The 115,343-nt window shown below is 65.7% G+C and carries 102 protein-coding genes, 3 tRNA genes and 1 pseudogene (1 of these 106 only partly in view); 43 read left to right on the top strand and 63 right to left on the bottom strand.

The window, feature by feature from the left end:
- From QQ25_RS30775 to QQ25_RS29675, 3 genes are all read right to left on the bottom strand, one after another.
- On the bottom strand, nucleotides 1-1,127 hold the beginning of the coding sequence (locus tag QQ25_RS30775; protein ID WP_131546063.1) for an IQM protein middle domain-containing protein. 1,870 nt of this gene lie to the left of the window's left edge; the window shows 1,127 of its 2,997 coding nt (coding positions 1-1,127); its start codon is at nucleotides 1,125-1,127; its stop codon lies beyond the left edge, outside the window.
- 104 nt (nucleotides 1,128-1,231) lie between these two features.
- Nucleotides 1,232-1,519 carry a WXG100 family type VII secretion target gene (locus QQ25_RS01075; protein ID WP_101906389.1) on the bottom strand — a complete coding sequence of 96 codons (288 nt, stop codon included), beginning with the start codon at nucleotides 1,517-1,519 and terminating at the stop codon, nucleotides 1,232-1,234.
- A gap of 6 nt (nucleotides 1,520-1,525) precedes the next feature.
- Complete coding sequence (locus QQ25_RS29675) at nucleotides 1,526-2,338, bottom strand: WXG100 family type VII secretion target (protein WP_082017360.1); 813 nt, start codon at nucleotides 2,336-2,338, stop codon at nucleotides 1,526-1,528.
- A gap of 348 nt (nucleotides 2,339-2,686) precedes the next feature.
- Between QQ25_RS29675 and mycP the strand changes: the two genes are divergently transcribed.
- From mycP to QQ25_RS01045, 4 genes are read left to right on the top strand one after another with little or no spacing between them, the layout of a single operon-like run.
- Complete coding sequence (mycP, locus tag QQ25_RS01060; RefSeq protein ID WP_039376663.1) at nucleotides 2,687-4,036, top strand: type VII secretion-associated serine protease mycosin; 1,350 nt, start codon at nucleotides 2,687-2,689, stop codon at nucleotides 4,034-4,036.
- On the top strand, nucleotides 4,033-5,430 hold the full coding sequence (eccE, locus tag QQ25_RS01055) for a type VII secretion protein EccE (RefSeq protein ID WP_039376660.1): 1,398 nt from the start codon (nucleotides 4,033-4,035) through the stop codon (nucleotides 5,428-5,430). Before mycP ends, eccE begins: the two co-directional genes overlap by 4 nt.
- A gap of 9 nt (nucleotides 5,431-5,439) precedes the next feature.
- Entirely contained in the window at nucleotides 5,440-6,990 is a 1,551-nt protein-coding gene (locus QQ25_RS30770) for a PPE domain-containing protein (RefSeq protein WP_131546061.1), read from the top strand.
- Nucleotides 6,987-7,316 carry a YbaB/EbfC family nucleoid-associated protein gene (locus tag QQ25_RS01045; protein ID WP_082017358.1) on the top strand — a complete coding sequence of 110 codons (330 nt, stop codon included), beginning with the start codon at nucleotides 6,987-6,989 and terminating at the stop codon, nucleotides 7,314-7,316. Before QQ25_RS30770 ends, QQ25_RS01045 begins: the two co-directional genes overlap by 4 nt.
- A 61-nt stretch (nucleotides 7,317-7,377) precedes the next feature.
- Here QQ25_RS01045 and QQ25_RS01040 read toward each other — a convergent pair whose 3' ends face one another.
- The gene (locus QQ25_RS01040; RefSeq protein ID WP_039376654.1) at nucleotides 7,378-8,241 is read right to left on the bottom strand and encodes an EspK C-terminal domain-containing protein; all 864 of its coding nucleotides are present in this window, start codon (nucleotides 8,239-8,241) and stop codon (nucleotides 7,378-7,380) included.
- 2 nt (nucleotides 8,242-8,243) lie between these two features.
- Between QQ25_RS01040 and QQ25_RS31050 the strand changes: the two genes are divergently transcribed.
- Nucleotides 8,244-8,462, top strand: a complete 219-nt coding sequence (locus tag QQ25_RS31050; protein WP_169748624.1) for a hypothetical protein — start codon at nucleotides 8,244-8,246, stop codon at nucleotides 8,460-8,462.
- Between the two features lie 1,215 nt (nucleotides 8,463-9,677).
- Here QQ25_RS31050 and QQ25_RS30445 read toward each other — a convergent pair.
- From QQ25_RS30445 to QQ25_RS00965, 16 genes are all read right to left on the bottom strand, one after another.
- Entirely contained in the window at nucleotides 9,678-10,670 is a 993-nt protein-coding gene (locus tag QQ25_RS30445; protein WP_234711817.1) for an ESX-1 system-associated protein, read from the bottom strand.
- A gap of 193 nt (nucleotides 10,671-10,863) precedes the next feature.
- Nucleotides 10,864-11,619, bottom strand: coding sequence for a hypothetical protein (locus QQ25_RS30765; RefSeq protein WP_131546059.1), 756 nt, complete (start codon nucleotides 11,617-11,619; stop codon nucleotides 10,864-10,866).
- Between the two features lie 605 nt (nucleotides 11,620-12,224).
- Nucleotides 12,225-13,757 (bottom strand): type VII secretion integral membrane protein EccD, encoded by a 1,533-nt coding sequence (gene eccD, locus QQ25_RS01030; protein WP_082017357.1) that lies wholly within the window; start codon nucleotides 13,755-13,757, stop codon nucleotides 12,225-12,227.
- Nucleotides 13,754-15,184: a MinD/ParA family ATP-binding protein gene (locus QQ25_RS01025; protein ID WP_039376649.1), complete on the bottom strand. Its 1,431-nt coding sequence runs from the start codon at nucleotides 15,182-15,184 to the stop codon at nucleotides 13,754-13,756. Before QQ25_RS01025 ends, eccD begins: the two co-directional genes overlap by 4 nt.
- A 144-nt stretch (nucleotides 15,185-15,328) precedes the next feature.
- Nucleotides 15,329-15,631, bottom strand: coding sequence for a WXG100 family type VII secretion target (locus tag QQ25_RS01020; RefSeq protein ID WP_039376647.1), 303 nt, complete (start codon nucleotides 15,629-15,631; stop codon nucleotides 15,329-15,331).
- 58 nt (nucleotides 15,632-15,689) lie between these two features.
- Entirely contained in the window at nucleotides 15,690-15,995 is a 306-nt protein-coding gene (locus QQ25_RS01015) for a WXG100 family type VII secretion target (protein WP_039376787.1), read from the bottom strand.
- Nucleotides 15,996-16,092: 97 nt separating this feature from the next.
- Nucleotides 16,093-17,412: a PPE family protein gene (locus QQ25_RS01010; protein ID WP_101906390.1), complete on the bottom strand. Its 1,320-nt coding sequence runs from the start codon at nucleotides 17,410-17,412 to the stop codon at nucleotides 16,093-16,095.
- Between the two features lie 35 nt (nucleotides 17,413-17,447).
- Nucleotides 17,448-17,741, bottom strand: a complete 294-nt coding sequence (locus QQ25_RS01005; RefSeq protein ID WP_039376646.1) for a PE family protein — start codon at nucleotides 17,739-17,741, stop codon at nucleotides 17,448-17,450.
- 150 nt (nucleotides 17,742-17,891) lie between these two features.
- On the bottom strand, nucleotides 17,892-19,673 hold the full coding sequence (gene eccCb, locus QQ25_RS01000) for a type VII secretion protein EccCb (protein ID WP_039376643.1): 1,782 nt from the start codon (nucleotides 19,671-19,673) through the stop codon (nucleotides 17,892-17,894).
- 1 nt (nucleotide 19,674) lies between these two features.
- Nucleotides 19,675-21,903 carry a type VII secretion protein EccCa gene (gene eccCa / locus QQ25_RS00995; protein WP_039376642.1) on the bottom strand — a complete coding sequence of 743 codons (2,229 nt, stop codon included), beginning with the start codon at nucleotides 21,901-21,903 and terminating at the stop codon, nucleotides 19,675-19,677.
- Nucleotides 21,900-23,342 carry a type VII secretion protein EccB gene (eccB, locus tag QQ25_RS00990; RefSeq protein WP_039376640.1) on the bottom strand — a complete coding sequence of 481 codons (1,443 nt, stop codon included), beginning with the start codon at nucleotides 23,340-23,342 and terminating at the stop codon, nucleotides 21,900-21,902. The genes eccCa and eccB overlap by 4 nt, the downstream gene beginning before the upstream one ends.
- A 2-nt stretch (nucleotides 23,343-23,344) precedes the next feature.
- Nucleotides 23,345-25,069, bottom strand: a complete 1,725-nt coding sequence (eccA, locus tag QQ25_RS00985) for a type VII secretion AAA-ATPase EccA (protein WP_039376639.1) — start codon at nucleotides 25,067-25,069, stop codon at nucleotides 23,345-23,347.
- Nucleotides 25,062-25,592: a hypothetical protein gene (locus tag QQ25_RS00980; protein WP_039376638.1), complete on the bottom strand. Its 531-nt coding sequence runs from the start codon at nucleotides 25,590-25,592 to the stop codon at nucleotides 25,062-25,064. The genes eccA and QQ25_RS00980 overlap by 8 nt, the downstream gene beginning before the upstream one ends.
- A gap of 14 nt (nucleotides 25,593-25,606) precedes the next feature.
- On the bottom strand, nucleotides 25,607-26,455 hold the full coding sequence (locus tag QQ25_RS00975; RefSeq protein WP_039376636.1) for an ESX secretion-associated protein EspG: 849 nt from the start codon (nucleotides 26,453-26,455) through the stop codon (nucleotides 25,607-25,609).
- Nucleotides 26,456-26,465: 10 nt separating this feature from the next.
- Nucleotides 26,466-26,777, bottom strand: coding sequence for an ESX-1 secretion-associated protein (locus QQ25_RS00970; RefSeq protein WP_039376635.1), 312 nt, complete (start codon nucleotides 26,775-26,777; stop codon nucleotides 26,466-26,468).
- Nucleotides 26,778-26,809: 32 nt separating this feature from the next.
- Nucleotides 26,810-28,174 (bottom strand): EspA/EspE family type VII secretion system effector, encoded by a 1,365-nt coding sequence (locus QQ25_RS00965; protein WP_131546057.1) that lies wholly within the window; start codon nucleotides 28,172-28,174, stop codon nucleotides 26,810-26,812.
- 495 nt (nucleotides 28,175-28,669) lie between these two features.
- Here QQ25_RS00965 and QQ25_RS00960 point away from each other — a divergent pair, with 495 nt between their 5' ends.
- On the top strand, nucleotides 28,670-30,115 hold the full coding sequence (locus tag QQ25_RS00960; protein ID WP_039376632.1) for a neutral zinc metallopeptidase: 1,446 nt from the start codon (nucleotides 28,670-28,672) through the stop codon (nucleotides 30,113-30,115).
- Between the two features lie 259 nt (nucleotides 30,116-30,374).
- Here the strand turns inward: QQ25_RS00960 and QQ25_RS00955 are convergent, their stop codons facing one another.
- From QQ25_RS00955 to QQ25_RS00945, 3 genes are all read right to left on the bottom strand, one after another.
- The gene (locus QQ25_RS00955) at nucleotides 30,375-30,746 is read right to left on the bottom strand and encodes a DUF4189 domain-containing protein (protein ID WP_052235540.1); all 372 of its coding nucleotides are present in this window, start codon (nucleotides 30,744-30,746) and stop codon (nucleotides 30,375-30,377) included.
- 29 nt (nucleotides 30,747-30,775) lie between these two features.
- Nucleotides 30,776-31,513 carry an LppX_LprAFG lipoprotein gene (locus QQ25_RS00950; RefSeq protein WP_039326688.1) on the bottom strand — a complete coding sequence of 246 codons (738 nt, stop codon included), beginning with the start codon at nucleotides 31,511-31,513 and terminating at the stop codon, nucleotides 30,776-30,778.
- A gap of 139 nt (nucleotides 31,514-31,652) precedes the next feature.
- On the bottom strand, nucleotides 31,653-34,928 hold the full coding sequence (locus tag QQ25_RS00945; RefSeq protein WP_052235539.1) for an ATP-binding cassette domain-containing protein: 3,276 nt from the start codon (nucleotides 34,926-34,928) through the stop codon (nucleotides 31,653-31,655).
- On the opposite strand from QQ25_RS00945, the gene QQ25_RS31045 reads away from it, so the two are divergent.
- Nucleotides 34,827-35,075, top strand: coding sequence for a hypothetical protein (locus tag QQ25_RS31045; RefSeq protein WP_169748623.1), 249 nt, complete (start codon nucleotides 34,827-34,829; stop codon nucleotides 35,073-35,075). The genes QQ25_RS00945 and QQ25_RS31045 overlap by 102 nt on opposite strands.
- A 96-nt stretch (nucleotides 35,076-35,171) precedes the next feature.
- Here the strand turns inward: QQ25_RS31045 and QQ25_RS00940 are convergent, their stop codons facing one another.
- On the bottom strand, nucleotides 35,172-36,104 hold the full coding sequence (locus tag QQ25_RS00940; protein ID WP_131546055.1) for an FHA domain-containing protein: 933 nt from the start codon (nucleotides 36,102-36,104) through the stop codon (nucleotides 35,172-35,174).
- A gap of 296 nt (nucleotides 36,105-36,400) precedes the next feature.
- On the opposite strand from QQ25_RS00940, the gene QQ25_RS00935 reads away from it, so the two are divergent.
- From QQ25_RS00935 to QQ25_RS00920, 4 genes are all read left to right on the top strand, one after another.
- A complete protein-coding gene (locus QQ25_RS00935; RefSeq protein ID WP_039376628.1) occupies nucleotides 36,401-37,189 on the top strand; it encodes a sensor domain-containing protein in 789 nt (262 codons plus the stop codon).
- 600 nt (nucleotides 37,190-37,789) lie between these two features.
- Complete coding sequence (locus QQ25_RS30900; protein WP_039376626.1) at nucleotides 37,790-38,365, top strand: sensor domain-containing protein; 576 nt, start codon at nucleotides 37,790-37,792, stop codon at nucleotides 38,363-38,365.
- Nucleotides 38,366-38,382: 17 nt separating this feature from the next.
- Nucleotides 38,383-39,504, top strand: a complete 1,122-nt coding sequence (locus QQ25_RS29945; protein WP_157847780.1) for a sensor domain-containing protein — start codon at nucleotides 38,383-38,385, stop codon at nucleotides 39,502-39,504.
- A 415-nt stretch (nucleotides 39,505-39,919) separates the two neighbouring features.
- The gene (locus tag QQ25_RS00920) at nucleotides 39,920-40,738 is read left to right on the top strand and encodes a sensor domain-containing protein (protein ID WP_039376622.1); all 819 of its coding nucleotides are present in this window, start codon (nucleotides 39,920-39,922) and stop codon (nucleotides 40,736-40,738) included.
- Between the two features lie 251 nt (nucleotides 40,739-40,989).
- Here QQ25_RS00920 and QQ25_RS29670 read toward each other — a convergent pair whose 3' ends face one another.
- The 5 genes from QQ25_RS29670 to QQ25_RS29665 all read right to left on the bottom strand — a co-directional run bounded on the left by QQ25_RS29670 (nucleotide 40,990) and on the right by QQ25_RS29665 (nucleotide 47,472).
- Nucleotides 40,990-41,721 (bottom strand): hypothetical protein, encoded by a 732-nt coding sequence (locus QQ25_RS29670; protein ID WP_052235538.1) that lies wholly within the window; start codon nucleotides 41,719-41,721, stop codon nucleotides 40,990-40,992.
- Nucleotides 41,722-41,819: 98 nt separating this feature from the next.
- Nucleotides 41,820-43,916 carry a serine/threonine-protein kinase gene (locus tag QQ25_RS00910; protein WP_039376619.1) on the bottom strand — a complete coding sequence of 699 codons (2,097 nt, stop codon included), beginning with the start codon at nucleotides 43,914-43,916 and terminating at the stop codon, nucleotides 41,820-41,822.
- A gap of 9 nt (nucleotides 43,917-43,925) precedes the next feature.
- The gene (locus QQ25_RS00905; RefSeq protein ID WP_131546053.1) at nucleotides 43,926-45,002 is read right to left on the bottom strand and encodes a DUF7373 family lipoprotein; all 1,077 of its coding nucleotides are present in this window, start codon (nucleotides 45,000-45,002) and stop codon (nucleotides 43,926-43,928) included.
- A gap of 116 nt (nucleotides 45,003-45,118) precedes the next feature.
- The gene (locus QQ25_RS00900; RefSeq protein WP_457920753.1) at nucleotides 45,119-46,162 is read right to left on the bottom strand and encodes a DUF7373 family lipoprotein; all 1,044 of its coding nucleotides are present in this window, start codon (nucleotides 46,160-46,162) and stop codon (nucleotides 45,119-45,121) included.
- Between the two features lie 173 nt (nucleotides 46,163-46,335).
- Nucleotides 46,336-47,472, bottom strand: a complete 1,137-nt coding sequence (locus tag QQ25_RS29665; protein WP_052235537.1) for an FHA domain-containing protein — start codon at nucleotides 47,470-47,472, stop codon at nucleotides 46,336-46,338.
- Between the two features lie 871 nt (nucleotides 47,473-48,343).
- Between QQ25_RS29665 and QQ25_RS30895 the strand changes: the two genes are divergently transcribed.
- Nucleotides 48,344-48,850, top strand: coding sequence for a hypothetical protein (locus tag QQ25_RS30895; RefSeq protein ID WP_039326677.1), 507 nt, complete (start codon nucleotides 48,344-48,346; stop codon nucleotides 48,848-48,850).
- 291 nt (nucleotides 48,851-49,141) lie between these two features.
- Nucleotides 49,142-50,641 (top strand): MinD/ParA family ATP-binding protein, encoded by a 1,500-nt coding sequence (locus QQ25_RS00885; RefSeq protein WP_039376612.1) that lies wholly within the window; start codon nucleotides 49,142-49,144, stop codon nucleotides 50,639-50,641.
- Nucleotides 50,642-50,651: 10 nt separating this feature from the next.
- Here the strand turns inward: QQ25_RS00885 and QQ25_RS00880 are convergent, their stop codons facing one another.
- Nucleotides 50,652-51,449 (bottom strand): hypothetical protein, encoded by a 798-nt coding sequence (locus tag QQ25_RS00880; RefSeq protein ID WP_039376611.1) that lies wholly within the window; start codon nucleotides 51,447-51,449, stop codon nucleotides 50,652-50,654.
- Between the two features lie 361 nt (nucleotides 51,450-51,810).
- On the opposite strand from QQ25_RS00880, the gene QQ25_RS00875 reads away from it, so the two are divergent.
- Nucleotides 51,811-52,104, top strand: a complete 294-nt coding sequence (locus QQ25_RS00875; protein WP_039326674.1) for a WhiB family transcriptional regulator — start codon at nucleotides 51,811-51,813, stop codon at nucleotides 52,102-52,104.
- Between the two features lie 235 nt (nucleotides 52,105-52,339).
- Here the strand turns inward: QQ25_RS00875 and QQ25_RS00870 are convergent, their stop codons facing one another.
- Nucleotides 52,340-52,606, bottom strand: a complete 267-nt coding sequence (locus tag QQ25_RS00870) for a DivIVA domain-containing protein (protein WP_039326673.1) — start codon at nucleotides 52,604-52,606, stop codon at nucleotides 52,340-52,342.
- 44 nt (nucleotides 52,607-52,650) lie between these two features.
- Here QQ25_RS00870 and QQ25_RS00865 point away from each other — a divergent pair, with 44 nt between their 5' ends.
- The gene (locus tag QQ25_RS00865) at nucleotides 52,651-53,616 is read left to right on the top strand and encodes a pirin family protein (protein WP_039376608.1); all 966 of its coding nucleotides are present in this window, start codon (nucleotides 52,651-52,653) and stop codon (nucleotides 53,614-53,616) included.
- Here QQ25_RS00865 and QQ25_RS00860 read toward each other — a convergent pair.
- The 4 genes from QQ25_RS00860 to QQ25_RS00845 all read right to left on the bottom strand — a co-directional run bounded on the left by QQ25_RS00860 (nucleotide 53,613) and on the right by QQ25_RS00845 (nucleotide 59,741).
- On the bottom strand, nucleotides 53,613-54,116 hold the full coding sequence (locus QQ25_RS00860; RefSeq protein WP_039326671.1) for a pyridoxamine 5'-phosphate oxidase family protein: 504 nt from the start codon (nucleotides 54,114-54,116) through the stop codon (nucleotides 53,613-53,615). The two genes, QQ25_RS00865 and QQ25_RS00860, sit on opposite strands and share 4 nt — an antisense overlap.
- Nucleotides 54,117-54,197: 81 nt before the next feature.
- Entirely contained in the window at nucleotides 54,198-55,355 is a 1,158-nt protein-coding gene (locus QQ25_RS00855) for a hypothetical protein (protein ID WP_039326670.1), read from the bottom strand.
- Nucleotide 55,356: 1 nt separating this feature from the next.
- Nucleotides 55,357-57,816 carry a GAP1-N2 domain-containing protein gene (locus tag QQ25_RS00850; RefSeq protein ID WP_039376607.1) on the bottom strand — a complete coding sequence of 820 codons (2,460 nt, stop codon included), beginning with the start codon at nucleotides 57,814-57,816 and terminating at the stop codon, nucleotides 55,357-55,359.
- Nucleotides 57,813-59,741: a SaeA-related protein gene (locus QQ25_RS00845; RefSeq protein ID WP_039376777.1), complete on the bottom strand. Its 1,929-nt coding sequence runs from the start codon at nucleotides 59,739-59,741 to the stop codon at nucleotides 57,813-57,815. Before QQ25_RS00845 ends, QQ25_RS00850 begins: the two co-directional genes overlap by 4 nt.
- Before the next feature lie 226 nt (nucleotides 59,742-59,967).
- On the opposite strand from QQ25_RS00845, the gene QQ25_RS00840 reads away from it, so the two are divergent.
- From QQ25_RS00840 to rfbA, 3 genes are all read left to right on the top strand, one after another.
- Entirely contained in the window at nucleotides 59,968-60,609 is a 642-nt protein-coding gene (locus QQ25_RS00840; RefSeq protein ID WP_039326668.1) for a nitroreductase family protein, read from the top strand.
- Between the two features lie 30 nt (nucleotides 60,610-60,639).
- On the top strand, nucleotides 60,640-61,413 hold the full coding sequence (gene ygiD / locus QQ25_RS00835; protein WP_039376775.1) for a 4,5-DOPA-extradiol-dioxygenase: 774 nt from the start codon (nucleotides 60,640-60,642) through the stop codon (nucleotides 61,411-61,413).
- A gap of 98 nt (nucleotides 61,414-61,511) precedes the next feature.
- The gene (gene rfbA, locus QQ25_RS00830) at nucleotides 61,512-62,378 is read left to right on the top strand and encodes a glucose-1-phosphate thymidylyltransferase RfbA (RefSeq protein ID WP_039326667.1); all 867 of its coding nucleotides are present in this window, start codon (nucleotides 61,512-61,514) and stop codon (nucleotides 62,376-62,378) included.
- Here rfbA and QQ25_RS00825 read toward each other — a convergent pair whose 3' ends face one another.
- Nucleotides 62,379-63,182 (bottom strand): alpha/beta fold hydrolase, encoded by an 804-nt coding sequence (locus tag QQ25_RS00825; protein ID WP_039376604.1) that lies wholly within the window; start codon nucleotides 63,180-63,182, stop codon nucleotides 62,379-62,381. It abuts the gene before it with no gap.
- 100 nt (nucleotides 63,183-63,282) lie between these two features.
- A tRNA-Leu gene (locus tag QQ25_RS00820) sits at nucleotides 63,283-63,365 on the bottom strand.
- A 274-nt stretch (nucleotides 63,366-63,639) separates the two neighbouring features.
- Between QQ25_RS00820 and QQ25_RS00815 the strand changes: the two genes are divergently transcribed.
- The 7 genes from QQ25_RS00815 (at nucleotide 63,640) to pknB (ending at nucleotide 73,295) form a co-directional block, all read left to right on the top strand.
- Nucleotides 63,640-65,094, top strand: coding sequence for an FHA domain-containing protein (locus QQ25_RS00815; protein ID WP_039376602.1), 1,455 nt, complete (start codon nucleotides 63,640-63,642; stop codon nucleotides 65,092-65,094).
- A gap of 131 nt (nucleotides 65,095-65,225) precedes the next feature.
- The gene (locus tag QQ25_RS00810) at nucleotides 65,226-65,693 is read left to right on the top strand and encodes an FHA domain-containing protein FhaB/FipA (RefSeq protein ID WP_029110475.1); all 468 of its coding nucleotides are present in this window, start codon (nucleotides 65,226-65,228) and stop codon (nucleotides 65,691-65,693) included.
- A gap of 58 nt (nucleotides 65,694-65,751) precedes the next feature.
- Nucleotides 65,752-67,266: a PP2C family protein-serine/threonine phosphatase gene (locus QQ25_RS00805; protein WP_039376600.1), complete on the top strand. Its 1,515-nt coding sequence runs from the start codon at nucleotides 65,752-65,754 to the stop codon at nucleotides 67,264-67,266.
- Nucleotides 67,263-68,678 carry a peptidoglycan glycosyltransferase RodA gene (locus QQ25_RS00800; RefSeq protein ID WP_039376599.1) on the top strand — a complete coding sequence of 472 codons (1,416 nt, stop codon included), beginning with the start codon at nucleotides 67,263-67,265 and terminating at the stop codon, nucleotides 68,676-68,678. Before QQ25_RS00805 ends, QQ25_RS00800 begins: the two co-directional genes overlap by 4 nt.
- On the top strand, nucleotides 68,675-70,153 hold the full coding sequence (gene pbpA / locus QQ25_RS00795) for a D,D-transpeptidase PbpA (protein WP_039326662.1): 1,479 nt from the start codon (nucleotides 68,675-68,677) through the stop codon (nucleotides 70,151-70,153). Before QQ25_RS00800 ends, pbpA begins: the two co-directional genes overlap by 4 nt.
- Nucleotides 70,150-71,427, top strand: coding sequence for a serine/threonine-protein kinase (locus QQ25_RS00790; RefSeq protein ID WP_039326661.1), 1,278 nt, complete (start codon nucleotides 70,150-70,152; stop codon nucleotides 71,425-71,427). Before pbpA ends, QQ25_RS00790 begins: the two co-directional genes overlap by 4 nt.
- A complete protein-coding gene (pknB, locus tag QQ25_RS00785) occupies nucleotides 71,424-73,295 on the top strand; it encodes a Stk1 family PASTA domain-containing Ser/Thr kinase (RefSeq protein ID WP_039326660.1) in 1,872 nt (623 codons plus the stop codon). Before QQ25_RS00790 ends, pknB begins: the two co-directional genes overlap by 4 nt.
- Here the strand turns inward: pknB and QQ25_RS00780 are convergent.
- Entirely contained in the window at nucleotides 73,273-73,947 is a 675-nt protein-coding gene (locus QQ25_RS00780) for an aminodeoxychorismate/anthranilate synthase component II (protein ID WP_039376598.1), read from the bottom strand. The genes pknB and QQ25_RS00780 overlap by 23 nt on opposite strands.
- Before the next feature lie 17 nt (nucleotides 73,948-73,964).
- The gene (locus tag QQ25_RS00775; RefSeq protein WP_039376596.1) at nucleotides 73,965-74,714 is read right to left on the bottom strand and encodes a DUF881 domain-containing protein; all 750 of its coding nucleotides are present in this window, start codon (nucleotides 74,712-74,714) and stop codon (nucleotides 73,965-73,967) included.
- 94 nt (nucleotides 74,715-74,808) lie between these two features.
- On the opposite strand from QQ25_RS00775, the gene crgA reads away from it, so the two are divergent.
- Both crgA and QQ25_RS00765 read left to right on the top strand, forming a co-directional pair.
- Nucleotides 74,809-75,093, top strand: a complete 285-nt coding sequence (gene crgA, locus QQ25_RS00770; protein ID WP_039326657.1) for a cell division protein CrgA — start codon at nucleotides 74,809-74,811, stop codon at nucleotides 75,091-75,093.
- Between the two features lie 155 nt (nucleotides 75,094-75,248).
- Nucleotides 75,249-75,665 (top strand): PH domain-containing protein, encoded by a 417-nt coding sequence (locus QQ25_RS00765; protein ID WP_039326656.1) that lies wholly within the window; start codon nucleotides 75,249-75,251, stop codon nucleotides 75,663-75,665.
- Between the two features lie 74 nt (nucleotides 75,666-75,739).
- On the opposite strand, the gene QQ25_RS00760 is transcribed toward QQ25_RS00765, so the two are convergent.
- A complete protein-coding gene (locus tag QQ25_RS00760) occupies nucleotides 75,740-76,267 on the bottom strand; it encodes a peptidylprolyl isomerase (protein WP_039326655.1) in 528 nt (175 codons plus the stop codon).
- Nucleotides 76,268-76,413: 146 nt separating this feature from the next.
- Here QQ25_RS00760 and cwsA point away from each other — a divergent pair, with 146 nt between their 5' ends.
- Complete coding sequence (gene cwsA, locus QQ25_RS00755) at nucleotides 76,414-76,815, top strand: cell wall synthesis protein CwsA (RefSeq protein ID WP_039326654.1); 402 nt, start codon at nucleotides 76,414-76,416, stop codon at nucleotides 76,813-76,815.
- Nucleotides 76,816-76,836: 21 nt separating this feature from the next.
- On the opposite strand, the pseudogene QQ25_RS31670 reads toward cwsA, so the two are convergent.
- Nucleotides 76,837-77,025: pseudogene (locus QQ25_RS31670) on the bottom strand (hypothetical protein); the annotation flags it as partial.
- Here QQ25_RS31670 and QQ25_RS31040 point away from each other — a divergent pair.
- Nucleotides 76,991-77,131, top strand: a complete 141-nt coding sequence (locus tag QQ25_RS31040; RefSeq protein WP_162627839.1) for a hypothetical protein — start codon at nucleotides 76,991-76,993, stop codon at nucleotides 77,129-77,131. The pseudogene QQ25_RS31670 and the gene QQ25_RS31040 sit on opposite strands and share 35 nt — an antisense overlap.
- Nucleotides 77,132-77,397: 266 nt before the next feature.
- Here the strand turns inward: QQ25_RS31040 and QQ25_RS00745 are convergent.
- The 10 genes from QQ25_RS00745 to dnaA form a co-directional block, all read right to left on the bottom strand.
- Nucleotides 77,398-77,470 (bottom strand) — tRNA-Ala (locus tag QQ25_RS00745).
- 155 nt (nucleotides 77,471-77,625) lie between these two features.
- Nucleotides 77,626-77,699 (bottom strand) — tRNA-Ile (locus tag QQ25_RS00740).
- Nucleotides 77,700-77,755: 56 nt separating this feature from the next.
- The gene (locus QQ25_RS00735) at nucleotides 77,756-78,673 is read right to left on the bottom strand and encodes a DUF3566 domain-containing protein (RefSeq protein WP_039326653.1); all 918 of its coding nucleotides are present in this window, start codon (nucleotides 78,671-78,673) and stop codon (nucleotides 77,756-77,758) included.
- Nucleotides 78,674-78,725: 52 nt separating this feature from the next.
- Nucleotides 78,726-81,230, bottom strand: coding sequence for a DNA gyrase subunit A (gene gyrA / locus QQ25_RS00730; RefSeq protein ID WP_039326652.1), 2,505 nt, complete (start codon nucleotides 81,228-81,230; stop codon nucleotides 78,726-78,728).
- Between the two features lie 35 nt (nucleotides 81,231-81,265).
- The gene (gene gyrB, locus QQ25_RS00725; RefSeq protein ID WP_039376594.1) at nucleotides 81,266-83,278 is read right to left on the bottom strand and encodes a DNA topoisomerase (ATP-hydrolyzing) subunit B; all 2,013 of its coding nucleotides are present in this window, start codon (nucleotides 83,276-83,278) and stop codon (nucleotides 81,266-81,268) included.
- Between the two features lie 210 nt (nucleotides 83,279-83,488).
- Complete coding sequence (locus tag QQ25_RS00720; protein ID WP_039376591.1) at nucleotides 83,489-84,076, bottom strand: DUF721 family protein; 588 nt, start codon at nucleotides 84,074-84,076, stop codon at nucleotides 83,489-83,491.
- Nucleotides 84,073-85,227, bottom strand: a complete 1,155-nt coding sequence (gene recF / locus QQ25_RS00715; RefSeq protein ID WP_039376590.1) for a DNA replication/repair protein RecF — start codon at nucleotides 85,225-85,227, stop codon at nucleotides 84,073-84,075. The genes QQ25_RS00720 and recF overlap by 4 nt, the downstream gene beginning before the upstream one ends.
- A gap of 11 nt (nucleotides 85,228-85,238) precedes the next feature.
- The gene (gene gnd, locus QQ25_RS00710) at nucleotides 85,239-86,132 is read right to left on the bottom strand and encodes a phosphogluconate dehydrogenase (NAD(+)-dependent, decarboxylating) (RefSeq protein ID WP_039376588.1); all 894 of its coding nucleotides are present in this window, start codon (nucleotides 86,130-86,132) and stop codon (nucleotides 85,239-85,241) included.
- A gap of 25 nt (nucleotides 86,133-86,157) precedes the next feature.
- Nucleotides 86,158-87,348, bottom strand: coding sequence for a DNA polymerase III subunit beta (dnaN, locus tag QQ25_RS00705; protein WP_039326647.1), 1,191 nt, complete (start codon nucleotides 87,346-87,348; stop codon nucleotides 86,158-86,160).
- A gap of 643 nt (nucleotides 87,349-87,991) precedes the next feature.
- The gene (dnaA, locus tag QQ25_RS00700) at nucleotides 87,992-89,515 is read right to left on the bottom strand and encodes a chromosomal replication initiator protein DnaA (protein ID WP_039376586.1); all 1,524 of its coding nucleotides are present in this window, start codon (nucleotides 89,513-89,515) and stop codon (nucleotides 87,992-87,994) included.
- Nucleotides 89,516-90,029: 514 nt separating this feature from the next.
- Here dnaA and rpmH point away from each other — a divergent pair.
- The 11 genes from rpmH (at nucleotide 90,030) to QQ25_RS00645 (ending at nucleotide 97,615) form a co-directional block, all read left to right on the top strand.
- The gene (rpmH, locus tag QQ25_RS00695) at nucleotides 90,030-90,173 is read left to right on the top strand and encodes a 50S ribosomal protein L34 (RefSeq protein ID WP_003883350.1); all 144 of its coding nucleotides are present in this window, start codon (nucleotides 90,030-90,032) and stop codon (nucleotides 90,171-90,173) included.
- Nucleotides 90,174-90,203: 30 nt separating this feature from the next.
- The gene (gene rnpA, locus QQ25_RS00690; RefSeq protein WP_039326645.1) at nucleotides 90,204-90,560 is read left to right on the top strand and encodes a ribonuclease P protein component; all 357 of its coding nucleotides are present in this window, start codon (nucleotides 90,204-90,206) and stop codon (nucleotides 90,558-90,560) included.
- Nucleotides 90,557-90,913, top strand: a complete 357-nt coding sequence (gene yidD / locus QQ25_RS00685; RefSeq protein WP_039326644.1) for a membrane protein insertion efficiency factor YidD — start codon at nucleotides 90,557-90,559, stop codon at nucleotides 90,911-90,913. The genes rnpA and yidD overlap by 4 nt, the downstream gene beginning before the upstream one ends.
- On the top strand, nucleotides 90,906-91,985 hold the full coding sequence (gene yidC / locus QQ25_RS00680; protein ID WP_039376584.1) for a membrane protein insertase YidC: 1,080 nt from the start codon (nucleotides 90,906-90,908) through the stop codon (nucleotides 91,983-91,985). Before yidD ends, yidC begins: the two co-directional genes overlap by 8 nt.
- Nucleotides 91,986-92,023: 38 nt before the next feature.
- On the top strand, nucleotides 92,024-92,566 hold the full coding sequence (locus QQ25_RS00675) for a Jag family protein (RefSeq protein WP_039326642.1): 543 nt from the start codon (nucleotides 92,024-92,026) through the stop codon (nucleotides 92,564-92,566).
- Nucleotides 92,567-92,638: 72 nt separating this feature from the next.
- A complete protein-coding gene (rsmG, locus tag QQ25_RS00670; protein ID WP_039326641.1) occupies nucleotides 92,639-93,355 on the top strand; it encodes a 16S rRNA (guanine(527)-N(7))-methyltransferase RsmG in 717 nt (238 codons plus the stop codon).
- Nucleotides 93,356-93,357: 2 nt separating this feature from the next.
- Nucleotides 93,358-94,344, top strand: a complete 987-nt coding sequence (locus QQ25_RS00665; protein WP_039326640.1) for a ParA family protein — start codon at nucleotides 93,358-93,360, stop codon at nucleotides 94,342-94,344.
- A 61-nt stretch (nucleotides 94,345-94,405) separates the two neighbouring features.
- Nucleotides 94,406-95,449 carry a ParB/RepB/Spo0J family partition protein gene (locus QQ25_RS00660; RefSeq protein ID WP_039376582.1) on the top strand — a complete coding sequence of 348 codons (1,044 nt, stop codon included), beginning with the start codon at nucleotides 94,406-94,408 and terminating at the stop codon, nucleotides 95,447-95,449.
- A gap of 222 nt (nucleotides 95,450-95,671) precedes the next feature.
- Nucleotides 95,672-96,532, top strand: coding sequence for a hypothetical protein (locus QQ25_RS00655; RefSeq protein ID WP_039376580.1), 861 nt, complete (start codon nucleotides 95,672-95,674; stop codon nucleotides 96,530-96,532).
- Nucleotides 96,533-96,662: 130 nt separating this feature from the next.
- The gene (locus QQ25_RS00650) at nucleotides 96,663-97,262 is read left to right on the top strand and encodes a TetR/AcrR family transcriptional regulator (protein WP_039376579.1); all 600 of its coding nucleotides are present in this window, start codon (nucleotides 96,663-96,665) and stop codon (nucleotides 97,260-97,262) included.
- A complete protein-coding gene (locus tag QQ25_RS00645; RefSeq protein WP_039376578.1) occupies nucleotides 97,259-97,615 on the top strand; it encodes a DoxX family protein in 357 nt (118 codons plus the stop codon). The genes QQ25_RS00650 and QQ25_RS00645 overlap by 4 nt, the downstream gene beginning before the upstream one ends.
- Before the next feature lie 51 nt (nucleotides 97,616-97,666).
- On the opposite strand, the gene QQ25_RS00640 is transcribed toward QQ25_RS00645, so the two are convergent.
- The 8 genes from QQ25_RS00640 to QQ25_RS00605 form a co-directional block, all read right to left on the bottom strand.
- A complete protein-coding gene (locus QQ25_RS00640) occupies nucleotides 97,667-98,857 on the bottom strand; it encodes an N-acetylmuramoyl-L-alanine amidase (RefSeq protein WP_039376575.1) in 1,191 nt (396 codons plus the stop codon).
- Between the two features lie 111 nt (nucleotides 98,858-98,968).
- Nucleotides 98,969-99,301, bottom strand: coding sequence for a thioredoxin (gene trxA / locus QQ25_RS00635; protein ID WP_029109268.1), 333 nt, complete (start codon nucleotides 99,299-99,301; stop codon nucleotides 98,969-98,971).
- Between the two features lie 34 nt (nucleotides 99,302-99,335).
- A complete protein-coding gene (gene trxB, locus QQ25_RS00630; protein WP_039376574.1) occupies nucleotides 99,336-100,271 on the bottom strand; it encodes a thioredoxin-disulfide reductase in 936 nt (311 codons plus the stop codon).
- 81 nt (nucleotides 100,272-100,352) lie between these two features.
- Nucleotides 100,353-101,105, bottom strand: a complete 753-nt coding sequence (locus tag QQ25_RS00625) for an RsmA family anti-sigma factor (RefSeq protein WP_039376572.1) — start codon at nucleotides 101,103-101,105, stop codon at nucleotides 100,353-100,355.
- Complete coding sequence (gene sigM / locus QQ25_RS00620; RefSeq protein WP_082017353.1) at nucleotides 101,056-101,709, bottom strand: RNA polymerase sigma factor SigM; 654 nt, start codon at nucleotides 101,707-101,709, stop codon at nucleotides 101,056-101,058. Before sigM ends, QQ25_RS00625 begins: the two co-directional genes overlap by 50 nt.
- Before the next feature lie 99 nt (nucleotides 101,710-101,808).
- Nucleotides 101,809-105,555 carry a murein biosynthesis integral membrane protein MurJ gene (murJ, locus tag QQ25_RS00615; protein WP_082017352.1) on the bottom strand — a complete coding sequence of 1,249 codons (3,747 nt, stop codon included), beginning with the start codon at nucleotides 105,553-105,555 and terminating at the stop codon, nucleotides 101,809-101,811.
- The gene (locus QQ25_RS00610; RefSeq protein WP_039376571.1) at nucleotides 105,552-108,062 is read right to left on the bottom strand and encodes a DUF6049 family protein; all 2,511 of its coding nucleotides are present in this window, start codon (nucleotides 108,060-108,062) and stop codon (nucleotides 105,552-105,554) included. The genes murJ and QQ25_RS00610 overlap by 4 nt, the downstream gene beginning before the upstream one ends.
- Nucleotides 108,059-108,862 carry an NUDIX hydrolase gene (locus QQ25_RS00605; RefSeq protein WP_052235536.1) on the bottom strand — a complete coding sequence of 268 codons (804 nt, stop codon included), beginning with the start codon at nucleotides 108,860-108,862 and terminating at the stop codon, nucleotides 108,059-108,061. The genes QQ25_RS00610 and QQ25_RS00605 overlap by 4 nt, the downstream gene beginning before the upstream one ends.
- An 84-nt stretch (nucleotides 108,863-108,946) precedes the next feature.
- On the opposite strand from QQ25_RS00605, the gene QQ25_RS00600 reads away from it, so the two are divergent.
- Nucleotides 108,947-110,404 carry a CCA tRNA nucleotidyltransferase gene (locus QQ25_RS00600; protein WP_039376570.1) on the top strand — a complete coding sequence of 486 codons (1,458 nt, stop codon included), beginning with the start codon at nucleotides 108,947-108,949 and terminating at the stop codon, nucleotides 110,402-110,404.
- 18 nt (nucleotides 110,405-110,422) lie between these two features.
- Nucleotides 110,423-110,938 carry a hypothetical protein gene (locus QQ25_RS00595; protein ID WP_039326629.1) on the top strand — a complete coding sequence of 172 codons (516 nt, stop codon included), beginning with the start codon at nucleotides 110,423-110,425 and terminating at the stop codon, nucleotides 110,936-110,938.
- 73 nt (nucleotides 110,939-111,011) lie between these two features.
- On the opposite strand, the gene QQ25_RS00590 is transcribed toward QQ25_RS00595, so the two are convergent.
- Complete coding sequence (locus QQ25_RS00590) at nucleotides 111,012-111,788, bottom strand: TIGR03084 family metal-binding protein (RefSeq protein WP_039376568.1); 777 nt, start codon at nucleotides 111,786-111,788, stop codon at nucleotides 111,012-111,014.
- A gap of 10 nt (nucleotides 111,789-111,798) precedes the next feature.
- Nucleotides 111,799-113,094 (bottom strand): MFS transporter, encoded by a 1,296-nt coding sequence (locus QQ25_RS00585; protein WP_039376567.1) that lies wholly within the window; start codon nucleotides 113,092-113,094, stop codon nucleotides 111,799-111,801.
- 88 nt (nucleotides 113,095-113,182) lie between these two features.
- Here QQ25_RS00585 and QQ25_RS00580 point away from each other — a divergent pair, with 88 nt between their 5' ends.
- The gene (locus QQ25_RS00580; RefSeq protein WP_029109258.1) at nucleotides 113,183-113,788 is read left to right on the top strand and encodes a YqgE/AlgH family protein; all 606 of its coding nucleotides are present in this window, start codon (nucleotides 113,183-113,185) and stop codon (nucleotides 113,786-113,788) included.
- Between the two features lie 11 nt (nucleotides 113,789-113,799).
- Here QQ25_RS00580 and QQ25_RS00575 read toward each other — a convergent pair whose 3' ends face one another.
- Both QQ25_RS00575 and QQ25_RS00570 read right to left on the bottom strand, forming a co-directional pair.
- Nucleotides 113,800-114,150: a hypothetical protein gene (locus tag QQ25_RS00575; protein ID WP_039326626.1), complete on the bottom strand. Its 351-nt coding sequence runs from the start codon at nucleotides 114,148-114,150 to the stop codon at nucleotides 113,800-113,802.
- A gap of 58 nt (nucleotides 114,151-114,208) precedes the next feature.
- Nucleotides 114,209-115,144 (bottom strand): LpqN/LpqT family lipoprotein, encoded by a 936-nt coding sequence (locus tag QQ25_RS00570; protein WP_039376565.1) that lies wholly within the window; start codon nucleotides 115,142-115,144, stop codon nucleotides 114,209-114,211.
- Nucleotides 115,145-115,343: the final 199 nt, after the last annotated feature.

Raw genomic sequence — 115,343 nt, 5'->3', positions numbered from 1 at the left:
AGAATGTTGAATCCGGCCTCACCGGCGGCCCGGCCAGGATGATCGCCCGACCATTTGTCCCACGCGACAAACTCTTTGCCCATGGCCACCAACACGTCATCCAACGTCGACGGATCCTCGACCACCGACATTCCTACCTCGTACATCCCGATCCATGTGTCAGGGTCAAGCATCGCCACCGTCCCGGCCACAGTGCCGATGACGCCCGTAAGCACGCCGACCTGAAAGTCGGTGTAGGTCTTGAACACTTCCGCAAGTGCGCCCCCGACCTTGTCTCCGAACACCTCCTCCAATCGAGGCTCAACCCATTTCTGCAACCTTTCGACGGCGTCACCGATCTCGTTGGTGAGTCGCGTCAGGCCGTTGACGAAGCCCTTTACCTGCCTCTGCAGGTTCTTCAGCACCGCGCCGATGTCGTTGAAGATCTCCCAGAAGAGCTTCTCGCCATCGCCACGGAGCAGCCCCTTCACGGTGTCGACCAGACCACTCAGGGAGAACCGGTCCAGCAGTCGGCGGATTGCCGCCTGAGCCTCCTGCACAACATCGGCAAAGGCCTCGACCTTCGTTGCGATATCGGAAGTCTTGCCAGTCAATTCCGAGAACCCGAGCCGCACATTGGACAGCACTTCGGAAATCCTCGCGCGCTCAGGGATCTGTAAGCCCGCGACCGCGTCTTGCACAGTAGCTAGGTCCTGCTCCAACACTGCGAACCCGGCGGCGAAGTTTCTCCATTGCGCTGCTGTCAGCCGCATCAAGGCCGGGTTGCCGGACGGCCAAGCCCATGTTCCCTGGAACATATAGAACAGGGCAGGAGGGGGCACGATGGCCGAGTTCGGCCCAATATGGATGCCCGCAGGGTTCGTGACTTCCGGCGCGTCTCCAACGCCGCCGGTGGGGCCGGGCCCTCCGACCGTCGACGCGGCGTCAGCGTTCTTGTAGTTGACCCCCGTGGCCTCCAGTTTGTAGCCCTGAACCTTGAAGGCGTTGGCAGCATTGGCCAGACCGGTGGCGAATTCCTTGGCTAGCTCGCCATATGACTGCCCGAAGTCCAACCCCGCTGCATCCAGCCGTCCAGAAGCGATCCCGCCCGATAATGCCGCACCAAGTGCGTCCGAGAGCATCGCCAACTGCGATCCCGCCGACCGTAGGCGCTGGCCCGCACGGAGCAAAATCTCTGGGTCGACCTCGATCCGCTCACCCGAGGCCGCCGAGCCCCCGCCGTGCGGGGCAACTACCCCCACATCTTGCCGTTCTTGTCGACCGCCTCGGAGTAATTCTTATGCGCCTTGTCAGCGATATTCGCCAACTGCGCCAAAGCTTCCCGCATCTGCGTCGCGCCGCTCTGCCACTGTTGCTGCGCCTGCGCCTGTGCCTCAGACGCCTCCCCCTGCCATGAAGCGCGCAACTCGGCCATGGTGTGTTCGATGTCCTCCAGAATCGCGTCGACCTCCCGCACGAATGCCGCCATATGATCGATCGCCGAACGCAACTGGGCCCGATCCACCACCAATACCGTCATCGCCGTCTAGCCCTCCGACCGTTCAGCTCGGCCGGGCACGCGTCGGGACTGCACTGCGGATCCCTCACCTTCACCGGTTGAGACCTGCGCCGGAGCCTTCAGGGATAAGTGCTCGTCGGGCGCTTCCGCTGCAGCAGAGTTTTCCTCCCCCTTGTCAGACTCTTCAGGTTTGCTCTTTCCGGTAGCCTCGGAAGCTTTGTCCTTGTCGGAGTCGTCGTCCTTGGTGCCGTCCGTTCCGGCCCCGACAGGCTGGCCCTCTGCGGATTGCTGCGCCGCCTGCGTCGCGATCTGCGCAGCAGTCTGACCGACTTGCGCCAGACCTTGCGCTACCTGGCCGACCACCTGGCCCAATTGCGAGACTGGCGCCATCATCTGCTGCGCGAGTTGGGGCATCTGCTGAGCCAGCGCGGTGCCATCACTACTGGCTGGGCTAGTCCCGCCTTGCGTGGACGTGGGTCCGCTCGCCGAGGAGCCTGTCGGACCGCCCGACGCGTCAGTAGTCGCCCCGCCAATTGACTGGCCAGATGCACTGATCGACCCGCCCGCCTGTTCGTCCGTCTTGGCATACTCCTTGCCGGCCACCGTCAACAACTGCGACATCGTCTGCAATCCACGTACGACCTGGCCAGCGCCGTTATGCCACTGCTCCCAAACTTTGCCGAACGCCGAGGCCGCGTCACCCTTCCACCCGGAACCCAGTAGCTGCTGGGTTTCCAAATCCACGCTCGAGAGCCCATCCTGCAGGCGCTGTCCTGCGTCCTGCATGCGTGCCGCAGCCAAGTGCAGATCTGATACTGCAACTTCAACCGAATCCGCCACGTAACCCCCTCAACTGGCGCGGGCTGGCAAGCCCTCAACCGCCCGCCGGAGAGTTCTATGACTCCCTCGCGGATTTTCGATCATTGATGCTATCCGGCAATCGACGGCTTCTCCGACGGCAAATTCCTAGAGTCGGACCGACGCGACGCCCAGCATTGCGGGCTGCAACAACCCCGCGGCGACACAAAGCGTTATCGGCCTAACCTGGGCACCCTTATGATTGCCTCCGTGCGAATAGCCGGACGGCTTGAAGTGAGAAGATGCATTGTCGAGCAGGCCGGATGTTGTTTGCTGAATGTGCGCCAGCACACTGCAAACATGTCCGATGTCATTGGGGGAGTGTGAGGCGTGCAGCGCTTAGCCGTAATGCTGCTGGCAGTTTTGTTGGCATTGTTCAGTGCGCCGCCGGCGTTCGCGATAGACCCGCCGACGATAGACGCCGCAGCTGTTCCGCCTGATGAAACAGGTCCGGACCAGCCGATGGAGCAGCGAAAGATCTGCGCCGCACCCACGGTCATGCCGAATTCGAACTTCGCAGACAAGCCGTGGGCAGCCGACTATCTTAAGCTGGCCGAAGCGCAGAAGTTCGCAACGGGCGCCGGCGTAACTGTCGCGGTCATCGACACCGGGGTCAACGGTTCGCCTCGGGTGCCCGCCGAGCCGGGCGGTGATTTCGTCGACGCCGGTGGCAACGGGATGTCCGACTGTGATGCCCATGGGACGCTGACTGCGTCGATCATCGCCGGCCGCCCGTCACCCACTGACGGATTCGTCGGGGTTGCCCCCGATGCGCGACTGATTTCGCTGCGTCAGACGTCAGTAGCGTTCCAACCCAAGGGTTCACGCCAGGATCCGAACGACCCGAACACCACACAGACTGCAGGCTCGATCCGGAGCCTTGCTCGCTCAGTGGTGCACGCGGCCAACTTGGGCGCACAGGTGATCAACATCAGCGAGGCCGCCTGCTACAAGGTGACCCGCCGTATCGACGAGTCCACCCTCGGCGCAGCCATCAATTACGCCGTCAACGTCAAGGGCGCGGTGATCATCGTGGCCGCCGGTAACACCGGCCAGGACTGCACCCAGAATCCGCCGCCAGATGCGTCCTTCCCGGCCGATGCGCGCGGCTGGAAGGGCGTGCAGACGATCGTGAGCCCGGCCTGGTACGACCCCTTGGTGCTCACCGTCGGCAGCATTGGCCAGAACGGTCAGCCGAGCAACTTCTCGATGTCGGGCCCGTGGTTGGGCGCGGCCGCCCCAGGCGAAAATCTTGTCGCACTCGGCTACGAGGGCCAGCCCATCAACGCCACCCCGGGCGAGGACGGCCCAGTGCCGCTCAACGGCACATCGTTCTCTGCTGCCTTTGTTTCCGGTCTGGCTGCGCTGGTCAAGCAGCGCTTCCCGGACCTGACGCCGGCGCAGGTGATCAACCGGATCACCGCCACCGCACGGCATCCCGGCGGCGGCGTCGACAATTACGTCGGTGCCGGCGTTGTCGATCCGGTGGCCGCACTGACATGGGAGATCCCCGATGGGCCGGCGAAGGCACCGTTCCGGGTCAAGGAAGTTCCCCCTCCCGTGTACATCCCGCCGCCAGACCGCGGCCCGATCACCGGTGTGGTGGTCGCCGGGGCCGCGTTGGTGTTGATCCTCGGGATCGCCGCCATGACCCGGCGCGCGCTGCGGCGGCGCCCATGAATTTTTTAAAGCGGCACTTCGGTTTTCGTTTCACGACGGGACACGCCATCTGGGCGGCGACGCTGATCCCAGCGTGCATCGCCGTCTGCATGCACTTCAATCTGCTGTGGCTCGGTATCACGGTGTCGGTACTGATCGCGATCTTCTCGGTTCTCACGATCCGTGGGTATCGGCTCACCGGCTGGGTCAGGGCCGTCTTCTCGTGGCGACGGCGCCACCGCAGCACGCCCGATGCGCCGTCGGAGCCTGCGGTCGGAGCCACCGTGATGCCCGGCGATCACGTCGCCGTGCGATGGCAGGGCGATCATCTGGTCTCAGTGATCGAGTTGGTGCCAAGGCCTTTCACCCCAACCGTGATCGTCAACGGCGACGCCGTCACCGACGACACCGTCAGCACCAAGCTCGTGGAGAACCTGATCCAGGCGCATTGCCCTGACCTGGAGGCTGACGTCGTGTCGGCCGGCTATCGCGTCGGCAAGACCGCACCGGCCAGTCTGGTAGCCCTCTACGAGCAGGTGGTTGGCCCGTACCCCGCGCCGGCGAACCGACGGACCTGGATTGTGATGCGCGCCGATCCGGAGAAGACTCAACGCTCGGCACAACGCCGTGACAGCGGGGTGTCGGGGCTAGCCCGGTATCTGGTGGCCTCAACGACCCGTATCGCAGACCAATTGGCCAGCAATGGAATTGACGCACGTTGCTGCCGCAGCTTCGACGATTTCGACAAAGCAACCGAGATCAGCTTTGAGAAGGAGACCTGGTCGGTCATCAAGGGCCGCAGCACCTTTACCGCGGCCTACAACGCCCCCGGCGGACCGGACGTCTGGTGGTCTGCACGTGCTGACCACACCACCACCCGGGTCCGATTGAGCCCCGGTGCGGCTCCAACCACCACGGTGTTGCTCACCACTCTGTCGAATCCCACGACACCACGCGGGTTTTCCTGCCTGTACGGCGGGCAACGTGCCGCACTGCAGGGCATCAGCCCGGTGACGGACAAGCATTACGACCTGCCGATCGGCTCGGCCGGAGTACTCGTCGGTGAGACGTCGGACCGCTACCCGGTGTACATGCCCTTCGACAACGTCGACGTCAGCATCAACCTCGGTGACGCGAGACTGTTCACCCAATTCGTCATTCGCTCTGCGGCATCCGGTGCGGTGGTGACCCTCGGGCCACAGTTCCGCGAGTTCGCCACGATGATCAACGGCCGGGTCGGCCGCGTGCCGCGCGTGGCCTGGCCCAACGCGACGACGTACCTGGGCCCGCACCAGGGTGTCGGTCGAGTCATCATGCGGCCCAACTTCATTGACACGCCACGGCACCGGCAACTGCCGATCACGCTGATCAATCCGCGTGAAGAAAGCCGCTACCAGATGGCGCTCGAGCAGTAGGGGGACACAATGGGCGACACACCACAGACTTTCACCAAGGTCACACCGTCAGATCTCCGGGCAAAGAAGGGAGAGATCACGGCGGAGTGGCCAACAGTTCCCGAGAACCCGATTGCGCCCAGCGAGGTATATCCTTCCGGCCACGGCCTGTCTCAGATCAGCTTTACTCATACCGAGCTGGTCAATGTAGTTCACGCCGGAAAAGCGGAGGCTGCGCGACTGGCCGCGTGTTTGGAGGCCGCGGCGCTAGCCTACGAACAAGTAGACGCGATGAACAAGGCCGCGATCGAGGGCAACTCGTCGGGCGTCGACGCCGTGACTCTCAATCCTCAGCTTCCGGCGGAAGCGACTTCCCTGCCAAACACGTTGCCGAAACCAGCGAGCAAGGACGACAAAGAGTTTTCCGTTGACTGGACGATCGCTGTAGGTCAGTTCAATAGCGGTGATCAGGGTACTTCGTTGCACCACTTCGCTGAACAACTCAACACTTTCGGTAATAAGCTTCGAGACCGCGGAAGGACATTTGACCTCGCTAACGTGCACTGGGAGGGGCAAGCGGCGGAGGCAGCCGAGGCGGCGTTGCGACAACATCAATCGTGGCTGTTCGAACTTGCAGGCCAATGCGACAAGTTCGCTGAAAAGGCACGTGCCTTCGCGCAGATCCACAACACGAGAAAATCTGAGCACCCCTCCGAAGCCGATATCGAGGAGGCGAAAAAGTACAGCCCAGAGAACGGCGGACTGCAGAATTACTTTGCCAAGCAACAGCAATCCGACAATGCACGGAGCGGATACCTATCTGATCTAGCCAACACTCCTCACGTATTCCTGGATAAACCCCCGAAAGGCGCGATCGGACCCGCTCCAGTCAAAGCGGGCGATGTGCCACCGTTGCCCGATAAGCCCAAGGAGGGTAGTCCGGGTACCAACGGTCAGACAGGTCAATCCGGAGGCACTGGCAGCGGTACTCCGTCGTCGGGCGCGCCGACCATCGAACCTTCTGTCTCCCCTGCGAGCGCCACTCCCGCTGAGGGCGAATCAAAGGCAGGTTCGCCGTCCGGTGGCGAGGGTGGCGGTTCACCATCAAGCGGGGGCGGATCGCCAGCGGGCGGCGGCGGCTCGCCATCTACTGGTCCAGGTAGCGGATCACCTAGCAGCCTCGGTGACACACCCGGACTTCCGTCGCTCGATGACCCCGCCGTCTCACCCGCCAGCTCGGGCGGCAGCCCTGGCGGCGGAGGCCCAGGCGGTGGGACACCTTCCAGCCCACTCGGTCCTCCCGTGGCTGCAGAAACTGTTGCCCCATCACCGGCGGGTCCGCGCGGGCCCGGCGCACCCGGTGCGCCCGGAACCCAAGGCAGCATGGGCGGCATGGGCGGCGGCATGGGCGGTATGGGCGGCGGTCACGGACAAGGCCAGGGAGGCAAGGAGAAACGTCGCGACCCGAACCTATCCCCCGATGAGAACCTCTATGTCGAGGACCGGGCACACACCGAAGGTGTCATTGGCCTGCAGAGCCGCCGGAAGCGAAATCCTCAGGAAGACAAAGGTGAACAGTGACTTCCGATATGCACCCCGAGGTTGCTGCAGTGCTTCGACAGGCGCAACGGCTCCAGTCCCTCATGGATGATCAGCTGTACAAGATGGCTACTGAGACGTTCACTGCGAGTGACGAGACCGACACGGTTGAGGTGACGCTCGACGGTCATCACAACCTGAAAGCTGTCTTCATTGAAGACGGACTGCTGCGACTCGGCGCACAAGTGGTAGAGCAGCGTCTCAACGAGTCGGTTCAGAAAGCGACTGCGTTAGCAAGCGAATCGATCGAGGCTGACCGGGAACGCCTTGACGAGATGGTCGCCGAGATCACGGCCGATGACGCCTAGATCGCTCGTAGCACCGGGGCTCGCGCCACCGGCCGCACGGGTGTGCTTTTTGTTCGTGCCGTCACGCAGGCGTCACGACTGCTAATGCATCGCTGATGAGCACGCTGACATGCTGCCAGTAAATCCAATCCTCAATCGCCTCGCGCTGCGCGGCGCCATTAGCAGCAACGTGCGCGCGGTGTAGCGCGAGCTCGTTCTCGTGGTTCGCGTAGGTTACGAACGCCTCGAGGTGAGCAATGTCGGTGCCTGTCCCCATCCTCATCAATGGCTTGAGCATGTCGAACCACAACTGGTCTGCCTGATCTTCGGGCGGGGTGTCATCGGCGGGCCGCGGTGGTAGCAGGTCCGTCAACGCAGCGTCGGCATAGCCAGCGAGTCGTTCCGCCACATCCGATGAGATGACTTTGAGCCGGCTACGGCCTTGCATAGTGCCATTCTCTGGGATGTCGGCCGGTGTCAGTTCGATCTTCTGCGCGCCGGGGTCGATGCCCTGCAACTGTTCGGAAGTACCGAAGACTACGCGTAGACGTTGCTCGTGATGTTGAGCCCATCCCTGCAATCCCAAGTACGGGTAGGCCACCCATTTCGCACGATCCCCTGCGGGAATCGATTCATCGGCCGAGACCATCTTGACCGGCTCCGGCAGATTGACCCCCTTCGGGATGTAGGCCATCGCATAGGTGTTCGCCACGATGATCGTGCCCTCGACGGTCAGGCCAACCGCCCACCCAAAGTTCCACGGCATCTTCGGAATTGAAGGAGGAGCGTTGAGCGCCGCTGCGATGCGCCGCGCGATCTGCACCGGGTCGGTTCCCGACTCTCTGCGTAGAGCCGACGCAACCGCATCGCTTTGTCGGCGAGCGGCCGAGACCGGAACCGGCGCCACCTGCGCACCGCCACCTGCGGCGGCAGCGGCTGGGTTCATCGGTGGAACTGTCCCGCCCGCTGTGGGCGTGGGGGTGGGCGCGGCCGGCGGAGGCGTGGGTGCGGGACCCAACGGCATTGGGCCGCCAGCCGGAGCGCCGGCCCCCGGGCCCGCGCCGACCGGGGCTGAACCGGCGCCCGGCATCCCAGCTGCCTGCGCTGCGGGCGCCGCTGGCGCCGTCGGTCCAGTCGGCGCTCCTGCCGCCGCAGCCGGGGCGTTGAGGGGTTGCGTAGTCGGCGGAGCACCAAGTGGTTGCGACGGAGACGAGGTCGACTGCGGCGCGCCACCCCCCTTGGCCGCATCGGTCATCCCTTTTTGGAACTGCTCCAGGGGGTTTGGCGGCTTGGCACCTGCTGCGGCCGGATTTGCGGGAGCGCCAGCAGCGCTCGCTGCGGACGCGGCGTCTGACTTGGATCCGCCGAACGACGTCGGAGACACTTGCGGTCCGGGTGAACCGCCACCGGTCGACGCTGGCGCAGCCGGCGTGCCGGCCACGGTGCCAGCGGGCGCTGGCGGTTGCGCAGCATTCGGGGCTGCCGCAGCCTGCTCGACCGGCACAGCAGGATCACCGTCACTCGTCTGCCCGCCAGCGCCCGCCGCCCCAGACGCCGGCGCCGGCGAGAACGGCGCCTGCTCGACCGGCACAGCAGGATCACCGTCGCTCGTCTGCCCGCCAGTGCCCGCCGTCTCAGGCGCCGGCGGCGGCGCCGGCGAGAACGGCGCCTGCGCGACCGGCGCAGCAGGAACCTCGTCGCTTTCCTGTCCACCTGGCGAGTCGTCTAATTGCGTTTGCGGCGGAGGCGGTACCTTTCCATCCGCCCCAGGCGTGCCATCAGGAACGTGCAACTGCTTCCCGAGCGCCTTGGCAGCTTCCGAAACGGTCCTAACGTTCTCTTCGTACCCTTTTTGCGCTAGAGCGTCGGCCTCCGCCAAACGGTTACTTAAGGTTTGCTGCCCGTTCTCCTTCTCTTCCTCGGTCCAGGGTCTCCTGAATATCTCTAGGCACTCATGCTGAATCTCCGCCGCCCTCCGATTCACCAGATTCTTCGCGCCGAGAAAGCCCGCGACCGCAGCCTCTATTATCGCTAATTGCCTGGCGACGCCGTCAGCCAGTTCGGCATTGTGCCCGTACTCATTGATAATCGCGTCGGCCTCATCGTCAGCCGCACGCGCACCAGAGCCCTCCCAGGCCTCTGACAATCTCATTTTCTGGCCTGTTGCAGCTGGGGCCACAACTTCACGGAGCCGTGTTGCTAGCCCCTTGAAGTGTTCCGCGGCTGCAGCGATTTGATCCTCATCGACATGCGGCCAAGCGGCATCTTTGACGGTCCGCTCACCGTACTCGCCGTCGTCATAGGGCTGAATTCCACCCACCTGCGCGTCACCCCAATTATCCCGGCCGTTTAGAGCATTGGACTAGAGATTCCTCGGACCGTTCAAGCGTCAATCGCCTGGCATGCAGCCTTAACCATGCCGTTTAAACGACTAGATGTTGCATTTAGATACCTATCGGCCGCGGTATAGGTGGGCAAAGCCAGCACGTATGCATTTCTATACTGCAGGGATAAGGCCGCGAAGTCGCGCCACGTGGAGTTTCCGCTCTGCTCCCCCAAACTGCCCAGTTTGCTTGCGTACTGTTTCATCACCGGACCAACTTCGTCGTTGAGTGCCCGTTGGTGTGGCGACCACTGGCTTGCCGGTATGTCGGGATCCGTCTTACGCCAATCGGCGGTGTCCTCGTCGAATTGAGTTACAGCTGCGGCCCACTCACCGCATGTCGGATTAGGTTCGGTCAAAAACCGCTGCGGGTCGCTCGGGTCACCTACTGACGCGACTTCAGACGGGGCACTTAGCGCTGGAAGCAAGGGACCTCGCGCAGCCGCGGAACCGTAGCCAATCGCTGCGCAGATATATCCGATCGCTTCGCTGGCGGCGATAGTTGCTCGTGCGAGATTGTCCGCTGGCGGCGTGTACGTCGGGATACTGTTCGCGTAAGCCCGCGCGTAGGCGATAAATTGCTCGTACAACTCGCGCATCGCACGGTGCGGCGTGAGCTTGACGAGCGGGACAAGCTGGTCTGCCGCGCTCCGCATCGCTTGTCCGACCTCTTCGTGCTGGGTACGAACTTCTGGCGTCCAATCAGTAGCTGGAATCGACGGGTCACGGCTTTGCCAGCCGTTCTTCGCCACGTCGACCCATGTGTTGAGCACTGGGTGCTGCGCGGCGCAAGAGGGATCTTCGGTAATGACCGCAACTGCCCCAGCGTCGTTGGCGCTTGCTATATCTGAACTCGAGGCACCGGCAGCCGACGTAGGCGCTCCCATCGGCGACCCTGCGTCATCACGTCCGTTGTTGGCCACGGACAGCGTCACCGCTGCAGTCACACCAATCACTGCAGCTAGCGCGACCGCGCCCAACGCCCATTTCATGCCGCTGCCTCGCTTCGGACCTTGAGGCTGGAACGGCGGTTGTCGCCACGACTGCATCGGCAAGTCGGGGCCTGAGTGGCCACCGGTTCCGCCGTGCGACGGCTGAAAGCCCCCTGGCGAAGTCGAACCAGGTGGCGGAGGAGGGAACGTCATTGCTGACCCCCCTTGCGGATACGCAAACAACTCATCCCAATCACAGCGCAACCTCCGGTGATGTCTCCGTCATCCGCCGATGCCGTGGTGCATCACCAGGCGGCAGCTGGTCTACCCGCGGGACACTGACTGGTGCCTGTGGCCCGTGACCGGCGTCGGCCTGGGTCCTCGCATCGTCCTTCTTGTCCCGATCCGAAGACTTGTCATCCCTCGACTGCCCGTTGTCTTTCGTGTCTTTGTCCTCGGATCTTTCTGCCGAAGTTTCAGGTTGCTGGCCGGAATCAGGCGCACCACTTTGAGCACCGTTCTCAGCGGTATCACCCTTAGAGTCTTCGCCAGATTTCTCTGGTGCCTGAGTCGCTTGTTGCACAATGCCTTGCACCCCTTGCACGATAGGTTGCACCATCTGCCCCGCCATCCCAACGGCTTGCATCGGCATCTGCACGGCTTGCTGCCCGACCTGCATAGCCATGCCCATCATTTGACTTAGCTGGCTGGCTCCAGAGCCACCTGCAGAAGCGGCCGCTGACCCACTCGGCGGCGAACCGGCGCCAAACGCATCGGCGGGGTCAGGCAGTTTCCCTGCAACACCGTTGATGTGGTCCCCGCCAGCACCATCTGTGCCGCTGTACGCGCTCCGGGCTGACTTCAGATTCTCTGCAAAACGTTCCTCCCGGGCGCGGGTGTTGGCTACGTTCGTAGTGACCTCGGTCGGAATACCTGGCATCACTGCTGCTACGAGAACACTGACGGGATCCGGCCCAGCTTCCATCTTGGGAACACCTGGCACCGTCACTTCCGCAGGGTCCCAGCCAAGCTTCTCCGTATCGACCCGGAGCCCCGGATACCCCATCAGCCATTCCCCTCGCAAAACTCATGGCACGTCAGCCACCAAAAGTAGTCGCAGTCACTGCACCACCGGCAACGCCAGCAACAGTAAGCTTAACGGCCTTCGCTCGAACCGTATGCGCCAGTTCGTCACCTGCTACCGGCGTACTGCAGCGATGCACAAACAAAGCTGACGCGATTTCCAACCGAGATCCGTCGGCACCGTACTTCTTCACAGCGATAGCACTCTCCCGGCATCTCGGGTGCGACAACACACTTGCCAAATCGGTGTATTGCTGCAGGTATTCCAGCAGAACGGCAAGTCAGATCTATCGAGTAACCCGTCGTGTCCTCGGCCTCGGCTTCCCCCTGCCTGACCAGTGCGGTACAGGCGGTCCAGCAGGCATCATCAGTCCGCGGGCCTGAGACAACAGCGGCCGCGGTGTGCAGCGGAGCATCCACCTTCAGTTTGGCCAAACCTGACCACGCCTTCGCAACTGCACCAGCGGTTACCAACACAGCAGGACGGACGCGCAGTTCGCTGCCCCCATCAGTTCCCGATTGCCGACAGCGTCAGTGCAACCGCAGATTTCGCAGCAGGTCGTACACCCCCGCGATCCACAACAGCAGTGGAATCACCGCGGCGATGGCGGCACCATCGGTCAGCTCCAAGATCCGCTTGGTGACCGGCGACGTTCGACGCACTCCGTCGGTGGCGCCCACGGCGATCAGTGCGACCAATGCCACTGCCGTGTAGATCGCCAGCACCATCCACGCATTGCTCGGATTCCACAGGCACAAGCGCACCATGACGCCGGTAGGCACGGTAATCGCGGCCGCGAGCAGCGCCCAGGAGCACCACCGCTCGGCGTACAGCCGAGAGCGGAAGCCACAGATCACGGCCACCAGCCCGGCAACGATCATGCTGTGGATGAAGAAATGGCCTTGCACCACAACCGCAATCGCACCGATCGACAGCACCAGCGCACCGGCCGACATGAATCCGATCAGCAGCTGACGGGTGAGCAGGCTACGTTCCTGCAGCCTTGCAGCCGATTCCGGCACCGAGGCGATGATCGCCTTCCAGGTGGGTGAGGCGTCATCGACCTCGTCGGGCGTGATGACAGGATCGAGCAGCTCATCGTTGGACACCGTCTCGCCCGGCACAGGGATCGGAGGCAACGCGATACGGGCAACAGCGACAGTTAATTTGGCGGCGTTGGTCACCACGATCAGCCCGAACGCGATCGCTCCCGCGGGTACCCAAACGCCCCCGCCGTATCCGACGGCTATCGCCCCACCAGTGATAGCGATCGCCAAGACCGAGAGGAACGCCGCCGCATCGGCCCGATGACGCGGCCCACCGCGGGTGGCCAGCGTCAACAGGAGTACCACCGCGCCCGCACCCGCGACCTGCGGCGCACCAAGGGAATCAGCGTCGTATGGCAAAGGCACGGCCAGCGCTGCGGCGCCAGCGAGCACGATCGTCGAGGCCAGCAGCAGGCTCTCGGCCAAATCCAGGTTCTGGTAGCGGCTCTGGGCAGTGAAGCTGCCCCCGAGCAGTCCGAGGCCGAACAGTCCGAGCGCCACGGCCCACCACCAACCTTGACCGGCACCCGTCCAGGACAGCAACGACATAACAGTCACGACGGTGGCAACCGCCGGGATCGCCAAGCCGACGAAACGATCCAACGCAGTCCGGTCGAACACCGGTGATTCGTCGAGCACCGCGATCGCGTCGATCACGTCCTCGACCAGTGGGCGGTAGCGCTCGGTACGGCTGACCGAAACCAATGTCAGCAGCGAGCCGTCGACAACCCCGGCGTCGTCCAGGGACTCGTCTGCTTTCAACGGCGGAGCACCCGGGCGGGCGAACGCCCACATGCCCTGCTCCGAGAAATCAAACCCGGCGAGGGTGTCCTTCGGCGTGTCCTCGAGCAATTCGCCCAGGACACTGACGGTTTCATCGATGTACGTCTCGATCGGTGCGGTGGCCGGCAACACCAGATCAGTCATCCGCTTACCCGTGAGGATGGTGACCCTGGTGGTCGACGGCTTGCTGGGCGTCGCGCTGGAAGTGTCAGCGGCGGCTGCAGTCGCGGTCAACGCCGTTCAAGCCTGTCGAAATCGTCGGACAGCGCAGCAGCGAGCTCGGTGATGCGGCGCTGATACGTGTCGCTGAGCAGGTCGAGCTGAATCTCAGTGCCCGCTGCGATGTGCTTGTCGTAGGGCAGCACGATGACTCGGCCCGGAGGCACGTGGCGCTCAAACTGCTGCACCAGATCCTCGACGTCGACGTTGGGCTTGCCCGGCGTGACGTGGTTGATGACGACGCAGGACCGGCCGAGCAAATCCTGGTACCCGTTCTGGCGCATCCAGTCCATGGTGATGGCGGCCTGTCGGGCCCCGTCGATCGAGGCGCTGGCCACGATGACCATGCCCGACACACTGGAAAGGACACCGCGGGAAGCCTTTTGGAACAAACCGGCACCGCAATCGGCCAGCACCAGGTTGTAGTAGCGAGACACCACTGCGGTGGCGCTCTTCCAGTCCTCGTCATTGAACTCACGCTGCGCACCGCTGTAGTCCTCGGACGACAGCACCTCGAGGTTCGACCCGTTCATGCTCGTGTAGGCGCGAATGTCGTTGTAGCGCGAGAGTTCCTGGTCGGCCAGCAGATCGGAGATCGTCGCCGCCGATTGGCGTCCGGCACGGTCAGCCAGGTTGCCACCGTCCGGGTCGGCGTCGATCGCCAGGATGCGGTCACCGCGAACCTTGGCCATCGCCGAGCCCAGGGCGACGGTGACGGCAGTCTTGCCGACGCCGCCCTTCAGACCGAACACACCGATCTGGTACGAATCGCGGGCGTTGCGCCGGATCCGACTGTGCAACTCAAGTTCGTAGACCTCATCAGGCGACAGACCGAGATTGATCCGCGTCGTGAGATATAGCCAATGCCGCCAGCCGCGCTGCGACGGCATTTTCACACCGGTCTTCACGCCGACATGCGACAGCGCGTCAATGGCGCGGTGGTTGCCCATCGTCGCCGCAGAGGTCGGGCCCGGGGCAGCCGGAGTCGGTATCGCTTGCCCGGCCCGCCATGCGCCACTGATCTCGGGATCCATGTCAGCGAACTGCGACGGCGCCGGACCGGGCGCCACGCGCGCAGCTGGCCCGGGCGCCTGGCGCGCTTGTTCGTGGCGCGCGCCCGGGCCGAATTGCTGCTGCGGAGCCCGGAGCATGGGGTTCTGTGGCCATTGCGGCGCCGTCGCCGGAGGCTGCGGCATCGGCGCAGGCATCTGCGGCGCCTCGGCGTGGCGCGGTTGGGCAGCCGATTGGGTCTGAGTGGGCGCGGTGCGTGCCGCGGGGTCCACGGGCACGTCCGTGGCACTGGCCTCCCCAACCGGGGGCGGCGGTGGCGGCGCGGCGGCCGCGGCCTTCAGGATGGCATCTCTGTCCACGATGGCCGTGGCGTCATCGACCGGTTTGCCCGGTTCCGACGAGTGGAAGAGCCGGTCATAGTCGGCCGACATTGGGACCCCTCAGATAGTCAAACAGATGATTCGATCTTTACACCCAAGCACAAGTGGGTGGGCGGGTTCGACCATCTCCAGACGGTCCTGACTTTCCCGCCCACCACACGGTGTGTGCACGGTCCGGCTACTTGAACTTACCGGTCACGGTGCGAACCTCTGGGTCACGGCTGACTCGGTGGCAAGCATCTGCGCGCCAGCCTCTTCGATCGCACGTCCGAGGTCCGTAAGAGCCTGATTCAGCTCCTCCGCGTTGTTGTCCCAGCGAGTCTGCAGAGCCAGCCAGGCTCCCTGGCCTTCACCACCCCACATAGCTTGCAGTGTGGTCATGGAGCTTTTGCCCTCGCCGAGCAAACTATTCATTCGGGTGGAAGCCCCCGCGAGGTCCCCTGCATCCCCCGCAATGCCATTGAAATTGTAATCGATTGAACCGCCGCTACTCGGCATGCGATCTCTCCTTAATTGATGGTTGTCGTTTGGAAATGGATTGGTCTGGAAGTGCGTATCACCACATTTTGACTGTGGAACCCAAAGCCTGCGCCTGGTCGTCGTCAGTTCCCACGTAATCCGTGCCGGTAACACCGATGTTTGCTGATATCTCATCGAGCTCGGTGTTTACCTTGGTGGAGGCTTCATGGAAACGAATCAACGCGTTCTGAGCGGCCTCACCCGCCGTGCCCTGCATATTCATCCGGAGTTGGCCACCAATCTGCTCAACATGGTGCATCACTGTGTTCAACTCGTGCGCAATTCGCTCGAAGTGACCCGCCTCTTTGGCGAGTGTGGCCGGATCTGCAGTCAACCCAGACATTGTCATGGTGGATTCCCCTTAATTTTCCTGTGTCCTCACCAGATCTTTGGTGAGTCTCCCAGCCCCTCGGCCGGAAAGTCTCTTGCTGGTCGACGAGTCACCAGTCGTCGCCTTCATCGTGATCGTCGTTGTATGTCAGCGCGGTCGGCGAGACCAGTGCGTCCTTCGTCTTCTCTTCGGTCTTGCCCTTTTTGCCGTGAGCACCAGCCATCGGCCCACCGCCGCCGCCGGCACCAACCGGTGCCAATCCGCCACTTCCACCACCGGCCGCGCCCATTGGGGCCGATTTTGCCTCCCCGGTGATACCCAACATGTTGGACATCAGCGGCGTGCGCGGCGGGGTTCCACCTGCACCCGGCAGCGACGCCGCACGTACCAGGCCGGCTCCTGAACTCGGGCCGCCGCCCCCGACCAGCGGATGGTTCGAGAACGGCGTCGCTCCCACCAGCCCGGACTGCATGCCAGATTGGCTGCCCATACCGCTGAACTGGCTCACCATCTGAGTGGCCTGCTGCAACGGCTGGGTGAGCGTCTGCATCTGGCTCTGAAACATCTGGGGAATCTGTCCCGCGAGCTGACCGGCCTGCTGCCCCATCTGCATGGCCATCTGCATGCCCTGCTGCATGGGATTTTTGTCGGTTGGATCCTGCTTCTGCTGCGCTGCGTCCTCGCCCTTGCTCGCCGCGCTGGCTCCCCGCGCTCCCGCCAAGGTCGCCTGAGACTCGACGGCGCCGGCAGCCAAACCCACCAATTCGATCGAGGTCGCCGCGCTGACACCCTCGATCACGGCGTTGCGAATCAGGCCCGCGGCGGCTCCCGGTGCCGCGCTCGCGAGAGCTGTCGCGACGCCCATCTCGCCAACGCCGGGCATCACAATCGGTTTCATCGGCGTGAATGGCTCGAACAGCAGGTTGACGGTAGTTTCTGCGTGATATGCCTCCATCGCGCCGGCAGCCTGATTCCACATCCGCACGAAGTAGTCCATCTCGTTCAACCCGATCGGCACCGTGTTGATGCCGAGAAAGTTGGTCGCGTTCAGGACAGCATTCGTGACGTGGTTCTGCTCGATCTCCGGAATCGGCGGCGTCGTCGCTAAGGCGAGTGAGTACGAACTCGCCTGAGCGCCCGCCTGCAAGGCCCGCTTCTGCGCCTGCAGCACCATGGTCCGCAACCACATGATCATCGGCATCGTCGCGGATACGGCACGCTCGCTCGCCGTCCCACTCCACACCGAGGTCAAGTTGCTCAGCGCCGCAGCCAGTTCGTCGGCCTGGGTCTCCAACAGTATCGCCAGCCCCTCCCAACCTGCTGCCGCCTGGAGCATCGGCGCCGGGCCCGCGCCGCACATCAAGCGCGCGGTGTTGAGCTCTGGCGGCATCGCAAACCAGGTCGGCGGAACGGGCGGTACGGCGACCATTGCTGGGAGACCCTAACTCTGACGAATCGTGTCGACTAAAGAGTGGTGGCGTTGGCTGTGTCGACCGCGGTATACATCGCCGAAGACTCCAGGTAGGCGGCCCCCGCCCGTGCCAGCTCCTCCTGAGCGAACGAGTTCACCGCCAAAGCCTCGACGCCTTCGCTGGCGAAGGCAGCGGCGGCCATCACCGAGACCTCGTCCACCCCGGCCGGAACCAGAGCGGTGACGGCTGCCGAGGCGGTAGTGCCGCCGGCCAGTCCACGGGCGGCGTTTGCGATCACCTGTGCCGCAACACCTTCGGCTGCCGGGTTGTGCATCAACGGTTGCATTTGCTTGCTCCCCTGTGTCGGTCGGAAATAACCAGGGACAAGCACTCAAAAGCGACGTAGCAGAGAGTTTGCCATGTCGCCAAGGAATCTGTCCCCCGATCCCTTTGCTGGCGGGCCGCCGCCAGCGTTGCTGAGTGCGTTGAAGAAATACTAACTGTCCTTTTGGGGTGCTGCTAACACTTCTTCGTCAGGTGGATCGACGTAGGCCGCCTGAATGACTTCCTTACCGTCCGGTGAAACCATGAATGCCTGGCCAGGTGGCCTTTTCTTGACGATGATCTCCCGCGACGGGAAGTCGTTCTTCTCACCCGACAGGAACAAAGTAGGCGAACCGGCGCCGTAGGCGGCGCCTACGAACTTGTCCAACGTCGCTCGGTGGGCCTGGCTCATCTGGCAGGTCACAATGATGTGCAGGCCGATATCGGCGGCCGCCGGCAGCAGCGGGCTCAGCGGCGCCATCGGCGACATCATGCCGGACGCGGCGACAATCATGTGCCAGTCATCGACCAACAGCACGATGTCTGGACCGCTCCACCAGGACCGGGCCCGCAATTGCGCGCTGGTCAGGTCGGGTGGCGGCAGCCGCGTCTTCAGATTGAATGCCAGTGCCTTGATGGACTCTTCCAGCGAGGCACTGTTGCGGTTGATCGCGCCGGCCAGCAGCAGATGCGAGTCGGGCACTGCGTCGAGCAGGCCCGATCGATAATCTGCCAGCATGAACCGCACCTGGTCGGGGCTGTTGCGACTGCAGATTGCCTTGGCTATCGCATGCGCGGCGGTCGTCTTGCCCGACTTGGGGGCACCAAAGATGAGTTGGTGCGGCGTCGTGTTCATCTGGTTGTACGCGACGGTGAGGTCGGACTCGCGAATACCGAGCGGCACCTGCCAACGGGTGCGGTAATCAGCGTCGGGTCCTGGCGGATTCGGATCGAGCTGATGCAGGTAGATGCGGTCCGGCAACACCCGCACCAGCGGTGCCTGGTCGGTGTGGCGCGCGGCAACCTCCTGTACGGCAGCCGAGATCGCCGCCACGATGTTGTCGGCGCTGTGCACACCATCAAGTCGCGGCACCCCCATCATCAGGTGATGCTTCTCTACGGAGACTGCGCGGCCCGGCCGATTCGCCGGGATCTCGCGGGTGATGCGATCGATCTGGGTCTCGTTGACGTCTCCGAGCCGGAACTCCACCTTGGTGCCCAAGTAGTCGCGCACGCGTGACTTGAGCTCGGTCCATCGTGGCGTCGAGATGATGAGGTGTACTCCGTACGCCAACCCCTGACCGGCCAGATCCTGCACCGACGGTTCCAGATCGGGGAACTCGGCCACGAAGGCAGGCCAGCCGTCGATCACCAGGAAGACATCGCCGAACGGGTCCCGCGCGGCAGGGTTGTTGGGATCCTCGCGCATCTCCCGGTAGGCCGAGATCGATCCGACGCGGTACTGCTTGAACACCTGCTCACGGGCCCTCAGCACAGCTTTGACCTCGGCCACCACCCGGTTCACCCGATCTGGTTCGGCGCGGGTGGCCACGCCGCCCACGTGAGGCAGGTCCTCCATGTACATCAGCCCACCGCCGCCGAGGTCGATGCAATAGAACTGCACCTGTCGCGGCGTGTGGGTCGCCGCCGCCGAAAGCATCAGGGTTTGCAGAAACGTCGACTTGCCGGTCTGCGGTGCGCCGCCGATCGCGATGTTGCCGCCCGCCGCGGACACGTCAACACCCCAGACCTCCTGACGGTGGCGGCGCGGCTCATCCATGATGCCGAGCCCGAACCGCAGCGGCTGGCGCTGATAGTCACGTTCGATCAATTCGTTGAGGGGCGTCGGATCGGTCAGCGGCGGCAGCCACATCTTGTAGGCGCGGCTCTCCCCGGTGCCAAGCTGACCGAGAACCACCTCACGCAACACCCGGGGTTCAGCGTCTGTACTCATCTCAGTTCACCGCCGTATCGAAAATGGGAGTGGTCGTGAACTGGTGGATCCGAACCCGGGCCTGACGCTTCGCCCGCGGCTTGGCCTCACCGTCGGTCGAGTCCATCAGGGCGGGCACGTAGTTGTTGCCGGTGTAGACGCTCCGGAACTTCATCGGATCCTCCATGCCCACGCGCAGGAAGCCCACTCCGCTCTCCTTATTGGTGATGTACTGCGCCTCAGGAGTACCGATCACCGCCTTGGATTCGGCTGAACTGGTGGTACGCAACGCAATTCGGTATGTCAGGTTGGGCTCGAGCTTGTCGATGCGCGCTCCACCCGTATTCAGTGACTGAGTCGCCAGCAGAAGATGAACGCGCAACGATCGGCCCACACGACAGATCCGGTCGAACAGCTGGATGAAGTCCGGATGGTTCTGCAGCAACTCGGCGAACTCGTCGACCACCACGAACAGCGTCGGCAAGGGCGGCAGATCGGCACCGCGCTCGCGGTGCTTCTCGTACTCGGCCACGCCCGATAGTGCGCCCGCCGCGCCAACCTGCAGGCCGGCCTGACGCAGGATCGACTGTCGACGGTCGAGTTCACCGGTGAGCACCTCGCCCATGCGACTGACGAGTTCGGCCTCCTCCTCCATATTGGTGACGACCGCTGCGGTGTGCGGCAGCTTCTCCATACCGAGGAAGGTCGAACCGCCCTTGAAGTCGGTGAGCAACAGATTGATCTGATCGGGATGGTGGGTAGCCACCAACGACAGGATCAATGTCCGCAAGAACTCCGACTTGCCCGAGCCAGTGGTTCCGATGAGCATGCCGTGCGGACCGGCACCGAACTCGGCGCCTTCCTTTATATCGAGATGCATGATCTCGCCCGACTTGAGCTCATGACCGAACGGGATCCGCAGTCGGTCTCGGTCGGTGTCGGCGAACATCCGCCATCGTGCCGGGACCACCTCTTCCACCGACTTGGCGCCGACCAGATGGTGCCATTCGGTGGAGACCTTCTTCTGCACCCGTACGTTCTTGTCGATGATCGTGCCGGTGATCGACCAGCCCGCGAGCTTGCGGGCAACCCGGCCGGCCTGCGCCGGGGTCATACGATCGACAACTCGCGTCACCTCGCGGTAGTTCTGATTCGGCAGCTTGTCATCTGCTGTTCCGTCGGGATCGACCCGCAGCCGGTACGCCGAGCCGCGGTGATTGCCCAGGGTGAGAACGGTGACGCCGGCCCGGCCGTCGACCGGGAACCCGGCCTTACCGCCGGTGAGGTCCACCACGATCACGTACGGCCCACCGGGCGCGGCGTCGGCACTGTGCGGGCCACGCGCGGTCAGATCGCTGAGGCCGTCGGGACGCGTGTACACCAACCGTGTTGGCCCGGCCGCATCGGTGTCAGTCTGGTGCTGCACGTGGGGCAACCACTTGACCCACGACCAGTTGGGGTCTTCCGGGTTGTCCGTGAGGACCCGGATCTGCAGCAGGTCTGGCGGATGGAACACCGCCAGATGACAGATCATGGCGGTCAGCAGCGCCGAGGCACCGGTAAGGTCCCCACCCACCGCAATGGTCGGAAATGTCCGTAGCTGAACAAGTTTGGGACAATCGTGGATCAGGCCGTGGGTGCGCAGGAACTTCGTCACCCACATGTGGCTGACCGGCTCCAGGTGCGGCTGTGGCGCACCATCTGGACCGGCCAGGTCACCGCTGGTATTCGGCTTGAGCAGGCGGTCCACCGCGATCTCGGCACCGATGCCGATACGTGTGGCAGCGTAGAAGTCCGAGTTGGCCTGTCGCGACCACTGTCGGTGGGTACCGATGATCGACAACAGATCGTCGGGATTCGGTGCGTGGTAACCGAAGAACGCCACCTGCGCCGATGCCGATGATGTCACGCGGGTACGCAGCCCGGCCAGATACCGCAGATACTCCTTACGGTCGGCGTTGATCTCGGGGACCTTCTTGCCGCCGGCACCACCACTGCCCATGAAGCCGACGGTGCCCATGATCATCATCAGCGGCATCATCAGCATGTACGGGGACAGCTGGCGCACCCCGGTGAAGATCATGATCGCGATCATTCCGATCATGCAGCCGCCCATGACATATGGCATGGCCTTCTGCATGCCCGACGGTGGGATCTCGATTCCGAGGTCGTCGGGGGGAGCAACATTGATCTCGCCCGGTGTCAGCCGCGGACCCCGCTTGATCGTCGGGGTGAACTTCCTGGTTGTCATGAGCCCTGCTTGCTTTCGACTTTGCGGGGATTGGGGTCGGCCGGGAGAGTGTCGTGCTCCAGCAGAGCCGCCTCCTTCGACAACACAGGGCCCTCGACCAGCAGCCCGACGACCTGCCACGGCGCGTTCACCGCACCGGACAGGCCCAGATTCTTAGCAGCGTCATCATTGGCGATGCCGTACCGCACTCCTTGCGGGTCGATGTAATACAGGCTCTCGCCCACCCTGGGATCTGGCGACTGCAGGCGGACCAACTGGCCGCCTTCGATGTACACCGTTGCGTCCCCACCGATCTGGTCGATTCCGGTGCCCACCGCCGAGTACGGGATCGGCAGCCGACGGCCGGCGATGACAGTGGTCTTTGCCCCCTGGTCACCCGGCTCTCGCTGCCAGGCCCAGCACAACACCGGCGTGTCCTGGCGTAGCAGCACCTCGAGCGGCTTGTCCGGCAGAGGCGACACATACACTTGCTCCGCGATCTTGGCGACCACGCTGGCCTCCACGGACGGGGGCTGCAGTAGTCCGTACGAGTTCGTAGCGCGGAGCGCGGCCGCCGTCGGGCCATTGACGCGGGCCACCCCGTCCGGCAATACCACATAGTGCTGCGGATCGGATTCGGTGGCAGTCTGGAAAACCGACCCGATCACCAGATTCTCCGGTAACCCAACGCTATTCGGTGCACCCGCAGCGGGGATGCCCGGCAGCTGCCACGGGCCCCTATTGGCCAGCGCATTGAACAGCCCCTCGGATATCGGTGTGGCCTTCGCGGTGACGGGAATTCCCACCGCCGAGCTCACTGCTCGGTCGGCGAGGTCGATGCTGTGCCGACCCTCTGGCGTGACGAGCCAGTTGGCGCCCTCGAAGGTCACCAGCATGCCCTGGTTGGCCTGCATCGGACCGACACTCAGATCCGTTGCCAGCGAACGGATCAGAACTGCCTGTTCCACGTTGGGCGCTGAGCTGTCAGCCTTCGCCACGGTGTCACACAGCGCCCATCGCGACGCGGGCGCGCCGATCGGGGTAGCGTACGGTGCACCGGGAATCCCGATCGGCTGGCCCTTCGGCAGCCGGTTGAGCTCCTCGGACTTCACCGCCGACGGATTGCCGGCGCTGCCGAGGGCCAGTCGCGCCGAGGTCAGGTTGTATACCGGGCGCAACAGGTTCGTTCCGGGCAGCATCACATAGAGCTGATTGGTGGTCCGGTCCACCAGCAACTGATCGCTGCCTTGCTTGCCGAGCGGCTTGAAGTACGCCATCAACGCCGCGCCCAGGCAGATCAGAACCGAGACAACGATCCCGGCGAACACCGCGCGGCTGTAGAACTGCAGCGGGTCGTCGAACATCCGGGTATCGCGGCGCACGATCGCGTGCTCGACGCGACGCAGCAGAAAACGCCAGCCACTGACCTGGACCTTGGTGGTGAGCCGGAAGCCTGCCATCGCTATTCGCCGATGCTCAGGCGGCTGTGTACCGCCGCGATCGCCGCTGCCATGTCTTCTCCGTTGACCTCACTGAGCTGCTCTACTCCGAGGTTCTCGAAGTCGAGCGAGCGAGCCAGCCGCATATCGCGGTTCTGCTCGCCTGCCTCTACCAACTGCCGCGCGTACCGGCCGTTACCGGCGATGTCCAAGGCCGGCTTGCCGTTGAGCGTGCGCTGACTCAGCAGCATGGCCGCCTGATGCACGCGCTTGGCCGCATCTTCGTCGAGCTGCGAATCATTCGCCTTCGCAATGACTTTGGTGATCTCGACGATGTCGTCTGGAGAGTAGGAGTCGAACTCGATCCGAGTGGCGAAACGAGAGCGCAGACCGTCGTTGGTCTCCAGTAGCCGGTCGATGTCGTTGCTGTAACCGGCGATGATGACCACCAGCCGGTCGCGGTCGTTCTCCATCCGGGCCAGCAAAGTGTCCAGCGCCTCGGTACCGAAAGGATCGGCTCGGCCGTCGCGCTCTTGCACGAGGGTGTAGGCCTCGTCGATGAACAGCACACCACCCAAAGCCCGGTCGATCGTCTTGGCAGTCTTGACGGCCGACTGTCCCTCGTACTCGGCGACGAAATCCTTACGTGAGGTTTCGATCAGCTTCGGCTCGGCGATCACCCCTAGGCCGGCGAGGATGTTGGCCACCACGCGCGCGATCGTGGTCTTACCTGTGCCCGGTGGGCCAGCGAAGATCATGTGCTTGGAGGTCTGGCCCACCTTCATGCCACGCGCCGCACGAATCCTTGCCATCTGCGTCGCCGCGCGGTACGCCTCGATCTGATCCTTGACCCGGCTCAGACCGATCTGCCGGTCGAGCTCGGCCTGCGCCTCCGCCAGCAACTTCTCCCGCCCCGACGTATCGGCGACCACACTGGAGGGATCCCACGGATCGGTACGCGCAGCGATCTTCTCGGCGGTCGTTGTCTCCAGTCGATAGGCCGGATCGCGCAGCGCCGCAGTCACTTTGGGTTCAGGAAAGTTCGCCTGCAACCACTCGAGTAGAACGTGTGCAGACTCTTCGTTGCCCTGGTACCGCCGGGCCATCGCCAAGTACCACGCTATCGCGGGCGCACATGCCTGACCGGCCGGCGTGTCGTTTGCCTCGGTGAGTCGGCGGTCGGCCTCGGTGAACAGCCCGAGATTCGCCGCCGCCACTCCGTGAGCCACACCGGCCGCCGCTGCCAAGAACTTGTCCGGCCATTGATCGGCGCCCCGCACCTGGTCGATTACATCGGTCCAGCGTTGCGCCGCCCCGTAGATCACGGCTTTGACCCAGGCCACCAGATGACCGGACCCCCCGGACGGGGCATCCTCCAACGCCTCCATCGCGTCGGCGTAGTTGCCTTCGGTGGCCTCCTGGACGGCAAACCCGAGCGTGATCGCCAGCGGCGAGTTGATCGGATAGGAGATCTCCCGGCCGTAGATGCCGCCGATCGGAATCCGGGCGTTCATCGCGTTCATCGAGATCTCGGCGGCCCCGGCGAGTTGGCCGAAGTTCGAGCGCGAATACCAGGCCCGGAACAACGTCACCCGATCGGTGTCACCACAGCGGATCCGACCCACCCACGCGTCACACGCGGTTTCGTCGTAGTTGGTGATCTCGGTGAACAACTCGAGCGAACGCGCAGGCGAACCGCTCAGCATCCCCACTGCGGAGCCGAACATCCCAGCGAGGTGGTCAACCATTATCGCCTCCATAGCGCGTCGAAAAGACCTGGGCCCGAGCGTCGTCAGCTTGCTCCGGGGTGAGCAAATCCAGGTCACGGGTCAGAAAGTCGCGGGTCGCCGCGTCGTCGTGTCCATGTTCGCGCATTTCGGCGAGCATGGCCGAGTACTGGGCGGACTTGGCCTGTTTGGCTGCCAGGTCCGCGATGACCAGGATCTCCTCGGCGAGATCCCGTTCGGTCAGATTGACGGCTTTCGGTGCCAATTCGATCTCGTGCACCCGGCCGTCCATGAACACCGTCACCGTGACGGTTTCCGGCGGGTTGGTGACTGAGAACAACGGCGCTGCAAGGTTCTCATCGTTGCCTGTGCCGGATACCGCGCTGTCAAATCCAGTGTCGCCCGATTCGACGAGCTCCTCGTACGAGGCAAATACATCCAACCCAGGGTCGTTTGAACCATCGTCGGCACACGAGAAATCGAGCGCCGAGAGATCGTCATAGTCTTCATCGTCGTCCGGATCGTGTGGCGGAAATTCACCCACCGTGGCGCCCTCTTTCAGTGCAGGTAGGAGCTATCCGACTCGGACTTGTCGAACCACGAGGCCGACGGCAGGAATTCGACCAACGCATCGAGTGCGCGCTGCAGATTGTCCCTGGTACCGGTCAGGAAACTGCCGTATAGCTCACCGTTCACCCGGCGCGGGATTGAGACGATGCGGCCCTGCCGGGAGTCCAAAACACCTGCGGCCACATCCACCTGCGAGGTGGTGCCGCCAGGATTTCGCTCGGTCGCCACCAACTCCACCCAGCTTTCGGGTTCGGAGATGATGTTGGCGTACACCCGGGCAGAAGTAGGAGGTATGCCGTAACCGGTGAGCTCGTCGGCGGTCCGGCAATTGGCGAGGGTTGCCGCAACGCCGGTCAAGGGTTCGACATTGGCCGGATTACCTTCTCCGAGCACGGTGTTGACCATGCCCGCCAGGCCAACTTGCGCGGCGACGCGCTGCAGGACCAGCAGGTCGTTGTCGCGGGCGGCGACGACGTGCCGGCCGCCCTTGCGGCAGACCACGAACCGGATCATCTTTCCGCCTAGGTCGCGACGCCACCAGCGCCCCTCGATCGTGCGCTCAGGGCGGCTGAGGGTATCGAGCATGGCCGACACCTCGGGGTGAGGCTTACCGAAGACGTCCAGCACACCCTGCGCCGTCAGGTCACGTTCAACTTGTTCCCACACAACCTTGCGCAGATCAGGTTGCGGGATGTTCAACCGGATACCCAACGAGGGCGGAAAATCGGTCAGACCGAGCTTGTCGGCCACCACCAGGATCCCATCAATGGTCAGCTCGACCCCGACGACATCGTCGATCGGCGGTGCGCTGGCGTCGGCTTCATAGGGAGTGATCACGACCTGTCCCCTACCGCACGGTTCCGTCGAGAACGTCGCTCATCGTCGCGTCCGTCCGGTCGTACCGGGTTGCCGCACACCTGAGCCCGTCACCGAGCTCCCACGACGCTCTGACCATGCCGGCTCCCGCCGCCCGACGAGCGCGCAGTGCCGCCTCGACCGCATCGGCCGTGGAGGACGAAATTGGTCCGTGCGTCACACGCAACGAAGTGCTCACACCTTCCACCAACTCAGTTGCAGACGACAAGTCACCTGCAGCCTGAGCCTGTTTGGCCGACAACTCGTGCAAGAGAGCGGTATCAACCCGCAAATTTCCCGACATGAATCCCCTCGATCCCTGTTATTCCAGAATCTCTACCTGTTGAGCACCGCAGCGGATCCCGGAATACCGCGCTCCAATGTAGCGGTCACGGGCGGACGTAGCTGTCCCTGCTCCAAATCCGTCGATATGAACTGCTGGGCAGGCGCGCGTCCAACCAGTGCTGCGGATGCCACCTCCAGGTCTGGAGGCAGCGTCATCGCAGGTCCGCGGCCACCTTCGCCAGCAGAATCATCATTGGCACCGGCATCTCGCTGTTCGTCCGCCATCGGGTCGTCAGCGGCTGAATCCTCGGTGTGCCCGCGATCCTCGTCTCCGGCCTCGGGTTCTTTGCCCTCATCCCCTGTACCGCGCTCATCGGCCTCGGCGGCGTGCTCCATCCCGCCGTCTTCGTTCGGATCGGCCGATTGCCCCGTCTGGCCCGCGCCCTGCGCGGCCTGGGTGGCGATCTGCGCCGCCTGACCGCCCGCTTGCGCGATGCCGCCGAGCAGTCCGACGAGCGGACCGAGGATCGCGCTGATCACACCGGCGACCGCACCTCCCGCGCCCGCAGCCGGGGAGGCTGCCTCCGAGGCTGTCGCCGACGACGGTCCTGTGGCTGGCAATGGGGCTGCCGGTTGGTCACCCGACATCGCTGTTGAGGGCGAAGCCCCTCCGGGTTGCGCGCCAACCGCGGGTACAGCAACCGGCCCCGACACAGGTACCTGGCCTGAATCGGCCGGCTCGTCCTCTGCTGACTTCTCTGGCTTGTCTGGCACTTCTGGGCCGCAATCACCCTCGTCCGGCACGCCATCGCCGGCGATGCCGGCGTACAGGCCCACCGTGTCCCGCACCGCCGCAGCGTTGGCCTCGACGTCGGAGTGCAACGACATCAGCTGATCGGTCGACTCCCCGACCGCCTTATTCACTATCGCCAATTCAGCCGCGGTCTGCGCCGCTAGACCGCCATAGGTGAATCGGCCGGCCGCGACCATCGTGTGGCTGATGTCGCCAAGCCACTCCGATTGCCGCTCGAGACCTTCTCGGGTCGCCGCGATCTGCGCGGCCTCGCGAGACAGCACGGAGGCCACACGTGCATCGACGTCGACCATGCCCTGCGTGCGCCCAACCAATGTGCCGGTCTGCCGGGTGTAAGCGGCCGATCCGGCGCCGTCCCAGCCGTCGCTGGGGTACGCGGCACTCAATACCTGTCCGGCTGCCCGAAAGCGCTGTGCGCCCTCGCCAAACCGCTTACCGTCCTCGGGATCGCCCACACCCGTCGTAAGCCTGATGTTCTGGATGACTCGCTGACCGACAGCCAAGACTGGCGTGTCGGCGGTGACCATCCCGCCTTCACCGCTGACATGTTTGCCGAACCCGGCCGTGTTGCTCAGCAATTCCATCGCTGTCGTCCCCTCCACCCGAGCAGAGATTACCAGCGGGTTCATCCCCCTCTACACACCAATTTCGCTTGTTCCCGTCGCCCACCCGCGATATTCGTGCAGCGGAAAACACCAGCTCATCGCATATTTACCGCGTACATGCATTCCTGATCGTCGTCAGGATGACACGGTGGGCATGACCTCCCGCAGCTTGGTTCAAGAAACTTGGTGCACGAGCAGGCCCACGCGAGCACATACGATCAATACGTGCCAACGCCGAATACCGATGAATTGCTGCGGGGTCCGGTACCCCGGCAACCCAGTACGTATACGGAATATCTTGTCGCCCTTTGCGTATCGATTCCGTCGACGTTCTGATATCAGCCGTGTTTGCTTGGCAACTGTCCCCCCAGATGTAACTGGAGACCTCATATGTCACGTCGCAAACGCGTAACCTCCGCAGTTCCGCCGCCTCCAGTTGCGGCTTCGAAGCCGGTACGAAACAGAAGAGCTCGCGTGTTCCGCGCCTTAACAATGGTGATTGCTGCAGCAGCGGTGATCGGCACGGTCAGCGTCGTATTACTGAACTACGTGGCCAAGGTGGTGCCCGGCGAGCCGGCATCGATGTTGTACGACCCCAACAGGGTTGGTGGACTACCCGTCACCGACGGCCCGAGCGGACTACGCGACAACGCTCCCGCCCCTACCGGAACGGTGCAGGACACCGACGGCGGCGAGATGGACAAGCTCGCACTGGCGGCGGTCAACGATGTCGAAGAATTCTGGCAACAGGCCTATCCCGGGTCACTTCCCGGGGTGTTCCGGCCGATCAGGAATTTCGCATCCTATGACTCGACGAATCCACAGACCCGGGAATTGTGTGGCTCGAGCCCGTACAAGAATCCCAATGCGTTCTACTGCCACCGGGACCGCCTGATCGCCTGGGACCGTGGGCAATTGATTCCGGCCGGACAGAAGTACTTCGGCCAGATGAGTCTGCCGGCACTCATGGCCCATGAATACGGCCACGCGATCCAGCGGATGGCCAGCCTGGTGAACCGGCGTACGCCGGTCATCGTCTTCGAACAACAGGCAGATTGCTTCGCCGGCATGTACATCCGCTGGGTGGCAGAGGGCAACTCGCCGCGCTTGACGATCAGCACCGGCGACGGCCTCAACAGGGTTCTGGCAGCCGCGATCGCCATCCGTGATCCGCTCATCACGCCGGACACGGCCGAACTGCTCGAGGAGGGTCACGGCACCGCATTGGACCGGATCACGGCATTCCAAATGGGTTTCAACACCGGGATCACAGCGTGCACCGCGATTACCATCGACGAGATCGACCAGCGCAGAGGCGATCTGCCCATCGCACTGACCGAAGATGCCGACGGCGACCCACAAACCGCCAACGCCCCGATCAACGAGCAATCGTTGACCACGCTGATGGAGCTCCTCAATCAGATCTACTCACCGGCAGACCCGCCGAAGGTGGTGTATGAGTCCGAACCATGCGCTGACGCGGCCGCGTCAGACGCGCCGGCCAACTACTGCCCCGCCACTAACACCATCAGTCTGAACCTCGCCGCTCTGACCGAACTCGGCACTCCCGCAGACGAATCGAGCCGTGTACTGATCCAGGGAGACAACACTGCCATGTCGGTCGTGACCTCTCGGTACATGCTCGCCCTCCAGCACGCCAAGGGGCTCGGGCTCGACGGCCAGGCCGCGGCCATGCGTACCGCTTGCCTGACCGGCGTCGCCAACCGGGACATGTCCGACCCGGTTCGTCTGCCCTCTGGCCAGTCGCTTCAGCTCACTGCCGGCGATCTCGATGAAGCCGTGGCCGGTCTACTCACCAATGGTTGGGCCGCCAGCGACAACGACGGCGAGAGCGTTCCAGCGGGATTCACGCGGATCATGGCCTTCCGTTCGGGACTGACCAGCAATCCGGACCAGTGCTACCAGCGGTTTCAGTAAGAGCATGTCGATCTCCGCTGACTGGCAAAGCCCTGCGATTGGTGATGATCAGGGGCAACCAAGCACCTTGGGCTTCAACTGAGTTACCGAGGACATGTTCACCTTCTCCGAGGATGTCGACGCCATCCAACGGGCCACGTTCCGCGTGGCCAGCGTTTCGAAACACTGATCGCGGCCACAGCGGAATCGCACGCTCGTCCGCGCACGAAAAAGGCGGGGTAGTTGGCAGATTGCTGCCAACTACCGCGCCCGTACTTCCTCAGTTACATGCCCACAGATCGATGTAGCCGTTTCCGCCGGGGATGGCGTTGAGCGCCGCACGTGTGGCCGCACCCAGGGTTGGTCCGTGTGCCGACTGAACGTGCGTGTCATTTCGCACCGCCACACCGCAATCGGTGAAGTAGTTCAATGCTTCACAGCTCGACCATCCGCAGTACTGGATCGCCGCCTTCTGGGCCTCTCTGGACGACGGATAGTTCCACACCACCGCGCCCGCCCCGTTGTCGGCGTATGCGATGGAGCCGTACGACAGTGCGGCGTGCGCAGTCGGGCTGGCGATTTCAATTGCGCCGACCGCCAAGATGCCTACGCTGGCCGCGGCCACCCGGCGCCCAAAATTTTTGGTGTCCATGTTGTTTGGTTTCCTTTCAGATCTGTAGCTCAATTGGGCGGGGTGATGGCCGGCTTTTCAGCGGTGACCGTCTTTCCGAATTCGGACAGGGTCATGGTGACCTTCGCATCGGAAGGGTCACCGACGTTGATCTGGGCCTGCACGAGGTAATGCGGATCGCTCTCGGCGATCCACACGGTGACCGGCCACTCCTGCGCGTTTTCAGGCGCCTTCCGAGCTCCGGCCAACACCGCTACGTCGTTGGTAGAGGCCTTCGCTGTGATCTTGGTGGTGGGCGTTCCGTCGATGGTTTCCGACCCGGCTTCCTTGGGGTCCTTGAGATTTGACAGAGCGTTGGCGAGGCCGTTGCTGGGATCGAAGATCACCGACAGGTTGTAGATCGAGTTGCCGTCGCCGTAGTCGAACCATTGACCGGGGACGGCGATGTCGGAGTAGAGGTGACCGTCGACGTAGATGAGCTTGGCGGCCTGCGTGGTCTGTCCCATCTGTACGGTGGCCTCGCCGGTCGCCACGACAGCAGGCTTTCCTGCAACGTCGGCTTCCAGTTTGGTGACTTTGAGGTTGGGCACCTTGCCGTCGGCAGTGAGAACGACGTGAGCGCCCGTGAGGCCCTTCATCGCCTCCGCGGATTTCGCGACCAGGCTGCTGGCGGCGTCATCGGAACCTGACGTACCACCCTCGGGCGCAGACTTCTCGGTGCCACATGCTGTCAACGCGAGCGCGGCAACGGCGGTAGCCGCGATCGCGCTTTTGAAACGTACCTTCATTGGTCTCTCTTTCTGTCGGTGGGAAGTGCTCTACCGATACGAATTGCCCCCGGCAAAACCCCTCGCAGGTAACTTTAAGCGTGTTATAGGGAGCGCTCTTGCAGCATTTTTCACACAATTGCCTCCCGGAAGTCTTTGATCAATGGATCTTCTCGGCAATCTTGTTGACGATCTCATTCGCATGACTGGTCTCCGTTGGGCCGCACGCCTGGACGTCGATCGCGACGTTGGAGGCAACCTCGAGCACATGCTGACAGGTACGGCCGGGCATGCTGAGGACAGCCGTGGGCCGCCCGTCAACCAACGAGACATTGCCCACGTTGACGGTCGTCGGCGGTTGCCCCGGCGGGGTCAAAGTGACGGTGGTGTTCGCACAGGGTTGCCAGAAATTGATGTGCTCGGACTGGGCGGTGGCGGCCTTCTCTGCGTCCGGATACAGCAATAGATATTGCGTAACAGTTGTATTCGGATCGGAGGAAACCAGTTCACTTCCGGCGATGCCGGTAGGGTTACTCGCCCCCCAAGCCTGGCTATTGGCCGGGCTCACCACCCCGGAGCAATTGGGCGGCGCGGCCGTAGCGGCGGTCAGTTCGGTGAGCGGGACCGCTCCGTTGGGCGTCATCGAACTGGCGCCCACAACCGTACTGGCAGCTCCTGCGTCGATGAGTAGACCTGCCAGATCGCCTGCGGCCACGGGCTTTTGTGGCGGAGCGTTCCCCTGAGTGGGAACACTGGGCATGGAGGCGGGGCCCGGTCGGTCGGAGGTCCCGTCCCGGGTGAGGTACGACATGCCAACCAGGAATGCGGCAATCAGCACCAGCGCGATCGTGACGCCCATGACCCGCCCGCCTGCCTTGCGCTCCCCGGCGGGCAGTCGCAGCCTGCGCAGCACCACGATGGTTGCCACGATGCCGATGAGCACCAGCACGCCTACGTCCAGCAGCCACCATGACAACTGGTGGCGCCAAAGCGGGTCGTCGATGTAGTTGGCGGCATCGGCCTCCATCAGGTCGATGCTTGACGCGCCGGCGGCGAAGCCCCATCGGGCGGGAAGAAGATAGGAGACCTGGTTGAGGCCGAGGCGGCCGGTGACGGGAATCAGCCCACCGGAGAAGACAATTGCGCTCATCAGGATGACGACGAGCATCGGCATGATCCAGTCACTCGTCCGCGCCAACGATGACAACCACAAGCCGACGATCGCCGACACGATGGCGGTGAGCGCCAAGGCCAGGTACAGATCCCACACCGGGTTGCTCGTCACCAGTGAGCCCTGGTTCGGACCTCCCTTCACCACCACGACGATGGCTGTGAGGATCGCGATCTGGATGGCCGCGGCGACGCTGTAGACCGCGATCTTGGCCGTCAGATACGCGCCGGCGGACAGGCCCACCGATTGCTCTCGGCGGAAGATGCTGCGTTCACCGACGAGATCGCGAACGGTCAGCGCGGTCCCCATGAACACGGTGCCGATGACCATGAGGCTCAGCAGTTGGTTGGGCTCATCCGGTGCGCCTCCGTCCAGGCTCGCCTTCCCCAATCCGACCGAGCCCTGCACGACCAAGGTCAGGGCGCCCAGGATGAAGGGCAGCAGAGCCAAGAACGCCGTGTACCCACGGTCGGCGAAGATCAGCCGGATCTGGCGTGCGGCCAGGGTGGCGACCTGGCGGGTGGTGTTGGTGCGTGCGGGATCACCCAGCGGCCCAGGTGGACTCGCGGGCGCTGCAGGTGCTGCGGCCGCGGGGTTCTTCTGCAGGAACACGGCGTGCGCGGCATCCGGGTTGGACGCGACCCAGGCGAAGATGTCGGCCCAATCATTGGTGCCGATGGTCGCCGCGACCTGCCCGGGCGGACCCGCGTAGGCCGTCTTGCCGCCCGGAGCCAGCAGCAACACCTGGTCGCACATGCTCAGATACGTCAGCGAGTGTGTGACGACGATGACCGTGCGTCCAGCGTCTGCGAGCCGGCGCAGCATCGCCATGACCTCGCGATCCAGCGCTGGGTCCAACCCGGACGTCGGCTCGTCGAGAATCAGCAGTGAAGGACCGGTGAGCAGCTCCATGGCCACCGAAGCGCGTTTGCGTTGGCCGCCGGAGAGTTTGTCGACCCGAGTGTCACGGTGGTTGGTCAATTGGAGTTCGTCGAGAACCCGGTCCACGACCGCCTTGCGGTCAGCTTTGCCGGTGTCAGCCGGAAGGCGTAGGCGGGCAGCATAATTGAGCGCCTGGCTGACTGTCAGCTGGCGATGCACCACGTCGTCCTGAGGGACGACGCCGATGCGCGACCGCAGCGAGGCGTATTCGGCGTGCACGTCATGGCCGTCGAATCGCACCTGACCGGAGGTGGGTTGGGTGACACCACCGACCATCTTGATCAACGTGGATTTTCCGGCGCCGGACGGTCCGATGACGGCGGTCAACGTACCGGGACGCGCGGTGAACGACACCGAGGACAGCAGCTGACGCCCGTCAATGGTCAGACCGAGCTGGTGCGCCTCGATGCCACCGGTGGACGGGGTGCGGTCCTGCGTCCGCAGCGTCGTCCCGTCGAAGGTCAGATCGGTGTTGCCGATGGTGACGACATCACCCGGGCGGAGCGTGGCTGCAGGCATGCGGACGCCGTTGACGAAAATGCCGTTGTTGCTGGCGTTGTCGTGGATCTGTGTGCCCGTGGGCGAGGCCAGCAGATAAGCATGTACGCGGGAGGCCAGCGGGTCGTCGACCTGGATCGCCGACGTCGAGTGCCGCCCGATCGTGATGGCGCCCGCCGGAAGCGCCGGCGCTGCACGTTGTGGCAGTACCTTTTTCACCACGCCGGTCATGCGGGCCAAGACGTCGTCGTCATCGGCCGCTGCGGCGATCGGCTTCGGTGACGGCATCGGTCGTGGAGTCGGCTGTGGGCCGGCAGGGCGCGGTGGTGGCGGCGTGTGACGTGGGGGCTGGCTCGGGGCTTGGGTCGGTGCGGGTGGGCGCGGCGCTGGTCGCTGCTGCGGCGGCCCTGATCGAACTGGCGGCGCAGGCCGCATAGGCGGTGCGGTGGGTCGCTGCGTGGGGGGTGGTGGGACCGTACGCTGCGGTGTCGGACCTGGCCTGGCGGGTGGCGCGGGTGCGGGCATTGGCCGAGAGAAGTTGCGGGCCACCGGTACTGCCTGGGTGGTAATCCTGAACCGCAGTCGGGGACCGGTCGGAGCGCCGAGGTTGATCGCGACGTCGTCGTCGATGGGAACCCTGGCCTGGCGGGTGCCGCCCACATAAATTCCGTTGCGGCTCTTGTCCTCTGCGATCCATTGCCCGTTTCGGGCAGTCAGGATCATGTGCTCGCGGGAGATCGCCTGCTTGGCATCGACCTCCACGCGGATATCGGCATCAACACCGCGACCGATGACGATGTCTTTGCCGGGCCTGAAGGTGAACATTGCCTCGCCGAGCCAAACCACAAGCGGTGGCGCCGCCGTTGCGGTCACGATGTTCTCCTTTTCGGTAGCCTTCCCTGCGCGGTCATCAACCACGCGCACGGTTCTGAGGACGCGCTCATGGTCCGCGCGAACTGCAGCGTCGCTTGACCTGGCTGGGACTCTGGATCGCTCGGCCGACGTGCGGTCGATCGTCCGAGTCGGAACCACGATTTCGCTGATGAGCGCTGTCCCACCCGACCCCCACTACGCTTCATGTTCTTGCGATCGTAACGGCGCCTGTGGTGCTGCGGGCGGCGTATTTCCCATCGCAGTGATGGGGATTTCCACCTCAGGTGTGGGGAGTCGGCGCCCGTAGATTTGGGCGATGTGCTGGAGCAGTTGCGCAAATTCGGACCGAGCGTGGTGCGCTTGGGCTGACAAGGAAGAGTCGAAGTGCTGGATCTGGCGCTGCAGCAGGGACGCTTGCGCCTGATAGCCCGGATCGGTCGCAGCAGGCAAGTTGACGAGACCCGCTGCGATCGATTCGAGTCTCAGCGCCGCCGAATCGAGCAGAAGGCTATGCCGGATCGCCGGCGTAATGACATCGGTAACGTCCTCGGGTGCAGCACCATCGCAGATGGCGGCCAGCGATCCCGGCGGCCACGACAGGGCGTTGTCGAGCGCTCGGCGAATGGCGCTGTCTGGCCAATAGCGGCCGTTCAGCAGGCCATCCATGGTCGAGGCGTCGATGTTGGCCTGCAACCGGACAGCCCGACGAGAAAGACCGAGATCTGCGATGCGGCGGGCTACCGCACGCCCGAGGCGCCCAATGTTGTCGAGGGCATCGGTGCCGTAGCGGAACATGATCTTTGGTCCCTGTGGCGCACCGAACGCAACCGACATCCCGTCGGTGACGGTCGCTTCGCGCACTCGGCGCCCGTCGATGTAGATACCGTTTCTGCTCTCGAAGTCGATGATCCGCCAGCGAGCGCCCGGCTCAAGACGGGCATGCAACCGCGATATCGCAGGGTGGTCGAGTTGGATGTCAGCAGATGGCACCTCTCGGCCGATGAAGAAATCTCCATCGGCCGCGCGGGCCGGTGTAAGCCGACCGTCCATGACCAAGACGAGATCCGATGCATCGGGCGTTCTCGAGGATGTGGCGGCCATTGCTCCCCCCGCCGCTTCGGTCGTCACCTCAAAGAGAGTACATCCCAAACTGCAGCAGTGCTGCGATTCGATCTACTGAACCATAGCGCGATCGGTGGTCGTTAGACGGAGCTGTGACTCCCGGTCAACCGCGCAACCGGCCAATACTCGCTTCGTCGCTTGGCCTTTCCGCGTCGCTTTCCTTCGGATTGAGCGGTTCGCGAGCGGGTCTGACGATATTCGACAACCTGCACAGGATCGCTACGGTTTCATGCTTGCGCTACGGAACTCGCTATGGTTATAGTCGTAGCACTGCTACGGTTTAGCTATCGGAAAGGTCCGCCATGAAGGTCACCGCCAACACCCCAAGCGCCCTCGGACACCGCCTCACGCTGCGTAGCAGCACCGCGGCCGGGCGGCCCTCCGCGTCCGTGACCAGGCTGGCCACTGCCAGCGTTCTGGCCGCCCTCGCCGTGGCAGGCTCGGTGGGGACGGCGGCGGCAACGCCGACCGCGCCCCCTCCTCAGTTCTCCTGGTCGGGATCGGACAGCAGCCCGCTGGCAGGAGGCCTGGACGTGCTGTTGCTCAGCCCCCGCGAGATCTCCCGGATCGCAGGGACCGACAGCACATTGCGCGACGGCAAGGTTGAGCAGGCCTTGAGTAACACCTACTCCGTCACTCCCGCTCAATGCTTGTCCGCCTACGCGCCGGGACAGTCCGGAGCGTACCTGGACGCCGCGCACCAACAGGTCGCGTTCAAGTCGGTGTTCACTCCCCGCGACAGTGACGGTGACCAGCTGACAGTGCCACACGGAGTGGTCGAGTTCGACAGCAAGCAGGACGCATTGGCCTTTATGACCGAGACAGCGTCGGCATGGAAGGCCTGTGACGGCGCCACCGTCACCGAAGCAGAGGGTGGCCGCTGGGAAATGGGCCGCACCCGTGTCAACGAGGAGCGCACCGTGGTCACCCTCGATCAGAAATCGACCAAGGGTTCGGGCACATGCGAACGCGCCATGGCCGCTTATCGCAACGTCTTCATCGACGCCATGTACTGCAGCCCCAACCAGGAGACCATTGGCATGGCGGCAGCCGTCGTGGAGAGCGTCGCCCAGAAGGCGGCCTCCAATTGACCTCATGCTCTACGGCCCGGCGTGCCCTCGCGGTCGACCTTTGTCCCGCGGGGGCACGCAATCACGGCATGGTGCGCCGCCCGTACGCACGGGCAATTTCCCTGGGCGCCAGGTACCGGGCGGAGTCAGCACCGACCATGATTCGATACACCGTGTGCAACACCGCCAGCGCACCCGAACAGAGCAGCGCAAAGGTAGCTCCCTGTGACCCACAACAGTGACGGCGAGGAGACCCGGCCCTACGCCGGCGGACACCTCCCACCCAGCGCCAGGCAACCAGCTCCCCCAGGCCCACCGCCCGGGCCTTGGTTCCCCCCGACATCGGCCGGTTGGCCGCCGCCGCCGACGGGTTTGGGACAAGTCCCGACGCCTCCACGACGCTCCGGATCCAGCCGCACCATCGCTGTCGTCACCATCGTCGCGGTGATAGGCCTCGCCGGGGCGGGACTGTGGATATATCGATCCAAAAGCACTGGCTCCCAACAGTCATCGGAGTCCGCGGCGGCTCAGACTTCAGAGCCATCACCTACGGTCGACGCGACGCCAAGCACGTCGCCCACCACGCCATCCTCGCCGGCGTCTACACCTGCGACACCACCGGTGAGCAGCGCCGAGCTGGCCAGCTACCTGCCCAGCGCCGGGACGCTGGAGGGCCTGCTCCTCACAGACCCCCTCACCCGCACTGCTGATGCCGAGACCACCTACACCACAGTGAGCACCGACCGCCCGGACTGTGGCGGTGCGCCCAACGTTGCGCTGCCGACCGCCTACGACCGGTCGGGCTACACCGCTATTCGAACGCAGGAGTTCTTCACCGAGCCCGGTCCGAACGGGCAAGACAGCGTCACGCAAGCGGTAGCGGCCTTCCCCAGCGAGCAAGCGGCGAGAGATTTCATTGCTCTGGAGACCAGCCGGTGGGGTAACTGCAAGTTCGATTTGGTGATCATCAACAACCCCGACGGCGACGCCATCGTTCGCCAGATCTCAAGCCCCACCACCAAGAACGGCGTGATGACCCTGTCGATCCATTCGCAGATGCGGAGCAAGCTGGGATGCCAGCGCGGACTCGGCTCTCGCCGCAACATCGTCATCGACGTGCAGATCTGCAGCCGGTCAGGCAGTGCGCAGGCTGCCGAACTGATCTCCACCATTGCCGACCGAATCCCCAACAACTAAGGCAGGCTCACCACCTAATGAGCAACCACGATCCTGATCGCGACGCCGACATGACCTCCGATTGGCCCACCGATCAACCGGTCCCCCCACCAGCCGACGATGACGGCGGCCCGACGATAGCGGCGCCCCGCCACCCCCCAACAGCGCCGCCACCCATCTACCCGCCGCCACCGCAGTACGGTTACGGCCAGCAGGCTGCGCCGGCGTGGCCGCCACAGCCACCGGCCGCAGCGGGTGGAGGGTGGCAACCTCCCCAACCACCGCCCGGGTATTACCCCGGCCACCCCGGCGGTGCAACTACGCCACCGCCGGCCAAGAAGAAGCCCTGGGGTCTGATAGCCGGCGCGCTGCTCCTCGTGGTTCTTCTGATCGGGGCGGGCGTGTTCGTCTTCGGCGACGGCGCCACATTCGGATCGGACACCAAAACCGACAAGGCCGACAACCCGACTACCGCCTCGCAGGCACCCAATCCCAGTGCGGCGCCGGGAACCTCCGGTAGCGGCTCAGCGACACCGAGCCCCTCCCAAACGCCGCCCCCCGGCTCAGCGACGATCGATCCTGCAGCGCTGCCAACACTGCTGGAATCAATCCCTGCCCTCAATGAGAAGTACAAGGCGAACCTGGTCCCGGCCGCAGACCACCTGGCCACCAAGCCGTTCAACGGGCTCACGGTCAAGCCGGGCACCTGCGGCGGCGCGCTCCTGCCCGGCATCGACTACGTCTACGGATTCGCCAACTACGCCGGATTCTCCGGCCAGATCCTCAATGACGACGCGACCCGAACCAAAGTGATGCAGGCCGTGATCTCGTACGACAGCGAAACCAAGGCCACTCGTGCTTTCAACATGAACTTCACCCCGTGGAAGAACTGCGCCGGCACCAGCGTCACCGCTGAAGGTGGAGGCAGCACACAAACGATCAATATGGGCTCCGTGGCCGAAACCGACGGCATCGCGACAATTTCGATGTGGCGGGCCGACGAGCCAGTCGGGGGCGCCGACAGCTTGAGCTGCGAACGAGCCATGACGCCCCGCAAGAACGTCATCGTCGACGTCCGAGTCTGCGTCAAGCGGGATGCGAAGTCGCTCGGGGAGAACCTCGCCAAGACCATCAGCCAACGGGTCGCCGATACACATTGACCGTGCACCCAAACCCCATGGACTCCAGCCGATTCCGTCCATCGCCCAGCCAATGACCGAGCTCACTCCGCTCGCAGGCGGACCCACCGCCGCTCTCGTCTAACCGACACCCCACGTAGGACAGGCTGAACACTCAATGAACCGATACGACCCCAACCGCAACCCTGATGAGGACGCCACCACCGTGGTGCCCCGCCACACCCCGGTCCCCCCTTCAGCGCCACCGCCGACCAGCCCGGTACCTCCGGCGACGTCCGGCTACGGCTACCCCACCGCGTCGGGATGGCCGTCCCAGCCGACACCTCCTGCAGCAGCGAGTGGAGGCTGGCCGCCGCCCCAGCCGCCCGGATATCCCGCCCCCGGCTATCCCACCGGTAGCCCGACACCCCCACCAGGCAAGAGGAAACCCTGGGGTTTGATCGCGGCGGCCTTGATCGCCGTCGTCATTCTGGCCGGTGCAGGCGTATTCATCCTCGGCGACGGCATCAACTTCGGATCCGACGACAAGAAGTCCGACACCGCCTCCTCAAGCTCCGCCGACAGCGGCGCCGACGAAGGGGCCGGGAGCTCATCCGGTGGCTCTGGGTCATCCGGTAGCGGATCCAACTCCTCACCCAAAACCTCCGAAGCCCCCACGGTCGGCGCCGACGGGACCGTCGACCCAGCCGACCTGCCGGGCCTTTTGGCATCGGCCGGCTACCTCAACGAAAAACTCGAGGCCGACCTCACCCCGGACGGGTCCGTGCAGTCCGAGCCGTTCAGCGGGGTTCTGGTAATGCCCTCCAACTGCGCCGGCGCCATCCTGCCCGGCATCGATTACGTCTACAAGTCGGCCAACTACACCGGTTTCGCCGGACAGACCCTCGCCGACGAAGCGACAGGTATCAAAGTCATCCAGTCGGTGATCTCGTTCAACTCTGAAACCGAAGCCACCCGTTTCTTCAACGACGAGTACACCTCCTGGAGGGCCTGCCACTACACCGAGGTCACCGTTTCCGGCGGTGGGCAGCACGACGTCTTGAAGACGGCTGTGTCCTCCGAGAGCGATGGCGTTGCCGGCATCATGATCGTGCCAGGCGACAAGCCAGCCGGGAGCGCGGGTGGCTGCGACCGCGCCATGAGCCCGCGCAAGAATGTCATCGTTGAGGCACGGGTCTGCACACCTAAGGGCACCATGACACTAGCGCATAGCGTCGTCAAAGACATCGGTAAGAAAATCACCGGCAAACGCTGATCACAACGCGATGCGGGCCCGGTCAACCACCGCAGTCGAACGGGCCTGCGTCGGGTTTGAAATAAAACGCACAGAACATAATTCATGGCGCGACATGAATAGTCGGGCGGCACCTACCTCCACTACGACCGCACAGGCGCTGGATGAAGCCGACGTCCGACAACGGATGGGTGACTGGGGAAGGACTGGGCTCCACGCACTGTAAAGCGCCCCGCCAGCACCGCCGTCACCGGCTCGCCCGTGCCTGTTGGCTAGCCGGGCGACACGGCGCACAAGAACTGCGCTCGCAGGCGCGCGAGCGCCTGACCGTTGGCGAGTTCGAATCGGTATTGCGGATGGCGCCAATAGAATTCGACAAACGCGCTCAGGCCATGCCCGCCCGGTGTGTACACGCCCGGCTCAGCCAGAATGCACTCCGTGCCATCGGCCATGACCATCACCAGAGGTGTCCAAGGCGATGATGTCGAACTGGTCGAGTGGTCAGTGATGGCGGTCACGTCATCCCAGCGCCCACCGGACCCGGTGAAGCTGAACCCGTCGCTGGTGAGGGTGACACGACCGATGCCGCCGCGCCGGATGAGAAAGAGCAGCGCAATCCCCAGTCCCGCCGCCACCACCACCGACCCAAGTGTGAACTGAGTGCTGTACTCGCCCGCAATTGGATAGACAGGCATGCCGGTCGCACCGAGCAATGCACACCACGCTGCCGCCAAGCAGCCCACGATGAGGGTGGCGAAGGCGAGCATGTCGAGACGCTTGTCCGGTCTCAGGACTGTGCCAGCGGGACCGAAGGTTCCGCGCGCGACCGCCGAGCTTGACACAACGCCGGTGGCGATAATGGTTACCCAGAACGCTGCGATGCCGAGCAAGGCCGGCGCCGTCAGCCAACTGCGCTGCGTCCCGCTCACCACCGCCCACGCCACGAACGCGATGGTGAGGCCGCCACTGAGTACGAAGTTGAGCCAACGCAGCGCCTTGGGCATCGTTTCCTCACTGTTCTTCTGTGTCGGCGCTGCGCGCCCCCGGCCTCAGCGTCCACCCCATCGTCACCGCCCGGGCCACCGCTGAATGTCGTTGTGTGTTAGTGAAGTTCATCGATCAGCTGCGGCACCCACGTCTTATCGAGGAATTGGGTGGCCAATGCGCCCCCTGGGTTGGCAAGCGCGGCAATGGTGTCGGGATCATCCACGATCACCATCGCTCCTCGGAACGCACCCAGCTCGGCCGGCAGACCAGCTGCTCCGCCACCACCAGCGGCCTTATCGGTACGGATCACCACTAGTACGTTGGTGTCGATGCCGTACAGCCTGGCCATGTTCCCCACCGTTCGCGTCTCGGCCGTCTCCCCCTCCTCGCGCGCGAGCTTGAGGTCATAGGTCAGTCCGAGTGAGGTCAGGAAGTCCGCGGCATTGGACGGTGTCAGCGTCCAGCTGTATCCGGTATCGGACATGTTCAGCACGGAGACGGTCTTACCCGCCGCCTTGCTGTTCTGGTTGCGCAGATCATTCTGCTGGACAGCGATCGTTGACGTCAGCTGTTCAGCAGCGCCTCCCTTGCCCACGATCTTGGCGATCCACTTCAGCTGCGCCTGCCAGTTCCACGGCTCCTCGCCGACCGGACGGGTGATCGTCGGGGCAATGGCCGCGAGACGCTGATACGTCGCATCGTCAACGTCGCCAGTGGCCAGAATAAGATCGGGTTTGGCCGCCCCAATTGCTCCGGTGTCGATGAAGTTCATCACCGCGGGTTCAGCAGTGAGCTCGTCGCGGATCCAGGACGGTACGGTCCCCCCGGGCGATGCGATGGCTACCGGTTGTATCCCCAACGCCAACAACGCATCCGCGTCACCAGGCCCCAGCGCAGCTACCGCCCGCGGACTCGCAGTGATCTCGGTTGCGCCGTGAACATGCGTGATCGTCTGGGGTGTGTACGGAGCATTGTTCGGATTGTTTCGATACAACAACAGGAATCCCGCGACCGCTACCACGGCGACCAGCAGCATGGCGGCGGCCGGAATAGCAATACGCCGCTTGAGCGACTTCTTTTCCGGCGACGGCATCGGCACCGGAGATCGGGGCCCTGGCGGGGCACCGGTGAACTCACGGGGTTGAGTACGGGCGTGGGCTGCGCTGAACTGGCCGCTGGGATAGGGCACGGCCGGACCTGAGTTCGGGGTCGGCCCGGTGGGCCGTCCCCCCATGGTCGGTTGTGGTCCGCTTGGCCGCCACTGGGCAGGACGGCCCGCCGGGTGGGTGACCCCCTCGGAGAACGGCGGGGCGGAATCCCACTCCTGAGTGACTGTAGATCGGGGCACCGCCGTCGTGGTATCCGCGAGCGCGGCGGTCGTCGCCTCGGCCAGTTCACGGGCCGTCTGGTAGCGCGCGTCGGGATTCTTGGCCATGGCCTTGGCGATGACATCGTTGAGACCGACCGGCAAATGTGGTGCGAGGTCAGTCACCTTCGGTGGATCTTCGAAGACGTGTGCCGTCACAATCGCTGGCACACCACCCCGGCCGGCGAACGGGGTCTTACCCGTCAACAGCCGAAACAGACTGCAGCCCAACGAATAAATGTCGGCTCGATGGTCGAGTTGATCGGAGGTTCCACTGAGCGCTTCGGGCGCAGCGTAGGCGATCGACGCCATCACCGTTCCGTCGGTGGTCAAATGGGCCGTGTCATCTTTGGCGCGCGCAATGCCGAAGTCCGCCAGAAAGACCCGCTCGTCGTCACCGTCGTGTTCGGCAGGAGAGATCAAGAAGTTCGCCGGCTTGACATCGCGGTGCAACACGTGACGACGGTGCGCGTAGTCGAGGGCTTTCGCGACCTCGCCGATTACATGGGCAGCCCGATCAGGAGTCATTCTGCCGTCGATCAATTCGCGATCAGCATCCGTGCCTGCGACGTACTGCATCGCGATCCACAGCTGACCGCCGTCGGTCTCCCCTCGGGAATAGACAGCGACAATGTTGGGATGACCGAGAGTTGACGCTACGGTCGCCTCGCGCTCAAACCGTGCCCGGAACTGAGGATCGTTGGAGAACTCGGCGCTGAGGACTTTGAGCGCATCGCTGCGGGGCAGGGTCGGATTCGCGGCGCGATAGACGATACCCATGCCGCCCCTGCCCAGGACACCTTGGATCGCATATCCGCCGACGACGTCACCAGGCTTGAATTCCATTGTTGCCTTTTACCTTCCGACCAGCATCAGATACTGGGCTGCGAGTTGCTGTGCGGCGTCACGAGGTTGCTGGGACGAAGACTGCAGCACCCAACGGTCGGCAGCAACGACACAGCTGGCCCGCATCATCAGGATGCCTGCTCCGGCGGCATCGAAACACCTTGCCGTGGGCATGCCCGGTACTTCCACAGACGGTTTGGCGTCCTTGGCGAGGCTTTCTGCAATCGTCGCCGCGAGATCCTTGGCCGCTGCGGTGTCACGTGCCTGGAAAACATACATCTGGCTCTGGCCTATCGAAGCGGCGTCGACACCGGCGGTGTCCAACGGCTCAGCCAGGCTCGGGTGGTCGTAGTGCAGCACGCCGTGCGGCCCGTAGACACCCTGCATGGTGGTCGGTTTGTCGATACGCAGTGTGCGCGCAATGAGGTGGGTGGGGTCTAGCTCCATTGTGGGAAACTGGGCCGGGTCGGTCGGCTTGAACGCATCGACCGCCGGGATCTGCAGGTCGAGAGTTTTTGCCACCACCTCTTCGAGGATTCGCCCCTCATTGGTTCTCGAGATTTGGTACAGCACGTAGGGGCCATGTGCGGCGAAACTAACCACCTCCGAACTGCCGTCGTAAAGTCCGCGGATCGCCAGCGCCTCAGGATGACCCGGGATGGTTGTCGGTTCTGGATTGGTCAAAAAAGACGGAATGTCGCGGGCCGCACCAGCGAACGCCGCAGCATCTTCGGCAGTGGGGAACCGCAACACAAAGTTGGTCAGAGAGGTCCGCGGCTTGTCAGCCTCCAACGTACTGGCACGGCCGGTGACGAATCCATTGATGAAACCGTGATCAACAGCGATCTGGCCGGCCGGAGCACCCATCACATGATCGACACCCTTATCGGAGAGGGCCGGGCCGATAACGGCCATCAGCGGCTCAGTGAAAGCCGGGTCGACCTCCCAAGGACCAGTGACATGGTCGGAGAGTCGCTGAGCATCCACTTGCCTGGCGCCGTTCACCTCCGGCTTCGGATTGGGGTATGGGGCGGTGTCGTAATTGCCCGGCTGCAGCAGTGCGGTGTTGACGGCATCGGCAGCCACCGCAGGGTCCTTGACGGCCTGACCGCCTATCACGCTGCTGCACCCAGTCGCCACCACCGTGATCGCCGCGACCGCCCCTACGACGCCACGCAGCCGGTTGGCTGCCTCGCCCCGGATCATTTGGCGGCCAAGATGAGATACTGTGCGGCCGCCATCTGATGCACGTCCTTGAGCCGCGGTCCTTGCACCACGAAGACGTCTCGATCGAAAGCCCCAGTGCACATGAAATTCTGTTCACCGATGCGATTGCAGGTGCTGCCGGGCAAATTGGGCACCGCATCGGCGGGAGATCGACTGCCACCCTGCGTATCGGCGTACCCGGTTGCCAGCTTTTCGGCCGCCGCTCCGTCACGAGTGCGGTATAGCCACCCGTCCCCGACCACTGCTACATCCACTCCAGCTTCGCGGTACGCCTTGCCTGCGGCAATCGGATCCCGTTCGACATGCAGCATGGCCCGCGGGCCCAAAGTTGCATTGTTGGAGAATGTTTCGCCGTCCTTGGCGACGGGCAGCGCACGCGCCAACAGCCCCGTCGGATCCTTGGGCAGGTTCACCAACTCTGCCGCAGGGGTCGGAGTGAACGAATCAATCGCCGGTAGCTGCAGATCGAGTGTCTTGGCGACCAGCGACACCGCCTCGGCAATGTCGCCGCCGGTCTCCGCGGTCTGCATCAAGACAAAAGGACCGCGGGCGGTGAATGAGCTCACGCGATTTGTCACTCCCGCCTGCTGGTACTTGGTGGAGGTGGACGCGACGGCAAAGGCCTCGTCGTGACCGGGAATCGCCACCACCGACGTGCCCTGTCGAGATTCATATTGGGCGGCGAAATCCAGCATCTTTTGAGGCATGTCGTGTGCTGCGGCTTTGGCTGCCTCGGGATCCTTCATCTCCAGCACGACATTGATGAGGGCTTTCTGGTTTTCGATCTTGCGGGTCGAAACGTAGCCGGTGATCATTCCCGGTTTGCCCGGTTCAGCCGCCTGTTCGCTCGTGACCAACTGCAGTTTCTCCGGCAGGATGGGAAGTCCACCGAATCCCGCGAGGCCGAGCCCTGCGGGCTCGTTGATGGCCGGATCTACCTCCCACGGCCCCACCACGACGTCCGCAAGCCTGTTGGCCTCCAGAACCGCCCGGTGTTGAGGTCCACCCCCATTCCCCATGGGAGGCAATGGCTTTGTCGGGTAGTTGCCCGGGTCCAGTGCAGCTAGGTCGACCTCGCCGGACGTGACCCCGGCCTGCTCGGCAGCCTTGGGCTGCGCCTCCGATGCCTCCCTGGTGCAGCCCACTGCCGTTACGGCGATGGTGATGGCGACGAATGCCCCCGCAATTCTGATCATCCAGCTGTCCTATTCCCCGAATCCGATCCCAACGCTGCAATGAATCGTTGCAGCTGAACCTCAACCCCACCACCGAGTTCAGCCCCGGCCTCTGCCCGTCTGATGTCCTCGGCACTGACCCCTGCCATCGGCGCGGCCTCGTCGATGCTCAACTCCGCATTTCGACGTGCGGCGAACAACCGCTGACCCACGGTTGCGTAAGGAGAGGCCGCCGCAGCCAGCGTCAGTTCGCGGCGCAGACGTCGGATCTCCCCCAGGTCCCGAACCATCTCGATCGAACTGCGAGATGCGTTGACGGCCAACTGCTCGAGCCGAGCCAGGTCCGAGGTCACGGCGGCAACCCGCGCTGGATAGTCAGGCTGCGCCGGATTGGGCAGCGCCGCGATCTGACTGCGCGTGGCACCCAGAGCGATTCCGATGGTCTCGGTTACCAGCGTGACCTCGACGGTGGAGGTGACTTCGCCGGCGCCGTCGTATCGAAGCAGCTCCGTCGGGCCATCGGCGTCAGCGCTCGTCGGAGCGATCGGCGTCGAGCGGCCGTCCGCAAGAGGCGGACGAACGACGCCGGCGCGGACCTGACGGCGCAGTTGCTCGATCGCGCCCTTGGGCCACTGCAGCGCCTTCTCCAGAGAATCCTCGGTCTTCGCCCGTGGCTGACTGCGCCCTTTCTCGATACCGATGAGCGCTCCGGCATTGACGACGCCTTCGTCGGCCAAGGTGCGCTGGCTGATACCGAGCTCTTTGCGCCGCCGAGCAATCTGCTCACCGACGTGGACGTTCACCGGATCCCGGGTCGAAAAAGACATCGGAATACCCGCGACGGGGTGCCCCAGCATCACGTCCACCTCGGAGTCGGGTAACACAGTGAACTCGCCGTCGACCCGGTCGTTACCGATGAAAACCCCGTTGCGTCCGACGGCTCGGGCGATCCATTGGCCATCCCTCGCCGTCACCGTGATGTGCTCGCGGGATATGCGGTTGTCCGGGATCCGGATCTGCGCACCGGTGTTCTCGGCACGCCCCACAGTGATCGGCGCCTGCCCCGACTGGAAAGTCTCAAGATGGTCGAGCCACTTGATGGTCAACGCGGGAGCCTGGCCGACTTCGCCTACGAACGACTCCGCTGATGCCATTGGCGTATCTTAACCGTAGCGGCGCTACAGGTTTGCGGTGCTTCAGTTTTCCGTCGCACTTCAAACCTGCTGCGGTGAGTTGCCGAACCGCTCACAAAATTGGTGCTCAGTCACCGCTCTGCGAGCACGTAACGTAGCCGCTAAACACTTGTTGCCCTTTGACGTGAGGAACGCCCGGACGATGGCCGATCAAGACCCGGCGGCAGGGGACGTCTCGATCCCCTCCGCAGCCGATCCCGACAAGACACAGTTCGTTACTCCGGATCGCGGGGCGAATGTCTCTGACGTGCAGTCCGATGACGAACAGCGGACCCGGATCGTCAACTCAGCGCCGTCGGCATTCGATGAGGACAAGACTCAGCTGGTCATTCCGAAAGAGACTCCGGCACCGGCCAGGGGCGACGAGCCCCAACAGCCGGCCGGACACCCCGCGCCGAATGCGCGCCCCGCTCCGCCGACGCCGCAGCCGCCATTTGTCGCAGTTCCGCCGCCGCAGCGGCCCGGTTATGGCACGCCACCGCAGCCGCCCGCTGGCTACGGCACTCCACAGTCGCCGCCTCCGGGTTACGGCACACCCCCACCTGCGCCCGCGGGTTACGGCACACCGGCGCCGCCCCAGGGTTACGGAACGACGCCGCCGCCAACCCCAGGTTTCGGAGCCACACCGCCACCCCCGGGATTCGGCGCGACACCGCCGCCGCCCCCCGGTTTCGGAGCCACGCCACCTCCGCCTCCGGGTTATGGAGCCCCGCCGCAGCCGCCGGGTTATGGCACACCACCGCCCCCGCAGGCTGGATACGGCCCCTCAGGCCCTGGCGGGTACCCCCAGAATCCGCAGAATCCGTATTCGGCGAACGGCGCGCAAAGTCCCATGGAAGCGGCGAATGCGCTGCTCTCCAAGAGCAATTCATTCATCGCGCAGCTGATGTCCCGTGGTATTCGCGGCGAATTGATCCGTCAGCCGTGGTTCCAGAAGTGGCGTCAGACGCCGCAGCAGGCTGACCAGTTTGTGTACATGACCTTCGCGGCAGGAATTGTGCTGACGCTTCTGTTCGGGTGGATGGGCGCAGTAGGCGTGATTCTGGGGCTCGGCGTCGGTATCGGCCTGTGCTACCTGTACTTCGCCCTTGGCACCAAGAAGGCTCACCAATTCATCGCCTACGGGATCTGCGGCGTCGGCGTGGTTCTCTCACTAATCAGCGTCTTGTTCACAATCACGACCCTGATCGATCTGAGTTCCGTCCGATACGCCACCGGTGGACTCATGATCAGGCTGGTCTTCAGCCTCGGCGTGACCGTGATCGCCGGCGCGATTCTGGCGTACATCGGCATACAGGTTCATCGCGGCATTCAGCGGATGTCTTCGCCTCCGCGCTGAACGTGGATCCACACATGGCTGGTGTTTTGGACCGGCCATGACAGCGAAAATGCCTTCCGGCCTGATAACTGAGGATATTGACGCCTCTGCTATCAAAAGCTATCGGAGGGCATTTTTCGTGTCCTCATCGGCGGATCATGCTGTGCCAGTCCACCTTCGGTGACTCCGAGCCGAGTTCTGATTGTTTGCTGCCACCAAACTCTCACGGGTCAACTACGGTCAACCTGTGTTGTAGTCGATACTTGAGAGCGGTCTATTTCTCGTCGTCTCACTTTCGGAGGAGATTCAGTCGTGCCCGACCCCGACGACACCTTGCGCAGAGAGCTCGGCTGGACGGGGCCCGAGGAATCTCATTTTGAACCGGATACCCGGCCGACCCGCCGTAAGCGTCCAGAGCCGCCACCGTCGATTCCCGGGCGGCCGCCGGTGAATTTCGTGCCGTCGAAGCCCTCGGAGAACACCGGGCCCGACGATTCTGCTCCGTCTCAGGGCGCGCCGACCGATCCCGATGCCGAACGGGCGCGCAACTCGTTCCGGGAGACACCACCGGCACCGCCGACGCCGCAACAACAGGCACCTCCTCCGCCTCCGCCGCCGTCGGCCCAGCCTCCGCATGACGGTCATCAGGCCTCTCACAACCAGGCCCCACCCAACTTGGGCAATCCGGATGCCCGGACCGATACCTGGGAGCATCAACCCCCCGGCTGGCAGCTTCCGTCGCAGCGACCCCCCGGCCCCGGGGGCCCGCCGCAGCACCCCTATGGCGCGCCGCACGGCCAGCCCTGGCCCCCCGAAGGCGGATTCGCCCCTGATCCGGGTGCCGCCGCGCCAGGCGTACCGCCATTGCCGACGGGCTCGTACGCCGATCGGATCCGGGTCAACGACCTGGTGCCGCCCCGGCGTCAGCCGCCCGGCAGTGGTTGGCGGCTTTTCGTGTACCGGGCAACATTCGGGATGATCAATCCCGGCCCGTCGCCCGAGGATCTTCGTCAGGCCGAGCTGGAGACCAAGATCAAGGGTCTCCTGCGAGGCCACTACAAGGTCGGGGTGATGGGCAAGGGCGGGGTCGGTAAGACCACTGTCTCGGCCAGCATCGGATCGATCTTCGCTCAGTTGCGTCAGGACGATCGCGTGGTGGCCATCGATGCCGACACGTCGTTCGGGAAGCTCGGCAGCCGCGTGGATCCCCAGGCGCAGAGCTCGTACTGGGAGCTCGCCAACGACAAGCACCTGGATTCCTTCGCCGACGTGCGCAGCCGGGTCGGCAACAACGCCGCCGGTCTGTTCGTCCTCGCCGGCGAGGGCACGCCGGCCCGGCGCCGGGTGCTAGACGCGGCCATCTACCGCGAGGCAACCACCCGACTCGACAAACACTTCTCGATCTCGGTGGTGGACTGCAGCTCGACCATGGATTCCCCGGTGACACAGGAGGTTCTGCGCGATCTCGACGGATTGATCGTGGTGTCCTCGCCGTGGGTCGACGGTGCAGCCACCGCCGGCCAGACGCTGGACTGGCTGGCCGCACACGAGATGACGGGCCTGCTGCAGCGCACGGTGGTGGTACTCAACGACTCCGACGGCCACGCCGACAAGCGCACCCGCTCGATCCTGGCCGGACAATTCTCAAGCCAGGGCCAGCGGGTGATCGAGGTGCCGTTCGACGGGCATCTGCGTCCCGGTGGCGTCGTCGACCCGCGGGAGATGTCGACCGCGACCAGGCGCCGCTTTCTCGAGATCGCCGCGGCGCTGGCCGAGCACTTTCCAACCCACGACGAGCGCCGGGACCGCTGACCGAACGCGATCAGCGCATCGCGCCGATCAGTGCCTCCAAGGCTTGGACCGCAGCGGTGTCGACGGGGTATTCAGCCTCGGCGCGCGCCACGATGTCTTCGGAAACACCTGCAGCGGTTGCGGTTTCACCGATCGACAGGTTCGCCTGGCGACGCGCGGCGTACAGCCGTTGTCCGAGGGTGGCCCCAGGGGCGGCGGCGGCGCGGGCGGTCAGCTGATCGATCTGGCGCCGCACGACACTGAGCGCCTTGATCAAAGCCGGGGTGACCATGCCGATCCGGGCAGCCCGCGATGCCACCGCTTCCAGGCGGCGCAGGTCGCCGATGACGGCCGTCACGCGGGGGGTGAACTCGGGGTCGGCAACATCCGGCAAGGCCTCGACGGTCGTCTGCAGCGTGTCGACTGCGGTCAGCACTGCCTGAGCGATGAGCGGCACCTCGTCGCCGCCTGCGGCTGTGGTGGGCGCAGAGACCGGCACTGCGGCAGGAGGCGCCGTGGGAAGTGGCGCAGGCACCGTGCCACCCGCCACGGGTGGCGGGGTCGGGGGAACCGATCCTCCTTGACGTAGCCGCGCGATGGTGCCCGGCGGCCAGTGCAGTACCTCTTCGAGCTTCAGGCGAGTGCGTTCACGCGGCCAGCTGCGGCCTTTTTCGAACGCGATCAGGGCGCCGGCGTTGATGATGCCCTCAGCAGCCAGGCGGCGCTGGCTGATGTCGAGTTCGCGCCGACGTGCGGCAGCGGCCGCTCCGGCGCGGATGAGCCCAACATCGAATTCGCCGGTGGCGAGGTCGTACTCCGCGTCGGTCATCTCCGATTGGGTTCCTCGCTGATGTGGCTGTCGGGACATCTCAATCCTAACCCCTGACCGCAGCGTCGCTACGACTTGGTGGCCCGCGTCATTCCAGCAAAACCAGCGGACGCTACGGCTTTCTTCGGGCCGAACCGAACCAGCGCTACGCCTCTTACCGTAGCTCCGCGCAGTGCTTTGACGTGGGCTTTTGAGTTCTTTGGCGCTTTCTGCTGGTGATCAGACGTGCTTTCGAGGGGAAGTTTCCGTAGCTCCACTGCAACGATTTCGAGCACAACTGTTGCATCGCTACGGTTATTGCTATAGCGTTCTGCTCAACGCGGTACACACCGCAACAGAAGCCCGACAGAGGAGCAGCAGCATGACCGCACTCATGGCCAACGGCATCCCGCTCGGCGTGTGCACCAGCGACCCGGAGCGGTGGACCTCCACCCCAGACGATCAGGCCAAGGTCATCTGCCGAGAATGCCCACGGCGTTGGCTGTGTGCCCGCGAGGCTTGCGAACTGCCCCGCGCCGAGGGAGTTTGGGCAGGCATCATGGTCCCCGAAGGCGGCCGCGGCCGTACCTTCGCGCTCAAGCAGCTGCGATCGCTGGCCGAGCGCAACGGTTACCCGGTTCGCAAGCTGGGCCTGGTCTTCCCCGAAGCTGCCTGATCCTCCAGGCCGCGCAACCAAGCAGTACTTTTTGTCTGGCCCTTACGCTGCCGATTCGAGGGGACGGCAGGGCAAGGGCGAGTTTCCACCGGGGGAGGAATAGGGGCCCGGGGCATGTCGTTACACCGTCGGACGGTGTCGGGCATTGCCCCGGGCCCCACACCAGAACCGTCGCTTCGAGCGACCACTCGCCGAGAGGCGCAGTGACGGCACCGTCCCCCAAACTTTCGTTCGATCACTGCTCGAGCGTGGCGACCACCGCGTCGAGCAAGGTATCCACTTCATCTTCGTCGTAGCCGCGTTGGAACATCGGCGGCCGCGGGAACACGATGTTGCGGACATCATCGGCACCGAGGTGTCCACGCCCGTCGAGCCTGCGGGCCACCAGGGCGAGGAAATCATCCACCGACTTCTTGTCGTAGCCCCGCTTGCCCAGTGGCGGCTTCGAAATTTCGGTGCCGCGAACGTCTTCGGCAGTGAGTCCCCCGGTCATGCGGGTCATGCTAATCCCGTCCGTTTCGCGGACACGCGGTTACCGTGAGGTTCATGAGCAACACCGATACGGCGCCTGCCGAACTCACCTGCGCCAACTCGGAGTTCACCGGAGTCCTGCATCCCCGCGAGGTACCGCTGGGCGGACCGCGCGCCATCCTGGTTCGGCGCACCCTGCCTCAACGGGAGCGGTCCATGATCGGTGCGTGGTGCTTCGCCGACCACTACGGTCCGCACGACGTCCGGGCCGGCAGAGGCATGGATGTTCCGCCCCACCCCCACACCGGATTGCAGACGGTGAGTTGGCTTTTCGATGGACTGATCGAACATCGCGACAGCGCAGGCATCCACGCCATGGTCCGGCCGGGCGAACTCAACCTGATGACGGCGGGTGCCGGGATCTGTCACTCGGAAGTGTCGACGCCGGAGACGACGATCCTGCACGGAGTTCAACTGTGGGTCGCCTTGCCCGACGCCGACCGTGACACCGACCGCGACTTCGCGCACTACGCGCCACCGCCCGAGAACCTCGACGGCGCCACCCTCCGGGTGTTCCTGGGCGAGCTCGCCGGCTCACGGTCGCCGGTGCACACCTTCACGCCGCTGCTCGGCGCACAGATCGACCTGGACGCAGGTGCGGTCCTGACGCTGGATGTCGACCCGGGCTTCGAACACGGGGTCCTGCTGGACCAGGGCGTGATCGAGGTGGGCGGCACCACCCTGGCTGTCGCCGACCTCGCCTACCAGGCGCCGGGTCGCGCGCAACTGCAGTTGGCCAACCGCGGCGACGGACCGGCCCGGGCGATCCTGCTGGGTGGGCCACCGTTTCCCGAGGAGCTGGTGATGTGGTGGAACTTCGTGGGCCGCAGCCACGACGACATCGCGACCTACCGCGAACTGTGGCAGGCCGACGATGCACGGTTCGGCGAGGTCCAGGGCTATGAAGGCCACTTGGCACGCCTACCCGCGCCGCCGCTGCCGAACGGGCGGCTGAAGCCCCGCCCGCGCCCTTCGGCCTAGGCGTTCAAATATTCCGCGGTGCTGCCGCCCACGGGCATCTCGGGCAGCCCGAGCTTGCGGTGGTCCCAGCTGCGCTGCCGACTCGGCACCACGCGCACCGCGATGCGGTTGTTCATCATCTGGTCGACGAACGGGCGCATCTCGTCGGTATACGGCCCGGTGTAGCGCTCCCACACGCTGATGCCCACGCGCAGAATCGTTTCCGGGTCGTCGACGATCTCGGCGGTACCGTCGATCGACACGCCGCGCAGGGTGTTGTACGTGTCGCCGTCCTCGATCATCACCGTGATCGTGGGGTCCCGGCGAAGGTTGACGGCCTTCTGCGACTTGGCCTTGGTTTCGAACCAGATCTCGCCGTCGAGCACGGCGTACCACATGGCCACCAGGTGGGGTCGGCCGCTGGGCAGGACCGTGGCCATGGTCGCGGTCCTGCTGCGTTCGACGAATTCGGCGATCTCATCGTCCGTCATGACGATCTTCGTGCGCTCGTTCTTGCCCACCTGTCACCTCTCTGCTCGGTCAGCTCACCATAGCCACGGCGTCACCGGCCCCCGTGAACGCGGTCGGTAACCGAGCGCCGGCTACAGCACGCCGAACGCGGAGGTGACCCAGCGAACCGGGTCCACGCAGCGGAAGGGCGCAATACCCCTGGCGTGCAGCCGGTTTCCGGTGGGCGCGTGCCCCAGCGCCGATACCGCGAAGTACCGGCTGGCCAATCGTGCGCCGGTGGACGGATTCTCGACGCCCGCCACGATGGAGCCGCCGTGCAGCCGCACCAGCAGGCTGCGCACCTCCTGGTCGAGCAGTTGAGCGTCGACGTCGTCGTAACGCTTGCCGTCGGAGGTGTCGCGCAGGAACGCCGCTCCGCCGTTCGACATCACCAGCGCCCACTCCGACCCCTGCACGTCCCGCAGCGCCCGCAACACATCGAACTTGGACAGGATCACGGCGAGTTTGGGCTGACCGGGGTTGACCGCCAGCAGCAGGTTTCCCAGTACCGAACGCGGTTCGCCGCCACTGAAGGGCTGCGGCGGCAACAGATCCTGCAGTTGGTCGCGGATAGCCTTGACCCGCAACGGGTCGAACATGAAGAACACCGCGTCCGCATGGGCGAAGAACTGGAAGGGCGGCGCCCGCAGATCGCCGTTCTCGAGATCCTCGCCTGCCACGTCGCGCAGCACCAGGAACCGGCGCACCCCGTGCCAGACACCTATCGAGAACACCAGTGGCTCACGCTGATTCGGGGCTTGGGTGTGGACCGTCGGAGTGGGCGGCAGCAGCCCCCGCTGGACGTACAGCGGCCCTTCGTAGTTGGTGGCGTAATTCTGTGCGGTGGCCCGGGTGACCGGTTCCATCAGCACACCGAAGCGCTCGCACAACAGCTCGAGCTGCTTGACCAGCACCGCGATGTAGAGGCTCTTGCCCGTCGCCCGCGCGCCGGCCAGCGCGATGCAGATGGCGTGACCCTCCCGGAAGCCGTCGGGCAGCGTGAAGTGACAGACCGGGCAGATCTCCACCGCGGGTCCCTGCAGCGCCCGGCTGGCCTCGGACACCGGCGGTGGCGGGCCGTGGTACCCGGGCGTGCGGGTCCAGGTGTAGAGCGGACCGCAATCGGCGGGTGCACCCACGTAGGCGGAGGCGACGTCGTCGCGATAGCGGGTGCCGCCGGCCTGGGCGGGCAGCGTCCAGAGGTGGTTGTTAGGGCTCAACAGGGTGAAGCACCGTGGGCATTTGCTCATCTCAGCCCCGGCTCCCCCTCAGTCGCTCCGCCAGCGACGGTTGCTCGCCCCGCCGCGTCAGCAGCCTGTTCACCATCTTGCGGTATCCGCGCATCGTCCCCTCAGAGGAATCGCCTGACAACTGCGCCATCAACACCACCACGGATTCGGCATCGGCGCCGCCCATGGTGGCCGCAACGCGCCCGGCCAGCACCCCCGCAAGCTGATCCACCGAGTTGGGGGCGTATGCCGCTGCCTCGGCCGCAGTCGCGCGTAACAGGCCGACCGCCACCACAGTCACCGGGGCCAACTCGCCACCGTCGACCAGTGGCAGTACCAGGGCCACTGCCTGTGCGCTGCAATGTTTTTCGGTGGCCAGCACATTGCAGGCCCGGGGGTACGGCTGACCGGTCAGCACGCCCAGCAGCGCGAAAGCCAGCAGCCGCGCGGAGAAATCCTGGTGTACGGCATCCGGTTGCAGGGCGGCCAACACCTGATCCCACAACGGCACATAGGAGCTCTGATGGGAGTGCAGATAGCGCTTGTGCAGCCAGTCTCGCGGCTCGATGTGGCGTACGGCGGCACAAGCCACGGCCGCACCGTCGCCGTTGTCGTCGATCACCTTGCCGGCCAACCGGTGCAACTCCGCAGAGTCCGCCGCGCCCACGAGTGTGCGCGCCGCGGCCATGCCCGGCAACGGTTCAGCACCGATGGCCAGTAGCAGGTCCGACGGCTTCCACGCCGACGCCGCGGCAGCGGCCTCGAAGCTGGCCGGGTCGGTCATGCGTAACCACCACAGTTGCGCACCGGGGTCTCCCGGGTACAGCGCTCCGCGTCGACGCGACCGCATGGCGCGCAGTGCGGCGCGAGTCCACACCGGATCCCAGGGCTGGGCACCTGCGAGTTCATCCGGCTCCGGCACCGCAGCTGCCTCGGCCAGCCAATCGAGCACGTCATCGCCGACGGCACTGCCCTCCGCGTCGCCATCGCGCAGCAACCATGTCGCAAGCGACAGCCGGTCAGGCTCACCGATCAGTCTGCGCACCGCCGGGTTCGCGAGACCGGGCACGACCCCGTCGGCCAGCGCTGCCTGCAGCCGGTCATCGGCCACTCCGGCCCGCATCAGTAGATCAACCACCCGCAGCAACCGGTCGGGGCCCTGGGCCCTGCCCCGCTCCAGGGCCGGCCCGATCGCCTTCCGTAACGCCGAAGGTATTGGTTTCCCGTGAAACATTCTCGGCGCCAACGGGATTGGTGCCGTCTGCGTCATCCAGGCATCGTCGGCGATGGCCCTGGCGTAGTAGGTGGCATCGGCGTATGAGGCGCCGGCACCGTCCGACAGCTCGTGCACCGCCCGCCAGGCGTCGGCCGTCGTGACACCGACGACAAGCGCCAGCACGTCGGCAATGATGTGCGCGGCCTCGGATCCGACCAGCGCTCCCGACGGGGAATGCGCGGCGATCACCTCGTGGGCCTCCACCTGCGCGTCGGCGAATTCCGGATGCCCGGCCACTGCCATGGCCATGGGCCACGCCGGATGCAAACCATCATCGCGGACCTGGCCGGACAAGGTGTCGATGTCGTCGAGCACCCGTCGTGCCGACGCCGCGTCGAGCAGCACCACCTGCGCCATCACCGACCACCTGGTCACCTCGATACGGTGTCCGCCCGCCGTGCGGTGCGGATCGCCCTCAAGCTCCCCCAACGACACGGTCTCGGATTCGCTGATCACCACCATGCCCGGTTCGACCGATGGCAGGTCCTCGAGCGGTACCGCACTGAGCACCTGGCCGCTGTGCGGAGCAAGCTGCTCGGCACGATCGAAGGTGGAAAAGCTCAATCCCGCCGCGGTGCCAGGTGACATGAGAAAACTCACCAGGCCGATCCACTGGGCCGCCGAATCCGGGGACTGCACACCCAGCACCACCGGTGCCCCGCCGGCCAAGGCCGCGGCCACCGCATCCAGCAACGCGAACAATGTGGCCAATCTCCAGGTGGCGGTATCCAGTGCGAACGCCACGACGCTGTCCTTGGTCACCGCACTGCCCAGCTCGGGCAGTGCCCAGGGAAGCTGGGCCCGGGCCACCGCGGCCGCGCCGTAAGGCTGCAGCCAGTGCGGTGATCGCCACCGTTGAATGGCCCGGTATCGCGGGTGGGTGTCGGGCGCACGGTCCAACAGCACGTGGGCGAACACGTTGCCCGGCCGGCCCGTGCTGTCCGACCCGGCCGGGAAGGTGTGCCAGTAGCCGGCACCGTCACCGAGATGGCGGTAGGCCAGCCGGCGAGGCCCCTGCTCGAGCTGATCAGGGGTAGGGAAATCGGGCACCTGCCCCACCTGACGGAACACCGTGTGCACACCCGCGATCAACGACTGCGTCTCGGTGGCCGTCAGATCTCCGCTGGTTTCCTTGACCTGCCAGCCACCGGCGGTCCCGACGGCGTCGAACGACGTGTAGGCGAGCTGCCCATAGCGCGATGTCATAACACCGTCGCGGTGAGCTGCAGAGTCTGCACCGGCGGGTCCAGCAGGGCGACGGTTCGCAGCTGGGCCGGGTCGGCGATGTTGACGAACAACCGGATCCAACCGTGCAGGCCGCTGACATTGGCCGCCCACAGCTCACCGCTGCCCGACGCCGTCAGCGCCGTCCAGCGCAACTGCTTGGACGGCTGATCCGCCAGCTGTCCCTGCGCATCGAGCGGCGCCACATCGACCGGCTGACCGTCGTGCACACTCAACGGCATCCGCTGCGGATTGTTGACCAACACGAACGACGGCGACCCCGGCACGTCGTGTTCCGAACGCACCGCGACGGTGGCCGTGGTGGGGAAACCGTTGGGGTCGCGGCCGATTCGCACCGCGTACTGCAGTCGCAGCATGCCCGGATATTCGATGCCGGCCACCGGCCCGGTCACGCGTCGTCCGCCGGAGAATGCCACCGGCGCCAGATGCAATGAGCATCCGTCCACCGGAAGCGCGCCCGTCAGGTGCATGCCGCCGTACTTCTCGTAGTCCTCGAGCGAGATCTCGAATGATCTTCCGGTCAGGCCCGCCCGAGGGTCGTGGCCCTTGGCCGCCAACGTCACAACCACACCGGCCGCGCCGTCGGGCCATTCGAACGTCAGCACCTGCTTGTTGCAGTACTCGACGAGTTCGATGTCGCGGATCGTGCCGGTGCGCACCGCTGACACGGTGCGGCCCAGCACGGCTTGTCCGGCCAGGATCGTCACCGGCGTGACGTACGCCCGGCTCCACCCCCGCGGCCACGGCACCCCCGCCATCAATGTGCGGTGGCTGCCGTCGGGTTGCACCTGATCGGTCACCGATTGCCGCAGGCGCAGATCCGGTGTCAGGCCGACCTGCTCGAGCGCATTCTCGGGGAGTTCGGTGGATACGCCACCGGCGCTCGGCGCGTTCCGGCTCAGATAGATCGCCACCTCTGCTCCGGGGGCAGCCCAGGACACGTCGAACGTCTCACCGTCGAAACCGGTGTCCACCACGATGTCGGTGACCGCGGCGAGCACTGCCGAGACCTCGATGTCGACATCGGAGGGCTCCGAAAGCCGCACGGCTCCGTCGACCTCGACGGCGCAACGCACCCGGTAGCGGTAGCGCGTACCCCGGACGGGGGTGGAGTCGACGAAACCGGTCTTGTGCTCTGCGTCGGCCAGGATCCGGAAACGCGAGTCGTCGATCCCGGTGGTGTCGGCCTCCACGAACGGAATGCGGTAGACGTGCACGGAACTCGACGCCTGCGGCGCCGTCCACTTACCGATGACCAGGCCGTTGTCCTCCCGGATGGACATGTCGCTGACCGGCGGGACGAACACTCCGCCGGCATGCAGGACCGGCCGGGTGCTCAGAGCATCTGCGCGCGAGGTCCCGGTGATCACCCAGACCTGGTAATAACGCACCGGACCCGTCACCGGCCGGTCGTCGCTCGCCGCCGACAGCGGCGTGGCCGCGACCAGGTCGGCGTTCTCCGGCGACTTGGGGGCCCGGTCGTCGCCGCTGACCACGCGGTACAGCACCACTCCCCCGTTGGCCTGATAGTCCGGCCAGCTGAGATCCACGACGCCGGGGCGCGACGCATCGTGGCGGAACGCGAGGGCGTGCACGTCACCGGCTGCGGGTACCGCAGGCTCCGGCGGGCTGACCGGCGCCCCGCCTTCGAGCTCGGCGAGCACTCGGGCCATCGCTTCGGCATGTTCGGCCACCGATCCCGGCAGCATCTCCCGGATCTGCTCGACATCGGTGCGTCCGGAACGGAGTACCAGACGCAGGTGCGCCTCTTTGAAACTGCGAGCCGCGACCGCGCCGGAGTCGACCAGCTGCTGACGCCAGGCCAGCAGCGGCGCCAACCGGGGATCCGCGTCGTCGGAATCGTCGACGGGATACAGATCGGGCATCAGAACACCAAATCCCCGCCGGACGTGAACGCTGCGCGTCACGTGCTCCGGCAGCTCGAACAGCGCGAACTCCTGAGGTGTCAGACCCACACTGGCCTGCACACCCAGAAACGCTACCGCAGCAGCGGCATGGTCACCGCCACATGGTGGGCCGGGCAGAGGCGAGGGGTTGTGCGCCACCACATATGTTCGGCACATTCGGATGGATCATGATCTGAGGAGGGACATGTCGCCTGTCCGCACCGCCAGTTCCGACGTGTGGGAAGTGATGTCGACGTCGCGGACCATCCGGCGGTTCACCGATGAACCCGTCGACGACGCGACGCTGACCCGGTGCCTGCAGGCCGCCGCGTGGGCACCCTCGGGAGCGAACGCGCAGGCCTGGCGGTTCGTGGTGCTCCGCTCGGCAGAGCAACGGGCGGTGGTGGCCAAGGCGGCGGCGCAAGCGCTCGCCGTCATCGAACCTGTCTACGGCATGACCCGGCCCGCCGAGGACGACACCAGCCGACGAGCCAGAACCAACCGCGCCACGTATGAATTGCACGACCGGGCAGGTGAATTCACCTCCGTGCTGTTCACCCAGCAGCGCTTCCCCACCGCTTCGGAACTGCTGCTCGGGGGCTCAATCTTTCCGGCCATGCAGAACTTCCTGCTGGCCGCCCGCGCGCAGGGTCTGGGTGCGTGCCTGACCAGCTGGGCCTCCTACGGCGGCGAAACGCTGCTGCGTGAGGCCGTCGGTGTACCCGAGGACTGGATGTTGGCGGGCCACGTGGTGGTGGGCTGGCCTCGTGGATCCCATGGGCCGGTGCGCCGCCGACCGGTCACTGAGCTGGTGTGCGTCGACCATTGGGACAACCCACCGTCCTAGGCTCGGTTCATGGGTCCGGCACCGGCACTGATGCCCGCCGCGTTCATCGGCCACGGCAGCCCGATGAACGCACTCGAGTCCAACCGTTTCACCGCGGCCTGGCGTGGATTCGGGCAGGCAGTGCCCCGGCCGCGCGCGATCCTGGTGATCAGCGCGCACTGGTACATCAACGCCACCGCGGTCACGGCGATGCCGCGGCCGCGCACCATTCACGACTTCTACGGGTTCCCGCGAGAGCTGTTCGACGTCCAGTACCCGGCGCCGGGATTGCCGGAACTGGCCGAGGAGGTCAGCGATGTGGTGCACCCGACCTGGGTGGGTGCCGACGTGGACAGCTGGGGTATCGACCACGGCACCTGGTCGGTGCTGGTGCACGCCTTTCCCGACGCGTCCATACCCGTTGTGCAACTGGCGATCAACGCCAACGAGCCGGCCGAATACCATCTGCGCCTCGGCGCGAAGCTGGCGCCGTTGCGCAGGCGCGGCGTGCTGGTCGTGGGTAGCGGCAACATCGTGCACAACCTCGCCGGTATGGATCCCGCGAGGGCCGAGGATGGCTTCGCCTGGGCCAAACGCTTCGATGACGCGGCCCGCGACCGACTCGTCCACTCCCCCGCCGACGTCCTCGCCCTCGAGGGCCACGCCGACTATGCGGCCGCGGTACCCACCCCGGACCACTTCATCCCGATGCTGTACTTCGCCGGGCTTGCCGGTGCCGCAGACGATCCCGCCCGCTCGGTCGATCCCATTGTCAACGGCTACACCTACGGGTCGCTGTCGATGACTTCGTACCTGCTGCGTTGACGCAGCTCATTCCGGCGAGGCCGCCGGCGCACGCACGATAGGGTGTCGGCGTGTTGTGCCATGCCAAGCCGGTAGACGGCGTCGGGGTACGGGCATAGATGCGCGGAATTCTTCTGGCCGGCGGGTCCGGCACCCGGCTGCATCCGATCACCACGGGTGTCAGCAAGCAGCTGCTGCCGGTGTACGACAAGCCGCTCGTCTATTACCCGCTGTCCACCCTGATCATGGCCGGCATCCGCGACATCCTGGTGATCACGACCCCCGTCGATGCGCCGGCGTTCCAGCGGCTGTTGGGTGACGGCTCCGCGTTCGGGGTGAACCTGAGCTACGCCGCCCAGCCCGAGCCCGAGGGCCTCGCCCAGGCATTCATGATCGGTGCCGGGCACATCGGCACCGATTCCGTGGCACTTGTGTTGGGCGACAACGTTTTCTACGGTCCCGGACTGGGCACCAACCTGCGCCGGTTCCAGAAGGTCACCGGCGGAGCGATTTTCGCGTACTGGGTGGCCAACCCGGCCGCCTACGGCGTGGTCGAGTTCGGTGCGGACGGAACCGCACTGTCCCTCGAGGAAAAGCCTGCCGTGCCCAAATCGCAGTACGCCGTGCCCGGACTGTACTTCTACGACAACGACGTCATAGAGATTGCGCGCTCGCTCCGCAAATCCGCGCGCGGAGAATATGAGATCACCGAGATCAACCAGACCTACCTGAACCAGGGCCGGCTCTCGGTCGAGGTGCTGGCCCGCGGGACGGCCTGGCTGGACACCGGCACCTTCGACTCACTCCTGGACGCCAGTGATTTCGTCCGGACCATCGAACGCCGCCAAGGGCTGAAGATCGGGGTGCCCGAGGAGATCGCGTGGCGGGCCGGCTACATCGACGACGATCAACTGGTGGCCCGCGCCAAGGAACTGCCCAAATCCGGGTACGGCGACTACCTGCTGCAGTTGTTGCAGCGTCGGTAGTCACACCTCGGCGAAGAACGCCTGAAGCGCTTCGGCGACCCGCTCGGGCACCAGCGCGGTCGCGAAATGCGACTGGTCGGACCACACCACGCGCTGAGCGCGGGGCAGCACTTCGGCCAGGCGGTCCATGCCTTCTGGCAGAGGCGACCAACTCAGACCGCCTTGCATCAACAACACCGGCAGCGTGATCGTCGCCCACCGGTCGATGTCCTGACCGTCATGGGCCATCGCTTCCAGGTCCGAACCCGCGGACAGGGTCGCGGCGCGGCCGAACTCTTCACTCGGCATCTCGATCGGCGTCGCCGCGATCACCTCGGCAGGAACGCGCGCGACGTCGCGGGCGAAGAGCTCCAGTGCATCTGCATACCGGCCCTCGGCACACAACCGCCGGAAGCGGTCGAGGACCGGCAACAGGTGTGCGCCCGACAGCAGCAATGGCGGCTCGAAGAGTGCCAGTGACGCAATTCCATCTGCGTCGGCCATCGCGGCATAAAGGGCGACCGTCGCTCCATAGGAGCCGCCGACGACATGTGCCGGCCCGCCAATGGACTCACCCACGCAATTCAGCACGCACCGCAGATCGGCGGCCTCGGTGGCGAAACTGTTGGGTGAATTGCCAACGGCACTCGGTGGATGGTTTCGCCGCGCGTACCGCACGATCCGGTGGCCGGTGAGGTGCGCACTGACCGCGGCCCACGAATCAAGCCCGCCATTGGACCCGTGCACGAACACCACCGGCGGTCCGTCGCCCGCCACGTCCAGAACCAGATTGGTGTCGTCGCGCGCTCTCAGTTCTGAAGGCACGGATGTCAGTATCTATTACGCCGCTGTGGCGCCTCGAGCACGAAGGCCGTGAACTCAGTGAGTTCACGGCCTTCGTCGCAGTTCGTAGAACTGCTCGCTGTGGGCGAAGGGGGACTTGAACCCCCACGTCCCGAAGGACACTGGCACCTGAAGCCAGCGCGTCTGCCATTCCGCCACTCGCCCGAATGACCGAGGCAGCGTAACACTGCGAGCGCGCCGTTCCCAAACCGCCCGATCAGCGAGCCCTCACAAGGCCCGTCAGGTTGCCAGAAGAACCTTAAGCTCATCTAGATCAGGTCACTGACCTGCATCGATCGGATTCTCAGAGTTCTGTTGGTCCCGCATTACGGCACCAGGCCGATACCATGCTTGTGAGCAGTGTGGCCAGAGCGACACGCGGTAGCACGGGTGACCGTGACGAGGCGACGAACGACAACGAGAAAAGGCGGGCGGTGACATGGGTTTGGTCGACCGCATCGAACGCAAACTCGAATCGACCGTCGGCGATGCGTTCGCCCGGGTCTTCGGCGGCTCGATAGTGCCCCAGGAAGTAGAGACGGCGTTGTGCCGGGAAGCCGAGTCACGGGCCCGTACCGTGGCCGGTGGTCAAGTTTTGGCACCGAACGACTACGTAATTACGCTCAGTGGCACTGACTATCAGAAAGTAAGCGCCGATACTGACCTGACCTCGACCGCATTCGCCAAACATCTGGGGGGATTCATTCGTGATCAGGGGTGGCAAACGTATGGTGATGTGGTCGTTAGATTCGAGCAATCACCGAACTTGCACACCGGACAGTTCCGCGCACACGGCGCGGTCAACCCCGATTCGACCGCTGGCGAATCCGCGCGAGCCCACGGCGACCATGCGTTCACCGCAGAATCAGGAGAACCACCTATGACCGATAACCCGAATTACCGCGGCGGCCAGGGACAAGGGCGGCCCGGCGACGAGTATTACGACGAGCGCTACGGCCACCCTCAGGATGATCCGCGCGCACCCCAGTATCCGCCGGAGCAGGGCGGCTATCCCCCGCAGGAACCGGGTGGTTACCCGCCCCCACCGCCACCGCGCGGGGGCTACCCCGCCGGCGACCGGGGTGGGTACCCCGACCAGGGCGGCTACCCGGATCAGGGTGGGTACCCCGACCAGGGCGGTTACCCGGACCAGGGTGGCTATCCCCCGCAGTCCTACGAGCAGCCGCGCCCGCCTGCCGGTTACGGCGGCCCGCAGGGCGGCGGGTATGACCGTGGCTACGGCGGCCCGCAGGGCGGCGGTTACGGCCAGCCCGCACCGCCCGCCCCGGGCGGTCAGCCCGGGTACGGCGGCGGCGAGTACGACTACGGACGCCAGGACCCCCGCCAGGGTGGCGGCTACCCCGAGCAGGGTGGCTACGGCGGTGCCCAGGCGCCGTACGGACGTCAGGAGTACGGCCAGCAGCAGGATTACGGCCGTGGCTACGCCGAACCCCAGCCGGGCGGCTACCCCGAGCAGGGTTATGGCGAGCCCGGGTATGGCGAGCCGGGCGGCTACGGCGGCGGCGAGTACGGGGCGCCTCAGGGCGGCCAGCCGGGTTACGGCGGCGCGCAGCCCGGGTACGGCGGTGGCGACTATGCCGCCGGCGGCGCTGCGGTCACCCTTCAGCTCGACGACGGCAGTGGCCGCACGTACCAGCTGCGCGAAGGCGCCAATGTGATCGGTCGCGGTCAGGATGCCCAGTTCCGCCTCCCTGACACCGGCGTGTCACGGCGGCACCTGGAGATCCGCTGGGATGGACAGGTCGCGTTGCTGTCGGACCTCAACTCCACGAACGGCACCACGGTGAACAACGCACCGGTGCAGGAGTGGCAGCTGGCCGACGGCGACGTGATCCGGTTGGGCCATTCCGAGATCATCGTGCGCGTGCACTGAGCGTCTGAGACCGGACACACCTGAGTGGCAAGCACCCCGCTTCGCCCTCACGGCTATCGCCGTCCAAGTATCGTGACGTTGCCGACGGTAGCTGAGCGATACCAGTGGGGCGGATACGGAGAGGACGTCAGATGCAGGGGTTAGTGCTGCAACTGACACGTGTCGGATTCCTCCTGCTGCTGTGGCTGTTCATCTGGTCGGTGCTGCGCATCCTGCGGACCGATATCTATGCGCCCACGGGTGCGGTGATGGTCCGCCGGGGTCTGGCTCTGCGCGGTTCCCTGCTGCCGAGCCGGGACCGACGCCATATCGCGCGGCAATTGGTGGTCACCGAGGGAGCACTGGCCGGCACCCGCATCACGTTGGGTGCCCAGCCGGTGCTGATCGGCCGTGCCGACGACTCCACTCTTGTGCTCACCGATGATTACGCTTCGACGCGCCACGCCCGGCTCTCGCCACGAGGTTCGGAGTGGTACGTGGAGGACCTAGGATCGACCAACGGCACATACCTTGACAGGGCGAAGGTGACAACAGCGGTAAGGGTTTCGATCGGAACACCGGTTCGAATCGGTAAGACGGTAATCGAGTTGCGTCCGTGACGCCGCGCACGCGAGGAGCAGGATCGATACCGCGCACGCGAGGAGCACGAGACACACTATGACCCTCGTTCTCCGATATGCCGCGCGCAGCGATCGCGGGCTGGTTCGCGCCAACAATGAGGACTCGGTCTATGCCGGGGCGCGGCTGCTGGCGCTGGCCGACGGAATGGGTGGCCACGCGGCTGGTGAGGTGGCTTCACAGCTGGTGATCGCGGCGCTGGCTCATCTCGACGACGACGAGCCCGGCGGCGATCTGCTCAGCAAGCTCAATGCCGCAGTCGGCCAGGGCAATGCCGCGATCGCCGCCCATGTGGAGGCCGATCCCGAACTCGACGGCATGGGCACGACACTCACCGCGATCCTGTTCGCGGGCAACCGGCTCGGCCTGGTGCACATCGGCGATTCCCGCGGCTACCTTCTGCGCGACGGTGAGCTGACACAGATCACCAAGGACGACACGTTCGTCCAGACACTGGTCGACGAAGGCCGCATCACTGCCGAGGAGGCTCACAGCCATCCGCAGCGCTCGCTGATCATGCGGGCGCTGACCGGTCATGAGGTCGAGCCGACCTTGATCATGCGCGAGGCCAAGGCCGGAGATCGCTACCTGCTGTGCTCGGACGGCCTGTCCGATCCGGTCAGCCACGAGACCATCCACGAGGCCCTGCAGATCGAGGATGTCGCCGAGAGTGCCGACCGGCTGATCGAGTTGGCGCTGCGCGGTGGCGGCCCGGACAACGTCACCGTGGTGGTGGCCGATGTCGTCGACTATGACTACGGCCAGACTCAGCCGATCCTGGCCGGTGCGGTTTCGGGAGACGACGACCAGAGTGTGCCGCCGGATACGGCTGCCGGACGGGCCTCGGCGTTCAATCCACGCCGCAACGAACCGAAACGGGTGATTCCACAGCCGTCCGAGCCGGAGCGGCGGCCACGATCGCGCCGCCGGATCCTGATCGCCTCGGTGCTGCTGGTGCTGGTACTCGTCGGGGGCCTGGCGATCGGCCGGGAGATCATCCGCAACAACTATTACGTGGCCGAGCATGAGGGCACCGTGTCCATCATGCGGGGCGTGCAGGGCTCTTTTCTGGGCATCTCGCTGCAGGAGCCCTACCGTCTGGGCTGTCTCAACGCCCGCAACGAACTCTCGCTGATCAGTGCCGACGACAGTCAGGCCAACCGCGACTGCCGGCTGATGGCGATCGACGACCTGCGTCCGTCGGAACGAGCCTCGGTCAAGGCCGGGCTGATCGGCGGTAGCCAGGACGAGGCCATCGAGCAGATCACCAAACTGGCCCGCGGCTCCGTCCTGCCGGTGTGCGCTCCGCGCACCCCGACCACGACGTCGAAGCCCGCCCCGACGCCCACACCGTCACCATCAGCATCACCCGGTGCGACGCCGACGCCGACGCCGGCTCCGTCGCCCGGCGCGGAGCCGCCGGCCCCCGAGACGCCCGCGCCTGAAACACCGGCTCCCGGGACCACCGCTGCTCCGACCCCGCCACCGCCAACGGTGACCGCATTGCCTCCCCCACCACCTGAACCGGGGACGAACTGTAGAGCTGTGTCATGACGACTCAACCCCAGTCACCGGTTGCCGTCATGCCGCCGCTACCCAATCGGCGCAATGCGGAACTGCTGCTTCTGGGGTTCGCGGCCTTCATCACCACGGTCGCGCTGCTGATCGTGGAGGCCAACCAGGAACAAGGCTTGAGCTGGGATCTGGCTCGCCACGTCATCACCTTCATCGTCCTGATGGGCGCCGCGCACCTGGCCGTGCGACGGTTCGCGCCCTATGCCGACCCTCTGCTGCTGCCGGTCGTGGGGCTGCTCAACGGACTGGGTCTGGTGATGATCCACCGGCTGGACCTGGCCAAGGGTGAGCTGACCTCCGACGGGCTCGGCGGCACCGCCAATCAACAGATGATGTGGACGCTGGTCGGTGTCATCGGATTCTCCGTCGTGGTGGCGCTGCTGACCGATCACCGAATGCTCGCCCGGTACGGATACATCTGCGCACTGACCGGCCTTGTGCTGCTTGTCATTCCGGCGTTGCTCCCGACGAAGTACTCCGAGCAGTACGGCGCCAAGATCTGGATCCAATTCCCCGGCTTCTCCATTCAGCCCGCTGAGTTCTCCAAGATCCTGCTGCTGGTCTTCTTCGCCGCGGTGCTGGTGGCCAAACGTGATCTGTTCACCAGTGCGGGTAAACACTTCCTCGGACTCGACCTGCCGCGGCCTCGCGACCTGGCTCCCCTGCTGCTGGCCTGGGCCGCCTCGGTGGGCGTGATGGTGTTCGAAAAGGATTTGGGCACTTCACTTCTGTTGTACGCATCGTTTCTGGTGCTGGTCTACATCGCGACCGAGCGGCTCAGCTGGGTGGTTCTCGGACTTGCCCTGTTCGCCGCGGGAAGCGTTGTGGCATATCAGGTTTTCGGCCACGTCCGGGTTCGGGTGGAGAATTGGCTCGACCCATTCGCCGATCCTGACGGCGCCGGCTACCAGATGGTGCAGTCCCTGTTCAGCTTCGCCACGGGCGGCATCTTCGGCACCGGACTGGGCAACGGCCAGCCCGGAACGGTCCCCGCCGCAGCCACGGACTTCATCATCGCCGCGATCGGCGAGGAGCTCGGATTGGTCGGGCTCGCAGGCGTTCTCATGCTCTACACGATCTTCATCATCCGCGGGATGCGGACGGCTATCGCGGTGCGCGACAGCTTCGGGAAGCTGTTGGCGGCCGGGCTCGCCTCGACGCTGGCCATCCAGCTGTTCATCGTCGTCGGCGGCGTCACGAAACTGATCCCGTTGACCGGACTGACCACCCCGTGGATGTCCTACGGCGGCTCGTCACTGCTGGCCAACTACATCCTGCTGGCCATCCTGGTGCGCATCTCCCACTCGGCGCGCAGGCCGATCACCACCACCCCGACACCGAACCCGACGCCCATCGCCGCGGCCAGCACCGAGGTGATCGAGAAGGTATGAACACCTCCCTGCGCCGGGTGGCAGTCACGATCATGGTGCTGATCGTGCTGCTGCTGGCCAATGCCACGATCACCCAGGTCTTCACGGCCGACGGGTTGCGCGCCGACCCGCGAAACCAGCGGGTGCTGCTGGACGAGTACTCGCGCCAGCGCGGCCAGATCACCGCGGGCGGCCAGCTGCTGGCTTACTCGGTCGCCACCGACGGCCGATTCCGCTTCCTGCGCACCTACCCCAATCCCGAGGTGTACGCCCCGATCACCGGGTTCTACTCGCTGGGCTATTCCAGCACCGGGCTGGAGCGCGCCGAAGACACCATTCTCAACGGCTCCGACGAGCGCCTCTTCGGCCGTCGGCTGGCCGATTTCTTCACCGGCCGCGACCCACGCGGCGGCAACGTCGACACCACCATCAATCCGGAGGTGCAGCAGGCGGCCTGGGATGCGCTGCAGCACGGCTGCGGCGACGGCCCCTGCAAGGGCTCGGTGGTGGCCCTTGAGCCGTCGACAGGCAAGATCCTTGCTATGGCGTCGTCTCCGTCGTACGACCCCAACCAGCTGGCCACACACGACATGAACGCCCAGAGCCAGACCTGGCAGCAGTTGCGCGACAACGAGCAGTCCCCGCTGCTGAATCGCGCCATCTCGGAGACCTATCCGCCGGGCTCGACCTTCAAGGTCATCACGACCGCGGCCGCCCTTCAGGCCGGTAGCACTCCCGACACCCAGCTCACCGCGGCGCCCCGGATCCCGCTGCCTGACAGCACCGCGACGCTGGAGAACTTCGGCGGTGCCTCGTGCGGACCCGGCCCCACTGCGTCGCTGCGCGAGGCGTTCGCCAAATCGTGCAACACCGCCTTCGTCGAGCTCGGCATCAAGACCGGGGCCGACAAGCTCAAGACCACCGCCCAGGCCTTCGGCCTCGACTCTCCCCCGCCGACCATCCCGCTGCAGGTCGCCGAATCCACCACCGGTCCGATCGCCGACGGGGCAGCACTCGGCATGTCGAGCATCGGACAGCGCGATGTCGCATTGACTCCGCTGCAGAACGCGCAGGTGGCCGCGACCATCGCTAATGACGGCATCGCCATGCGCCCGTATCTTGTGGATAGCCTAAAAGGACCCGACCTGGCCACGATCGCCACCACCGCACCTGCCCAAGAGCGCCGGGCAGTGTCACCCCAGGTCGCAGCTACACTTACGGACTTGATGGTCGCCGCCGAGCAGGTGACTCAGCAGAAGGGAGCCATCGCCGGCGTGCAGATCGCTTCGAAGACCGGTACGGCAGAGCACGGGACGGATCCCCGTAACACTCCGCCGCATGCCTGGTACATCGCATTCGCACCGGCTTCCGACCCCAAGGTCGCGGTCTCGGTGTTGATCGAGGACGGCGGGGACCGGTTGTCGGCCACCGGCGGCGCACTCGCCGCCCCGATCGGACGCGCCACGATAGCCGCGGCGCTGCGGGAGGGTTCATGAGTCCGCGGGTTGGAGTCACGCTGTCCGGGCGGTACCGGCTGCAGCGACTGATCGCCACGGGCGGCATGGGTCAGGTCTGGGAGGCCGTCGACTCGCGGCTGGGCCGACGTGTCGCGGTCAAGGTACTCAAGGCCGAGTTCTCCACCGACGCGGAGTTCGTCGAGCGGTTCCGGGCCGAGGCCCGCACCGTGGCCATGCTGAACCACCCTGGCATCGCCAGCGTGTACGACTACGGCGAGACCGAGCTGGACGGCGAGGGCCGTACGGCGTATCTGGTGATGGAGCTGATCAACGGCGAGCCGTTGAACTCCGTTCTCAAGCGCACCGGCCGGCTGTCGCTGCGTCATGCCCTGGACATGCTCGAGCAGACGGGGCGGGCGCTGCAGGTGGCCCACACCGCGGGTCTGGTGCACCGCGACGTCAAACCGGGCAACATCCTGATCACCCCGACCGGTCAGGTGAAACTGACCGACTTCGGTATCGCCAAGGCCGTCGACGCCGCCCCGGTCACCCAGACCGGCATGGTGATGGGCACCGCCCAGTACATCGCGCCCGAGCAGGCCCTGGGCCATGACGCCACCGCGGCCAGCGACGTGTACTCCCTGGGAGTCGTTGGCTACGAATCGGTTTCGGGTAAGCGTCCGTTCACCGGCGACGGTGCGCTGACAGTGGCGATGAAGCACATCAAAGAGACGCCGCCACCGCTGCCCGCAGATCTGCCGCCCAATGTTCGCGAGCTGATCGAGATCACCCTGGTGAAGAACCCGGGGATGCGCTACAAGTCCGGCGGACCGTTCGCCGACGCGGTTGCCGCGGTGCGCTCCGGCCGCCGTCCCCCGCGCCCCAACCAGGCTCCTACGCTTGGCCGGGCCGCTCCCGCGGCGGTGCCGTCGGCCGCACAAGCCCGTGCCGCGGCGGACCTGTCCGGCCGCACGCCGGTGACCGCCACGCGGGCCAGGCCGACAGCGGCCGCCCATCGGCCCGCGCCGCCGGCACGGCGCACGTTCTCGTCGGGTCAGCGGGCCCTGCTGTGGGCCGCCGGTGTGCTCGGCGCGCTGGCCATCGTGATCGCCATCCTGATCGTGCTCAACGCGCAGGATCGCAAGGATCAGCAGCAGTCACCACCGCCCACGGTCACCGACACGGTGACCCAGACGACGCCCTACCAGACCCCGGCAGCGCTGCCGGGCCTTGCCTTCCACGTGATCGTGCCTAGGGATGCCGGGGCTGACGCTCAGGCTGTACCGAAGGCACCGGAACAGATACTGCGATGACGACGCCTCAGCACCTCTCCGACCGATATGAACTCGGTGAAATTCTCGGCTTCGGCGGCATGTCCGAAGTTCACATCGCCCGCGACACCCGACTGCACCGCGATGTCGCGGTCAAGGTGCTGCGGGCCGATCTGGCCCGCGACCCCAGCTTCTATCTGCGGTTCCGCCGCGAGGCGCAAAACGCGGCCGCGCTGAACCATCCCGCGATCGTCGCGGTGTACGACACCGGCGAGGCCGAGACTCCCAATGGTCCGCTGCCCTACATCGTCATGGAGTACGTCGACGGTGTGACGCTGCGCGACATCGTGCACACGGAGGGTCCGATCCCGCCGAAGCGCGCGATCGAGATCATCGCCGACGCCTGCCAGGCCCTGAATTTCAGCCACCAGCACGGCATCGTGCACCGCGACGTCAAGCCGGCGAACATCATGATCAGCAAGAACAATGCTGTGAAGGTGATGGACTTCGGTATCGCCCGTGCCCTGGCCGATACCGGCAACAGCGTCACCCAGACCGCCGCGGTGATCGGCACCGCGCAGTACCTGTCGCCCGAGCAGGCCCGCGGTGAGACCGTAGACGCCCGCTCCGACGTCTACTCGCTGGGCTGTGTGCTCTACGAAATCCTCACGGGTGAACCACCTTTCATCGGCGATTCACCGGTGGCGGTGGCCTATCAGCATGTCCGCGAGGATCCGGTCCCGCCGTCGCAACGGCACACCGGCATCTCCCCCGAGCTCGACGCGGTGGTGCTCAAGGCACTGGCCAAGAATCCGGACAACCGCTATCAGACCGCGGCCGAGATGCGCACGGATCTGATTCGGGTGCACAGCGGTGAGTCTCCCGAGGCACCCAAGGTGTTCACCGAGTCCGAGCGGACCTCGATGATGAACTCCGGGCCGATGCTGACCCAGGGGGGGCCTGCGCCCACGCAGAACCTGGTGGTGCCCCGCCCGGCCGACCGCAGCGCCTCGGTGGCGCGTTGGTTGATCGCGGTCGCGGTGCTGGCGGTGCTGACCGTGGTGGTGACGGTGGCCATCAACATGTTCGACGGTAAGACCCGTGACGTGCAGGTGCCCGATGTGAGCGGTCAGCGTTCGGCCGATGCCGTTGCCGCACTGCAGAATCGGGGCTTCAAGACCCGCACGGAAACCAAAGACGACAACACGGTGGCCCTGGGCCTCGTGATCGGCACCGATCCAGCGGCGAACAGCATGGTATCCGCAGGTGAAGAGATCACCGTGAACGTCTCCGGCGGGCCCCAGCAGGCTCAAGTGCCCGATGTCGCGGGCCTGAGCCCGTCGCAGGCCAGGCAGAAGCTCAAGGACGCCGGGTTCGAGAAGGTGAAGGAGTCCACGAGCCCGTCGACTCCCGAGCAGAAGGGCCGCGTGCTGGCCACCAACCCGCCGGCCAATCAGACCGCGGGCATCATCTACGAGGTCACGCTCGTGGTGGGTTCGGGACCTGAGAACACCATAGTTCCCGACTGCAAGGGCCAGAGCGCCGATGTGTGCAAGCAGATCCTCACCGCGTCGGGATTCACCAATACCGTCGTGATCGAGGTCGATAACACCGCACCGGCGGGTCAGGTGGTGGATACCGAGCCGACCGCCGGTACGTCGGTGCCCAAGGACACCCCGATCCAGATCCACGTCTCGAGGGGCAACCAGTTCGTGATGCCCAACCTGGTCGGGCAGTTCTGGGATGACGCCTACCAGCGCCTGAGCGCGCTCGGCTGGACGGGCGTCCTGGACAAGGGGGCGGACGTGCGCGACAGCGGTCAGCGCACCAACGCCGTGGTCACCCAGAGTCCGCCAGCCGGCACCGGGGTGAACCGCGACGCGCGGATCACGCTGAGCTTCGCGTCGTAGCCGCCGCCACGGCGCGGGCCACCTCGGCTTCGAGGGTGGCCACCAGGTGTTCCTCGGGAGCGGCTCCGCACACGCCGAGCCAGTTGGCCAGCATGCGGTGCCCGCCCTGGGTGAGGATCGACTCCGGGTGGAACTGCACGCCGTGAATCGGTAACTCGCGGTGACGCACCGCCATGATGACGCCGCCGTCGGTCTGGCCGATGACCTCGAGCTCGGCGGGTACGGTCTCGGGAAGAATCGTCAGAGAGTGATACCGGGTCGCGGTGAATGGGTCGGGGAGACCTTTGAGCACGCCGGCATCGGCGTGGTGCACGACGCTCGTCTTGCCGTGCAGCAGTTCGGGTGCCCGGTCGACGGTGCCGCCGAACGCCACACCGATGGCCTGGTGACCAAGGCACACGCCGAGTAGGGGAGTGCCGGCCGCGGCGCAGGCCCGCACCAGCGGGATGGTGGCGCCGGCGCGTTCCGGGGTGCCCGGGCCCGGGCTCAGCAGGACGCCGTCGAAATGGGCTGCCACCTTGGCGAGATCGGCGTCGGTGGCCAGGCGATCGTCGTCGTTACGCCACACCTGCGCGTCCACCCCGAGTTGGCCCAGATACTGGACCAGGTTGAACACGAAGCTGTCATAGTTGTCGACGACCAGAACCTGCATCGGCCCAGGTTACCGATTCAGTAGCCGACAGGGCCCGCGGGTTTCGCATAGCGCATCCGCAGCGGCTCGGTGTGCCCGGTCAGCTCGACCTCGGCCCGGGGTTCTTCGACATAGCCCAATCCGAACCGAACCACGTACTGCTTGTAGAGGGTGACGTAGGGGGCGGCGGCCAGCGCGGCCTGCATCGCGGCGGCGTCGCCGATCGCGGTGATCACGTAGGGCGGGCTGTAGGTGCGGCCGTTGAGCAGCAGGGTGTTTCCGACGCATCGGGGCGCCGAGGTGGCGATGATGCGCTGGTCCTGCATCTGGATGCCCTCGGATCCGGCGCTCCACAGTGCGTTCAAGACGGCTTGGATGTCCTGCTGGTGCACCACCAGATCGTCGGGGGAGGCGTCGCGCGGAAAGCGGCCCTGGGCGTCGCGCTGGGCGTCGTTGAGCGTGACGACCAGGCCGGGTCCGCGCATCGGGACGACACCGGCATCGGCGGCCAATTCGGCCGAGCGTGCAGTGATCGCGTCCAGCGCGGCGTGTGAGCTGGGGGAGCCGCCGTGATGGCTGTCGATCTCGGTGGACATCGAGTCGCGCTGGGCGGTCAGCCGGTCGACTGACTGTTGGGCCTCGCGGACCAGGTCGACCAGCCGGGGTGCATCGCTGCGGCGGATCTCGTCACCGCCGGACACGCCGTGGGTCGCCGCCAGCAGCAGGCCGGCGGCCAGGCAGACTGCCGGGACGCCGAAGCGCCACGGGGATCGATCCTGTTGGTCCATCGCAGTCTCTCCTGGACGTGCAGCTACGTTAGGCTCGTGAGGCATCCTGCCTCATCGTCGCACCGTGTGACGCCGACTGTCCGCGAAGGTACCCATGCCCAAGTCCAAAGTCCGTAAGAAGAACGATTTCACCATCAAGTCGGTGAGCCGGACCCCGGTCAAGGTGAAAGCCGGGCCGTCGAGTGTGTGGTTCGTCGCGCTGTTCATCGGCCTCATGTTGTTCGGCCTGCTCTGGCTGCTGGTGTTCCAGCTGGCCGCGACCAACCCGGTCGACACCCCGTCCTTCCTCCAGTGGATGGCTGACCTGGGTCCGTGGAACTACGGAATTGCGTTTGCCTTCATGATCAGTGGGCTGTTGCTCACGATGCGCTGGCGCTGACCCCGGGCGAGGTCATAATGAATTCATCTTACGTTTTCAGCGTTACCGGTACAGCAACGTCTCCGATGCTCAATCACATCGTTGTGATTCATCCCCATTGGGGATAGCACCTGTGGATAACTCCATTAGTCGCGGTAAGAGGGTGTGAAGAACCCGTGCAGCAAACTTGTTGGAGCCCACCCGCCGCCGGAATCGCTGGTTGCGGCATAGCCGGAGTTATGATGGCTATCGCAGCTGTGACCCTGATCACAGACCCGCCCGGACGTGTTCTTGCCGGCATAGCTGGAGTGGGATTGCTCACGTTCGCAACATTGTCGTGGCGGGCACGACCCAAACTGGCAATTAACCAAGACAGTCTCACGGTCGCCGGCTGGTGGCGGGCCCGGACATATCGCCGCAATGAGATCCGGAAGATCCGCATCACGGAGTTCCGCCGGATCGCCCGCAAGGTCCGCCTGCTCGAGATCGACACCGCCGACGACAGGCTCGCGGTCTTCACACGGTGGGATCTGGGAACAGACCCTCTCGACGTCCTGGATGCGCTCACCGAGGCCGGTTTCGCGGCCCGGTGAGGAAATGACCCCACACAACACGCGACGCCCCCGGCCTTCGGGGGCGTCGCGCATTCTTTGTGCGGGGTTGTCGGTTATGACACGGTGACCGATTCGACGACGACCGGATCGGTGGGGCGGTCCGAGCGATCGGTGGGCGTGGACGCGATGGCGTCGACGACCTTGCGCGACTCGGGATCCACGACCTCGCCGAAAATGGTGTGCTTGCGGTTCAGGTGCGGCGTCTGGCCGACGGTGATGAAGAACTGGGAGCCGTTGGTGCCCGGCCCGGCGTTGGCCATGGCCAGCAGGTAGGGCTTGTCGAACTGCAGCTCGGGGTGGAACTCGTCGGCGAACTGGTAGCCCGGGCCGCCACGGCCCGTACCGGTCGGATCGCCGCCCTGGATCATGAAGCCGTCGATCACCCGGTGGAACACCGCCCCGTCGTAGAACGGACCGGACGTGCTTCCCGACGCGTTCTCGGTGCTGTAGTCCTTGGTGCCCTGCGCCAAGCCGACGAAGTTGGCCACGGTCTTGGGAGCGTGGTTGCCGAACAGTGCGATCTTGATATCGCCGCGGTTGGTGTGCAGTGTCGCCGTCGCGGTCTGAATGGGGCTCGTCACGGCTACTCAGTCTGCCATCCCGGCGGCAGACCGCCTTCAGATACCCCACCAACGCCCCCAGACTCGCGAAGAGATGGCAATGTGGATCTCAGCCGACAAACCCGGCCACAGCTCACCTCCGCCGCCAGTGCCCAGAAAGGTGCCAGATGACCGCGAACGTCGATACCCGCTTGGCCCCCCGTCAGCGCCTAGCCCGCGGCTTGAAATACAGCACGGTCGGGCCGGTCGACGTGACCCGCGGAGTGGTGGGCATCAGCGCCAACACCGTGACCGCCGCGGCGGCCGGTCTGCGCAAGCGTTACGAGTCGGGCAAGCTGCGCCGTCAGCTCGCCGCGGCCGCGCAAGCGGTTGCGGCGCTGCCCGAGGTGCTTCAGGAGGCCGCAGCGGCGCCCGAGCCCAAGCGGCGCCGTCGGCCGCTGGTCCTCGCCGGGGTCGCCGCCGCGGTCCTCGCCGGTGGGGCCGTGGTGTTCTCCATCGTCCGCCGATCCGCCCGGCACGAGGCCCCGACGCCGCTGGCGCCCAGCGTCGAGGTCAATCCGAAGCCCTGAGGCCGTAGCGGCAGCCGGCCGCTAGCCGTCTCCGTCGTCGCCCGCGCCGTGATTCGGGTTCGTGCAGATCGTGCCCTCACACGGCACATCTGAGCCATCACCGTTCGGATTGGGCATCACCGCACCACCGTTCTCGTCCGGATTGTCACCGGCGCCGTGATTCGGGTTCGTGCAGATGGTCCCCTCACACGGGACCATCGACCCGTCTCCATTGGGGTTGGGCATCATCGGCACCGTCGAGGTGGCAGGCGCCCCCGGTTTCTGCGGGGCTGCCGGCGTCGTGGGCGCGTGGCTCGACGAGGTCACCGGGGCTTGAGTGGTCGTCGGCGCCTGCTGGCTGCTGTCAGTACCGCACGCAACACCGCCGAGTAGGAGTGCTGCCGCGACGGGAATTATCTTGTGCAAACACTTCATACCGGCCGACGGTATCAACTGACGCGGGACAGCTCGGCAAGTTTCCGAAGGTCCACGTGGAAGTATCTATGGCACAACATGATTGGCTGGACTCGCGGCGCCCCGGCTCAGAAACGAAAAGCGGCTCCGGCAGTGTCACCGGAACCGCTTTGAACTGAACTTTATTTGTGGAGCCTAGGAGATTCGAACTCCTGACATCTGCCTTGCAAAGGCAGCGCTCTACCAACTGAGCTAAGGCCCCGTGTTCGGCCGGGGCGGCTCTACGTCCGCCTCGTGCCAAACCTCTTCACCGTGGCGTGACCGCCAGACGATCACCGCCGCGGCTGCGATGCCGGCCAGAAGTACGAACCGCATGGCGCAACCTCTTCCGATGATCACCGGTTACACCGGGTGTCGTGGGCCTAGGAGGACTCGAACCTCCGACCTCTTCGTTATCAGCGAAGCGCTCTAACCGCCTGAGCTATAGGCCCGAAAAATGGGATCGACCGAGCGCAGAGATTACCGCACCGGGCCGCAGTCTCCCAAATCAATCCCGGTCGGCCAGCGTGACCTCGACTCCACCGACCAGGTCGGTGGTCAGGTTGTAGATGAAGGCACCGATGGTGGCCATCGCGCACAACACGACGATGTTCACCAGGCCGACGAGCGCCGCCCCTCCGAAGATCGTTCCGCTGGAGACCAATTCGCCGCCCGAGGCGCCGCTGGCGCTGGTCAGCAGATCGCCGACATTGCTGTTGAGCTTGCTCCAAACGCCCATGGCCCCGAGCACCAGGTAGAGGAAGGCCACCGCGATCATCCACACGAAGAACAGCACGACCGAGAGCACCAGTGAGACCTTCAGCACAGTCCACGGATCGACCCGGCGGATCTGCATGCTGGCCCGGACCGGCCCCTGATGCGTGGTGCGACCGGCGACCTGGATGCGGGTGGTCGGAGCGTTGCTCGAGGACCTGGCGGCTGGTGTTTCGGCCGATGCCTTGCGTGGCGCCGGCCGCGGCGACGGCCCGGACAGATCGGGGATCTCGCTCGCATAGGCCTCGGACCGCACCGGCTCGTTACGTGCCGCCGAGGCAGCCGACGAACCCGATGGAGCCGACGACGCCGAGCGCGTGGGCCGGGCTTGCTGTTCGGTCTCTTGGCTCTCCGTGCCGGCGACGAAGCGCTGCAACCGGGCTTCCACGCCGGGGGAGTGGGAGCCAGCCGTACGGGCACTTTCGTCACGTGTCTCGGTCGCCGGCTGCGACGTGGCCCTGCCGGTTCCACGCTGCCATGGCGGGGCCTCACCGGTCTCGGTGATCTGACCGCCCGCCGCCCGCGCCTGGACGCCGGTGGCCTTGCTCGTGGTGGAGGCGCTCTCGGCCCCGGCGGCCCCGGTACCCGAGCCGTTGGTGCTGCCGGGCCGGTCGCCCGCTCGCGGGTAACCCGGCTCGCTCGGTGAACTCACCTAACAGCTCCTTAGCTCAGGCCGAGGTCCGCGTCGGGCCTCGGCGACAGCGTCATTCCTCGTCGGACTCGTCACCATCCGGATCCGAGTCCTCCTCGGCGTTGCGCGCAATCGCAATCAGTGTGTCGCCCTCGCCCAGGTTCATCAAGCGGACACCCTTGGTCTGGCGCCCGGCCTTGCGAACCTGACGTGCGGCGGTCCGGATGACGCCGCCACCGGAGGTGATGGCGTACAGCTCCGTCTCGTCATCGACGATCAGCGCTCCGACCAGACTGCCACGTTTGCGGTCGTACTGGATCGTCAGGATGCCTTTGCCACCGCGGCCCTGAACCGTGTACTCGTCGATCGCGGTGCGCTTGGCGTAGCCGCCTGCGGTCGCGACCAGCAGATATGTGTCCGGTTGGACCACGTTGAGCGACAGCAGCCGGTCGTCCTCGTTGAACCGCATGCCCTGTACGCCAGAGGTGGCCCGGCCCATCGGCCGCAGCGCCTCATCGGTCGCCGAGAACCGGATCGATTGGCCGTTCGCGCTGACCAGCAGCAGATCGTCGTCCGCCGAGCACAGCACCGCGCCGACCAGTTCGTCGCCGTCGCGCAGGTTGACGGCCACGATGCCGCCGGAGCGGTTGGAGTCGAAATCGACGAGCTTGGACTTCTTGACCAGACCGTTGCGGGTGGCCAGCACCAGGTACGGCGCATCCTCGTAGCTCTTGATCTGAATCACCTGGGCGATGCGCTCCTCCGGCTGGAACGCCAGCAGGTTCGCCACGTGCTGACCGCGCGCCGTGCGCGACGCCTCGGGCAGGTCGTAGGCCTTGGCCCGGTACACCCGGCCCTGCGTGGTGAAGAACAGGATCCAGTCGTGGGTCGAGCAGACGAAGAAGTGGTTGACGATGTCGTCGGCCTTCAGCCCCGCTCCCTGAACGCCCTTGCCGCCGCGCTTCTGGCTGCGGTAGAGGTCGGTCTTGGTGCGCTTGGCGTATCCCGTCTCGGTGATGGTGACCACCACGTCCTCACGGGCGATCAGATCTTCGTCGCTGACATCGCCGTCGGCTGGGACGATTCGGGTGCGACGGTCATCGCCGTACTTCTCGACGATCTCGGCCAGTTCGTCGTGGACGATCGCGCGCTGGCGTTCCGGTTTGGCCAGAATGTCCTCGAGGTCGGCGATCTCGGCCTCGATCTTGGCCAGGTCGTCGACGATCTTCTGGCGCTCCAGGGCTGCGAGGCGGCGCAGCTGCATGTCCAGGATCGCCTGGGCCTGGATTTCGTCGATGTCGAGCAGCTCGATCAGCCCGGCGCGGGCGATCTCGACGGTTTGCGAGGCGCGGATCAACGCGATCACTTCATCGAGCGCATCGAGTGCCTTGACCAGGCCGCGCAGGATGTGGGCGCGTTCGTTGGCCTTGCGCAGCCGGTAGGTGGTCCGGCGCACGATCACGTCGAGCTGGTGTGCGACGTAGTACCGGATCATCTGATCCAGCCGCAGCGTGCGGGGTACGCCGTCGACGATCGACAGCATGTTGGCGCCGAAGGACGTCTGCAGCTGGGTGTGCTTGTAGAGGTTGTTCAGCACCACCTTCGCGACGGCATCGCGCTTGAGTTCCACCACGATTCGCAGACCCACGCGATCACTGGACTGGTCCTCGATGTTGGAGATGCCGCCCAGCTTGCCGTCGCGCACCTGCTCGGCGATCGAGGTGATGAAGTTGTCGTGGTTGACCTGGTAGGGCAGTTCGGTGATGACGATGCCGGTACGGCCCCGGCTGTCTTCTTCGATCTCCACCACACCGCGCATCCGGATCGAGCCGCGGCCGGTCGTATAGGCATCGTGGATGCCCTGGGATCCGACGATCAGACCGGAGGTGGGGAAGTCGGGCCCCTTGACCCGTTCGCACATCGCCGCCAGCGTCGTCTCTTCGTCGGCCTCGTGGTTCTCCAGGCACCAGTACACGGCCTCGGCCAACTCCCGCAGATTGTGCGGCGGGATGTTGGTGGCCATGCCGACGGCGATGCCGCCGGAACCGTTGGCCAGCAGGTTGGGGAACCGGCTCGGCAGGACGGTGGGTTCTTGCACCCGGCCGTCGTAGTTCGGGATGAAATCGACTGTCTCCTCGTCGATTTCGCGCAACATCTCCATGGCCAGCGGTGTCAGCCGGGCCTCGGTGTACCGCATCGCGGCCGCGGGATCGTTACCCGGCGAACCGAAATTGCCCTGCCCGTCGACCAGTGGGTAGCGAAGCGACCACGGCTGAGCCATGCGGACCAGGGTGTCGTAGATCGACGAGTCACCGTGCGGGTGATAGTTACCCATCGTCTCGGCCACCGAGCGCGCCGACTTGGCGTGGCTGCGATCGGGCCGGAACCCGGAGTCGTACATCGCGTACAGCACGCGGCGGTGCACCGGCTTGAGGCCGTCACGCACCTCGGGCAGTGCACGACCCACGATCACGCTCATCGCGTAATCGATGTAGCTGCGCTGCATCTCGTGCTGGATGTCGACCGGCTCGATGCGGTCGCCGGCTTCGCCGCCGGGCGGCAGAGTGGTGTCAGTCATGTGATCCTCGGTTGTCGATCGAGCCGGTGGATGTCTTAAACGTCCAGGAAGCGAACATCTTTGGCGTTACGCGTGATGAAGCTGCGCCGGGCTTCGACGTCTTCACCCATGAGGATGGAGAAGAGCTCGTCGGCCGCAGCCGCGTCATCAAGCGTCACCTGACGCAATACCCGCACCGTCGGGTCCATCGTGGTCTCCCACAGTTCCTTGGCGTCCATCTCGCCGAGACCCTTGTAGCGCTGGATGCCGTCGTCGACGTTGATCCGCTTGCCCGCCGCCTTTCCGGCCTCGAGCAGACCATCCCGCTCGCGGTCGGAGTAAGCGAACTCCGGTTCCTGACGCTGCCACTTGAGCTTGTACAGCGGTGGCTGCGCCAAGAAGATGTGCCCGTGTTCGACCAGCGGTTTCATGAAGCGGAACAGCAGGGTCAGCAGCAGGGTCGAGATGTGCTGGCCGTCCACATCGGCGTCGGCCATCAGCACGATCTTGTGATACCGCAGCTTGCTGAGGTCGAACTCGTCGTGGATGCCAGTGCCCAGGGCGGTGATGATGGCCTGGACTTCGGTGTTCTTCAAAACCCGGTCGATGCGGGCCTTTTCGACGTTGATGATCTTGCCGCGCAGCGGCAGGATGGCCTGGAACATCGAGTCGCGGCCACTCTTGGCCGAACCGCCGGCCGAATCACCCTCCACCACATACAGTTCGGACTTCGTCGGATCGGTGGAGCGGCAGTCGGCCAGCTTGCCTGGCAGGCCGCCGATGTCGGTAGCACTCTTACGCCGGACCAGTTCACGGGCCTTGCGTGCGGCGATACGTGCCTGTGCTGATGAAACCGCCTTGTTCACAACGGTTTTGGCCTCAGCCGGATTGGCCTCGAACCAGTGGGTGAGCTGCTCGTTGCAGATCTTCTGGACGAACGACTTGACCTCGGTGTTCCCGAGCTTGGTCTTGGTCTGGCCCTCGAACTGCGGTTGGGCCACCTTCACCGAGATCACCGCGGCCAACCCCTCACGGATGTCGTCGCCGGTGAGGTTCGGGTCCTTGTCCTTGAGCAGCTTCTTGTCCTTGGCGTACTTGTTCACCACAGTGGTCAGCGCCGAGCGGAAACCTTCCTCGTGGGTGCCGCCCTCATGGGTGTTGATCGTGTTGGCGAACGTGTGCACCGACTCGGAGTAGCCGGCGTTCCACTGCATCGCGACCTCGACCTCGTGCCCGGGACCCTTGCCGTCGAAGTCGATCACGCTGGGCTGGATCGCGGTCTTGGTGCGGTTGATGTGCTTGACGAAGTCGACCAGACCGCCGGGGTAGTGGAAGGTGCGGTGCTTCACCTTGTGCGGGGCGGCGGCCTCGGCTGCCGTCTCTTCGGCCGACTTCGGGGCGGCCGCGGTGTCGGCCACCACCTCGTCGACCACCTCTGCCTGGGTCACCCGCTCATCGGTGAGTTCGATGGTCAGGCCCTTGTTCAGGAACGCCATCTCCTGCAGTCGCCGGGCGATGGTCTCGAAGTCGTAGACCGTGGTCTCGAAGACGTTCGGATCCGCCCAGAACCGGATCGTGGTGCCGGTCTCCTTGGTTTTCTCACCCTTGCGCAGGGTGCCGGGGACCGAGTTGTCATAGGTCTGGAACCACTCGTAGCCGTCGGTGCGGACATCGGCTTCCAGCCGGGTGGACAGTGCGTTGACCACCGAGACACCGACGCCGTGCAGGCCGCCGGACACCTGGTAGGCGCCTTCCTCGAACTTGCCGCCGGCGTGCAGGACGGTCATGACCACGTCGATCGTCGGGATACCGGTGTTGTGCATGGCCACCGGAATGCCACGCCCGTCGTCGGTGACCTGGACGCCACCGTCTTCGAGGATGCGAACGTCGACCTTGGTGGCGAAGCCGGCCATCGCCTCGTCTACCGCGTTGTCGACGACCTCCCAAACCAGGTGGTGCAGGCCACGTTCACCGGTGGAGCCGATATACATGCCGGGGCGTTTACGAACGGCTTCGAGCCCTTCCAGCACTTTGATCGAGTCGGCACCATACTGATTCTGGGCAGCCACGTCGGACGCGTCTCCTTGGGGTTCGCGGGAGGCGGTTGCGTCACCGCCCTGCAGATCTCGCCACAGTCTACCGGTCGATACGTACAGGGCCGACTCTGTAGCGGCGTTTCCACCTATCTAACTGCGCCGTGCGCGGAATTTCTCGGCCATCGGTGCCTCCGGACGCTTGAGAAGATCCATTTCGCGCGTCTCGGCGTTCTCAGCGCAGTGCTAGCCGTAAGTGTCGCGGGGACCCCGGCCCGCGATGTGATAGCGGCCCTTCCGCCACGACGGGCCGACCGGGCCGGTGATCTTCAGCGAGGTCACCACACCGTCGCCGACCGCGGCGGCGATCTTGGCCAGGAGCTGGGATTGCACCATCCGAAGCTGGGTGGCCCACGCCGTGGATTCCGCCGAAACGGTCAACACCCCTTCCTCCAGGCCCGTCGGGTTGGCATGATCGGCGATCTGGTCGCCGACCACGACGCGCCAACGACCGAACACCGAACCCTCGGCCACCTTCGAAGACCAGCCGCGGACCTTGGCCAGGTCCCGGGTGGCCGTCCCGAGGAGCTGCGGATCGCGCACGTCGGGCCCCGGACCGGACCAACTGCGGCGTCGTCCCGCGTTGCCGGCCACCCGCCGTACTGGGGCGCTGCGGCCCCGGCCGACATCCTTACCTTGGCTGCGGGCAGCGCCTCGAGCCTCTTCCAGAGTCCGCCGTACCAGATCCATTCCGCGCATCCGGCTGAGTTCGTCGGGTGACGCCGCCGGGGCGGGGGCAGCCGGGTCGCGGGATTCCGCCGGATCATTCGTCATGACTGCACCACCGATATCCGTCCCTGATCACCCTCGGTCATCCTGATCTCGACGCGATCGATTGCCCAGTCCGGCGGAATGTCCTCACCGACCGCCGCCGTGACCAGAACCTGCTCTGCTTCACCGGCCACGGCGGCCAGCGCCTGCCGGCGCGCAGTGTCCAGCTCGGCGAAAACATCGTCGAGCAACAGCACCGGATCGACCCCGTCCGACCGCAGCAATTCGTAGGCCCCCAGCCGCAGCGCGAGCGCCATCGACCACGATTCACCATGGCTGGCAAAGCCTTTCGCGGGCTGGTCGCCGAGCCACAACTCGAGATCGTCGCGGTGTGGGCCCACCAGACAGACCCCGCGGTCCAACTCCGCGTTTCGCCGCCGGGACAGCGCATCGAGCAGGGCTGCCTCGTAGAACTCCACGGTTTCCGGACCGGGTGCGTTGGCGATGGCCTCGACACTGCTGCGGTACCGGATGGCGGCGGGCCGACTGGACGGTGCCAGCAATTGATAGGCCTTCTGAACCTCGGGATGCAATTGCTCGACCAGCGCGATGCGCGCGGCGACCAACGCCGCGCCGTGTGCGGCGAGGTGTCCGTCCCACACATCGAGGGTGTCCAGCGCGCTGCGATCACCCCGATAACGTGCTCCCGCAGCGGTTTTCAACAGCGCCGTGCGCTGCCGCACCACCTTGTCGTAGTCGGCGCGGATACCCGCGATGGCGGGGCGACGGGTGGTGGCCAACTCATCGAGGTATCGCCGGCGCTCCCCGGGATCCCCTCGGACGAGCGCCAGATCTTCCGGACTGAACAACACCGCCCGCAGAACTCCGAGGATTTCGCGGGGCGATCGGACCGGCGACCGGTTCAGCCGGGCCTTGTTGGCCCGGCCACTGGTGATCTCGAGATCGACCGCGAGTTCGCGGCCTTCGTTGACCACGATGCTCGAGACGATCGCGCGCTCCGCACCGGCCCGGATCAACGGTGCGTCGGATGCCACCCGGTGGGAGCCGAGCGTGGCGCAATACCACAGTGCCTCAACGAGATTCGTTTTGCCGAATCCGTTCGGACCGACGAATACCGTGCGGCCGGGCTCGAGCTCAAGCTCGACATGTGCCCAGGACCGGTAGTCGGTCAGTCCGAGGTGGCGGACGTACACAGTGCTCGCACCTAACCGGACTCGCTGATCCGGTGTACGGCGTGGCCACCGAACTGGTTGCGCAACGCCGACACCGCTTTCATGGTGGGGGAGTCCTCTTGTCTCGAGGCGAAGCGGGCGAACAACGACGCCGCGATCACCGGCATGGGCACCCGGTGACTGATCGCTTCCTCGACGGTCCAGCGGCCTTCCCCGGAATCCTCGGTGTAACCGCTGATGGCGGCGAAGCCGGGATCTTCCTTGAGAGCCTTGGCCAACAGCTGCTGCAGCCACGACCGGACGACGGTGCCGTTGGTCCAGGCCTGGATGACCGCCTGGGGATCGGTGATCAGTTCCTCGGCCGCGAGCAGCTCGTATCCCTCGGCATACGCATGCATCAGGCCGTATTCGATGCCGTTGTGCACCATCTTGGCGTAATGACCCGCACCCACCGGGCCGGCATGGACGAATCCGTCGGCCGCCTCGCCCTCCGGACGCAGCGTGTCGAAGACCGGCATCGCACGGGCCACATCGGCATCGCTGCCGCCGACCATCAACCCGTAGCCCTCGTGCAAGCCCCAGACGCCGCCCGATACGCCGGCGTCGATGAAGTTGATTCCCTTGTCGCCCAACAGCTTTGCGTGCGGTCCATCCTCGGTGTAGCGCGAGTTACCACCGTCGATCACCAGGTCGCCCGGCCCCAGCACATCGGCGAGGGCGACGATGGTCTCGTGGGTGACCGTGCCCGACGGCACCATCACCCACACCACCCGCGGCGCCTCGAGCGCACCCGCCAGAGCGGCCAGGTCGGCCACGTCACTGACTTCCGGACGCGGGTCGTATCCGATCACCTCATGGCCACCGGTGCGCAGGCGCTCGCGCATGTTGAAGCCCATCTTGCCCAGGCCGACTAACCCCAGTTGCATGTGCGCCCTCTCTCGCCCGAGCCGGTCAGCCGGGGAGGCGTACCGGCATCAACAGATAGACGTAATCGGTCTTGGCAGCCGGGAACGGACCCGAACCACCCGTACCACCATCCTCGCTCGTCGGCCGCAACACCGCGGGCCGGCTCGGCGTGGTGAAACCGAAAGTCACCCGATCGGAATGCAGGGAGCTCAACCCATCGGTCAAGTAGGTGGGGTTGAACGCGATGGTCAGCGGGTCCCCGGCGAACTCCACCGGCAGATCTTCCTCGGCCCGGCCCACGTCGTCGGCGCCGGCCGACAGCCGAAGGGCGTCGTCGCCGAACTCCATCCGGATCTGAGCCCCCCGGTCAGCCACCAGTGCCACGCGCTTGATCGCCTCGGTCAGCTCGGCCACCCCGATCGTGGCCACCGCGGTGTGCTCACTGGGCAGCAGCTGACGGAACTTCGGGAACTCCGCATCGAGCAGGCGGGTGGTGCTGCGCTTGCCGTTACTGCGAATACCGAGCAGGCCGTCCTTGCCGACCGTGTCCCCGGAACCCAGCGACAGGTGCACCTGGTTGCCATCGGTACCCGCCTTGGCCGCCTCGGCCAGAGTCTTCGCCGGCACCAGCACTGCGGCTTCGACGTCGGTGGCGCTGGTTTCCCAGGTCAACTCGCGCACGGCGAGGCGGAAGCGATCAGTCGCGGCCAAAACCACTGATTCACCGGAGATCTCGACCCGGATACCGGTCAGCATGGGCAGCGTGTCATCGCGGCCCGCCGCGACCGCGACCTGTCCGATGGCCTCGGCGAACAGATCGGACGACACCACGCCGGTCTCTTCCGGCAGGGACGGCAGCGCCGGGTAATCCTCGACCGCCAGGGTGGGCAGGGAGAACCGGGCACTGCCACAGGTCAACGCGACCCGGGTGCCTTCGACGCTGAGTTCCACCGGCTTGGCCGGCAATGCCTTGGTGATGTCCGACAACAACCGCCCTGACACCAAAACGCTTCCAGGAGAGGCGATTTCAGCGCTGACTCGGACCTCGGCGGAAACTTCGTAGTCGAAGCCGGAGATGGTCAGACCGTCATCGGTGCCGGTCAGCAGGACGCCGGCCAGGACCGGGATGGTGGGCCGGGTCGGCAGATTGCGGGCCACCCAGGCCACCGCGTCCGCGAAGTCCTCACGCACCACGCGGAACTTCAAGTCGGTCAGCCCAGCCGTCGTCGTCGCCACGTGCTATGCGCCCCTTCGATGATCCCCATAACGAGCTCTACCTGCGTCTTCCGAAACCCCGCCAGACAGCGTGACGCTGAATGACAAAGATGGAAACCGCTGTCGATGAACCACCGTAGAGCTTTCCGCATCAACTTGAAAGCTAATCGATCGGGGTGACATGGGGACCGGCTCGTGCTGCGAGGCCCGATCAGACGGGCGGTTCGTCCGGTGTCCCCAACCCCCTTCTTCTAGAAAGAACTCTTAGAAGATATTTGAGTAACAGTATTAGGGGCTGTGAAAACTGGGGATGAACGGGTGTTTGCCCAGTCCCATCGGTGTGTCGCACTGTGAGTCGACTGTGGAGACCGGTGGACGGACCGGTGCTCGAGTGTGGACAGACGCCGGAGTGTGAATGAGTTTGTCATTCATCCAGTGGTTTGCCCGCAGGTTGTGCACAGCAGTTTCCACAGCGGTGAGCTGTGACTTCTGAGGCGCAATGAGGCGAAAGTTGTTACAAGATTTTTCGCCGGACAGACGGCGCGAGTCCATGATGTGAGACGCCGCGGCGTCACGGACGTACTTCGCCGGCCGTCTCGTGGCATTCCGCGGGCAGCATCCAGCCCAGTCCGGGGCGTGATCGTGCGGGGAGAAACAGGGCGACTCAGCGCTTGGCGCGCTGGCGGATCCGCGTGGTGAGCTCTTTGACGTGGTCGAAAACCTCACGCCGTTCGGCCATCTCGCCACGGATCTTCTTCTCGGCGTACATGACGGTGGTGTGATCACGCCCGAACGCCTGGCCGATTTTGGGCAGGGACAGGTCGGTGAGCTCGCGGCACAGGTACATGGCGATCTGACGGGACTGTGCCAGCGCCCGGGTCTTACCGGGGCCGCGCAGCTCCTCCACGGTGGTCTCGAAGTACTCGGCGGTGGCGGCCATGATGGCGGCGGTACTGATCTGCATGGTCGTGGCGTCGGCGATGAGATCGCGCAACACGACTTCGGCCAGTGACTTGTCGATCCGCGTCTTGTTGAGCGACGCGAACGCGGTGACCCGGATCAGTGCGCCCTCGAGCTCGCGGATATTGCGTTCGATGCTGCTGGCGATGAGCTCCAGGACGTCGTCCGGGACATCCAGGCGATCCATCTGCGCCTTCTTGCGCAGGATCGCGATGCGCGTCTCGAGCTCGGGCGGCTGAACGTCGGTGATCAGACCCCACTCGAAGCGGGTACGGAGCCGGTCCTCGAGGGTGGCCAGCTGCTTGGGCGGCCGATCCGAGGAGATGACGATCTGCTTGTTGGCGTTGTGCAGGGTGTTGAAGGTATGGAAGAACTCTTCCTGGATACCTTCCTTACCCTCGATGAACTGGATGTCGTCGACCAGCAGGATGTCGATGTCGCGGTAACTCCGCTTGAACGAGGCCTTGCGGTCGTCGCGCAGGGAATTGATGAAGTCGTTCGTGAATTCCTCTGTGGAGACGTACTTCACGCGCATGCCGGGAAAGAGACGCTGCGCATAGTTTCCGGCCGCATGCAGCAGATGCGTCTTGCCGAGGCCCGATTCGCCCCAGATGAACAACGGGTTGTAGGCCCGGGCTGGCGCCTCGGCGATGGCCAGGGTGGCGGCGTGGGCGAAGCGGTTCGAGGCACCGATGACGAAGGTGTCGAAGGTGTAGCGCCGGTTGAGGTTGACCGCGTTGTCGTCGCTGACCGTCGAGTCACGCTGCGGACTGCTGAAGTAGGTCGGCCAGGTCTCCTCGGCGCTGACCTTGGCGGCGCGGTCGTCGTCGATCTCGTCGGAGTCGGCGGCGGGCTCGGGCGATGCGGAGTCGGTCTCGCGGCCGGCCGGAGTCTCGGCGGGGGAGTCCTCGGGTACCTCGGAGGGGGTGGCGATGCGCACGCCGAGCTCGACCCGCTGACCGAGTTTGCGACTGAGCGCGTTGATGATGGGCTCGCGCAGGTGACGTTCGATCTCGTTCTGGACGAACGTGGTGGGGACCGAGAGCAGAGCAAACCCCTCGGCGATGACCAGGGGTTCCACCAGCTTGAGCCAGGCCCTTTGCTGAGGGGTCAGCTGGGGTGCGGCTGAGTCACCCGTCAGACCTGACTCCGGGTCGCGGTCGCCGTTGAGTTCGGCGACGACGCTGTTCCAGACTGCGACGAATGGTGGGTCGGGGTCCGCTGTCAACGACCGTTTCCCCCTTTGAGGTGCTTCGAGGCCGATCCGGTGACGACCAAAAAGAACGATGACGAACTGTCCACATATTTATCCACAGCTTGTGGAGAAAGGACAGTCGTCGTCGCTCTGTTGTCTGTTGTGAGGGCGTCGTGGCCGGTGTTGTCACCTGCTGCGAGGCTTGCGGCGGAGCGACGTCCTCGATCTTATTGTCAGGGGCCGGTCCAGGCTCGGAACGGCATTGCCAGAAGCTAACAGTTTTCTCTCGATGTGCCAACAGTTCTGCAACATCGGATGCCGCCGATGTCGGCGGTTCGGCGCAGGTTTGACCGAGGGAAATCTCATCAGTACCCTCGAGCAGTCGCCCGCACGTGGCGATACGGCTGCGCCCGGGAGGTTCCGGAGAATGCGCCGGTTAGTAAAGCACGACGGACGAGCTTAAACCGAGCTTGCACGGTGACCGTGTTCTTGGCGACATTTCGGTGTCGGCGGGCGCGGTTGCCAAACGGAACAAGGAGAGATTGCCGTGGCCAAGGGCAAGCGGACCTACCAGCCCAACAACCGCCGCCGTGCGCGCGTGCATGGGTTCCGGCTGCGGATGCGCACTCGCGCCGGCCGCGCCATCGTCGCCAACCGTCGTAGCAAGGGCCGTCGCGCACTCACTGCGTGATACTTCGGCTTTCCGGCAGGATCTAGCGCGGTGCTTCCGGCTCGATACCGGATGAGGCGATCCGCGGAGTTCAGTGCCACCGTCAGTCGTGGTGTGCGTGCGGTACAACCTGATGTTGTCGTACACGCCCTGCGCGAGGGGACGGACGCCACCGGCCCGCGGGTCGGCTTGATCGTGTCCAAAGCCGTCGGCAACGCCGTCGAACGCCACCGAGTGTCGCGGCGGCTGCGTCACGTCGCTCGTACCGTGATACCGAAACTGGATGCCACCGACCTGGTGGTGATCCGGGCGCGTGCCGGTAGCAGTGACGCACCGTCACCGCGGTTGGAGCAGCAGTTGCAACGTGCTCTCGAGCGCCTTGAAGCGCGGCGCGGGACGTCACCATGATCCGCAGGGCGGGTGCCCGTGCGGCCCGCGGTGCGATCTTCCTGATCCAGCTCTACCGTCACACCATCTCTCCGCTTCGACTGCCGTCGTGTCGATTCATGCCGACCTGCAGTCAGTACGCGGTCGACGCCCTCACCGAATACGGGTTGTTCCGCGGCGGGTGGCTGACGTTGATCCGACTGCTGAAATGTGGGCCGTGGCACCCGGGCGGATGGGATCCCATCCCGGATCGGTGTCCACACGACCATGAGTCCACCAGCCGTGCCGAGACCGTCTCTGGCGAAATAGCCGCCGGCGAAAACCTTGTCTGGGAGACCCCAGCGAAGCGAGGGGAGAGCAAGTCGCGTGTTTAACTGGTTCAGCCTGGACATCATCTATTACCCGGTGTCGGCGATCATGTGGGTTTGGTACAAGGCGTTCGCCTTCCTGCTCGGCCCCGACAACTTCTTCGCCTGGGCGCTGTCGGTGATGTTCCTGGTGTTCACCCTGCGCGCGATTCTGTACAAGCCCTTCGTCAAGCAGATCCGCACGACTCGGCAGATGCAGGAACTGCAGCCACAGATCAAGGCACTGCAGAAGAAGTACGGCAAGGACCGTCAGCGCATGGCGCTGGAGATGCAGAAGCTGCAGCGCGAGCACGGGTTCAACCCGATCCTCGGCTGCCTGCCGATGCTGGCGCAGGTGCCGGTGTTCCTGGGGCTGTACCACGTGCTGATGTCCTTCAACCGGACGCAGACGGGTATCGGTCGATTGGGCTTGTCGGTGGAGGAGAACCGCAGCCTGGCGAACTATGTGTTCAGCGCAACCGACGTGGGTCACTTCCTCGATGCCAACCTGTTCGGAGCACCGCTGGGCGCGACGATGATCCAGCAGCACGGGCTCGAGGCGTTCACGGAATTCAACCGGCTGGCCGTCGTGCTGGTCGGCGTTCCGATCATGATCCTGGCCGGTGTCGCCACCCACTTCAACAGCCGGGCCTCGGTCGCTCGCCAGAGCGTGGAGGCCGCCGCCAACCCGCAGACCGCGATGATGAACAAACTGGCGCTCTACGTGTTCCCGCTCGGTGTGGTCGTCGGCGGTCCGTTCCTGCCTCTGGCCGTGATCATGTACTGGCTGTCCAACAACATCTGGACCTACGGTCAGCAGCACTACGTGTTCGGGATGATCGAGAAGGAAGAAGAAGCCAAGAAGGCAGAGGCGATCGAGCGCCGATCGGCGAACGCGCCGGCGCCTGGCGCGAAACCGAAGCGGGCGCGCAAGCCCGAGGCAAACGCCCCGGCGGAGTCCGGCGATCAGGCGGAGGTTCAGCCCGACGCCGAGGAAGCGCCGAAGGAGACCCAGAAGGACACGGCTGGTGGATCGGAAGGGCCGAGCGTTAATCGCACGCCCAAGCCCGGTGCCCGCCCCAAGAAGCGGAAACGGTGACCAGTTCTCACGCTGGCTACGAGTAGGGAGAAGACGATATGACTGATGCACAGACGACCGAGCCCGGCGCCGAGCTGGAGGAGGACACCCAGTCCGCGCCGAAGAGCGAGGACGACCTGGAGGAGCGACTGGTCGCGGAAGGCGAGATCGCCGGCGACTACCTCGAGGAGCTGCTCGACCTGCTCGACTTCGATGGCGACATCGACCTCGACGTCGAAGGCGACCGGGCAGTGGTGAGCATCGACGGCGGTGGCGATCTGAACAAGCTCGTCGGCCGCAAGGGTGAAGTACTCGACGCTCTGCAGGAGCTGACCCGGCTGGCCGTGCACCAGAAGACCGGCGAGCGCAGCCGGCTGATGCTCGACATCGCGCGGTGGCGGCGCCGGCGCCGGGATGAACTCGCGGCTTTGGGTGACAAGGTGGCCCGTCGCGTGCTGGAGTCGGGAGAGCGTGAGGAACTGGCGCCCATGACTCCGTTCGAGCGCAAGATCGTTCACGACGCAGTGGCTGCGGTCGACGGCGTCCGCAGCGAGAGCGAGGGCGTGGAGCCGTCGCGTCGCGTCGTGGTTCTGCTCGGCTGAGCGCAGCCGGCTGAGCTTTAGTTACAAAGGTGTAGTTCGTTTGCGGCGACGGTGCCGTAGGGAGTGCGGAGGATGTTTCACGTGAAACATGGACCGGTCCCCGCGGCACCGGAGGCCGCGGCGGGGGTCTTCGGAGATCGTCTGGAGACCGCCGAACGGTACGCGGCGATTCTGGCCGGTGCCGGTGTCGAGTGGGGTCTCATAGGTCCGCGAGAAGTGGACCGGCTCTGGGATCGACACATTCTGAATAGCTCCGCTCTAGGTGAGCTCCTGGCTCCCGATGAACGCCTCGCCGACATCGGCAGCGGCGCCGGCCTCCCGGGTATACCGTTGGCCCTGGCGCGCCCCGATGTCCATGTCACATTGATCGAGCCGCTGCTGCGGCGTAGCGAATTTCTACGCGAGGCCATTGATGAATTGGGGCTCGATGTGACCGTGGTTCGCGGCCGGGCCGAAGACTCTGAGGTTCGTGGATCTGTGGGCGAGTTGGATGTGGTGACTTCGCGTGCGGTGGCCTCGCTGGACAAGTTGACGCGCTGGAGCATGCCGCTGCTTCGCGTCGACGGAAGGATGCTCGCCCTCAAGGGCGAGCGCGCCGAGGTCGAGATCGAAGAGCACCGGCGTGTGATGGCTTCCCTGGGTGCAGTCGATGCCAGGGTAATGAGATGTGGCGTGAACTATTTGAACCCGCCCGTAACCGTCGTCGCCGCACGGCGCGTGGCGGTGCAACCGGGCAACCGGTCAACGGGCAGAGCCTCCGGGTCGCGGGGGAGATCGGGCAGGAGATGAGGATGGGTTCTAATCGGCAGGCACCCGCAGGCGCGGATGCTACGCCCGCCGTTTCACGTGAAACGGTTTCACGTGAAACATGGAACAAAAATGGCGGCACCCCGTGGTCCACGGACGCCATCATGGACACGCCCATCGCGGCAGAGGCGGAGCAGGCGACGCGCGTCCTCCATACCTCGCACGGGCAGCTTCCGCGGCCGTCGCGGCAGCGGGTGTTCACGATCGCGAATCAGAAGGGCGGCGTCGGCAAGACCACCACGGCGGTGAACGTCGCTGCGGCTCTCGCGCTGCAAGGGTTGCGGACGTTGGTCATCGACCTCGATCCGCAGGGCAACGCCAGCACCGCACTCGGCATCGAGCACCGTCCCGGGACCCCGTCCTCGTACGAGGTTCTCATCGGAGACATCCCGGTGGAGGAAGCGCTTCAGCAGAGTCCGCACAGCGACCGGTTGTTCTGCATCCCGGCGACGATTGATCTGGCCGGCGCCGAGATCGAATTGGTCAGCATGGTGGCGCGCGAAGGACGGCTGCGGGGGGCGCTTGCCGCCCTCGCCAACCACAACTTCGACTACGTGTTCATCGACTGCCCGCCGTCTCTCGGGTTGTTGACCATCAACGCTCTGGTAGCCGCGCCTGAGGTGCTCATCCCGATCCAGTGCGAGTACTACGCGCTGGAGGGTGTGGGGCAGCTGCTGCGCAACATCGAAATGGTGAAGGCGCATCTGAACCCGGAGCTGTCGGTATCGACGGTGATACTGACGATGTACGACGGGCGGACGAAGTTGGCGGACCAGGTCGCCGAAGACGTGCGAGAGCACTTCGGCGACAAGGTGTTGCGGACGGTCATCCCACGGAGCGTCAAGGTGTCGGAAGCTCCGGGATACGGGATGACGATCCTCGATTACGATCCGGGTTCCCGTGGCGCGTTGAGTTACCTCGACGCGAGCCGTGAGATCGCAGAGCGCGGGGCACCGCCCCGCGGGCAGTAGACGCCAGAAATCGACAGCCAGCAGACAGACAGCGGACGGCAGCAATGAGCAGGAGACGATCATGAATCAGCCGGTACGGAAGCGGAGTGGCCTGGGCAGGGGACTGGCAGCCCTCATTCCGACCGGTCCCGCCGAGGATGGTACCGACGCTCTGAGCCCGAGGATCGGCGCGAGTGCGGCGGACGTCCTCCTCGGTCCGTCGTCCAGCGCAGGCACTGCTGGAACGGAGGCGAACTCCGCGACGCCACCTGCGCCGGATGGGTCCGACCCGGTTCTCACAGCCGGTGAGGTCGGTGCGACGTATCGCGAGATCGACCCCAACCTGATTCAGCCCAACCCGCGCCAGCCGCGCCAGGTATTCGACGAAGAGGCGTTGAACGAGCTGGTGCATTCCATCCGCGAGTTCGGGTTGATGCAGCCGATCGTCGTGCGCGTTGTCGAGGAGAACGGCCAGCCTCACTACCAGCTGGTGATGGGGGAGCGGCGCTGGCGGGCTGCCCAGCAGGCCGGCCTGGAGACCATTCCGGCGATCGTCCGGGAGACCGGTGACGACAACATGCTGCGCGATGCGCTGTTGGAGAACATCCATCGGGTTCAGCTCAACCCGTTGGAGGAGGCCGCCGCCTACCAACAGCTGCTCGACGAGTTCGAAGTCACCCACGATGAACTCGCCGCCCGGATCGGCCGCTCGCGACCGCTCATCTCCAACATGATCCGACTGCTGCGACTGCCGATCGCTGTGCAGCGCCGAGTCGCCGCCGGCGTGCTCTCCGCGGGCCACGCGCGCGCACTGCTCGCCCTCGAGGGGGGAGCGGAGAAGCAGGAGGAGTTGGCGGCCCGAATCGTCGCCGAAGGCATGTCGGTGCGGGCCACCGAGGAGGCCGTGACGTTGGCCAACCGCGACGGCAACACCGCACCGCCGGCACCCCGGCGCAAGCCGATCCAGATGCCAGGTCTGCAGGACGTTGCTGAAAAGCTCTCGTCGGCGTTCGATACGCGGGTCACCGTGAGTCTCGGCAAACGAAAAGGCAAGATCGTGGTCGAGTTCGGGTCCGTCGACGACCTACAGCGCATCGTCGAAATTATGAGCGCGGAAGAGCACTGAGAGCCCACGACCAAGGACACCAGGTTGTTCCGTCACTGTGACACATCAGTGATCAAAGCCTGCGGTTGCGAGCGCCACATAGCGCAATGCAACTGTGCGACATAGCATTTCACTTCAGAGGCGGAACCCGATGAGATTTCCAGGGCGCAGTGAGCCGGCTCCGGCGGACTCTCCTATCCTTGAGGGGCAGCCACGCACAAAGTGTGAAAGCCAGGGACCTCAGTGACAGCACGTATCACGCCGCTTCGGCTCGAGGGCTTCGAGCAGCTGCCCAAGCATGCTCGGCGCTGTGTGTTCTGGGAAGTTGACCCCTCCACGATGGATGAGGATCACCTGACCGATCCCGAATTCGAGAAAGAAGCCTGGCTCTCGATGGTGATGCTCGAGTGGGGGTCGTGCGGCCAGCTCGCGGTCACCGACCGCGGCGATGCACCGGCAGAAGAGCCCGATGCCGGGGGAGACGGCGGTGCTGACGCCGACACCGACAAGGCTTCAGCCGGGTTGACCGGGCCGACCACCGGGGACGAGTGGACCGCTCCAGCCATCATCGATGATCCGTGCCTCGGCTTCGCGTTCTACGCGCCCCCGGGAGCGGTACCGCGGGCGCGGCTTTTCCCGACCGCTCCGGTGAGCGCTGATGCGATCCTGTTGACTGCGGTCGGAGTGGAGTGCGCCGAAGACCGTGATCTGTTGTCGCAGAGTCTGCTTGCCGCTGTGGTGAATGACCTGGTGAGGCGCGGAGTGCGAGCATTGGAAGCGTTCGGCTACACCTCGGCCGTTACGGAGATGACCGACACCGGCAAGCTGCCCGAGGAGTTGTCCCGGGCGGTGGCGGTACTGGGGGACTGCTCTGTGGACCAGTGCATGCTGTCGTCGGATTTTCTCGAAGATGTCGGCTTCACCGTGGTGGCTCCGCACCCGTACTTCCCGCGTCTGCGCTTGGAACTCGACAAGGGACTCGGATGGAAGGCCGAAGTGGAGGCCGCACTCGAGCGATTGTTGGAGAGCGCCCGGATGGAACTGCCGATCGGCGCCGGAATGTCGGGGGCCGGCGTCGGAGCTAAAAGCTCTGTCCCACAGTAGAAATCACTCGCGGGCCGTCTGACTTTCAACCGGCCAACCGGTTCGCACGCATGTCGTTCGCATCAACCCGGGCCGGACAGTTCGGATAGGCACTTGCACGACCGGGCCGGAGCGCGCTAATGTCCTGAACGTGTTCAATGAACATGTTCAGTCAAGGGCCGAGGCCAAGGCCGGCACCACTCAGCGAGTCCTCGCGACCGCCGATCGGCTGTTCCGTGACCACGGCTTCGCCGCAACCACGGTCCGCCGGATCGCGGCCGAGGCGGGCGTGAGCGTCGGCACCGTCATGGGCGTCGGCGACAAGGACGGCCTGTTGATCGCGATCGTCGACCAGTGGATTGCGGGAGTGCACGCGGCGCGGGACCGGAACCAGCACGTACCTCCGCTCACGAAGGAACAAGCAGCCGAGCGACTGATCGCGACGGTGGAGCCCTTCGTGGGTTACTTCCAATCCGACCGCGAGCTCGCCCGCGAGTATGCGGCCGTGGTCGCACGCGGCCGGCACAAGTCGCGCACGTTCACCGAGCTGGCCGACGAGCTGGTGGCGGATTTCGAGAACATCTTCCGCGCAGCCGGCCACTCCGATCCCGGTGCCGCCGCGCGCACGCTCTACCTCGCCTACATCGGCGTCCTCCGCGCGGCGTCCGGCGGCGCCTTCGACCAGTCCGTTGCCCCCGACCGCTTCGCCGAAGCGGTCGATCTGATTCTCGGAAAAGGACTTCCACAATGATCGACACCCCGCACCTGCCCCTACTCACCATCGCGCTGGCAGTAGTGCTGCTGGGCGACGCCCTGATGTCGATCCGACCTCCCAAGTTCATCCGCGACTGCCTGGACGGAGTGCGATTCCCGCGGGACTGGTGGTGGACGCTGGTTGTCATCAAACTGGGCGCCGCTGCGGGGCTCCTCGTGGGTCTGCACTACCCAGGCGTGGGAATCGCCGCGAACGTCGGCGTGGTTATGTACTTCGTGTGTGCTGCGGTGGCCCACCTGCGTGCCGGGTTCCTCAACTCCACCTTTTGGGTGAACTGTCTTGGCATGCTGGTGTTCTCGAGCGTCGTCCTCGCTGTGTCCTATACGTAGTCACGCGCTCAAGCAGAACAGGCGCTCACGCGCTCAAAGCAGAACAGGCGCTCACGCGCCGCGGCTGGCCTGTTCGACCGAAAGCTCATGCGCCAACAACTCGGCAAAGGTGAAAGTCCCTGTGGGCCGGTCGTTCTTGCCCAGCAGGTAGAGCCGCTTGACCGCGGCCAGGATGCCTTCGGCGATCGCGTCACGGGTGTGGGTGGACAACAGCAGGCCGCGGTCGTGCGGATTGGTGATGTAGCCGATGTCGACCTGGACGGTGGGCATGCGGGTCAGCCGCAGCAGATCCCAGGTGCGTCCATGGGACCGGCAGTCGCGTAACCCGGTGCGGGCCACCACTTCTCGCTGAATGAAGTCGGCAAGGTTGCGGCCGATGGTCGACACCGAACCGTGCGAATTGCCGAAGTGGAACGAGGCCACCCCGTTGGCGGAGGGGGAGCGCTGGCTCTCACACCGCAGGCTGATCATCAGATCGGCGCCAACCCTGTTGGCGGTGGCGGCACGTTCGGGATCCATCGGACTGCGGTTGGCCGGCCGGGAGATGAAGGTCTCCATGCCGATCGCCGTCATCCGGCCTTCAAGCCGACTTGCCAAGTCCCACAAGATATCTGCTTCGCTGATCGGCCCGTCCGGACCGTGCATGATCATGCCGTGATCGGCGCCGCCGCGGCCCGGATCGATGATGACGTGCTTACCGGACAGTTGCGGACCGGAGCGACGTACCAGCTCCTCTTCCCGGATCGCGTGCGGTGACCCGCCGGTCACCCGCGAACCCAGGAAGTACAACGAGCGCAAGGTTTCTGGGCCGCAGATGCCATCGGGGTACAGCCCGTACTCGCGTTGATACGAGGACAACGCATTGTGGGTCTGCAGGCCGAAATGCCCGTCCACCATGCCGGTATAGAAGCCGAGGTCCTGCAGGCGGGCCTGCAGGGTGGCCACGTCGTCGCCGTACATGGGTGCACCGAACTGATGGGTCAGTGTGCGTGCACCGAGTCGATAGGAGGCCTCGCGCAGGGCGCGATACGTGGCCTCCCCGACGATTCCGTCCACCAGCAGGCCACGATGCTGCTGAAAAGCCCGGACGGCGCGGTCGAGCTCGTCGTCGAATGCGTCGAGCGCAACATGTCTACCGGTGCTCAGATCCTCGTCAGGGTTGTCCATCAGACCTAACGCGGCCAACGCTGCCCGGATCTCGGTGACTGCTCCGCCACGGTCACCGCGACGCAGACTCGACATTCGGCCCCTCCATGCTGGTTTCCGGCCGTCTGCCGGACTAGCTAGCCAGCATTGTCTCAGATTTCGGCCACATACCGGAAAACGCCAGGCGTATCCGGGGTGTGAGTGAGGTCAGAGCGCGTCGGCGAGTTCCCGCAGCAGCGCCGCCTTACCCTTGGCGCCGACGATGCGCTTGACCGGCTGGCCGTCCTTGAAAAGGATGAGCGTCGGGATCGACACCACCTGGAAGTCGCGTGCGGTCGCCGGGTTGGCGTCCACATCGATCTTGGCGACCCGCAGTTCGCCGGCCTTCTCGCCTGCGATCTCCTCGAGCACCGGTGCCACCATCTTGCACGGCCCGCACCAAGTGGCCCAGAAATCCACCAGCACCGGTGTGCTGCTGGTCAGGACGTCGTTGGAGAACGAATCGTCGGTGACGGTTACTGTGGCGCTGTCCGCACTCATGGAACTCTCCTGTCGGGTCGAAATCTATTGGGGATCAGTCGTTGTCGGCGAGCCAGCGCTCCGTGTCGATCGCCGCGGAACAGCCGCTGCCCGCCGCCGTGATGGCCTGTCGGTAGGTGTGGTCGACAAGGTCGCCCGCGGCGAACACTCCCTCGAGCGTGGTGGCGGTGGTGCGGCCGACGACCTTCACGTACCCCTCGCCGTCGAGATCGATCTGGCCGCGCACCAGTCCGGAGCGAGGGTCGTGGCCGATCGCGACGAAGACACCGGTGACGTCGAGCTTGGACTCGTCGCCGGTGACGGTGTCACGCAGCCGCACGCCGGTCACCTTCGGATCACCCTCGATCTGGGTGATCTCGGTGTTGGTCAGGAAGGTGATCTTCTCGTTCGCACGGGCGCGCTCCAGCATGATCTTGGAGGCGCGGAATTCGTCGCGGCGGTGGATCAGGGTCACCGAGCGGGCGAATCGGGTGAGGAACGTCGCTTCCTCCATCGCTGAATCGCCCCCGCCGACCACGATGATGTCCTCGTCGCGGAAGAAGAAGCCGTCGCAGGTGGCGCAGGTGCTCACGCCCATGCCGGTCAGTGCTTCCTCGCCGGGAACACCCAGATGGCGCGCAGCGGCACCCATGGCCAGGATCACCGCGCGGGCCTGGTGGGTCTCGTCGCCGACGGTGACGGATTTCACCGGTCCGGTGAGGTCGACGGCGTCGACATCTTCCATGCGCAGATCCGCACCGAAGCGCAGCGCCTGCTCCCGCATCTCGTCCATCAGCTCGGGGCCGGTGATGCCTTCGCGGAATCCCGGGTAGTTCTCCACCTCGGTGGTGGTCATCAACGCGCCGCCGAACTGCGTGCCCTCGAACACCAGCGGCTTGAGCTGGGCCCGGGCAGCGTAGATGGCCGCGGTGTATCCGGCGGGGCCGGAACCGATGATGATGACGTCGTGAACCGTCGCTGAGGTGGACATGTAGGCCTTTCTGCCGTACTCGGCACGGGTTGCAACGTCAGCCTAGGCCGGATGTGTTCCCAGGTGAGTTCGTAGGACAGACTACGGACGTGTCACCGGGCGTTTGACCACGGTCTGGGCCAGCGCGCCGCCATGGTCGGCGTCGCAGTCGGCGGCAAGGACCACAGCGACGAGGGTGTCGGGTCTGCCGGACGTGCCGGGAGGAACCACGACCAGCACACCGCGCCGGCCGGCGACCTCGACCGGACGGGCACCGAGAATCTGGACGCTGGACGGGTAGCCCAGCGCGCTCAGGCACTCGTTGCGGCGCCGGGCGTCGCTCAGCGGCCCCAGATCGGGTGATGCGGACAGCAGGCCAAGGATCTGGGATTCGGACAGGCCGATATCGCCGTGCGGCGGTGCGACCGTGATCTGGCCGACGGTGACCATCGTCGACGGTGCCTGGCCGGCCGGGCGTACGAGTACGACGCCGCCCAGCACGGCGGCCACCACGGCCGCACCCGCTCCGGCGACCGCGGCGATCGACTTCCAGCGCCGGGGGGACCGTCTCGGCAGGGCGGGCTCGGCCCGCAGTGCCTCGGACAGTCGGCTACTCACCTCGGCGGGCACCGGGGGAGCCGACTCCGCGTCCAGGCCGAGACCCCGAAGATCGCGGCGCACCCGATCAAGGGCGGCGATGGTGTTCTTTGCCTCGGGCCCGGCCACCGGATCGGTGCGTACCCGGTGGCGAATGTCCGCGGCGGTGGCGTCGTCGAGCAGCCCGGCCTGGAGGTCAGCCAGCAGCTCAGCAGGAATCGGGCCGTCCGACGGCACTCGGGGCGTGCTGCCGTTCATCGGCTTCAAAATACTGGAGCAGGTGGGCCAGCTTGTGCCTGGCGCGAGCGCAGCGGCTCTTCACGGTGCCCTCGGCGACACCGAGCAACTTCGCCGTCTCGGCTACCGAGTAGCCCTGCATGTCCACGGCCACCACCGCTGCGCGCTGCTCGACCGGCAGCTGCAGGAGGGCCCGCTCCACCACGATCGCGGTGGCCACCCGCGGTGCCGGGTCGCCGGCCGGATCACGCAGATGAAGCATGCTCCCGAGGTCGTATTGCGAGGCGGTCGGCTGGGTGCGCGACCGGCGCACGCGGTCCAGGCACGCGTTGACCACGATCCGGTACAGCCAGCTGCTGACCGCCGAATCGTGCCGGAATGATGCGGCCGTCCGATGCGCCGACAGCAAGGCTTCCTGCACGGCGTCGTCGGCGTCCTCGTGGTGGCGACTGGTCAGAAAAGCCAAGCGGCGCAACTGGCGGTGGTGTCGGTGGACGAGCTCCTCGAACGCATACCGGTCCCCGGCGACGTGGGCGGCCAGCAGTTCGGCATCGGAACGCGCGACGGTGTCCTGCCCCGGCAGCTGCTCTGTGACCGGCTTGCCGGTTCCCCCGAACCTTCCCACACGCTGAACCTAAACGCTGTCGGGTAGCCGCCCGGACACTTGTTTGCCTGACCGGCCATAACACCAGGTCAAGGTCCCAGCTCGGCTGGGGATAACGGTTCAGGAAGCGGCTTTGATGGTGACTTCGGAGATGTCGGTGCGGCTCTTGCCGTCCACGGTGCCCAGCGTCGAGATCCACACCAGTACGTAGGAGGTGGACGAGGCCTTGTTCACCGAGATGGTGTTGGAGCCGGGCTTCAGTGGCGTGGTCGGGCTCAGTTCGGTGGTGTCCGACAGCGATGACGGAGTGGCCGTCTGGGATGAGCGGATCTGCACGGAGGTGCCGGTGCTCGTCACGTTCAAGGTGACCGAGCCGACCTCGGTCGGCTGCGGCAGCTGCAGCATCAGGCCGACGCCGTTCTTGAATCCGGGGAACGGTGCCGGGTCCGAATAGGTGTCGGTGGACCAGGCCGTGCTGGAGCTGCCGTCGATGGCCTGCCCGGCAGTAGCCGGTGAATCGGCTTCGCCCTCGGGCGAGAACACCGTGGCCCGAACGGGTTTCACCGTGCTGCCGGTGGCAGCAGACGAACTGTCCTGGTTCTCTTCACTACTCGCCGAGGGGGCGTTCAGGCCGAGCTCATCGCGGTTGAGACCGCCGCCCACGTCGCCGAAGATGCTGTTGAGGACGGACGCCATCACCACCAGTGCCACCAGGATGATCGCGGCGCCCACGCTGATCCCGATGATCAGCCCCTTGCGCCGCCGCGCCTCGGCGGCTTCGTGTTCCTCCGGGGTCTCGTGTGCCCGGACCGGGGCGGCCGGGACTGGAGTCTCCTCGACCGAGCCCAGCAACTCGGTGCGGTCGGCGATCGCGGTGGCCTGCTGCAGCAGATTCAAAAGTGTTGGGGCACTTCGGATGCCACCACCGGGCTGGACGGCGCGAGCGGCCGCGGCCGAGATCTGGAACGGGATGTCGCGGTCGACGGCGCGTGGCTCGACCGGCTGCCCGGCCGGATCCAGTGCCGCGGGCTCCAGCCCGCTGCGCGCCCCGGACTCGGGCAGCGGCCAGCGGTTGACCAGCAGCGCGTAGAGCGCCGCTCCGATGCCGCGGATGTCGTCGTCGGGGGTGGCGTCGGGCATGGTGGCCGGGAAGGCAAGTGCCACATCGCCTTCGATACTGACCCGCACCCGGCCGGGGTGATCGATCGACAGGGCGACACCGGCGCGGTGGGCAGCCTCTGCGGCAGCGGCCAGCGACTGGATGGCCCGGGCGCCGCCGATCGGGGAAGGTGAGGTGTCGGCGACCTCGGCCAGTGAGCCGCCGCGAATCCACTCGGAGACGATCAGGCCGCCGGATCCGCTGTGGGCCACGTCGAGCACCCGGGCGATCCCCGGAACGTCGATGCGGCTGAGTTTCAGGGTGCGCGAAAGGATTTCCTGCACCTTCGCGTCCGACATGGTGGCGTCCGGGTCGACGAAGGTCAGCGCCACCTGGCGGTCCAGCGCGGTGTCCAGCGCCTGCCAGAACTGCAGGTGAGGCGGACCGCCGTGGAACACGAGCAGCCGATAGCGGCCCTCGGCGATGGTCGCCCCCGGGATGAGGTGCACGTCGCCTTCGGCGGATTCCAGCGCGGCATCGTGCGGTGGGGCGAACGAGATCGGCTCGCGGGTCGGGTCACCGCCGTAATCGGTGAGCGGACGGGTCGCCCCGTTGGAGCGCGCCTCTGCCGCGTCGTCGGATTCGGTGCCTTCGTCCGGTGTGGCGGCCGAGGGTCCGGCCGGGGCCACGTCCGGCTGGAACTCGTCGGCGGCCGGACGCGGCAACTTGGTCGTCTCGGTTGTCATCCCGGAACTCGTCATGCCGGAACTCGACGTGGAGTCCAGTGCCGGGCCGTCCGCAGCTTCGTCGGTCACCGGTGATCCTTTCCACATCCCCGCTCCGGCAACACCTGCCGGACTCCCGCCTCCGGCGGCTGCCGGGCTTGACGGCCACCCAGTGGGAGAAGAATTCCTCTGATCAGGGTACGTGACGGGCGCCGCGGGATGAGGCCCGACGGGCGGCGCAATTGTTTGCACGGCTACCTTTCCGGCCTCCGGCTGCGGCGCGGCACGCCCGCGTCCGATCCGGCGGCGGACCATCGCCAGTGCCGAGTGAGCCTCGGGTACCCGGGCGCCGAGCATCACTCCGGCGATGATCGGAACCATGATCACGCCGAGGGCGAGCAGGCGCAGCAGCGAACCCGCGGCACCGGCGTGTGCGGTCAGCGAGTCCAGCCCCAGCAACCGGTCGGCGGCATGGGCCACCAGACTGGCCAGCAGTGACGCCGCGACGGTCACCAGGATGGTGCGGATCACCGAGTCGCGGAGCAGCCGCCCGCCGCGGGGACGCAGATTGGCCTTCAAGAGCAGATAGCCGACCAGGGCGCCGGCGACGTATCCCAGGCCGTTGGCCAGACCGAGATAACCCGCCACCATGCGGCTGTTGTCGGTCAGGTGCGGGACGGCGATCGAGGCGACGATCTTGACGGTGGTGATCACCACCACGATGAAGATCGGTGTCCAGGGCCGCTCCCGCGCGTAGAAGACCCGCAGCTGCAGCAATACGAGCGCGTAGGGGATCAGGGTGAACGCGGAGAGGGTGATCGCCATCCCGAGGTAGCCCGCATCGGAGGCACTGAAGTTGCCGTAGGCGAACAGTGCGCTGCCGATCGCGGGCCCGCCGACGGTCATCATCGCCACGATCGGGATGAGCGTGACCATGGTCAGCCGGGTGGCCAGGGACAAATCCTCGAGCACCGCCGGGATGTCGTCGGCCGCCGCGTTACGGCTCAGTCGCGGCATCACCACGGTCAGAACCGTGACGCCGATCATGCCGAACGGCAGCATCAGGACCAGCCAGGTGTAGTTGTAGATCGCCGGGCCCGAGGCATCGGCCGAACTGGCGATCTGGTTGCCCACGATCAGGCCGATCTGGCTGATCAAGACATAGAGCACCATCGCGGCGGCCATCGCGCCGAACTGCTTGAGCCGGTTGTCGATGCCCCACAGCGGACGCAGGCTGACCCGTTCGGCGCGGATGGCCGCGAACAGGACGGCGGCCTGTGCGACCACGCCCAGGGTCGTGCCGATGCCGAGAACCAGCAGCTTGGCCGTGCCCATCTCGATCGGGTCCACCGACAGTTCACCGGGCACCAGAGCGAAGACGGCCAGCGTCACGATCGCCACCACGTTGTTGACCACCGGCGCCCAGGCCGGGGGGCCGAACACGTTGCGGGTGTTGAGGATCGCCATGAAAACCGACGACAGCCCGTAGAACAGCACCTGCGGCAGCAGCAGGTACGCGAACGCGGTGGTCAGCGGATTGTTCACCTGCGGATCGCTGCCGAGCATCAGCCGGACCAGCAGCGGCGCGCACAGGACCGACAGCACCGTGGCGACCAGCAGCAGCGTGGTCGCAAGGGTGACCAGGCGTCGGACGAAGTCGGTGCCGCCATCGGCATCGTCGCGTTCGGCGCGGGCCAGCACCGGCACGAAGATCGCGGTGAACGTGGCCTCCAGCACCAGTGCGGCCACCATGTTGGGCAGCTGGTTGGCCACCGAGAACGAGCTGGTCAGCGGTCCGCCGAGCAGGGCCATCAGGAGCACGAACCGGAAGAATCCGGTGATCCGGGAGATCAGCGTGGCAAATGCCATGCCCCACGACCGCGAGACCACGGCGGCATCGGACAGTTCCGGGCGCCCGGCCGGCCGGCCCGGACCCGTCGCATGCGGAATCCTCGGTGGGCCCGGGGGACGGACCGGGTGGCCCGGCGGCTGGGCAGCGGGCGGGGTGACCGGGCGGGTCGGGCGGTAGTCGGGCGAGGTCATGTGCGGCGATCCGGACTGGCTTCGGGCACCGGTGGGGAGTGGGATGCCGCGGCCCCGTCGTGATCGGTGTCGTTGCCGGTGTCGTTGAACGCCATGGCAACGTCGAGTGGGTCGGGGTGTTCGCCCGGCGGGATGAGGTCTGCCCGGTCGGGCTGGCCGCGGAAGCGGTGCCACAACCGGCGTCCGGCCAGAGCCATCAGCACGGCCCCTGCCGACAGTGTGATGAAGAACAGCACCTTGCCGTAGGCGTTGGAATGCACCGACAACCGGACCGGCTCGCCGAGGGTCAGGCCGTCGGTGGTCTGCAGGCTGACGTCGACGGCCACCCGCTGGGTGAAGTGCACCTCGATCGGCACCCGCAGCGGCAGGTAGCCGGGCGGCAGTTCGATCTCGCCCATGTCGGTGACGGTCATGCCGGGTGGGGCATCGACGTGCAACCGGACCCGCACCGGAACGGGCAGGTCGTTGCGCAGTGCCAGCGGCAGCGGGCTGCGCTCGGTGGCCAGTGTGTAGGCGCCGCCCGGGTTGACGATGGTGACCGCGCCGAACATGTCGTCGACACTGCGGCTGACCGTCTGCAAGCGCTGCTCGGCCAGCCCCTCGCGGGCCTCGGGCGGTACCGATTGGCTGAGCGCCCGCAGCATGTCCTCCCGCAGCGGCGCGGTGTACTGCATGCCGGTCAGGCCGGTGCGCTCGTCGGTGGTCAGTGCGGCAGTCAGGCCCCACAGCCGGCTGATCACCGCTGAGATGCCGCCGCTGATGTTGTCGTCGATGTCGCCGCCCGGGTTGCCGAGTGAGTCCGGCGGCGGGGGTTGCAGCGGTTCGGGTGCGACGGCGTTGCTCTCGGCGATCAGCGCGGGCAGGGGACGTGGTACTGCCAGCCCGGCGTGGATGGTCGTGGCCACCGACGTGAGGATGGCCTGGGCGTCGTCGGCGTCCAATGACCACACGAGCGGTGGCATCAGGATCTGGGTGCGGGGCCCTTCGGCCGGCATGAGGCCCCGCCACAGCAGTGCTCCCAGCGCATCCTGGCGGCGGGCGGTCTGCGAGTCGTGGCGCACCGGGATGTCGAGCGAGGGATCCAGATAGGACGGCGCCACGGGGTCGGTGCCCGCGCCGGCCAGCGCGGCTCCGACGGCGGGGTCGAATCCGGCGGCCACGATCTCCGGCCGGTAGCGCAGTGGCGTGACATCGGCGGTCTCGGGGGCGCCGGTTTCGGAGTCTTGGGCGGTGATGTGGGCGGCCGAGATGCTGACGGTCTGGCCTTGCGCGGCAAGCAGATCCATGGCGGGCCGGGTGAGCGGGCCGTCGGCGAGGATGCTGGCGCCCCGGACCGAGGCGACGCCCAGGATCTGGTCGACGACATCGCCGGCACCGTTGGTGGCGATCGCGCTCAGGCCGGGATCGCCGACGCGCTGCAGTGCGGTGAGATCGGCTTGGGCGTAGTTGGTGGGTGCCACGCAGAGCCGGGCGGCCAGGGCCCGCAGCCGGTTCAGCCAGTTGACGGCGGCTTCCTGGCCGGTGCCGGGGCGCGTCGGGGTCGCGGGCCCGGCGTCGGGTCCGTCGTTGACGACGTAGCCGGCGGTCATCGCGTTGACCGTGACCAAGAGATCGGGGTCGACGGCAAGGCACAGGGTGGCGCGCATCTGTCCGCCGGAGTCGACGGTGGGTCCGGTCGCGAAGTCCGCGGCCGCGAGCAGCGTGTCGAGCCGGCCTCCGGGGGCCAGCGAGGCGGCGAGGCTGTCGTCGACCAGGCGCACGGGCGTGGTGCCACCGGGGGCGCCCGGGGCCAGCCGCGGCCGGTCGGCCAGGGGCCAGAGCATGGTCATCCGAACCGGTTGCGACGTGTCGGGCGGCACCACTGAATTGAGGGTGTCGGCAGCCGACATCGGATATTCACCAGCGTCGGGCGCATTGCCTTCTGGCCGGTCGGGCGGCACGCCGAGAACCGGCAGCAGGAAACGGGCGTCGTCGAGTTTGGCCGGCTCGCCGTAATCCGGCGTGCCGTTGACGTTGATGAGTAGGGGATATACGCCGGGCTGGGTGATGTGCAGCGAGCCGGCGCCCTCGGTGCGCAGCGGATAGGACAGCGTGAACCCGACCGACTGGCCGCGCTGCAGCTCCGGTGCCAGTGTGACGAAGTCGGCCACCGGTTCGAACCGGTCACCATCGCCGGTGAGGTCGGTGCGCAGCTGACTCGAGGAGGCCACCGCCTGTGCGTGCTCCATGCGGATGTCCACGTCGCGTACCGGCCGGTCGCCGACATTGAGCACCGCCCCACTGACCGTCACCACCGATTCACTGGTGGTGGTGACGACGTTGGGCGTGACGCGGTCGATCCGGATCTGGAGGAACGGCACCGCCCCGGGCTCGCTTGCGGCGGCTCGGGGCAGGAGTGCAGGCAGGGCGGCGGTGGACCACACCGAGAACAGCAACACCACCGCCACAAGCACCACTGTGTGCGCCAGGAGGGAGACCCCTCGGCGCACCGCCGGAGCGGCGGTCACGGTCCCTGTCCGCATCCGTTCGTGCGCCGGCGGGGCTGGGGTTGCGCAGGGTCGTCGCGGCGGTGATTACGGGCGTGTGAGTGGGTCTGGGGACGGCGCCTGGGCGCGCTGCGGGGCAGCGGCGGCAAGGATCCCGGACCGTCGGTGTGCAGTTTGTCGATGAGTTCGCCGGCCACCTCGGCGAGCTTGCGCTCGTCGGCGTAGGCCAATCGGGAGGGCAGGTCCCGCAGCGGGACCCATGCGACCTCGGTCACCTCGACGTCGTCGTCGGACAACTCCCCGCCCTGGAAGCGCAGGAGGTAGTGGTGCACGGTCTTGTGCACCCGGCGGCCCTCGGTGACGAACCAGTAGTCGATGCTGCCGAGCGCGGCCAGCACGTCACCCCGGATCCCGGTTTCTTCGGCGACCTCGCGGATCGCGGTCTGCTCGGCGGTCTCGCCGAGTTCGATGTGCCCCTTGGGCAGTGACCACAGCATCCGGCCGCGCCGGTCGACCCGGCCGATCAACGCGGCCACCTGGGTGTCCTTGGGACCGTCGATTCCGTCGATGACCAGGCCCCCGGCCGAGGTCTCGTGCACAGTGCGCAGCCGCTCCGGCGGCCGGCGAGGCCGTGACTTGTGTTGCTTGGACTGGTCACGCGGCGTGGGCGCGGGGTTGGCCGCGCCGACGGTCGTCTCGCTGGCGGCGGCGGCATCATTGGCCTGATCACCCGCCGGCGGTCCCGCCGCCCTTTGTGCACGACGACGGCCACGACGCCGACTGCGGCGCCGTCGTGGTTTGGCCTGTTCGCCGTCCGACACCCAAGCGATAGTAGCTGCCACGAGGTTGGCCTCCTGCCACACTCGCCGGTTGTGACCACACCGGGAGCATTAGGCTCATCGAACGTGTCCGACGCTGTTGTTACTGATGCCGAATTGCTGGCCGGCGCACTGGTCTCGCTGAACCAACGCGCGGAGGTGCTGCGCGCGTTGGGTGCGGTGTTCGCTGCGGCGGGCCACGAGCTGTATCTGGTCGGCGGCAGTGTGCGCGACGCACTGCTGGGCCGGCTGACCGAGCACAGTGATCTGGACTTCACCACCGACGCCCGCCCCGAGCAGATGTTGAAGTTCCTGCGACCGTGGGCCGATGCGATCTGGGACACCGGGATCGAGTTCGGCACGATCGGTGTGGGCAAGGGGGAGCACCGGCTGGAGATCACGACGTTCCGGGCCGACAGTTATGACCAGGTGTCGCGGAACCCGACCGTCGAGTTCGGCGACAATCTGGATGACGATCTGGTGCGCCGCGATTTCACGGTGAATGCCATGGCGGTACGCATCGCGGCCGATGGCCCCGCCGAATTCCATGATCCCCTCGGCGGTTTGGCCGCCGTCCAGGCCAAGGTGCTCGACACCCCGTCGGCACCGCAGGTGTCGTTCGGGGACGATCCGCTGCGGATGCTGCGCGCCGCCCGGTTCGTGTCGCAGCTCGGGTTCGGCGTCGCGCCGCGGGTGCTCGAGGCGCTGCTGGAGATGGCGCCGCAGTTGGAGCGCATCACCGTTGAGCGGGTGGCCGCCGAACTGGACAAGCTGCTGCTGGGCGCCGATCCGGTGGCCGGCGTGGACCTGATGGTGCAGACCGGTTTGGGCGACGTGGTGCTGCCCGAGGTCGGCGAGATGCGCATGGCCATCGACGAACACCACCAGCACAAGGACGTGTACTGGCATTCGCTGACGGTGCTGCGGCAGGCGGTGGATCTGGAGGACCAAGGTCCGGACCTCGTGCTGCGCTGGGCCGCACTGCTGCACGACATAGGCAAGCCGGCCACGCGCAAGCACGAGTCCGACGGCGGGGTGAGCTTCCATCACCACGAGGTGGTCGGCGCGAAGATGACCCGCAAGCGGATGCGTGCGCTCAAGTACTCCAAGCAGATGATCGACGACGTATCCCAGCTGGTGTATCTCCATCTGCGGTTTCACGGCTATGCCGATGACAAGGGCACCGGCAAGTGGACCGATTCGGCGGTGCGTCGCTATGTCACCGATGCCGGGCCGCTGCTGAGCCGGCTGCACAAGCTGGTGCGTGCCGATTGCACCACCCGCAACAAGCGCCGCGCCGCGCGGCTGCAGGCCAATTACGACGATCTGGAGAACAGGATCGCCGAGCTGGCGGCCAAAGAGGACCTACAGCGGGTCCGGCCGGACCTCGACGGCAACGAGATCATGGAGATCCTCGGCATCCCGGCGGGTCCGCAGATCGGCGAGGCCTGGCGGTACCTCAAGGAGCTCCGGCTCGACCATGGGCCACTGTCGCGCGAGCAGGCCGTCGACGAGTTGTTGAAATGGTGGAACGCGAGGGGCTGATCGTGCGTCTGATCAGTCATGGACTATTGCCTGGGTGAGCCCGACGGATCGGCGGCCATCTTCACCGGGGTACCCGATATCGACGTGGACGGTGATGGCAGCCTCGACGGCATCGGCCTGGATTTCGACGGGGACGGCCGGCTCGACGATGTGATGGCCGACCTCGACGGCGACGGGATCGCGGAGCGGGCGGTGCTCGATTCCGATGACGACGGGCAGGCCGAAAGCTATTTCTCCGATGACGGTTCGGGCACCTGGGCGCTCCGGGTCGATCGGTCCGGGCAGGTGCGCTGGTTCGGTCTGGACGGGGCGGAGGTCGCCGAGCCCGGCGGGCCGCTGGTCGATTTCGATGCCGACGGCGCGGCCGACGACCGCCTGGTCGATGCCGACGGCGACGGTCTGGCCGACCGAGTCTTGGGTCCTGGCGTGGCGTACGTCGACACCGACGGTGACGGCCGTTGGGACCTGAAGCTTGCCGATGCCGATGGTGACGGCGCTGCCGACTCCGCGAGCGGTGTCACGCCGCCGCGTTGACTCTGCGGTGAGGGCCTGGGCCACTTGAGCTTTCGCGCCCTCAGCGCAGAATCGAATCTTGCTAGTCGAGTGCTCAGCCCCGGCCAGCGCCCGGCGGCCCGGCGAAGGCCTGCGCGATGGTCAGCCACTTGGCGGCGTCGTCGCCAACCGCCGTCACATCGAGGTCCGAGGGTGCCCGCCGCTGGGTCACCAGCATGCAGAAGTCCTCGGCAGAGCCCGTCACCCGTTGCGGCGCGTCCTGCGGTCCCCATTCCCACAACGAGCCGTCGGGCGCGGCCAGCTCCACCCGGAACGGGTCGGCCGGGGGTGTCAGCCCGTGCACGGTGAACGCGTAATCCCTTGTGCGGACCCCGATGTGGGCGATCGACCGCAGCCGCGCGGTGGCGGGTCTGCGCACCCCGAGTGCGTCGGCCACGTCCAGGCCGTGCGCCCAGGTCTCCATCATGCGGGCGGTGGCCATCGATGTCGCGCTCATCGGCGGGCCGAACCAGGGCAGCTTGCGGCCCTCGGCCACGTTCACGAGTTCGGTGTGCAATCGCGCGCGGGTGGCGCGCCAGTCGGCCAGGAGATCCGCTGGTGGGGTCAGGGCGAGTTCCTCCGCCCCGGCGTCGACGAATCCGGTCGGGTTCTGCATCGCCTCGGCGAGCACCGCATCGAAACCGGCTTGGTCGGTGATCGCGATGACCGACACCCGATCGGTCCACAACAGGTGCGCGATCTGATGGGCGATGGTCCAGCCGGGGGCGGGCGTGGGGGTGGCCCAGCGTTCGGGTGACAGATCGGCCACCAGGGCATCGAGTTCGTCGCTCTCGGCGGACAAGTCGGCAACGATCGGCTCGGCGCTCACCATGGCGGTCAGCCTAGACCGGGGGTGACGCCCGCTTCGGGGAAGCCACCGTGGCATGGAGCCCGAGCCCCACCAGATAGGCCGCGGCGCCGGCCACCACCAGCGCCGGTGACTGCCCGTCGGCGGGAATCACCGCGGCCGCCGCGGCGATCGCGGCGACGAACGACATCCAGAACAGCGCGTCCTGCACGGTGAACACGTGACCGCGCAGCGCGTCGTCGACATCGAGCTGCATCGCCGAATCCGCGCATAGTTTCACCAGCTGTCCGGCGGCGCCGAGCATGAAGCCACAGACCAGCATCACCGGCACGTGCAGCCCGATCGCCATCAGCTGGATCAGCACGGCCAGGCACAGCGCGCCGTTGGCGGTGGCGTAGCGGCCGAACCGGCCGATCACGGCCGGGGCCGCGACCGTGGCCAGGAACTGTCCGACGCCGCCGGCGGCCACGAAAAGCACCGCGGTGCCGAGGCCCAGCCCGGTCACATCGGGGTTGTCGCTGTGCCGGACGATCACCAGTACCAGTAGGGAGTTGATCCCGAAGGCCATGCGGTGCGCGGCCAGTCCGGCCAGGGTGCCCGCGACAGGAGGGACGGCCCACACCGTCCGGATGCCGTGTACCCAACCGGTGGCCACCGCGTAGGCCACCGAGCCGTGGATGGCGCGCTTGCTCTCGTGCGGGCCCAGCACGTGCGGGCCGAATCGCACCGACAACCACAGCGCCAGCGCCACCGGCAGGGCGACGATGAACATGACCACCGAGGCGCCGGTGTCGTCGGCGCCGAACAGCTTGCGTGGCACCAGCATGAAGTCGGCACCGAGAAAGGCTGCCAGCGCGCCGACGGCGGTGGCCACCGAGTTCATCGTCACCACACGGTCGTTCGGCACCACATCGGGCAGCGAGGCCGACAGGCCTGAGGAGACGAACCGCGTCAACCCGTTGACGATCAGCGCGCAGCACAGGATCGCCATGTCACCGACGCCGAACGCCAGGAGCGCGCCCACCAGCAGCACCACGATCAGCCGGCCCAGGTTGGCGCCGATGAGGACCAGGCGGCGGTCCCAGCGGTCCAGCAGGGCTCCGGCGAACGGGCCCAGCACCGAGTACGGCAGGAACATCACGGCGAACGCCGCGGCGATCTGCCATGGTTCGGCCTGGCGCTCCGGATTGAACAGGATCGCGCCGGCCAGGCCCGCCTGGAACAGGCCGTCACCGAACTGGCTGACCGCGCGCAACTCCAGCAGTCGCCGGAATTCGGTCATGCCGCGCAACGAGTGCCACAGAGCACGGGCAGCGCGAGCGTGAACCACCCGATCAACAGTACAAAGGTGCGCCGAAATCGGACCGCGCCCGGGGTTGTTAGCCACGTCTCGGCAATTGCGGTGCCATGATGTAGAAGTGGCGCACTCAGAAGATCCGGAGGATTTCATCGCGCCTGCGGCGCACCGGGTACGACCGGGCACACTGCTGCTGGCCAACACCGATCTGCTGGAGCCGACCTTCCGGCGCAGCGTCATCTACATCGTCGAGCACAACGCCGGCGGAACCCTCGGTGTGGTGTTGAACCGGGCCAGTGAGACAGCGGTCTACAACGTGCTGCCGCAGTGGGCGAAGCTCACCGCCAAACCGAAGACCATGTTCATCGGTGGCCCGGTCAAACGGGACTCGGCGTTGTGCCTGGCGACCCTGAGGGTCGGGATGCAGGCCGACGGCGTTCCGGGGCTGCGACACGTGCAGGGCCGCGTGGTGATGGTCGATCTCGATGCCGATCCGGACACGCTGGCCCCGGTCATCGAGGGCGTGCGGATATTCGCCGGATACTCCGGCTGGACCATCGGCCAACTCGACGGCGAGATCGAACGCGATGACTGGATGGTGCTCTCGGCGCTGCCGTCCGACGTGCTGATCGAGCCTCGGATCGACCTGTGGGGCCGGGTGCTGCGCCGTCAGCCGTTGCCGATGTCGCTATTGGCGACCCACCCGATCGACGTCAGCCGCAACTAGCGGCTCGCGGGCTACTTACAAGACAGCGTGCAGCTGGCACAGGCGCCGGCGCACCCCGCGCTGGATTCGGCCGCTGCCTCTGCTCCTGCCACGGCCTTGGCGCTCTGCCAGCAGCCGGCGGCCACGGTGGCGATGGCGCCGATGATGCACACCATGACGACCATCAGGCCGGTGTGGGGTGCGGCGGCCAGGGCGGCGGCGCCACCGGCGGCGAGCATCACCGCGGCGGCCAGTTGGGTCGGGGCCACAGCCCTCAACACCGAGCGCACGGGATCGCCGGTGCGAGGTCTGCTCAACAACCACAGCCCGAACACGCCGACGATGACGGCGGCGCTCAAACACAGCAGCGCGGCGATCAGCATGCGCCACACAATACGAGGCGTCGATCGGTGGCGCGAGGTCGGGTTTGGCCGCGGTGATTCAGCGCTGCAGGCCCAGGAGCTGGGGCAAACCCGGTGCCGGGGCGGGTGCGGGGGGTGCCGGGGTAGCTGGCGGGGGTGCCGCGGCCGGGGCCGGGGCACTGACCTTGAACCCGGACACGATCGCATCGGCGGCGTCGGCAGCCGCGGAAACACCCTGGTTGGCCGCCGACGAGTTCACCGACAGCGACACCAGATAGTGATCGGGCCCGGCATTGGCCAGGATGTGCCTGCGGGAGGTGTTGAGCATCTGGCTGCCCGACAGGTAGCTACCTTCGATGAATGCCGACGGGAAACCGTTGAAGTCACCCATGGCCATGTCGGTCGGGCGCCAGCTCTGCAGCTGCTGGGTGTCGACGTAGCCGTGACTGATGGCTTCGACCGGGTCGAAATTGCCGACAAGCTTGTAGACGACCACTTGCGCGTTGGGCGTGTAGAGGTCCGTGCTGGAGCGGTCGGCGATCACCGCGAACGCGTCGGGCACGTTGGGGTCGGGCACATTGGTCCAGCCCGACGGCAGCGGCAGGACGATGCTCAGGGCCTTGAAATCGCGGCTGACCTGAGGCTCCATCTTCACACCCTTGCTCTTGAAGAACTCGGCGAGGGTGCCTGAGGAGGCAGGGGTGATGGTCCGGACCGGCGCCGCGACCGCGGGCGCGGCTGCGGGTGCGGGTGCAGGGACGGCTGCCGCGCCGGGTACGACGGCCGCGCCGGGTACGACGGGAGCGGCCGGGGCCGCCGGGGCAGCCGCTGCTGCGACGGGGGCCGCGCCGGGCGCGACGGTGACGGTCTGGGTCACGGTCACCGGGCCGGGAACGCTGGGAGCCGGCAGGAGGGGTTCGGCTGAGGCGGTCTGACCGGCGAGGCCGACAACCGCGGCGACGCCGACGGCCGTGCCTGCTGCCAGCACCCGCCACCGGCTGGCCAACTCGATCATCAATGGTTCCTTCCAAACCGTGCCCTAACCAGGGCAACCTCGTCACTAGGCGCTGAGACTATCCACGGGATCGTGCCCGCCACCAGCAGCGCAATCGACCTGGAACCAAGCCCTGACAGTGCCGCGACGCAACCGATACCAAGCCGTGCCCTTGGGGGATCGTGAGACGGCGGTGAGCTGCTCAAACCGTGGCCTTATA

It is taken from the genome of Mycolicibacterium setense, assembly GCF_000805385.1.
In the GTDB taxonomy this organism is placed as follows: domain Bacteria; phylum Actinomycetota; class Actinomycetes; order Mycobacteriales; family Mycobacteriaceae; genus Mycobacterium; species Mycobacterium setense.
This window is presented reverse-complemented; position numbering and strand designations above follow the sequence as displayed.

What these genes read in the sequence shown, in the direction of transcription:
- QQ25_RS01075 (WP_101906389.1), bottom strand. Translation starts at nt 1,519, where the DNA reads ATGACGGTATTGGTGGTGGATCGGGCCCAGTTGCGTTCGGCGATCGAT.
- eccE (WP_039376660.1), top strand. Translation starts at nt 4,033, where the DNA reads ATGAATTTTTTAAAGCGGCACTTCGGTTTTCGTTTCACGACGGGACAC.
- QQ25_RS30770 (WP_131546061.1), top strand. Translation starts at nt 5,440, where the DNA reads ATGGGCGACACACCACAGACTTTCACCAAGGTCACACCGTCAGATCTC.
- QQ25_RS01040 (WP_039376654.1), bottom strand. Translation starts at nt 8,241, where the DNA reads ATGAACCCAGCCGCTGCCGCCGCAGGTGGCGGTGCGCAGGTGGCGCCG.
- QQ25_RS30445 (WP_234711817.1), bottom strand. Translation starts at nt 10,670, where the DNA reads ATGAAATGGGCGTTGGGCGCGGTCGCGCTAGCTGCAGTGATTGGTGTG.
- QQ25_RS01025 (WP_039376649.1), bottom strand. Translation starts at nt 15,184, where the DNA reads ATGTCGGCCGACTATGACCGGCTCTTCCACTCGTCGGAACCGGGCAAA.
- QQ25_RS01020 (WP_039376647.1), bottom strand. Translation starts at nt 15,631, where the DNA reads ATGCCGAGTAGCGGCGGTTCAATCGATTACAATTTCAATGGCATTGCG.
- QQ25_RS01015 (WP_039376787.1), bottom strand. Translation starts at nt 15,995, where the DNA reads ATGTCTGGGTTGACTGCAGATCCGGCCACACTCGCCAAAGAGGCGGGT.
- QQ25_RS01010 (WP_101906390.1), bottom strand. Translation starts at nt 17,412, where the DNA reads ATGGTCGCCGTACCGCCCGTTCCGCCGACCTGGTTTGCGATGCCGCCA.
- QQ25_RS01005 (WP_039376646.1), bottom strand. Translation starts at nt 17,741, where the DNA reads ATGCAACCGTTGATGCACAACCCGGCAGCCGAAGGTGTTGCGGCACAG.
- eccCb (WP_039376643.1), bottom strand. Translation starts at nt 19,673, where the DNA reads ATGAGTACAGACGCTGAACCCCGGGTGTTGCGTGAGGTGGTTCTCGGT.
- eccCa (WP_039376642.1), bottom strand. Translation starts at nt 21,903, where the DNA reads ATGACAACCAGGAAGTTCACCCCGACGATCAAGCGGGGTCCGCGGCTG.
- eccB (WP_039376640.1), bottom strand. Translation starts at nt 23,342, where the DNA reads ATGGCAGGCTTCCGGCTCACCACCAAGGTCCAGGTCAGTGGCTGGCGT.
- eccA (WP_039376639.1), bottom strand. Translation starts at nt 25,069, where the DNA reads ATGGTTGACCACCTCGCTGGGATGTTCGGCTCCGCAGTGGGGATGCTG.
- QQ25_RS00970 (WP_039376635.1), bottom strand. Translation starts at nt 26,777, where the DNA reads ATGTCGGGAAATTTGCGGGTTGATACCGCTCTCTTGCACGAGTTGTCG.
- QQ25_RS00960 (WP_039376632.1), top strand. Translation starts at nt 28,670, where the DNA reads ATGGTGATTGCTGCAGCAGCGGTGATCGGCACGGTCAGCGTCGTATTA.
- QQ25_RS00955 (WP_052235540.1), bottom strand. Translation starts at nt 30,746, where the DNA reads ATGGACACCAAAAATTTTGGGCGCCGGGTGGCCGCGGCCAGCGTAGGC.
- QQ25_RS00950 (WP_039326688.1), bottom strand. Translation starts at nt 31,513, where the DNA reads ATGAAGGTACGTTTCAAAAGCGCGATCGCGGCTACCGCCGTTGCCGCG.
- QQ25_RS00945 (WP_052235539.1), bottom strand. Translation starts at nt 34,928, where the DNA reads ATGTTCACCTTCAGGCCCGGCAAAGACATCGTCATCGGTCGCGGTGTT.
- QQ25_RS00935 (WP_039376628.1), top strand. Translation starts at nt 36,401, where the DNA reads ATGAAGGTCACCGCCAACACCCCAAGCGCCCTCGGACACCGCCTCACG.
- QQ25_RS29945 (WP_157847780.1), top strand. Translation starts at nt 38,383, where the DNA reads ATGAGCAACCACGATCCTGATCGCGACGCCGACATGACCTCCGATTGG.
- QQ25_RS29670 (WP_052235538.1), bottom strand. Translation starts at nt 41,721, where the DNA reads ATGCCCAAGGCGCTGCGTTGGCTCAACTTCGTACTCAGTGGCGGCCTC.
- QQ25_RS00910 (WP_039376619.1), bottom strand. Translation starts at nt 43,916, where the DNA reads ATGGAATTCAAGCCTGGTGACGTCGTCGGCGGATATGCGATCCAAGGT.
- QQ25_RS00900 (WP_457920753.1), bottom strand. Translation starts at nt 46,162, where the DNA reads ATGGGGAATGGGGGTGGACCTCAACACCGGGCGGTTCTGGAGGCCAAC.
- QQ25_RS29665 (WP_052235537.1), bottom strand. Translation starts at nt 47,472, where the DNA reads ATGGCATCAGCGGAGTCGTTCGTAGGCGAAGTCGGCCAGGCTCCCGCG.
- QQ25_RS30895 (WP_039326677.1), top strand. Translation starts at nt 48,344, where the DNA reads ATGGAAGCGGCGAATGCGCTGCTCTCCAAGAGCAATTCATTCATCGCG.
- QQ25_RS00880 (WP_039376611.1), bottom strand. Translation starts at nt 51,449, where the DNA reads ATGACCGACGCGGAGTACGACCTCGCCACCGGCGAATTCGATGTTGGG.
- QQ25_RS00875 (WP_039326674.1), top strand. Translation starts at nt 51,811, where the DNA reads ATGACCGCACTCATGGCCAACGGCATCCCGCTCGGCGTGTGCACCAGC.
- QQ25_RS00870 (WP_039326673.1), bottom strand. Translation starts at nt 52,606, where the DNA reads ATGACCCGCATGACCGGGGGACTCACTGCCGAAGACGTTCGCGGCACC.
- QQ25_RS00865 (WP_039376608.1), top strand. Translation starts at nt 52,651, where the DNA reads ATGAGCAACACCGATACGGCGCCTGCCGAACTCACCTGCGCCAACTCG.
- QQ25_RS00855 (WP_039326670.1), bottom strand. Translation starts at nt 55,355, where the DNA reads ATGAGCAAATGCCCACGGTGCTTCACCCTGTTGAGCCCTAACAACCAC.
- QQ25_RS00850 (WP_039376607.1), bottom strand. Translation starts at nt 57,816, where the DNA reads ATGACATCGCGCTATGGGCAGCTCGCCTACACGTCGTTCGACGCCGTC.
- QQ25_RS00845 (WP_039376777.1), bottom strand. Translation starts at nt 59,741, where the DNA reads ATGCCCGATCTGTATCCCGTCGACGATTCCGACGACGCGGATCCCCGG.
- QQ25_RS00840 (WP_039326668.1), top strand. Translation starts at nt 59,968, where the DNA reads ATGTCGCCTGTCCGCACCGCCAGTTCCGACGTGTGGGAAGTGATGTCG.
- ygiD (WP_039376775.1), top strand. Translation starts at nt 60,640, where the DNA reads ATGCCCGCCGCGTTCATCGGCCACGGCAGCCCGATGAACGCACTCGAG.
- rfbA (WP_039326667.1), top strand. Translation starts at nt 61,512, where the DNA reads ATGCGCGGAATTCTTCTGGCCGGCGGGTCCGGCACCCGGCTGCATCCG.
- QQ25_RS00815 (WP_039376602.1), top strand. Translation starts at nt 63,640, where the DNA reads ATGGGTTTGGTCGACCGCATCGAACGCAAACTCGAATCGACCGTCGGC.
- QQ25_RS00810 (WP_029110475.1), top strand. Translation starts at nt 65,226, where the DNA reads ATGCAGGGGTTAGTGCTGCAACTGACACGTGTCGGATTCCTCCTGCTG.
- QQ25_RS00805 (WP_039376600.1), top strand. Translation starts at nt 65,752, where the DNA reads ATGACCCTCGTTCTCCGATATGCCGCGCGCAGCGATCGCGGGCTGGTT.
- QQ25_RS00800 (WP_039376599.1), top strand. Translation starts at nt 67,263, where the DNA reads ATGACGACTCAACCCCAGTCACCGGTTGCCGTCATGCCGCCGCTACCC.
- pbpA (WP_039326662.1), top strand. Translation starts at nt 68,675, where the DNA reads ATGAACACCTCCCTGCGCCGGGTGGCAGTCACGATCATGGTGCTGATC.
- QQ25_RS00790 (WP_039326661.1), top strand. Translation starts at nt 70,150, where the DNA reads ATGAGTCCGCGGGTTGGAGTCACGCTGTCCGGGCGGTACCGGCTGCAG.
- pknB (WP_039326660.1), top strand. Translation starts at nt 71,424, where the DNA reads ATGACGACGCCTCAGCACCTCTCCGACCGATATGAACTCGGTGAAATT.
- QQ25_RS00780 (WP_039376598.1), bottom strand. Translation starts at nt 73,947, where the DNA reads ATGCAGGTTCTGGTCGTCGACAACTATGACAGCTTCGTGTTCAACCTG.
- QQ25_RS00775 (WP_039376596.1), bottom strand. Translation starts at nt 74,714, where the DNA reads ATGGACCAACAGGATCGATCCCCGTGGCGCTTCGGCGTCCCGGCAGTC.
- crgA (WP_039326657.1), top strand. Translation starts at nt 74,809, where the DNA reads ATGCCCAAGTCCAAAGTCCGTAAGAAGAACGATTTCACCATCAAGTCG.
- cwsA (WP_039326654.1), top strand. Translation starts at nt 76,414, where the DNA reads ATGACCGCGAACGTCGATACCCGCTTGGCCCCCCGTCAGCGCCTAGCC.
- QQ25_RS31040 (WP_162627839.1), top strand. Translation starts at nt 76,991, where the DNA reads ATGGTCCCCTCACACGGGACCATCGACCCGTCTCCATTGGGGTTGGGC.
- gyrA (WP_039326652.1), bottom strand. Translation starts at nt 81,230, where the DNA reads ATGACTGACACCACTCTGCCGCCCGGCGGCGAAGCCGGCGACCGCATC.
- QQ25_RS00720 (WP_039376591.1), bottom strand. Translation starts at nt 84,076, where the DNA reads ATGACGAATGATCCGGCGGAATCCCGCGACCCGGCTGCCCCCGCCCCG.
- gnd (WP_039376588.1), bottom strand. Translation starts at nt 86,132, where the DNA reads ATGCAACTGGGGTTAGTCGGCCTGGGCAAGATGGGCTTCAACATGCGC.
- yidD (WP_039326644.1), top strand. Translation starts at nt 90,557, where the DNA reads ATGATCCGCAGGGCGGGTGCCCGTGCGGCCCGCGGTGCGATCTTCCTG.
- QQ25_RS00675 (WP_039326642.1), top strand. Translation starts at nt 92,024, where the DNA reads ATGACTGATGCACAGACGACCGAGCCCGGCGCCGAGCTGGAGGAGGAC.
- rsmG (WP_039326641.1), top strand. Translation starts at nt 92,639, where the DNA reads ATGTTTCACGTGAAACATGGACCGGTCCCCGCGGCACCGGAGGCCGCG.
- QQ25_RS00665 (WP_039326640.1), top strand. Translation starts at nt 93,358, where the DNA reads ATGGGTTCTAATCGGCAGGCACCCGCAGGCGCGGATGCTACGCCCGCC.
- QQ25_RS00660 (WP_039376582.1), top strand. Translation starts at nt 94,406, where the DNA reads ATGAATCAGCCGGTACGGAAGCGGAGTGGCCTGGGCAGGGGACTGGCA.
- QQ25_RS00645 (WP_039376578.1), top strand. Translation starts at nt 97,259, where the DNA reads ATGATCGACACCCCGCACCTGCCCCTACTCACCATCGCGCTGGCAGTA.
- QQ25_RS00640 (WP_039376575.1), bottom strand. Translation starts at nt 98,857, where the DNA reads ATGTCGAGTCTGCGTCGCGGTGACCGTGGCGGAGCAGTCACCGAGATC.
- trxA (WP_029109268.1), bottom strand. Translation starts at nt 99,301, where the DNA reads ATGAGTGCGGACAGCGCCACAGTAACCGTCACCGACGATTCGTTCTCC.
- trxB (WP_039376574.1), bottom strand. Translation starts at nt 100,271, where the DNA reads ATGTCCACCTCAGCGACGGTTCACGACGTCATCATCATCGGTTCCGGC.
- QQ25_RS00625 (WP_039376572.1), bottom strand. Translation starts at nt 101,105, where the DNA reads ATGAACGGCAGCACGCCCCGAGTGCCGTCGGACGGCCCGATTCCTGCT.
- murJ (WP_082017352.1), bottom strand. Translation starts at nt 105,555, where the DNA reads ATGACCTCGCCCGACTACCGCCCGACCCGCCCGGTCACCCCGCCCGCT.
- QQ25_RS00595 (WP_039326629.1), top strand. Translation starts at nt 110,423, where the DNA reads ATGGACTATTGCCTGGGTGAGCCCGACGGATCGGCGGCCATCTTCACC.
- QQ25_RS00590 (WP_039376568.1), bottom strand. Translation starts at nt 111,788, where the DNA reads ATGGTGAGCGCCGAGCCGATCGTTGCCGACTTGTCCGCCGAGAGCGAC.
- QQ25_RS00575 (WP_039326626.1), bottom strand. Translation starts at nt 114,150, where the DNA reads ATGCTGATCGCCGCGCTGCTGTGTTTGAGCGCCGCCGTCATCGTCGGC.
- QQ25_RS00570 (WP_039376565.1), bottom strand. Translation starts at nt 115,144, where the DNA reads ATGATCGAGTTGGCCAGCCGGTGGCGGGTGCTGGCAGCAGGCACGGCC.